We start from the raw sequence: 115,343 nt of genomic DNA, 5'->3' as shown, positions 1-115,343 counted from the left end.
TAGCACCAACGACAACAACAACTTTATCCTGCATAATTTTACATTTCTTTACACAAAGTTATTTTATCGGATTGAGAAAAGAAATCACAAATTCTTACCAAACGAATACTATTTGTCCGCTTCCGGGTGAGAGTTGATTAGGGAGTGGGGAGATGGGGAGATGGGGAGATGGGGACAAGGGGACAAGGGAAAATTATTTAACTTAAAACTTTAGAATTCAGAACTCAAAACTCAGAACTCAGAACTCAAAACTTCCCCAGTCCCCAGTCCCCAGTCCCCAGTCCCCAATCCCCAATCCCCTCTTATGTGTTACCCTAGCTGCGATGAGGAGTGTCGGAGGTGTTTTTGATGAATAAGTTGCGTGTTGGGTTGTTGTTTGGTGGTTGTTCTGGGGAACATGAGGTGTCGATCGTTTCTGCTAGTGCGATCGCCAAGGCTATACTGGCAGATGGAAACTCCCAAAAGTACGAACTGCTGCCTTTTTACATCCAAAAAGATGGGATTTGGCAAGGTGTGGAAGTTTCTCAACAGGTTTTAGATTCAAAACAGCCTCTACAAACATCTACTGATTCTGATAGTTTGAAAGCGAAACTTTGGCAGTTTCCTCCACAAGTTACTGAGGTTGATGTTTGGTTTCCGATTCTTCATGGGCCAAATGGGGAAGATGGAACAGTGCAGGGTTTGTTGAGTTTAATGCAAGTTCCTTTTGTGGGAACGGGGGTTTTAGGTTCCGCTGTGGGAATGGATAAAATTGTTATGAAAATGGCTTTTGCTCAAGCGGGATTGCCTCAAGTAAAATATATGGCAATTAATCGATCGCAAGTTTGGTCTAATCCTTGTGTATTTCCGAAATTGGGTGATGAAATTGAAGCTAATTTGGGTTATCCTTGCTTTGTGAAACCTGCGAATCTGGGGTCTTCGGTGGGGATTTCCAAAGTGCGATCGCGCTCTGAATTGGAAGTAGCATTAGATAATGCTGCCAGTTACGATCGACGCATCATTGTCGAAGCAGGAGTCAAAGCTAGAGAAGTAGAATGTGCAGTTTTAGGTAATGATAATCCTCAAGCTTCTGTAGTCGGAGAAATTACTTACAATAGCGATTTTTACGATTACGAAACCAAATATACAGAAGGCAAAGCTGATTTATTTATTCCCGCTAAATTAACCTTAGAAATTACTGCAAAAGTTCAAGAAATGGCAATTCAAGCTTTTCAAGCTGTGGACGCAGCGGGTTTGGCTAGGGTAGATTTCTTTTATGTGGAAGCAACGGGCGAAGTATTGATTAACGAAATTAATACATTGCCCGGTTTTACTTCTACTAGTATGTATCCGCAACTGTGGGCGGCTAGTGGTGTTTCCTTTGCAGAATTAGTTGATCGCTTGATTCTAGCTGCTTTAGAGAGGTTTAGGAAATAAGCGATTTAGAGAAATTAAGAGATAATTTTTTAACCTTGCATTGAAAATCTCTCAGTAATATTACTGAATTTCTCAAGGAAGCAAAAGTTGATTACACTATTGCCGAGATTTAGCTCGGAGCATACAATTCTGTTTGGATAAGGTGCAACCATCAAAAAGTGGCATGGCAAATAACCGACTGGCACAAAAGCGCTCACCTGAATTACCGAAATTCAAAAATTCAGCACTGAATCAGCAAGGTAGAAGACCTGTACCACCGATTCAGCTATCACCGCGCTTGAAAAATCCGAAGAAACAAACGCTAACTGAACGACGCAGAAGAATCAATCCAGCACTGCATCAGCCACTTCCCTGGAATAAATTGTTAGCACAATTAGTTGTGAAGCGTCCGCTATTAGTGCTGCTGACCTTTTGCGGTGGAATGTTGATAGTAGCTGTTATAGCTGCGATTGGTTTGACTCTCCCAGAATCAGTGGATAAGTTAAAGTCTAAATCTACACCTGTTGCTTCTTCTGTAACTCCTAGCACTAACAGTGCTATTGTTACTGCTGAAAGTTCGCCGATTCCCACACCTACAGCAGAATATTCACCTGCCACTATAACGGTAAGAACAACAACTGAACAAAATCCGCCATTAGGATTGTATGCGATGGTTGGTGCTGGTTGTGCGATCGGTGCTTGGTTATTGTATAGAAGAAGGTTAAAGTTGGCTGCTAAAATGGGGCATAAACCTTTGCCTAAATCACTTCCTAGCGAGATTCAGGAAAAAAGCGTAACTCAGCAAAAGAATGGTAAACCTGTGAGAAGAAATGCACCTGGTTCAAGAAAGCCTTTAGTTGCTAATCCAGGGAAAATTCCTGTAGCAGATTCAATTGTTAGATGGCCTAATGGTCAGAGTTTACCTCGCCATAGTCAAAAATTGTTGACAGATACGACAGCAAAGCGACGGAAGCATTCTATCATAGGCGATCGCTAGTCTGGATTGGGGACTGGGGACTGGGGACTGGGGACAAGGAGACAAGGGGACAAGGAGACAAGGGGACAAGGGGACAAGGAGAATTATTTACCTTCTGCCTTTTGCTAAATTTGAAATTTTATCCTGACCGTTATGGGTTACTGGGGAAGTAAGGAATGGTAGATGCACCCTGATAAGACTAATATCCCTCGACTGGTTGGGTCGGGGGTTTTTTGTTTCTTCTGCATTTCCCGGCTAAATGTATGGCAAGCGAAGAAAAGCTTAGAATTTAAATAGTGTTGCTGATTACCCCATTCTTAAACTAAATTCATCGATAATGTTCTTGTCTTAAAACTTGAAAACTTAAATGCGAAATGTTTGGGCGTTTGTGTGGGGTAGTTTGGTTGGCGTTTTGGGCGGACTGATTGGTTTAGGTGGTGCAGAGTTTCGCTTACCCATTTTAGTTGGTGTTTTCAATTACCGTACACTGCAAGCAATTATTATCAATCTGTTAGTTAGCTTGGTTACAGTTACTTTTTCTTTTATCTTTCGTAGTGGAGTGATAGGGCTAAGTAATATTTTTAGCAACTTGCCTATTATCGTAAATATTTTGGCAGGTTCTTTGATTGGTTCTTATTTAGGTGTTCAATATACAACTCGTATTAATGAACGAGCTTTGAATCGAATTGTGGTAATTTTCTTGATTGTCATCAGTTTTATTTTAATTGGGCATGAATTAATTTTCAGCGTACAAAGTTGGCAACTTTCCAGCTTAGTAAAAATTATTACGAGTTTTTTAGCAGGGATTGTAATTGGCGTATTCAGTAGTATGCTGGGTGTGGCTGGTGGTGAATTAATTATCCCGACGATTATCTTAATTTTTGGAGTTGACATTAAACTTGCCGGAAGTTTGAGTTTAGCAATTAGTATTCCGACAATTTTGATGGGTTTATTTAAGTATAAACATCAGCATCGTTTACAGGAAGTTAGCTTAGAGCGATCGTTTATTATTACTATGGCATCAGGTTCAATTTTAGGGGCATTTATTGGTAGCAATCTTTTGAAATTGGTATCTAGTACTTTACTACACATAGGTTTGGGGATAATTTTATTGGTTTCTGCGTTTAAGTTAGCTAATCATCAGAAATCATTATCTTAAGTGACTTAATTACGTTTCAGTTTTTTTCGGTAAAATCGCTAGTTGAAACCCTAGTTTATTCAGTAATTCTACAAAAAAGTAAATTTCTGAAGCATTACTTTCTGTTAATATTCGATCGAGTTTTTCATGCAATTGTTTTGTTGATTCCGAAAGATTGTTAGTATTAATCTGCGCCTCAATCACATCTTTCAGCATCGCCCGCAGTAATTCTGGATCTGGGCTTTCTTCTTCCAATTGCAAAACAGCTTCAATATAAGCAGCTGATCTTTCCGGGTTGTTGAGAGATTCAATTAAAAACTCGCGGTAACTTCTACTTGTGGGAATTTTCACGTCTTTCATAGTCTCTCCAGTATTTAATAGCTTGGCGAATATCTTGTTCTTGTGTACTTTTATCCCCACCGCAGAGGAGAAGTACAATTGTCATTCCTATTTGTCCAAAGTAAACTCGATAGCCCGGGCCATAATTAATTCTAAGTTCACAAACTCCTTCTCCAACCGATCGATAATCTCCCAAATTGCCTAGTTCAACTCGCCTAAGTCGCTTTTGGATTCTAGCCGTAGCTTTAATATCCTGAAGCGAATAATACCATTCTTCAAAAGGACTCTTTCCATCGGGTGTCAAATAGTTTTGAATTTCCCTTGGTTGGGCTTCCATGATTTTATTGTAGTTCCAGAATTATCTGATTTCACCATAAATCACATCATCTCAAAAACGGGAACTCATTCTGTTTCTTTCGGTGAAATAGCTAGTTGAAAACCTAGTGAATTCAGTAATTCTACAAAAGTGTAAATTTCAGTAGCATTACTTTCGGTTAGTATGCGATCGAGCTTTTCATGCAATTGTTTTGTTGATTCGGAAAGGCGATCGCACCTTTTCCAAGCCTCAATAACCTTTCTCAGTGCATTTCGGAGAAGTTCCGGTTCAGGATCTTCTTCTTCTAAAATAGCTTCAATATAACCAGCAGCGTGTTCAGGATCTTTGAGAAACTGAATCAAATCTTCATGGTAACTAACACTTTTAGTTTTAAGCATTGTCTTAACTCCTATATTCTGCCCAGTATTCCTTAGCTGTGTTAATGTCTTGATCTTGAGTGCTTTTATCCCCTCCACAGAGTAGAAGGATAATAATAGATCCTACTTGTCCAAAATAAATTCGGTAGCCGGGGCCATAGTTAATTCTAAGCTCAAAAACTCCTTCTCCCACTGAACGATAGTCTCCTAAATTACCTAGCGCAACTCGTTCAAGCCTCCCACGTATCTTGATTTGAGCCTTGATATCCCGAAGCGAATTCAACCACTCCGTAAAAGGAATTTTGCCATCTGGTGTAACGTAACGCTGAATTTCCCTTGGTTGGGCTTCCATGATTTTATTGTAGTTCCATAATTGTCTGATTTCACGATAAATCGCATCATATCAAACTCGGGAACTCATTTAGTTTCTTTCAGTGAAATAGTTACTTGAAAACCTAGTGAATTTAGTAATTCTACAAAAGTGTAAATTTCTGAAGCATTACTTTCGGTTAGTATTCGATCGAGCTTTTCATGCAATTCTTTTGTTGATGGAGAAAGGCGATCGCTTTTTTCCCAAGCTTCAATAACCTTTCTCAGCGCATTTCGGAGAAGTTCCGGTTCAGGATCTTCTTCTTCTAAAATAGCTTCAATATAACCAGCAGCGTGTTCTGGATCTTTGAGAAATTGAATCAAATCTTCACGGTAACTATCACTCGTTGGCATTTTCTTGTTTTTTTAATCACATAGCCAAATTTTAATGGTTTTGTCGTCACTACCAGTAACAAGAGTTTGACCATCTGAACTGATTGCCAACGCTCTTACTGTACTAGAATGTCCTGTAAGCGATCGAATTTCTTGCTTTGTTTTTAGATTCCAAACTTTAATAATCTGATGATGTCCCAAAATGCTGCCACTACCACTAACGAGGGTGTTTCCATCTGGACTAATTGCTAAAGCATAAATCCAATTATTATGTCCGTTGAGTGTGCCTAGCAGTTTTCCATTACTCAAATTCCAAATCTTAATGCTTGTGTCAACACTACCACTAAAAAGAGTTTGACTATCTGGACTGATTGCCAATGCTCTCACTCCACAGGAATGTCCTGTAAGCGATCGAATCTCTTGCTTTGTTTTCAGATTCCAAACTTTAATAATCTGATGATATCCCAAAATACTGCCACTACCACTAACGAGGGTGTTTCCGTCTGGACTAATTGCCAAAGCATAAATCCAATTATTATGTCCGTTGAGCGTACCTAGCAGTTTTCCATTTCTTAAATTCCAAATCTTAATAGTTTTGTCATCACTACCACTAACAAGAGTTTGACCATCTGGACTGATTGCCAATGCTCTGACTGCACTAGAATGTCCTGTAAGCGATCGAATTTCTTGCTTTGTTTGTAGATTCCAAACTTTAATAATCTGATGATGTCCCAAAATGCTGCCACTACCACTAACGAGGGTGTTTCCATCTGGACTAATTGCTAAAGCATAAATCCAATTATTATGTCCGTTGAGTGTGCCTAGCAGTTTTCCATTACTCAAATTCCAAATCTTAATTGTTTTATCATCACTACCAGTAACGAGAGTTTGACCATCTGGACTAATTACCACTGCTCTTACTGCTTCTGAATGTTCCATAAGAGTGTACCTACAGTACCAAGAGACATGGCTTTTAGATCTCCACTGTCTTGTATGAGCAAGAATTACCAATATCTCATCAACTGATTGATACCTTTCCCTAACATCAGTTATCAGCATTTTATCCAAAATTTGCCCCAACTGCTGACTAATATAAATCCCCTTTGTTGCCAACACATCTCGCCATAACCAGCAATTTTCTCTAACATTAAATAATTGATCAGGTGAAACATCAGTCAACAAATGAATGCAAGTCGCACCCAAAGCATAAATATCACTTGCGGGATAAGCTTCGCCATAAGTCATTTGTTCTGGCGGTGCATATCCTAAAGTTCCAACACTTGTTCCCATTGAAATTAAAGTGCCGCTAAATTGTTTAGAAATGCCAAAATCAATCAATACTAATTCTCCATTCGGACGACGCATAATATTTTCAGGTTTGATATCCCGATGAATCACGTCTTGCTGATGAATAAATTTCAGGACAGGTAATAAATCATTTAATAACTGATAAATTTGCGCTTCGTTGTAAGTTCCCTTTTGTGCTAATTCCTTGAGTAAATTGTGTCCTTCAATGAATTCCTGCACAAAATAAAGACATTGATCCTGCTCTAAATATGCCAACAAACGGGGAATTTGGGGAGATTCATCACCAAGAGTATCCAGCATCGCCGCCTCTCGGTTAAAAAGTTCAATTGCCTTTTGGAAAGCTGTTGGGTTGTTTACAATACTCGAATCAGGGGAAAATTGTTTAATTACACAGCGTTTTTTTAAAGGCGTGTCTTCATCGACTGCTAAGAAGTTTTTCCCCATTCCGCCAGCAGCAAGAAAATTAGTTGCACGGTAGCGGTCTTTTAATAAAATTTTCGCGCCGCAAGTCAGACAGAAAGTTGTCCCAGTTGGGTTTTGTGGTTTAGGACAGTTGGGGTTTAGACAATAACTCATATTAGGGAAACAGACAGATTGAACCTATCTTTAGTTTTCCCTGGATAAGAGGTGAAGTGAACAAAATTTAAAGAAAAATTCTGTAAATATCTTTTCGATAAATTTCAATGTCTGCTTCTCTATTCAATTTTCCACATAATTACCCTTTAGGGAGTTATAGTATTTTAATGCTTCTTCCTTAGAAAGTCGTTCTTCATTCTCAGATTGTTCAATTAACTTTGCCAAACCGTAATCTTCTAAAATCTCTTCAATCTTTTCAAATTCAGCAATGGGAATTTGGACGGCAATTGGTTGCTGATTTTCGTCTAAAACAATGTTTTTATGGATTTCTAGCATTGTTTGTATTTCGCAATTGTATTTTAATTATAGAGCGCCGGGATTTGGACAATCGGGATTGAGGCAGCAGATCATAATCCGTCATCTGTCTGTGGTTATACTCTATGATATATGGCAGTTTTCAGTTGCGTGAATCTTACTAAACCCGGTTCCTTTGTATCTTACGCGCCTGCAAGCGCCTGTATTTGGTATTCTCCTCTCTCCTATAAAATAATCTGAGCCACAATTAGTATAGTAATTAGCATGAGCGACACTCCTCCAGAACCAAACAGTCAAAATGATGATGAATGTGAGGAGTTAATCGAAAAAGACGAGGAAATTTGTAGGAACCTAAAATCACCTGCTGCACGCGCTAGATGCTGGCAAAGTGCCAACGACAGATACGCTGCTTGTAAAGCTGGAAAACCGCTACCTCCTTTAGTAACTGAGTAATTAGGTAAAATCAAATGAAGCTAGATAGTTTAGGCGAAATAATTGCTGAGAGAACCCTTAATATAATCGGGGATGAAAAGCATAAATTAATAGTCAAAATTGGGAAACCCCAAAATTTTCCAAACTCCTCAGATTACTATTGTCCATACCAAATTATTGGGCTGGGCAAAGAAAAAATTAGATATGCTGGTGGCATTGATGCAGTTCAGTCTCTTATACTAGCTCTCAAAATGATTGGAGCAGATTTATATACATCGCCAGAAAGTCAGTCAGGAAAATTAAGATGGGAAGGGGATGAAAGCGGTAATCTAGGCTTTCCCAATCCAGATTCTATGAGAGATTTAGTTCTCTCTTGATGAAAGCGACTTTAAAAAACTCTCTTCCCTGCGAGGGAAGGGTAAGTATTAAGAAAATTACTTTAAGAGAATCAAATGGTAACGTTGCAACTTAAACAATTGGTTGTACCGCCAGGACATCGGGTGTTATTTCATGATGTGAATTGGCAGGAATTTGAGGCAATTTTAGCAGAATTAGGTGAAAAACGTTGTTCTCGATCGGCTTATTTCAACGGAACTTTGGAGATTAGGGTGCCATTACCAGAACATGAAAAAACCAAGGTAATTATTGGTGATTTGGTGAAAGCTTTGTTGGATGAGTGCGATCGCAACTGGTCAAAATTTACTTATTAGAATCAGGCAAATATGTTGAATCTCCAAACAGTCCTACTTTTCCTAATTTTCCCATAGTTGAGGAGATTTCCCGTTTTTTGGAAATGAGTCAAACAGTAGGAACAAGTCGAATGTTGAGAGAGTTTCGTAAATGGGTGATAAAACAATGGAATTGTTAGCAGGAATGGTGCGTTACGCTGCGCTAACGCACCCTACATTTATATTGATTTTTCGATTTGGGTTCTGATTAGTTTTTGTACGCTTACTAAGGCTTTGTTTAATTCATAATTTTTCCTTTCGGGATGTTGCAAGTAAGCTTGTTGTTCTTCTTCAATCATCACCAAATCTTGACGCACTAAGTTATTAAGTAAACCTTTGGCTGCATTAAAGGAAATGTTTTTGACAAAGCGGCGAAACCACACAGGTAATATATGCAATTTGTCAAAGGCATTTAAGGAAGTGAAATGGATTAAATAAGCGCGAGTTTTTGTTTCACTTACTGGACAAAATAAACAACAAATTTTAAAATCATTTCCTAATGTTGCTACCCAATGAGGATAAATATAACTCACGTCTAAAGGTTCAGGATGCAACTGTCGTAAAGCGGAAATAAATAACTGTAAAACTGCCCATTCTCTGTTTATTTTGTAATAGCTTTGTGCTTCATAATGAGCATGAACTTTGTTATCATCTTCATCAATATGTTGTAATACAGGATTTGCCCAAGCTTGTAAATCTTGGTGCAAATGTCCGTGATACATATCCATTAGATTTTCAATTAAAAATGAATAGTGAGATGGACAATCAAAACCTGTATAACTGACAATATAATTAAGGTGATCCCATTCTGATAATGCTAAGGGTGAAGCTAAATTTGATAAGGTTTCATCGCCGGGAAATACCCAAATAAATCCATCTTTTTCAATGACAGGATAGTTGCGAATTTTACAATTGGGTAATTTTTGATTTGCTGCTAAATAGGGTACTTCGGAGCATTCGCCAGCAGCGTTAAACCGCCAACCGTGATAAGCACATTCTAGTTGATTGTTGATAATTTTTCCATGACTTAGTTTAACTTGGCGATGGGGACATCTGTCTTCTAAGGCGTGAATTTTACCTGTGCTGTCTCGAAAAATTACTATTGGTTGATTCCACAACGTAACGCCTAAAGGTTGGTTTTTTAATTCGCTAATTTGAGCGACGACATACCAATGATTGAAATTAATTCCTAACCTCCGAATGTCTTGGGAATTGCTGATTGAAGATAGGGAAGTCATAAGTTTATAAACCTGTTCAAAGGCTAAAATTTTAAACGCAGATGAATGCAGATAAACGCAGATGAACGCAGATAATATTTATATATTTACTGTGTTCATCTGACGGGTAATTTTAAATTTTTAGTAACCCTTCTGGGTTGACAGTAAATAAGGTGCGTCTTTGCAATCCTTGGCGGTGCAAAATTTCGTTTGCTGCTAGTAATCCGCTACTAATTGCTCTTTCCATTAAACCACAGGGGAAGGGCATTTTTACCCAATCTCCGGCGAATAAAAGGTTAGTTATTTCGGTGGTTGTTTGGGGACGATCGCCATAACTATTCGGTGGATAACCGGAAAAGTTCTTTTGATTCACTAATTCTCGATGCAGAATGTTTGCTTGCTGAAGTTCGGGGACTATTTCGTATAGTTCTTGTTCAAATGTTGTGAGTAATGCTTCTTGAGTGGGAAACTCTTTTTCTTTGTAGCAATATGCGTGTAATTCGACTACGCTTCCTCCGGTTTTTTTCGCCCATTCAATGAATTGGTCTTGAATGCGATGATAAAGGGTGATACTATCAGTTAAGCGATAGCCGGATAGAGAGGTAAACCAACTTTGTTCCCACTGAAAATCGCGATCGAACCAGAAACGACAAACCGCAAAGGGATCTGCTACTGGTAGTTTTTCAATTTGGGTTTTTACTTTCTCGTTAACATCGCCATTAATGCGGGTAAATAATTGACGCACTCCGGGAACATCGGTGGCAAAAACATAGTAATCTGTTTTAATTGTGTTGGTTGATGTGGTTAAGTTGGAGTTGTTTTTGGTGGCGATTAGTTGGAGTTGATTGGATTGGCGATCGACAACTCTATACTTTGCCAAATCTCTTTGAGCAGGGCCTTTAATCACTTTACCATTTTTATCAAAAGCTGCACCGTGACAAGGACAGTGGAATTCACCATTTTGTTGTCTTTGTACGGTACAACCTTGGTGAGTACAAGTTAAGGAAATCGCCTCATTGCTATTATTTTGTACGGCAAAAACTTCATCACCTGCACCAAAATATTCTACTTGGCGATCGGCAATGTATTGATTGCGACTTACCCAAAAAGGAACGTCGTTATTATTGTTACCTTGATAATAAGTTAAAGAATCAATTTTGCCAGAAGATGCGTTAATTTCCTTAACGGTTGCATCCGTGATAATTTTGCCATTTTTACTTTGAATTGCTTGCGCGATCGGTTGCACTAAACTAGTTCCCATATCCTGTTTAGTACCATTAAAAGCTAAACCTTCAGGATTGCCAAAAAAGTAAAAATGGAAAAATTGCATTAACTCGCCAACACTCATCTCGTCAGGAGCATTTAAACTAGACTTAGCAAAGGGAAGAAAGTATAAATCATACAAACCTTGGGGAAATTCTTTTTCTACCCATTCCGTCACTGAAATATTATCAAGACGTTGAAAAGTTTTCTCAGTTTGAAATCCAGTAATGGCGCGAAAAACTTGCCAATGTTCCCATTTTGTTAAGTTAATTCCCCAGCGCAAACGGTTAGGAGAAGCAACAGCTAAATCTACAATATTCCAAGGGAAAGCAGAATGACTGGGACGAAATACTTCTGGCTGGTACTTATCATCTCGATAAACAACTGAGTAGAACTTTAAATCGAGAAAATTGTCAGTTATTTGCAGTTCTTTGACTAAACTTTTTAGGTTATAATATTGGGGGAAAAAGCCGTGAAACCCATGCTCCATCATAAAAGTTTCTTCGCCAACTTGAATGGGCCAACTAGCAATTTTTCCTCCTAATTGCGGCGATTTTTCTAATAGCGTAACTTGAAAACCTCGTTGACTTAATTCATAAGCACAAGCTAATCCAGCTAAACCTCCACCTACTACGGTGACGCTAATTGGTTGATTTGTCCAACGGGGTAAATCGAGGGTATCCTGTTGAAAAATCGTTGGCTGTGGCTTAGAAAAACGGGAATACCCTACTACACCACCAACCGCACCGACACCGAACATTTTTAAGAAAGTACGTCGTGAAATTGTCGGCAATTGAGCGTATCGTGATAATTGATTCATGAACTACTTTGCTAACTCCTCACATGATGATGAAATATTGGCGAGAAACGCTGGCTGTAACTCAGCGAATTTTAATTGAATTATGCCGACGGCGACGTAGCCTGATTTTTTGGACTGTCTTTCCCATTGCGCTGCTTTTACTCAACGGATTTATTTTTGCAGAACGCGCTCAACAGTCAATGGCTTTGGCTTTTGAAAATGCTACACCGACTACTTTGGCTTTTGAAAATGCCGCACCGACTACTTTGGTAGGCGCGGCGCTGTTTTTTAGCTGCTTGGGAGGTACTGTCACTACGGTAGTAGCGGAACGAGAGCAGCAAACGCTCAAGCGCTTGTTTATCTCTCCTTTGAGTGGAACTTCTTATTTTCTGGGCATTTTCGGCGCTCACTGTTGCATAGGCGTTGGTCAAACTTTGTTGGTGTATGCGATCGCCTCTTTCTGGAATGCTAAATTTCACGGCTCTCTCCTTTTGGGAGGAATGATTATTCTACTCAGTATTATCTCTTATGTTGGTGTTGGATTTATTCTCGGTACACAATTGGCTCGTCGTGCTGATGATATTAATGCTTTAGTAGCAACTTTTGGTGTACCTTTATTAATTTTAGGAGGTGCATTTATTCCCAGTTTTGTTTTTCCGAAATTTCTGCTAAACTTGGCTAAATTTAATCCAATTTATCACATGACTCAAGCACTGCTTATTGTATCTGCTAATGGCAATGGATTTACAGAAATTGCCTCTAATTTTTGGTTTTTGTTGGTGTTTGCTGTTGCGATGATTGGCGCAGGTTGGCTGTCTTATCGGCGGATGTTGAGTGTAGAGAGAAGATTATAAGTTATTGTAGTTTTTTCTAAATGCGAATTAGTTGATTTTAGAACGCAGATGAAAGCAGATAAACGCAGATATTTTTATTGAGATTTTTTGATTTGCGTCAGGAATTTGTTAGTTTCGATCGAGGAGGATCATGCTGTTAATTGAAAATATCAATAAGTCTTACGGAAAGCGTCAAGTTTTGCAAAATTTAAATTTACAAATTAATTTTGGCGAAATTTACGGTTTGCTGGGGCCAAATGGTGCAGGTAAGACGACGACGATTAATATTATATGTAATTTGCTCAAGGCAGATAGTGGCAGAATTGAAATTAACGAGCAACCTGTTTCGGAGAAAACTAAATCAATCATTGGTGTAGCACCTCAAGAAAATTTACTTTATAAAACATTGACTTGTAAAGAGAACTTGAATTTTTTTGCTCAAATTTATGGTTTGGGGCGAAAAGTGCGCCAGTTACAAGTTGATAATTGTTTAGCAGCTGTTAATTTGATCGATCGCGCCAACAGCCCCGTAGAAACTCTCAGCGGTGGCATGAAACGGCGTTTAAATATTGCAGTAGCGTTAGTACATCAGCCAAAGTTACTAATTTTAGATGAACCGACAACTGGTTTAGATATTGAAGCACGTTACGAAATTTGGGAGTTAATTCGCCATTTGAGAAATCAGGGAATTACTATTTTGTTAACCACACATTTACTCGATGAAGCAGAACGTCTTTGTCAAAGAATTGGGATTTTGAAAAATGGGCAAATTTTGGCGGAAGGAACTTTGTCAGAGTTGCAAAAACTGATTTCGGCAAAGGAGGTTGTCACGATCCAAACTGAGGATGAAGAAAGAGCGATCGCCCGCGCCACAGAATTAGGTTTTACTCATCGACGCTATGGCAATGAATTAGCATTTTGGCTGCCACAAACTTTAGAATTAAAGGAAATAATTGCTGCTTTCGATGGAATTTCTCTCGCTTCAATTTCCCGTCAACCAATTAGCTTAGAACACATTTATTTAGAAGTCACTAAATAGAGAACTGGGGATTGGGAAGCAGAGGAACAGGGGAGAATTTAAAACTTAAAACTCTCCAAACTCGTTCCTAGCTCAAAACTTAAAACTTCCCCAGTCCCACTAATTAAAGTTAAAATCCTGAGCATGATTAGCCCGATTTTCATCTTCTAAATCAGATTCAGAAACAGGGAAATTTTCCGAATTTGTTAGGCTTTTTAGATCGATCGGTCTATTAGCCATAGTCTTAGCAATTTCCATTAAATTAGCACCTTGTTGGCGATGATTGACAATATCATCAGATTGACTCTGTAATTGTTCGCCGTATTTTGAATCAATATCTCGTAATGCTAGCTCATATTGTAACTTTAAAACTTTTTCAATCTTGGCTTTATTTGTCTCACAAGGAACTTTAAACCTAATCACAAAAGCACCATCTAACCTTTGTTCAATTGCTTGAATTGATATTTCATAACCTGACATTTCTGTATTAAATTTTTCCAAAGCAAGTGAAAACGCTTGCCATTCAATCCCATGCAAAAAAATTAAATCAACAGTAGCAAAAACTTTTTGAAATAACTTACTAAATTCTCCCGGTGCAAACTCTCCGGTAACTGGACGACGTTCTTGTTGATGATATTGTAAATAAATATGATCGCAAACAATATCATCTAATTGAGTAGCGCTGTTAATATTCCAATCTTGAATGCAAGCTCCCGTAAATTTGGCTTTATTAAAATTGGTATAAAGTGCTTGAGTTCTAATTAAAAAAGCAGCAGTGAAATCGGCTTCACTAAAAGAAGCAGCAGTTAAATCAGCTTCGCTCAAGTTAGCGGCTCGCATATAAGCACCCGTAAAGTCGGCTCTGCTAAGATAGGCACCTCGAAGATTTGCGCCTGTGAGGTATGCGCCACGCAAAAATGCCCCTGTCAAGTCAGCTTTCGCCAAGTTCGCCACCCTGAGCAAGGCAGTGGAAAGGTCTGCTCTGTTGAGATATGCCCCGGAGAGGTTTGCGCCTGTAAGGTTTGCTCTGGTGAGGTCTGCGGCACGTAATAATGCCCCGGATAACTTGACTTCACTCAAATTGGCTCGATTTAAACAGGCTCCATTTAAGTATGCTCCAGTTAAATCTGCTCCTTGTAAATCGGCGCTAAACAGCCCAGCAGGGCCAAGATTAGCACCGCTGAAGTTGACTCCTTTGAGATTGGCTCCATTTAGATTAATTCCATATAAATCAGGCTCTATATGTGGAAAATTTTTGCGCCAACTATTCCAAACATTTACCCCCATCCAGAGCCAGGTGCTATGTAACCAATTAGCCATAAATGTTGCCTTATTTGCCTAACTTCTGCTTAGATATACGGCTCTGTTTAACTGCTGTCAGGAATGGAGTTGCGATCCGATCGGACAAACACGACCCTAAAGGATAAAATTATACTTATTAGCTGTCTTTGGCAGATTTTGAAACAAAGAAAGGTACTATTATATGCAGAAAATTTTTGGCAGCAATTTTATATCTGCAACCAAGCTAACTTATATTGGCTTAGGATGTTTAAGTATTGGCTTAACTGCTACTTTGATTTGGTTTTTTGTGGTGAATAACTTGAAAACCCACAAATTAACTTTAGTAGCTGGTAGCAAAGATGGTGAAAGTTACATTCTGAGTAAAGCCATTGAAAAAGTTGTAGAAGCTAAAAATTCTCAGATCCAAATTGATGTTGTGGAAACGAAAGGAACAGAGGAAAATTTGGAAAAATTGGAGAAAGGAGAGGCACAATTAGCTACTGCTCAAGCGGATATTTCGGCTGGACGATCGGCTCGCGTTGTGGTTTTTTTGTATCCAGATATCTTCCAATTAGCAGTTAAGGCAAATTCTCCAATTCAACAATTTACTGACCTTAAAGGAAAGCGAATTGCTTTGTGGCGAAGGGGTGGGCAATATATTTCTTTTCTGCGAATTGCTGCTCATTATGGACTACAAGAAAAAGACTTTATTTTTGTGGGAAATAACAGTTTAGAATCCGATCTAGCTTTTCGACAAAATCAAGCCGATGCTTTCTTTCGAGTGCGGGCATTAGGCAACCGGAATATTGTTGATTTAGTGCAAAAATATAATGCCAGATTGTTGCCTTTAGATCAGGCTGCTGCTTTGCGAATTAAGTATCCAGCATTTGAAGCTATGGATATTCCCAAAGGTGCATATCAGGGGAGCAATCCTCCAATACCGGAAGCAGATTTGCCCTCAGTTGCTGTACGACGAACTTTGTTAGCTAGTGAAAAAGTTGACGATCGGATTGTGCAAGAAATTACTGAAATTTTGGATAGTAATCGTCAAGAAGTTGCTGATAGTATTCCTGATGAATTTGCTGATGTAAGACCTTTAGTTGCTAGTATTACTCGTCCGACTACTACAGGGGGAACGGGGATTCCAATTCATCCCGGCGCGATCGCCTATTTCGATCGCGATCGTCCTTCTTTTATTCAAGAAAACGCCGATTATTTAGCATTAATTTTAACTGTAATTTTGTTACTTGGTTCTTGGTTTTGGGAACTAAAATCATGGTTGGAACGACGACGCAAAGATGAAGCCGATCGCCATATTGCTAGTTTTATTCAGTTGATGAAATCAGTGCAAGGAAAACAATTAGCAGCAAAAGTTGCTCTAGAAGAACTGGATAAAGTATTTGCTCAAGCTGCTACAGATTTGATTGACGAAAAAATCTCCCAAGAATCTTTTCGGACTCTTAGTGAAGCTTACAAAGCAACCAGGGATGTAATTGAGTATCAAGCGAATTTGACTGGAAAACAAGCGATCGCACCCTGAAATCAATTGCTAAATTAAAATTGTAGAGACTTTTCCTAAATCGTCTCTACAACAACCTTTTGAGCATCAAATCACGATAGACTGTTTTAGCTACTCTACTAACATTTCAGTCTATGTCTAGTTTCCTATTAGAAGTCGGTACAGAAGAATTACCTGCCAGCTTTGTCTCTAGCGCCATCCAGCAATGGCAAACCATCATTCCCAACACTCTGGCGGAACAATTTTTAAACACTGAGAAAATTGACATTTACGGGACTCCACGCCGTCTCGCTGTTTTGATTCAAGGTTTACCTACTCAGCAAGCCGATCGAGTGGAAGAGGTAAAAGGGCCACCAGCAGCAACAGGTTTTAAGGATGGCAAACCAACGAAAGCAGCAGAAGGTTTTGCTAAGAAACAAGGTGTAGAATTAGATGCTTTGGAAGTTCGTCCGACGGACAAAGGCGATTTTATTTTTGTGCAAAAAACCATTCCCGGACGTTCGACAGCGGAGATTTTAACTCAGTTAATTCCGCAATGGATTTCTAAGTTGGAAGGTAAGCGGTTAATGCGTTGGGGAGATGGCGATCTGAAATTTTCTCGCCCGATTCGTTGGTTAGTTACGTTGTTAGATGATGCGGTTTTACCGATCGAAATTGTGAATGGTTCGGAGGTGGTAAAGAGCGATCGCACCTCCCAAGGACATCGCGTTTTACATCCCGAACCTATATCAATTCCTCAAGCTACAGATTACGTGAAATCTTTAGAATCTGCTTTTGTTCTAGTTAGTCCCGAACAACGACAAATTAAAATCAACGAACAAATTCAAGCAGCAGGAAATCAACAAAATGGTGTTGCTGAAATCTACCCTGATTTGTTAGCAGAAGTTGTTGATTTGGTAGAATTCCCCACAACGGTTGTCGGAAATTTTGATGCAGATTTTTTAAGTTTACCAACTGAAGTTATTACAACGGTAATGGTAACTCAACAGCGTTATTTTCCAATTTTTAAAACTGCCGAATATCGAGAATTATTGCCTCATTTCATCACTATTTCTAACGGCGATCCAGCGAAAGCAGACATCATTGCTAGGGGAAATGAAAGGGTAATTCGAGCGAGGTTAGCTGATGGGCAATATTTTTATAAAGTTGATTTGACAAAACCTTTAGAAAGCTATCTGCCGCAATTAGAAAAAGTTACATTTCAAGAAGATTTGGGTTCGGTGCGGGAAAAAGTTACTCGGATTCAAAAGATAGCTGGACAAATTTCGGAACAATTGCAATTAAACTCAGAAGATAGCCAAAATATTCAGCGATCGGCTTTGTTGTGTAAAGCAGATTTAGTAACACAAATGGTGGGAGAATTCCCAGAATTACAAGGAGTAATGGGACAAAAATATGCTGCTGCGAGTGGAGAAACAGAAGCAGTTGCAACGGGTATTTTTGAGCATTATTTACCTCGTGGTGCTGGGGATAAATTGCCGGAAACTGTGACAGGTCAAGTGGTGGGAATTAGCGATCGCCTAGACACCCTAATCGGAATTTTCGGCTTAGGAATGTTACCCACTGGTTCTTCCGATCCCTTTGCCTTACGACGGGCAGCAAATGCGATCGTTAACATTACTTGGGCGGCAGAATTACCGATTAATTTACAACAATTAATTGAGCAAAATGTAACGGATTTTGCAGCAAAATTCCCCAAAACTAACTCGGTTGAATTGTTATCTCAATTGCAAGAATTCTTCATTCAACGGATTCGCACTCTGTTACAAGAAGAAAGAGGAATTGATTACGATTTAGTGAATGCAGTTTTGGGAGAAAATGATCCAGAATACACAGAACGCGCCTTGCAAGATTTATTAGATGTGAGAAATCGGGCTGATTTCTTACAACGAATTCGCCAAAATGGTAAGTTAGATGAAATTTACGAAACTGTCAACCGTTCCACTCGTTTAGCAGCACAAGGAGAGTTAAATAAACAAGAATTAGAACCTACATCTGTGGTAAATTCTGAGTTATTCCAAAAGACATCAGAACAGGCGTTTTATGATGCGATCGTCCAACTAGTTCCCCAAACCAAAGCATCCCAAGCACAACGCAATTATCAACAATTGGTAGATGCTTTAAGTAACATTGCACCCACAGTTAGCACATTTTTTGATGGGCCGGAAAGTGTGTTAGTAATGGATGAAAATATGGAGATTCGTCGCAATCGGTTAAACCTCTTAGGATTATTACGAAATCATGCGCGAGTATTGGCAGATTTTGGCCCGATTGTAAAGAGTTGATCCTAAATCTGCCTTGACTCAGATCGGCAGAGGAAATATAACCTCCCCACACTCGACACTCGTTCCCTGGTTGAACCGTTTCTTCAGTTTCAACAGAGTTAATTGCAAAAAGCACATTAGGCTGTAATATGATAAACGGAAAAAATCAGGGAATCACCATTTAACTTATGTCTATTGGTCATATTATTGGTTTGGGGAGATCGGGAAATGCTGCTGCAAGACTGCTGAAAAGAGAAGGTTGGCAAGTTACAGTCAGCGATCGCAACAATAACCCCAATTTACAACAGCAAGCAGAACAGTTAATCAATGAAGGAATTGATGTTAAATTAGGTTATTCCCTAGAATTAGACGATTCCAAATTACCAAATTTAATAGTAGTTAGTCCGGGAGTTCCTTGGGATGCAGCTATTTTAGTTCGTGCCAGAGAATTGGGAATTGAAGCGATCGGGGAAATGGAATTAGCATGGCGACATCTGCGAAATATTCCTTGGGTAGCTATTACCGGAACTAATGGCAAAACTACTACTACCGCTTTAATTGCAGCCATATTTCAAGCTGCTGGATTTAATGCTCCTGCTTGCGGTAATATTGGTTTTGCTGCTTGTGAATTAGCCCTAGCAGAAACTCTTCCAGATTGGGTAATTGCCGAAATTAGCAGCTATCAAATCGAATCTTCCGCCTCAGTTGCACCTCGCATTGGTATCTGGACAACTTTCACTCCCGATCACTTAAGTCGCCACAAAACCTTAGAAAATTACTTTAACATTAAGGCACATTTACTGATGCAATCAGAAACCCAAATTTTTAACGGAAACGATCCTTATTTACAGCATAATGCACCTAAACTTTTTACCAATGCTTACTGGACAAATGTTAAAGGCAAAGCAGAATTAATTAATGGTAAAGGTGCTTATATAGAAGATGGTTGGGTAATTTTTGCTGAAAAAAAGGTTGTCCAAGTTAATGCTTTAAAAATGGTCGGAGATCATAATAAACAAAATTTGTTGATGGCGGTAGCGGCGGCTTGTTTGGCAGGAATTGAGAAAGATGCGATCGCTTTAGCGATCGACAATTTCCCCGGAGTTCCTCATCGTTTAGAATACATTTGTACTTGGCAAGGAATTGATTTTATTAATGATAGTAAAGCCACCAATTATGATGCAGCCGAAGTAGGATTAAATGCAGTTTCAGCCCCAGCAATACTCATCGCAGGTGGCGAAGCAAAAGCCGGAGATGACACGGGTTGGATGAGTATGATTAAAGCAAAAACAGCCGCAGTTTTACTCATTGGTGATGCTGCAAACGCCTTTGCCAAAAGATTTGATGAAATTGGCTATAATAATTATGAAATAGTCGAAACGATGGAACGTGCTATTCCTAAAGCCGCCGAACTAGCTAAACAAAATCAAGCTAAAGTTGTGCTACTTTCTCCTGCTTGTGCTAGCTTCGATCAATATAAAAGTTTTGAAGAAAGAGGCGATCGTTTTCGGCAAATTTGTCAATCAACATTTAAATAACTTTATCGATCGCTCTCCCTATAGGATGATCGTGTCAAAATAAAAAATCATCTTTGTGATTGATGCCAAATCTCTCTGTATTTAGGAAAACATAAAATGTATGGGCTGAAATACCACAATTTAGTATACAGAGATTTATGCAAAAAATTGCTTCTTCCGGCTTTCACTTATATGGATTCACTTTTTTCGTAGATTTACTTGTTGTGTCAATAATGTATCTATTGAATCAAGTAATTGATGTGACAACAAGTGCTTTTGTACTGTTTTTTGCTCCAGTAATCATTACCGCTTGGTATTTTGGGTTAAAAGCAGCAGTTTTTTCTACTGTATTAACTGGGTTAGCGATCGTCTATTTTTTTCTACCTCCGATAAACTCTTTAATCTTAGGTGAAGAAGGAGTTATCCAAGCTTCTCTTTTCTTATTTCAAAGCTTTTTATTCATCACGCCAGTAACTTTATTACAAAACAAATCTACCTTAACTAAACTAGTAGAGACTCCCCAAAATCAAGAACAATGTTTTGATTATGTTACTAAACTTGAGGAAACCAAAGCTGCATTGTGGCAAAGTCAATCGTGGTTACAAACAATAGTAGAAAACTCTCCTAATGCTATTTATATTAAAGATTTGGATGGTAGATATTTATTATTTAATCACCAGTGCGAAACTGTATTTAATGTTTCTAGATGTCAAGTTATAGGCAAAACAGATTATGATTTTTTGCCTGATGAAATAGCAGAAGCTTATCGCTGTAACGATCGCCAAGTAATTGAGTTAGGAAAAAGTTTGGAATTTGAGGAGTTTTGCATAATTAATTCTCAACCTGTGACAGTTCTTTCTTTAAAATATCCCCTTTATAATTGCGAGGGAATTCTTTATGGAATTTGCGGTATAACTACAGAAATTAGTGATTGCAAACACATGGAAGAAACTTTAATTAAACAAGCCGAAGAATTAGCCAAAATAAATCGGATTAAAGATGATTTTTTAACCACAGTTTCCCATGAATTACGCACTCCATTAAATGCTATCCTTGGTTGGTCGCAAGTCTTGCGTAGTGGTAAACTAAGCGATACCATTGTAGCTAAAGCTTTAGAAACAATTGAACGCAACGCTAGGTCACAAAAACAATTAATTGAAGATATCCTTGATGTTTCGCAAATTATTACTGGAAAGCTACATTTACAAATTAGCTTAATTGATATTGTTCCAATTATAGAAACAGTAATCAATATTTCTTTGCCCTCAGTTGTTGCCAAACAACTTCAATTAAGATTCGTCCACGATGAAGTTAAAGATAAAATTTTAGGAGATAGCGATCGCTTACAACAAGTAATCTGGAATTTACTATCTAACGCCATTAAATTTACTCCATCAGGAGGCAGTATTGAGATTAATTTGAAAATCGAAGAATGGCAAAAGACAACTGAACAACAAAACCTTGCTTGTGCATCTTCTCTCCTCAAATTCGTAGTGATTGAAGTGAAAGATACAGGTATAGGTATTAAACCAGAATTTTTGCCATTTGTGTTCGATCGCTTTCGACAAGCTGATGGTTCAACTACTAGATCTTACGGTGGTTTAGGGCTAGGATTAGCGATCGTTCGTCATATCGTAGAATTACATGGCGGAGTTATCTACGTCCAAAGTGAAGGCGAAGCAAAAGGCGCAACCTTCACAGTAAAACTGCCTTTAGTTAACAATCTGTAATTTTTGAGACAGTTTTAATGTACCTTTTGGTAGAAGCAAGATTTCTCAAACAAAAATACTATAATTTTGACCAAAAAAATTAGGAGTCAATTAATATGCTTCATATTTTTTCTACATTACAAAACGCCTTGCACAAAGTTTTGATTTCAACATTAATAGTGTTACTGAGTTTATCAATTTTGGTACTCCCAGCACAAAATAGTTTAGCAGCTGCTCCCACTTATAGACAGCCAATGCAAACAGAAGTTGGCAATTCTCAAGAATCAGAAACCGCACGGGAAAAAGCTTACGATAAGGAAATTAACGTCCTTAACGAACCCAATGGTTTAGAGGAAGAATACAAAGAAAACTTAGAAGTTTACGAAGAAACTCAACCAGATAAAGGGATAATTCAAGAAGCAAAATCGTTTGTAGAAAAAGTCACCGGACAGGATTAATTTTAGATTGCTTCCCTGGATAGTAATAGTTCGTTGAGAGGACTAAAGTCCTCTTTTTGCGTTGATTAATTAACCAGGTAAATCTTGCTGTAAAGCATTTCCCCATTCCACAGCTAAAGCAAGTTCTGTAAAGGGAATTCGTACAGAATTAAGAGAATTGAAGAATAGGAACTCCAAAGCAATAGCCCGACCTTTTTCTGGTGGTTCTGCTAAATTGTATATGCGATCGTCCACAATTAACCGCATCTCTTGTACATCTTTAAGCGAAAAAGTTCGCAGATTTGCAGGTTCCTGGCGCGTCGGTTTTCCCCAAGTTATATCGTTACCCTTTTGCCCAAGCACAGCATAAATATCATACTTGGCGCGATCGAACTTTTCGGCCCAAATACGGTAAGCTTCTAACTTTTGATATTCATTCCAACCCGCCCAAGCTAACCAAATAAATAATGCCAGCAAAGGCAACCAAAAAAGACCTCTTTCCATAATTTTAGGGATTGGGGACTGGGGACTGGGGACTGGGGACTGGGAGAAATTTATATTCTTCTTTTGCTCCCTTTTAATTTTAAATTTATAGCAATCTTATCGATTTGTGACAAAGATTTTTTTTGAACCACGAAGACACGAAGGACACGAAGGAAAGAAGAAAGAGAGGAGTTTACAGATTAAATAATTGCTATGTTTCCCAGTCCCCAGTCCCCAATCCCCAATCCCCAGTCCCCAATCCCCAATCCCCAATCCCCAGTCCCCAATCCCCAATCCCCCCCACCATGAGTTATCTTGGTGATTACATTAACGCTACTCCTGGCGGTTTCACATGAGAAAGCTTTTCTTAATTTGCTTATTTGCCGTCGGTTTGGTTTGGGCACTCTCTAATTTTAAAGGGTTAGCAAACCAAGGCACTTACGATTCTATTGTTTTGGACTTTCGGGAGGATATACCCGCAGCCCAAATTACCAGTAGTTTAGAAACAATTTCCCAACAATACAAAGTTTCCCCTCGCCTAAACAGCGAATTTTCCACTAAAGACAACGTATATATTGTTAAGGGCGACGAAAACTTACTCAAAGCCTTGAGAAAGTCGGAAATTGGTAAAAAAACTGAAACTATTGAGCCAAATTACGAATATAAAGCCTTTGAAGTACCTAACGACCCCGACTATACAAAGCAGTGGAACTTACGCAGCATTAACGTCGAGTCAGCTTGGGAAGAAACCAAAGGCGCAGGAATGACTGTCGCTGTTATCGACACAGGCGTTACTGTCGTTCCCGACTTGGAACAAACCAAATTTGTTAAAGGCTACGATTTTGTTAACGACAAAGAAGATGCAACCGACGACAACGGACATGGTACTCACGTTGCAGGTACAGTTGCTCAATCTACCAATAATAACTATGGTGTAGCTGGAGTCGCTTATGAAGCCAGCATTATGCCGCTAAAAGTATTAAGTGCTTATGGCGGTGGTACAGTTGCAGATATTGCTGAAGCTATCAGGTTTGCAGCCGATAACGGTGCAGATGCGATCAACTTAAGTTTAGGTGGTGCTGGTGAAAGCCAAGTATTAGAAGAAGCTGTAGACTATGCTTACCATAAAGGGGTGGTAGTTGTTGCCGCAGCTGGAAACGAAAACCGCAACTCCGCATCTTATCCCGCCCGTTATCCTCATGTGATTAGCGTAGCGGCTACAGGCCCTTCTGGAGAAAAAGCCCCTTACTCTAACTTTGGTGCAGGTGTGGATATTTCTGCCCCTGGTGGTAGTAAAGACGGTCAAATTTTACAAGAAACGATCGATCCTGAAACAGGCGCTTCCACCTTTGCTGGTTTACAAGGAACTAGTATGGCATCTCCCCACGTTGCTGCTGTCGCTGCAATGGTGAAAGCAAGCGGTGTGGAAACACCAGATGAAATTCGGGAAGTTTTAATCCAGTCCGTTCGCAAGGTTCAAGAAGACCCTTTAAACCATTTTGGCGCAGGACATTTGGATGCGGCTAGCGCTGTTAAACTGGCTTTGAAGGGACAAATAACTTTCCGCGACTTCTTCCGCTGGTTAAGAGAGAATGGTTATCTGAATTTACGTTTTTGGTTCGATGGTGGCGCAGTCGCACTTCTACCGAAAATTGCAATGGTACTTGGTTCTTATTTGTTAGCTTGGTTTTTGCGGAACTATTTACCGATTTGGAGTTGGTCGCTGGGTAGTGGTTTAATTTTTGGTAGTTCTGGACTGTTCTTCTTACGAGGTTTCTACGTCTTCGATTTACCCCAATGGCCTTTCCGTGTTATGGGTAGTTCGATTCCTGAAATGGGCAATGCAATTACCGGAGGAACGCTGTTAAATCCCATTTTGGCAAGCGTGTTAATTCCTGTGGTTTTAGTTGCTTTGTTGTTAGGACATCCTAGCTGGAAATGGTTTGCTATTGGTTCGAGTTTGGGTGTTGCTTCTTGTTTGGCGGTGAATGCGATCGTCGATCCTGGTTTATTATGGTTGGGAGATGGTACGATCGCCAGAACTTTCCTCATCATCAACGCCTTACTTTGCTTCGGACTCGCCCGCTTAGCAATGAAGGATGAAAAGCAGCGTAACGCAGTATAGGGACTGGGGACTGGGGACTGGCAGACAAGGGGACAAGGGGAATTTATTCACTCAAAACTCTCTCACTCCCCCCAACTCCCCCCAACTCAAAACTCAAAACTCTCTCACTCCCCCCAACTCCCCCCAACTCAAAACTCAAAACTCTCTCACTCCCCCCAACTCCCCCCAACTCTCCCCAACTCAAAACTCAAAACTCAAAACTCAAAACTACCATGAGTATTACTGTTAAAGGTGTTATCGAACGTAAACCCATAGGCACAGGCACTTGGGCATTAGTCACCGATAATGGCGAAACTTACGAAATTTACCAAGCTTCCCCGAAAGAAATGCTCAAAAATGGCTTGAAAGTTGAAGTTAAAGGCGAAGTCCGCGAAGATGTGATGAGTATTGCCATGATCGGCCCAATTTTAGAGGTAAAATCTTTTCAGGCGATCGATTCTTAAAACTTAAAATAGTAAAAATTAACTGCACGGTTGCCTGATTTTGATTTGGATATTTACAAAATGCAACCACCGCCTTCGACTTCATCAAAAACTCGTCGCAAATTTCTGCAATTTGCTGGATTTACTAGTTTGGGATTAATTGGAGTTATTGTATACAAGTTTTTATTTGCTAATCAATCAGGTGAAACTGAAAAATCTCGTTCTCTACCTAACTCACCTGAAACTGAATCACCAACTCCCACTCCTATCTCACCTGAAACTGAATCACCAACTCCCACTCCTATCTCACGTTCACCTACAAAACCTGCAACGCCTGCGAATAATTTAAGTAAATTTTCCTTTGAAGTTGTGACGGTAAATGCTAAGGGTGAAATCATTAATCGCCGCAACAGAGAAGCAATTTTTTTTAAAGAAAATATTAATAATGTAACTTTAGAAATGGTATCGATTCCTGGCGGTACTTTTCTCATGGGTGCGCCAAACACGGAGAAAGAAAGTAATAGCAACGAACAGCCACAGCGTAAAGTAACTGTGGCATCTTTTTTTATGGGGAAATATCCAGTAACTCAAGCTCAATGGCAAGCTGTTGCTTCATTACCAAAAATTAAAATACCTTTGCAAGCTAATCCAGCTTACTTTAAAGGTGCAAATCGACCTGTAGAACAAGTAAGTTGGAACGAAATACAGGAATTTTGCGCCCGACTTTCTCAAAAAACCGGAAAAACTTACCGTTTACCTAGCGAAGCTGAATGGGAATATGCTTGTCGCGCCAGAACAACTACACCTTTCTATTTCGGCAAAACAATTACTCCCAATTTGGTTAATTACAACGGAAATTATACTTATGATTCCGCACCAAGAGGAATTTTTCGGCGACAAACAACTAATGTAGGGAGTTTTCCACCAAATGCTTTTGGACTTTACGATATGCACGGCAATGTTTGGGAATGGTGCACCGATCCTTGGCATGAAAATTATCGTGGCGCACCTTCTGATGGCAGAGTTTGGCAAGGGGGAGATAATCAAGATAATCAAAACCGATTGATACGTGGAGGTTCTTGGTATAGCTTCCCCTGGGCTTGTCGCAGCGCCTTTCGCGATGGGGATGAGTTGGATGGTAAGTATAGGTATTATGGATTTCGTGTCGTTGCTGTTTCCCTCTGAAGTACGGGTGGAAAAGTCTAAAAACAGATATCACAATTGATTAATAAACTTTTGTGGGATTTCTCAGGAAGAGAAAAAATTTAAATGAATACTCGATTCCAAACTACCGAATCGTACAATTACTGAATGAACTGGGTTTCCAACTCACGATTACACCCAAAGAAACCCAATCCTAACTAGCTAATAGCTACTAAAAATTATCTTTTAATCAAAAGTGGGCGTATAAATAAATAGCCAGCTGAAAAAGCTGTGACTACAATTAAGACGATCGCCAATGTCAACCACCAACCATTAATTTCTGCATCGCGGTCTAATTGACTATTTCGCCGATAACGTCCTTGGACTTGTTCGGTCACTAACTTTTCTTGAAAGATGGGCATTATTGGCTCTCCATCGTCAAAGGCTTCTACTCCCATTGATGGATTTAATGCTGGATTGGGCTGAGTCTTATTCAATTGTCGCAGATAAGATATATCAATCGATTCCGATCGCATTTCTGGATGAATAAAATCAGCTTGACGAATTCCCGAACCTGAAGCATCAGCTAACTGCTTGAGATATAGAGCCGAATGAACCACCTTTTCAATTTCCCGGCGCAATTGTTGATTTTGTTCTTGCAACAGCTGATTTTGGTTATTCAATGATTCCAGCATTACCCTTGTCGCTTGCAACTCTGCTGCTAGTTCGCGATAAATTGAAATTGGCACTGAACGAGCATTGTTTCCAGCTGATGTAGGGACATTCTGACCGCTATTTCCCGCATTTTGGTGGGGTTGCTTGGGATTGAAATTTGGCATCATAAGTTTTGCTCTAACTTAAAGTTAGGTCAGCCAGCGGCAACCTGTTTTACAATTTTGCGACTAATGCGACTAAGCTTAATTGCTTAGATTTCAACTATGCCTAAAATCTAGTCCCAATCAGGATAGCATAACCGCGATCGATTCCATAAATTTGTTTTTATCACTCGATGGTTTTGGCTAACAGGGGAAAGAAGTGTCCCACTGGCCCTTGACCTTTACCAATACTCAGGGCGTACTTTAACGCAGTAGTAACATAATCTTTAGCTAATTGCACTGCGGTTAATAAATCTTTTCCTTTGGCTAAATTAGCGGCGATCGCAGCTGCTAAAGTACAACCAGTGCCATGAGTATTAGTTGTCTCCACCATCGATGTCGTCAAAGTCAACAGCTGCTGACCATCAAACCAAACATCCACACCCCGCAACTCTCCCAACATTCCACCACCCTTGACCAAAACTGCTTGCGCCCCTAATTGGTGAATCCGTCGCGCCGCTTCCTGCATATCGGCTAAACTTTCCACTGCCAAACCGCCGAGTATTTGTGCCTCGTAACGATTGGGAGTCACAATTGTTGCTTGGGGAATTAACTGCTCTCGCAAACTAACCACTGCTGCATCATCGATTAACTGAGCGCCAGTGCGAGATACCATTACCGGGTCAACTACCAAATTGGCAATTTTTAACTCTCTTACCTGTTGAGCTACAGCCTGAATAATCTCTCGATCGAGCAACATTCCAGTTTTTGTAGCTTGCACCCCGATATCTGCTATTACTGCCTGAATTTGCGCCACTACAGCTGCCGCAGGCAGGGCATCGACCCGGTTTACCCCTAAAGTATTTTGGGCGGTTACACAGGTAATGGCGCTGGTTCCGTGAACGCAGTGAAAGGCAAAAGTCCTTAAATCTGCTTGTATCCCGGCTCCGCCGCCACTATCTGAACCTGCGATCGTCAATGCTACTGGTACAATCAATGCAGTTTCTCTGGTCATACCGGAGGAAATTGAAAATGTTTGAGGTTGGTCGATCGACCCAACTCCTGTAATTTTTTTCTAACTTTCAGCCAGGGTTTTTCCCTTGTGAAATTGCTAGTGCGACATGGCAGTGTAACCGAGTTGAGAACTTCTGAAAAGTTAAACCTAAAAGCCATCTCTCCTTCAGCCTTCTCGCACCAGCGAAAACTCAAACAAGGTAGGTTCTCGATCGCAAACTTCAAGATCAACAATTTTAGTTGTCTTTCTTGGTTCGATTTCTGCGGAGAAACTCTGGAATATCTAATCCAGGTGGTTGTAATGGTGGTTGTGGTCTTTCTGGTTCAATTCTCACATTAACCGCAGGTGCGGGTTTAATTACTGGCTGATTTTGTTGGGTAGTAGTTCGTGCTTGCTGAGCCGTTAGTGACTGAGCTTCCCCACTAAACCCGGTAGCAATTACGGTGATCCTAACTTCACCTTGCATCTTGTCATCAATTACTGCGCCAAAGATGATGTTCGCGTTGGGGTCAACAACGTCGTAAATAATTCCAGCAGCAGTGTTAACTTCATGTAAGGTGAGGTCGCTTCCACCAGTAATGTTGAATACTACACCTTTAGCGCCTTTCACAGAGGATTCTAGTAAAGGCGAAGAAATTGCCATACTAGCAGCTTCACTAGCCCGTGATTTACCAGACCCTTCACCGATGCCCATCAAAGCTGAACCAGCATCTGCCATAACTGCCCGGACATCAGCAAAGTCTACGTTTACTAATCCAGGGATAGTGATGATATCAGAGATGCCTTGTACACCTTGACGGAGGATGTCATCAGCTGAGCGAAAAGCATCTTGCAGGGGGGTATTTTCGGGAACTACGGAGAGGATGCGATCGTTAGGAATAATAATCAACGTATCCACCCGACTTTGGAGTGCCGCAATTCCTTCTTCTGCTTTGCCGATGCGTTGCTTGCCCTCAAAGAAAAAGGGACGAGTCACCACACCTACTGTTAAGGCACCTGCTTCTTTGGCTATATCAGCTACAACAGCTGCTGCACCAGTACCTGTGCCCCCACCCATACCAGCGGTGATAAACACCAAATCTGCGTTACCAACAGCAGCTATTAGTTCATCGCGAGATTCTTCTGCTGCTTTTTGTCCGACTGCTGGATTACCTCCAGCACCTAGACCACGAGTTAATTTTTGTCCGATTTGCAAGAGTCTGGGGGCAGATGATAAAGTTAAGGCTTGAGCATCGGTATTAATTGCCCAAAATTCTACGCCTGAGAGGTTGCTGGCAATCATGCGGTTGACGGCATTGCTGCCACCGCCACCAACACCAATTACTTTAATTTTGGCTACCCGACTCGGTACGATTTCGCTGCTGTGTGCTTCTTCAGCCATATCTTTGGGTTCGCGAACTTGACCAAACTGAAATCCAGCCATCATATAAGGATTATTAGCATCCATTCCTGGTGCCACCTGTTGTCCCTCTGCTTGAGAAACTTTATTTGCGAGCCCCTGTCTATTATTAAGAATCATTGGAATCAAAAAATAGTCCCTAAACAACTTTTTAATTTTAGGTAGCTCAAGTCAACTATAGGCTAAGGTGGTTGAAAAACCAAATAAATAGTGACAAGCTGATTGATTATATAGCAAGTTTCGCTAAACAATAGCTTATCGCTGCCTGTCAAGCTTTAGTGTTCTTTTTGAGCGTATCTTGAGATTTTGAGCCGACTCAGAGAGAAGTTGATTCGTTGGATATTGTAATTGAATAGCGGGTGAATTGGGGTCGGTTAAGTCAAAGTAAGCAATTTGGTGTCCATCAACTGGGTTTGACAATAGGCGCATTTGGTCTAACACTGTGAGTTGATCGGCGAAGTGCGAACTATATATTCCCAAATGTACGGTGCCGATGTCAGTTTTCAAGATTACATTAGCGGGATTGAGCCAATTAATTTCGGAAATTTTCACGGGGGATCGCCGCAATAGTTGATACATTTCCGACCAATAGGGTAAATATTTTTGTCGATCGCCAATAATTCGCATTGTGGGTAAAGGAATTGGTTTTCCAGCCGAATTATAATCTTCTATTGGTATCCAGGTACCTTTAGCATCAATTAATCCTATTGGTACTGTTGGGGGAGGGGTGGTTTCTCCTGGTTTAGCGGTTGGAGTTGATTGATTGGCTGGTAATGTGGTTGAGGTTGGGGGGATGCCGGGATTTACTGCGACTGCCGTTACTACAGGTTCGCGTTCCTCAACTTTGACCGTTAAACTGGGTGGAAATAGGTTACGAGTGATTGACGCTTTGGCAATCAATTTTTGGTTGGTTTCTAGCTCTTGAGCTACTATTTTTGGTTCAATTCGCAGTAATGATTGGGGATAGGACAAGGATAGCAATGAGCGAATTCCTCGATCGGGAATAATTTCATTACCTTCGATGTTGATTTGTTCGGGTTGTTTGATCACCCATACTGGTTGGGTGGCTGTCCAGCCTAACCCGGCGGCTAAACTACTAATTGCTAAAATGCGCCAGATGCCACAAACTAGTTGCCGTCTTCTTTGACGACGTAATGTTTTTCGCCTGTGGGACAATTCTGATGAACTAACTGATAGGATGCTGGTCATGCTGATACCTCAAATGCTGAAATTAATGTAGTTAATTGATTTGCTGTTGTTGAGTTTTAGTTGGTAAATGCTTTTGTTTAACACTTCAAATCCTTCAGATGCTCCAGAGGTGGAAATTGATTACAGACAAACATTTCAGTATTTCATATAAAGAAGAAAACGATTACTTAATTATTTTGGCATCTACCTGTTGACTGTTTTTGGATCGGTTTGGCAATTATTGGGGAGTTTTCGATCGCCAGCAATCTTCGGTAAGATCGCTGGTGAGTTTACTGCATCTGTGGGAGATTAAGACCAAAATGCTCGATTTGCTGCTGATGACTGCTTTGGGTTTCTTGGGAAGTTTTGGTCATTGTATCGGAATGTGTGGCCCTTTGAGTGTGGCTTTTTCTCTTTCCCAGAAGCCAGAGTCTGGTGCGAGTTGGCGACAACTATTATATTTTCATACTTCGCTCAATTTGGGACGAATTTTCAGCTATGCCTTGGTGGGTGCGGCTATTGGAGCTTTTGGTTCGGTGTTGATTGCTAGCGGACAAATGGCGGGGATCGATAGTTGGTTGCGGCGATCGATCGCTGTGTTGACGGGGATCGTGTTGATTTGGTTTGGTTTGGCGCAGGTAAAGCCGGATTTTTTGCCACCGATCCCGATTTTTCATCCTTTGATGCAGGGGAAGTTGCACGATCGCTTAAGTAAAATTATGCTCGATCTTTCTTTCCAAAATCGCTGGTGGACTCCGGCTATTTTAGGGATGGTTTGGGGTTTGATTCCCTGTGGTTTTCTCTATGCGGCTCAAATTAAGGCAGCGGAAACTGGTAATCTTTGGGTTGGTGCGGCGACGATGTTGGCTTTTGGGTTAGGAACTTTGCCGATGATGTTGGGGGTGGGTGTTTCGATTTCTAGAGTCAGTGCAAATCGTCGCTCTCAGTTGTTCCGTATGGGTGGCTGGATTACGATCGCGATCGGTGTTTTAACTTTACTACGCACTGGTGATACGATGGTAGATTTCACCAGTCATGGCGCTTTACTATTTTTAATTTTGGCTTTAATTGCTCGTCCAATTAGTAAAATTTGGCCCGATCTTTTGCGGTATCGTAGAGCTTTGGGTGTGGGTGCTTTTGTGTTAGCTTTAGCTCATGTTGCTCATATTTTAGACCATAGTTTAAGTTGGAATGTAAATGCGGTTTCGTTCATGTTACCTTGGCATCAATTAGGTATGGTAACGGGTATTGTAGCGTTAATATTGATGATTCCGGCAGCGGTGACAAGTTTCGATCGCTTGCAAAGAAATTTAGGCGATCGTTGGCGACAAATTCATTTATTAGCTGTGCCAGCTTTTCTGTTGTGTGCGATTCACGCTGTAGTGATTGGTTCTCATTATTTAGGTGGGTTGCAATGGAGTTGGGAAAATAAGTTAAGAACAGTAATTTTAATAGTAGTTACTGTTTGTGTGTTCTTGGTGCGATCGCGCCAATTTTGGTCAATCCTATCTTTAGAAAAATTCTATGCTACACCGCTTAAGTCTGAATAAAACTTTTACCACAATGTTATTTTTGGGATTAACAATTACTCCCGTTTACGCACATTCTGTACGAGTTGCCGCAGATGTAGGCGGAACGTTACACATTGAACCAAATGATAATCCGAAAGCAGGTGAATCTTCCCAAACTTGGATAGCGCTAACTCGCCCAGGTGGAAAAATTATTTCTCTACAAAATTGTAACTGTCAAATGGCAGTTTTTCTTAAACCTCGCGTTCAAGGAACTGCCCCATTACTCAAACCTGCTTTAAAACCTTTTTCTAATTCTCAATATCAAGGTATTCCTAGTGCAAATATTGTATTTCCTAAACCGGGAAACTACGAAATAGAATTAAGTGGCACTCCTAAAACCAATGGAAATTTTAAACCTTTTAAATTAACCTTTCCGGTTACTGTTGCTGCTGGGAGAACTGCCGCAGCAGCGACACCTAGTTCTAACACTATGATTTCGCAAAATCAACTAAATCAAAATATCAAAAAAAATCCCCAGGTACTAGATAAAAATGCGGTTGTAAATCCCGAAAAACAACAGCGATTTAATGCAGCATTACCCTTAATTATTACTGGCGCAAGTCTAGCCGGAATTGGGGTAATTGGGGCAGTTTTACAAAATAGGAAATAGGCAGAAGAGACAAGGGATAATTAAATTGTCCCCTTGTCTCCTTGTGCCTTCGGTTAGCCCATTTTGGCAACGGCGTTAGTCATGAAGTCGATTTGGTTTCCAAAGTCCAATTGCTTGGCTTGATTTAATACATTTTCAGCTTCAGAGGAGAGTTGATAATTACTGGGCATAGGAATAATGGATTGGTTTTCCATGCCTTGTGCGAGGACGTACCAAACACCTAATTTGGTACGAGAACTTAAAGCGCGGTATTGTTGAACAATGTCGTTATTTGCGCCTGTAACAATGTCGCGTTGTGCTTGCAGTTGTTCTTCACGAGACATTTGCTGAATGCGATCGACAATTGCTTGAGAAATTTCTAATTCTGCTGTTTTAGGATCTGGGGTAATACCACCTTTCATTTCCTCGTAAACAAACCACAACACAGCTAATTGATCGTCTGCGTTTAAGCGGCGCAAAGCTTCAACAACTTGCTCTACATTCGATTGAGTATAAGTCATAAAATTCTCCAAAAATCAACAATTGTTCAATGTTTTAATTTGCTATTGATGTGAGCGAATTAAATTTGAGAACCGCCCGCAGGTTCTACGCCCATTGGTAAAACTGCACCCCGCAGGAAATCAATTTGTTCTTGGAAACTTAAGCCTTCAATTGTGGCTAATAACTCTTTTCCTGGTTGGGGAAGTTCATAATTTGGAGGCATGGGAATAATGGTAGCATTCTCCATTCCTTGTGCTAAGAAATACCAGAAAGCTAATTTTGTTTCGGGACTCAAAGAACCATATTCACGGCTAATTTGAGTGTTAGCTTTGGTGGCAATATCCCGCATTACTTGCAATTGTTCTTGATGGGGAATTGCTTTAACTTGGTTGAACAAACCTTGAGCAATTTCCGATCCAGAAGCCCCTGGTGCTGCTGGTGTAATTGATTTTCCTAGCTTGGTATAGACAACCCAAAGTAAACCCAATTGGTCGTCTACATTCAAATTTTTTAGTGCTTCTTTTCCTCGATCGTAAGCGCTGATATTGCTGACTGTCATTGCTATTTTGCTGAATTATTAACGAACATTTACATATTGAAATAAACAGCAAAACTAAAACCCCTACAAAAGGGCAGAGACTTTGTAAGGGATCAAGGAAAAGCAAGTATTTCTCAAGACAGATGAAGGTATTAAACGGCGATTTTTTCCAGTTCTGCGGTGATTTCTGTAGTTTCTAAATCTCGCCCAATAAGGACTAATTTGGTTTGTCTGGGTTCGGTTTTTTGCCAAGGTCGGTCGTAAAAGTATTCTAAGCGATCGCCAACTCCCTGCAATACTAAACGCATGGGTTTGTTGGGCACGGAAACAAATCCTTTAATGCGGTAAATCTCTAATTTTTGTACTAGGTTTTGTAATTTTTCTACTAGTGTTTGTGGTTGAAAGTTGCCTTCAAAAACAAATTGCACTGAGTTAATCTTGTCGTCGTGTTCGTGTTCTTCTTCTTCGTCATGATGACTGGGACGATCTTCTAAATTATCTTCAACTGCGGCGTTAAAACCTAACAATAATTCGGGGTTAATTTCACCTTGTTTGCAAGGAATTAACTTAACAGCGGAACGTAATTGTTGTTTTAACCATTGCTCAACTTGAGCTTGAGTTTCGTTGTCTATTTGGTCAACTTTACTGAGTAATACTAAGTCAGCACAAGCTAATTGGTCTTCAAATAATTCTTCGATCGGGGTTTCATGATCTAAATTGGGATCGCCTTCTCTTTGAGCATTTAAAGCTTCAAGATCGCCGACTAATTTTCCTGATGCAATGGCTTCACAATCTACTACTGTAATTACACCATCAACGGTAGCACCTGTACGAATTTCGGGCCAACGGAATGCTTGAATTAATGGTTTAGGTAAAGCTAATCCTGATGTTTCAATTAAGATACAGTCTAAGTTTTCCCGACGTTTTAATAATTCCTGCATTGTGGGCAAAAATTCTTCTTGAACGGTGCAGCAAAGACATCCATTAGTAAGTTCGACAATGTTATTATTTGCTTCTTCTTCATCACAAACTTGGCAAGAACGTATTAATTCTCCATCGATTCCTAGTTCGCCAAATTCATTGACGATCACGGCAATTTTTCGACCTTGATTATTTTGTAATAAATGGCGAATTAAAGTGGTTTTGCCACTGCCGAGAAATCCGGTAATAACTGTAACAGGGATTTTGTGCATTTTGGGTAATGGGTATTTGAATAATTTATTTATTGTGTATTACTCATTATTGGTATTTTACCATTAATTGTTCGAGTATTAAATACTTTTCTTGAAATACACCATCATTTGTTGTACAGTAATTTCTAAAGGTTGCCAATTAGGATTTGATGAAGAGAAAGTGCTGTCTCCCATAACTGCTTGATATTGACGAGGATATTTTTTCGCTGCATCAGGATTGGCTGCTACCTGCAAGATTAATTTACCATAATAATTCGCTAATTTAGTGTTTTCTAGTAAAATTGTGCCGCTATAATCCCAAGCGAGACCGTAAAGTTTAAACTCACCTAATTGTTTCCTTAATTCTGTCAGGGAAGTACCAACACCAATTCCTTGGGGTGTTTTCCAAGCTGAACCAAAATCGCGAATTGTTGCAGGTTTAGTGCGTTTTTCATCTACCCAAACTATTGTAAATGAACGTTCTGATCCCAGGTTAACGCTAGTAGCAGGAAATTTCCCCATTCCTTCGGGGCCAAAAATAGTTTTGTCTTGCAAACGGGATGCGCCAAAAAGTTTAGTTAGTTCTTGGCGACTGGTATTTTTTGTAATTGGGCCTACTCTTTCTCCGGGAATTACTAAGGTGTCTTTTAATTGGTTGGTTTGGGCAATTGTTAATTGATTGGTTGGGGTTTTAGCTGTTACTAAATAGTTGTTTGAGTAAGTGATTAGTAATGTTAAAGTGGCAATTAAAAGGTGTTTCATGGTAAGATTTAGATGATATTTTTATCGGTGATGTTGGTGGTGGATTAAAGACGATCGCAATTCTGCAACTGTTTTTGGTGGAGGTTGGCGATCGCGTAAATCGATCGGTAGTGCATTCCAAATTTCCCATAACATTGGTATTCCCAATTGTAACTGTTCGAGCAAAGCTACATTACTAAAAACTCGATCTGCTCGATCGGAAACGATCGATCGCCCTTCATGTAGTAAAATTGCCCAATCTGCCCAAGCATAAGCAAGATCGAGATCGTGAGTAGCAATGACAATCGTTGTACCATTAGCATGAATTCGATCTAATTCCTGCATTAAATTGTTAGTTTGTAAACGATCTAAATAAGCTGTGGGTTCATCAAGTAATAATAATTGCGGTTTTAGTGCCATTACTCCTGCTAAAGCTACCCGTCTTTTTTGTCCTAAACTAAGATAATGTAATGGTCGATTAGCCAATTCTTGTAAGTTAAAATCAATTAAAGTTTGATGCAATCTTTGAGCAATTTCTGCTTTGGATAATTGTAAATTACAAAGTCCATAAGAGATGTCTTCGGCAACGGTTGCTGCTACTAATTGTTGTTCGGGATCTTGAAAAGCTAATCCGATTCTTTGTCGCCATTCGTTGAGCGATCGCCCTTGATATTCCAGTCTTTTTCCTTGCCAAGAAATGATTCCCGCACTACATTTATATAACCCATCTGCTAATAACAACAACGTTGATTTTCCACAGCCATTATGTCCCAAAATAGCTGTCTTTTTTCCGGCTGGAATTCTCAGAGTTAAGTCATCAATGGCAGGTTTATTTGCACCTGGATAGGTGTAAAATACATTGGCAAATTCTAGTATAGATGGGGGATTATCCAAGAGAGTCACCGAAATTTCAACTCAAAAATGACTAGCCCAATACAACCGAATAAAGATTCTAAAGCATAACGTTTTGAATAGTTATAAGATTGGGTGGAATATACTTGAAATTCTCCATTAAAGCCACGCGCCGCCAGTCCGAGAGAAAATTGTTGATAGCGTTGGAGCGATCGCACTACCAACTGTCCTGCTAACAATGCTACACTCTGCATCCAGCTTTGGCGAGTTCGATAGCCTCCTCTGGCTGTCATTGCTAACTGAAGTTGAGTTGCTACGTCAAGAAATAAAAATATAAATCGATACATCAACATTAACAAATCAAGTAATAGGGGAGGAAAGCGACATTGGCGCAGGATAGATAACAATTCAGCAAAGGGAATCGTGAATAAAATAAACAGTAAACAAGAAACACTGGCGAGCGATCGCATAACAATTTCGCTGGCTTGAATTAATCCAGAATAACTCAAAAATAGATACCAATTACCAATTGTTAATCCACCTAAAGAACTCGCCTGGATAGTTGTGATGCGATCGAGCGGCACAACATTTAATAATAACGCCGGAAGACTGGTTAGGAGAAAAAAGCCGATCGCTAACAAAACTCGCCCATAAACTTTTACTGGAATTCGAGCATAGCCGATCGTCCAGATAATCAACCAGAGAAAAATTGCGGCTTGGGTGATGGGATGAGCGAGTAATGCGATCGACAAAGCAGTGAGAGCAAATATCAGCTTTTGTAAAGGTGGTAATTGCCTGAGATGATTAGTGTGAGTGTAAGCATCAAGATGATGGTGCATGAGCAAACTAGAAAAAAGAATGACCCAAAAACCCGGTTTATTTCACAGCAGAAACCGGGTTTTTGAGAGGTTTCCTACTCTTGATTTTCTTCCGGTTTACGCAGTTCTTTTCTACCACGATATAACCCGATCGCATAACCAATCACACCAGCACCCAACCCCGCTTGTAGCGCAAACAAAAGCGATTCAATTTCACCGCTGGCAGGTTCAAAAATGGGAGTTGCCCAAGGTTTATAATTAGGGTTCATTTCTTGAATTGCGGACTCTGCTTCACCGTCCGATCCCCCAAATTCGGCTCCGCGAACTAGGATTAAGGGAGCGATCGCTAAAGCCACCACACCCAACACCAAAAGCCAATTATGCCAACCTTTCCGGGAAACTTGCATTTTTTATGCTCCTTCTTTAATCACATTTAGTGCTTGTAACTCTTGGTGGTTGTAGGTGACAAGCCAGTTCCACACCAGCACTGTAAGCAACCCTTCACTAACAGCCAGCGGGATCTGAGTTATCGCAAAAATCCCCGCAAATTTCATAAAAGCTGCCCAAAAACCACCCACCGCTGCCGGAAACGCCAGCGCCAGTTGAGCCGAAGTCACTACATAAGTTACCAAATCTGCCAAAGATGCTGCCAGAAAAATTGCCAATGTTTGTTTACCGCTGGCTTTCATCACCAGTTGATAGACACCGTAAGCGACGAAGGGACCCACTACTGCCATTGAAACTGCATTTGCTCCCAAGGTGGTTAAGCCGCCATGAGCCAAGAGCAACGCTTGAAATAACAATACCAAAGCGCCGAGAACGGACATCACGGCTGGGCCAAATAAGACTGCGCCTAGTCCTGTGCCTGTGGGATGAGAACAACTCCCTGTGACAGAGGGAATTTTCAAAGCCGACAAAACGAAGGTAAAAGCCCCAGCTAATGCTAAGAGCAACTTACTTTCAGGATGTTGGCGGGTAATGCGGGTGAGCGATCGCAAACCCCAAATCAAGAAAGGAATAAACACCACCCACCAGAATACAGCCCACTGCACTGGTAAAAATCCTTCCATGATGTGCATTGCCTGAGCAGGATTTGCCGATCCAATTACTAAATAACAACTGAGCCCTGCCATCATTAAAAGGCGCGATCGTTGGTACATTTTCATGTCTTTTGGTACTAGGAACTTATTAATTAAAGCAAGAAATCACTCTTTTGGTGCAATTTCACTTACCACTTCATAAAATTCAGTTGTTGGCGTAGTAGCAAACAAAGGTGTCATTTGTTTCAAGATTTCCTTATAGGCTTCCGATTGATTCTCGCCCATGTCTTGTTCGGTTTCCCAAAAAATTATCGCAATCCCTTTATCAGTGTTGGGAATTTGTAACAAATATGCTCCCTGGAAACCATGATCGTAAGTGGAGATTGCTTTTTCGTAAAGTTGTTTAGCTTCTTCAAATTTACCGGGTTTGAATTCTCCTACAGCTACGTAGGCAAACTTATGTCGCAAAAAGTCTAGAAATTCTGACATATTCTACTCCTCTTTTATGGGCAACGCACAAGGTTTAAGTTTAGCTTACAAGTGTAATTTGGTGAAGTGCTGAGAGTTAAGAGATTTTTTAACCACAGATAAACACAGATGAACACAGATGTTTTTATTGTTGGTGGCGCAAGTTCTTTTTTACGCAGATAAACCGCAGATGAACGCAGATGAACGCAGATGTTTTTTATAGATTTTTTGATTTTTGCAAAGGTTTGGCTCTTAATTAAAAATAATGTCTTTTGCATTTCGCTTCTGCCTTCTATACGAAATTCCCAGGCTGTTTTAATTACCTGGGAATTTAACTAAATCCTAACTATTATGAGAGAGCAATAGCAGGTTTGTAAGTTTGAACTGCCCGCATATATTGGGCGCGTTCAAAGGCTGATTCGTCTGGACAGTTGATTTGACTCATGCTACCAATCATTTGTTTGACTGATTCGTATTCATGTTCAATCATCCAGTGTTTTATTTCGTTTTCAATATCCCGAATATGGGCGATTCCATGACGCATTAACACTGAACAAACTTGAGTGATTTTTGCTCCCGCCATGAGCATTTTAATCACTTCTTGTCCTTTGTGAATCCCACCAGTTGCCGCAAATTCTGGACGAATTCTGCCGTACAAAATGGCAATCCAACGCATTGGTAAACGCATGGCTTGGGGTGTACTTAAAAGAACGTTGGGGCGAACTTCTAATTCGTCAATGTCAATGTCTGGTTGATAGAAACGATTGAATAAAACTAGTCCATCTGCACCTGCTTCTTCTAGGCGTTTTGCCATGTATGCCATGTTGCTGAAAAAAGGACTTAATTTGACAGCAACGGGAATGGTTACGGCTGATTTTACGGCGCAAACAATGTCGATATAATTTTGTTCTACTTGTGCGCCACTCATGTTGAAATCTGTCGGCACATAATAGATGTTTAATTCGAGTGCGTCTGCGCCTGCTTGTTGAATTTGACTGGCAAATTCTGTCCATCCGCCAATACTGCTACCGTTGAGGCTGGCGATAATTGGAATGTTAACCATTTGTTTGGCGCGACGAATATGATTTAGATATTCTTCTGTGCCAACGTGGAAGATTTCTGGTTCGGGAAAATAGGTGAGTGCTTCGGCAAAAGATTCGGAATGATATGTTAGATGATGGTCTAATTCTTGGCGTTCTTGCCGAATTTGTTCTTCAAACAAAGAGTGCAAAACTACTGCACCTGCACCTGCATCTTCCATTCTTCTAATGTTGTCTACATTTTCGGTGAGGGGTGCTGCGGCTGAAGGTACAATAGGCGATCGCAACGTTAATCCCAAATAATTAGTAGTTAAATCCATTCTATTTCTCCTAATAAAATCAGGCTAACCTTTCTGTTGGGGACTGGGGACTCTCTCGTTCCCAGGTTCCACCTGGGAATGAACGCTGGGAGGTTCTACCTCCGCTTTCTACCCAGAGGCAGAGCCTCTGTTTTTCGTTCCCAGGCTGAGCCTCGGAACGAGATGTCAGGAGGTTCTACCTCCCCTTTTCCTCCCCGCTTTCTGCCTTCTAATTAACTTTTCAGCGCTTCGGATTTTCCGCCTGTTGTTTCTTCGCCTTTGTCGGAACTTTCACCTTTTTTACTATCACCATTATGACCGTTGCTGTTAGCAGCGTGCCATTGACGGGCGGCTAAATATTGGTACATTTCCCAACGAGAATTTACGTCTTGTTGTGCTTCTTGAAGTAGCCGTTTTGCTTGTTCTGGTTTGCTGGCTGTTAGCATCTTAAACCGAGTTTCAGCATACATATATTGCTCGAGCGGAAGTTTCGGCGATCGACTGTCTAATTGCAGCGGATTCTCACCTTTAATTGCTCGTTCTGGATTGTAACGATACAACAATTTAGCACCAGATTCTACTGCTGCTTTTTGTTGTTGCATTCCTGTGGTCATGTTAATACCATGAGCAATACAGTGAGAGTAGGCAATAATTAATGATGGGCCGTCGTAAGCTTCTGCTTCTAAGAAAGCTTTCAATGTATGTTCATCTTTTGCGCCCATTGCTACGTTAGCAACGTAAACATTGCCGTAAGTCATAGCAATTAAACCCAGGTCTTTCTTAGCAGCAGGTTTACCAGCAGCGGCGAATTTTGCAACGGCACCACGAGGGGTGGCTTTGGACATTTGTCCGCCAGTATTTGAGTAAACTTCGGTGTCCAAAACTAAGATATTTACGTTACGTCCGCTAGCAATTACATGGTCTAATCCGCCGTAACCAATATCATAAGCCCAACCGTCTCCACCGATGATCCAAACGCTCTTTTTGACGAGATAATCTGCTAGAGATTTCAGTTGTTTTGCTTTGGCTTTAACGCTGTTATCCGATGTTGAATTAACTACTTCGTCTAAGCGTTGTTTTAAGGCTGCAACTTTTTCTCGTTGTTCCCAAATGTCGGCTTCGTCGTTTCTCTCGCTGTTCTGTTGTCTCTCGCTGCGTTTTGGCCTCCGCGGCTTCGTTCTTTTGTTCGTTGTTGAGGATTTCGGTTGCTAAAGTTTCGCCAATTTCGTTGGCTAATTTCTTCAGTAATTCAGCGGCAAATTCGGTTTGTTTGTCGATCGATACGCGGAAACCTAAGCCAAATTCGGCGTTGTCTTCAAACAAGGAATTAGACCAAGCTGGGCCTCGTCCATCAGCATTTTGTGCCCAAGGTGTTGTCGGTAAGTTACCACCATAAATTGAGGAACAACCTGTGGCGTTGGCAACTACCATACGATCGCCAAATAACTGACTAACTAATTTCAAGTAAGGTGTTTCTCCACAACCACCGCAAGCGCCTGAGAATTCAAACAAAGGTTCTTGCATTTGTTGTTGATTAATCTTGTTCAATTTCAATTCGCGGCGATCGGGATTTGGCAAGCTTAAGAAATAATCCCAATTTACTCTTTCTGGTTCTCTTAATGGCAATTGTTCTGCCATATTAATCGCTTTCAGTTTCGGTTGAGATTTATTCTTCGCTGGGCAAACATCCACACAAACACCGCAACCTGTACAATCTTCTGGTGCTACTTGAATGGTGAATTTTAAGCCTTTCCAATCGTGGTCTTTTGCGTTAACACTCTTGAATGTTTCCGGTGCGTTTTCTAATTCGCTGGGTTCGTAAACTTTGCTGCGAATTACGCTGTGTGGACATACCATCACGCACTTACCACATTGCACGCAAACATCGGGGTCCCAAACCGGAATTTCTTGGCAAACATTACGTTTTTCCCATTTCGATGTGGCAGTGGGATAAGTACCATCAATTGGCATGGCGCTAACCGGAAGTTCGTCGCCTTTCTTAGCAATAATTTGTCCTAATACTTCGCGCACAAATGCGGGTGCTGTGTCGGGTACAGGGGGACGAATGCTAATTTCACTATCGATGCGATCGGGAACTTTTACTTCAAATAAATTATCCAGACTATTGTCGATCGCTTTCATGTTTTTGGCGACAATTTCTGGCCCTTTCTTACCGTATGTTTTTTGAACGGATTTCTTGATTTGGGCGATCGCTTCCTCTTTAGGTAACACTCCCGAAAGGGCAAAGAAACACACCTGCATCACGGTGTTAATTCTGTTTCCCATGCCACTTTCTCTCGCTACTTTATTGGCATCGGAAACGAAGAATTTTAGTTTTTTGTTGATGATGGTTTCTTGGACTGAACGAGGTAATTTACTCCAAACTTCTTCGGGGTCATAAGGACTATTTAACAGGAATGTTGCCCCAGGTTTGGCAATATGCAACATTTCAAACTGTTCTAAAAATCCCCACTGGTGACAAGCTACAAAATTAGCTTGACTGACTAAATAAATTGAACGAATTGGATTTGGCCCAAAGCGCAAGTGAGATACTGTTACCGATCCAGATTTCTTCGAGTCGTAAACAAAATAACCTTGGGCGTAGTTGTCAGTTTCTTCGCCAATAATTTTGATTGAATTTTTGTTCGCGCCAACTGTTCCATCAGCACCTAAACCATAAAATACTGCCCGAACTACGCTATCTGGTTCTATGCTGAATTCTGGGTCAAATTCTAAGCTGGTGTGGGTAACGTCGTCGTTAATTCCCACTGTAAAATGATTCTTCGGTTCGGCAGCAGCGAGATTATCAAATACGACTTTAATCATCGCTGGCGTAAATTCTTTAGATGATAAACCGTAGCGTCCACCTACTACTTTGATGCCTGTCCGATTCTCTTCGGTTAAGGCAGTAATTACATCTAAATAGAGAGGGTCGCCACCTGCGCCCGGTTCTTTGCAACGGTCTAAAACTGCGATCGATTTCACCGTTTCTGGTAATGCTGCGACTAAGCGTTTGGCATCAAACGGACGATACAATCTAACTTTTAATACCCCAACTTTTTCGCCTAAATTGTTGAGATAGTCGGCGGTTTCATGGGCAGCATCGCAACCGGAACCCATTAAAATAACTACTCTTTCTGCTGTAGGATCGCCGTGATATTCATACAGTTGATATTGCCGTCCAGTTAGTTTAGCAAAATCATTCATTACCTTTTCAGTAATGTCTACACAAGCTGTATAAAATGGGTTAACTGTTTCGCGTGCTTGGAAGTAAACGTCGGGGTTTTGAGCAGTTCCTCTTAATACCGGACGATCGGGTGTTAATGCTCTTTCCCGATGAGCAAATACTAACTCGTCGGAAATTAGCGATCGCAGATCGTCTTCTGTCAACAATTCTACTTTTTGAACTTCGTGAGAAGTGCGGAAACCATCGAAGAAATGTAAGAAAGGAATCCGCGATTCTAAACTAGCTGCGGTGGAAATTAAAGCGAAATCGTGCGCTTCTTGCACTGATGCAGAACATAACATCCCAAATCCAGTGCTTCGCGCTGACATCACATCACTATGATCGCCAAAGATAGAAAGTCCTTGGGCAGCTAAACTACGGGCGGCAATATGAAATACTGTAGGTGTTAATTCTCCAGCAATTTTATACATATTCGGGAGCATTAATAATAATCCCTGAGATGCCGTGAAAGTTGTTGTTAACGAGCCCGTTTGTAGCGCCCCGTGAACTGCACCAGCAACGCCACCTTCGCTTTGCATTTCTACTACTGATGGCACTGTTCCCCAAATGTTGGGTTTATTTTCTGATGTCCACGCATCCGACCATTCTGCCATCGGTGAAGAAGGTGTAATCGGATAAATGGCAATTACTTCATTTAAACGGTAAGCGACATACGCTACTGCTTCGTTACCGTCGATCGTTGCATAAGTTCTTGTAGTCATTATTTCAAACCTTTGTTACCCACTAGGTTTTGCTTGTTTTTTTACAGAATTTCGTTGGTATTTTTTTCTCTGCCCAAATTCTGTAAGCCTTGTTTATCTTTGACTTAAATCACCCATATTTTTCGTTGCCATACTGTTGAAGTAGGTGATTATTAAGCCTTTATAAAACAACATTGCAGTTGCTTTTGATATTGATAAACCTGGTACGAAATCAACCCAATCCTTTACTCATAAGCATTATTGGAGAATTTTTTTAGGGTAGTTCCCTTATTCCTCCTTCTTTTATCATCTAACCAAAGATGGATTATGGGGACAACTTTTTAGTATTTTTTAACGCTTATCAAGATTTGGTAACAATTTATAATATATACCTAAATAATTATCATTTTTATCTAGAAGGTAGCCTGCTTCTTCAATAAATCGCTTTTTGGTAATTTGTTACACTGTCTTCGCTCTTATCCTAATTGTAATAAAAGCGAAGACACCGCAAAAACATAACTATTAGCTAATTTGATTAGACATCATACATCCGAGCTTCTACAGCTTCTGGAAACTCCTTGCAATACTTTTGAAAAGCTGTTTCTTCCAATTTGCTAGCGCGTTGGTGAGCAGCTTCTGCTTCCAGTTCTTCTACTATATCCCAAGCCACAGCGCATTCTCTCGAATTTGCGCCTTTTTCTGCACAAATAGCACGGGCGCTTTCAATTGCCTTTTCGATTTCTTGTTCGAGGAAAGTTTGTTTGGGACTTTCTACAAAATCACCTTTACTGAGAATATCAGTAATGGAAATTATGCCTAACAATTGATTTTGGATTACTGGTGCGATGCGAATGCTGTTATTAGCAAATAACCGGGCTACATATTCTACACCCAAATCAGGATTGATCGCAATGCAAGGCTTAGTCATAATTTCATAGACCCGCACTTTTTTCGGGTCTAGACCAAAAGCTGTTACTTTATAAACAATATCGCTATCTGCCACTATGCCGTAAGCATCTTGGTCATGGCGACGTTCTACGATTAAAGTATGCAACCCTTTTTCCCGCATCAATTTTACTGCTTCCGCCGCTGTCGCTGAACCACGAATAGTAACGACTTCTTTGGTCATAATATCTGATGCTTTTAACATTTTTTTACCTCTAATTTGGATGAATTGCCATTAGTAATTATTTCTGAAAGATGAGCCTTTTGTCAAAAACTAATGGCTTAAAATGTTAATGTGTAAGTTCTCACTTAGATCATAAACCCCATGACAAAGCAAATTACCGACCTTTTCAATAATTAACAATTTTATGGTTGATAATGAAGTTACTGGCGAAGGATAATTTTAATTTTTTCTAAAGCTTCAGAAACGCCTTGTTGTGCAAGTGAAGAAAGGGTTTCTCCCATTTCAAAATTAACAGCTGGTACGTTGATACACCAAGCATGGGGATGGGAATTGTAAAGGGTTTGGGAAAGGGCGAGAAGCGATCGGGGATCGACATTATGTGTCATACTTTTTCCTGTTTCTTCTGCTTCTATGGTTAGTACTTGCACCTCCTGAACATTGGGTAATTTACCAGCATCAACGAAAATTACACCGTAAGCGTCTTTAATTGTCTCAGCAATTTCTGGCGTTAGTTGATGCAAAGCTAAAGTTTTAACATTTGGTATTCCCCAAGCTTCTACTTCGTTAGCAACGCGAGGCCCAATGCCATCGTCGCTGCGTAGATCGTTGCCGTAACCAATGACAATGAAATACTTGTTTAAATTCTCTAATGTTGCTGAAAGATTAGAATTCATTTTCAAGAGACATAATTAACTGTTGTTTTAACAATACTCTACCGTGACTTCTTTTTGTTTTGCTTGCAAGATTTTTACTAATTCCTCTACCAAACTGCGGCGAATCGAAATATTTTTGGGTAACAAGGGATTTTGATAAAAATCATTAATTTTTTGTCCGACTAAAAACAAGATAGAATCTGCATCTAAAATTTCTCTAGCTAACATTACTGCGCCATTACTATCTACTGGTATTCTTGATGGATCGCAGTTGCTGTCTCTTAGGAGTTCGATCGCTTTAGAAATTGTTAAGATTCCTTCGGTGACTAAATCTATTTCTTTTAATTTGCCGATCGGGGGCAAATCTTTTCGCATTGTCGCAATATCCATTTCAATAGTTTCACCCAGATATTTAGCCACAATATTACCCGTAGTCCCGCCACAAATTATCTTCCGTCCATCAAAATTTAAGAATCTATCTACATAAGTTTTATCTTTAGCTTTTTCCAAAGGTGGGCCAGTAAATACCATTAAAGGATTTCTTCGTCGCAAATATAACCCCACAAATGTAGCATCATCCCCCATTTTTCCTCGATAAAGAGAGTGGGTTTCACTAATTACATGATGAACAATATTTCGGGCTGTATTCACTTGTCTATTAAATAAATCTTCAATATAATTAGAAATACTTTCCCAACCCCAACCAAAGTTAAGAGTTTCTCCTAATCCAGCGTAAAGTACGCCATCACTAACCGCGCCCAAAAAATCGCCCCTTTCCAAATCACCCTCACAAAAGGTAATTTTCTTATCCAAAATTTGTTCTTTTTTTGATTCTAATTGAACTAACCTACCTTTTTTAAAATAGAGAATTGGAGGATTATCAAAATTAATTACTTTAAACCTATTGGTTTCGTGATCGATTTGAATTACGGTAAAGGTAGCATAAGCAATTTTTCTAACCTGACAGATTGGTAAAGTGCCAATTACGGTTTTAATCACCTCCTCTAGAGGCACATCAGCATTCAACATGGTAATGAGAATTTCTGTGGTAAGAGTAGCGAGAATATTTGCTTTTACGCCACTTCCTAAACCATCAGATAAGACAATTGTTGTCTTAGTTCCAGTGCGGCGAAATTTAACTTTATCGCCGCAAAGTTCTTCCCCCTTTTTATTCAAACTGAGGTCGCAAATATCCAAAAAATTATCCATCTTCAGAAATCTCCCTTTCTAGCATTTTGACTATTTTAAATAAGCTAACCTTAGTTTCTGCCGTAGTTTCTCCTAGTAATCCTGCAATTTGTTGGACTACTTTCATTTGATTGTCTACTACTTCATTTACTTTAGTTAATGTCTCATTTTTCAGCTTCATCATTTCTTTTTCGCGATGGATTTCATGGGTAATATCCACCATGATACAGGCGATGAGGTCTTCATCTGGAATGGGAAAAATTACCTCTTTTACATACATATCGAGTTCTGGGTATTCGGTTTCTGGTACTCGAATGACCTGCTTTTTTTCCCACGCTTTTTGAAAATCTTTTACATCATTGAGAACTACTGTTGCTGGTTGACCAATGATGTCCTCTCTGCCTACTTGAAACATTCTGCAAAACGCCGGATTTACTAAAGTAATTTGCATTGCTTGATCGATTACAATTAAACCATTTGGGTCATATTCCCAAAGTAGTTCCCACAGCGTCTTTTCAGTTTTTTTTAACACATTATCGCCTCCTTTTTAAACAATATTTGGCAATATTTCTTGGGTAAATTTTTGCTCAATGTTATCTGGGCTAATTTTGATAAATACCTTTTCTCGGAATTTCATGACGATTCCATCACTACAAGTTTCTAAGCAAAAGGAACCTTTTAACTCTACTTTGTCTTCCAAGTGATATTCGGTAATCATACTTTGGAGTTTGGGCAATACTTCATAAACTCCTAATTGATGACAAGCGGAACCCATACAAAGGTATAAATTTTCTTTTTCCATATTTTTTGGGTAAGGGTAGTGGATAGTGGGTAGTTGGTAGTTGGTATTACTGAGATTTGCACGCTTGAGGCAGAGCCTCTGTCTTTCGTTCCCAGGTTGAACCTGGGAACGAGATTTGGGAGGTTCTACCTCCTTTGTTGCCAGATCTGAGTATTAAATTATTCCCATTACCCACTACCCAATACCTACTACTTAATTACGATAAACTTCGTTAACAATTGTGCCATTTGCGGCGATTAATTCGATATGCAATGGCATTTGTCCGACTGCGTGAGTGGAACAACTTAAGCAAGGATCGAAAGCACGAATTCCTGCTTCTACTCGGTTTAACATTCCTTCGGGAATTTCGTTGCCGTGAATGTAATGTTTAGCAATTTGGGCGACGGTTTTATTCATCGCTAAATTGTTTTGTCCGGTAGCAATGATTAGGTTAACTTTTTGAATTAAACCGTTTTCATCTACTTGATAATGATGGAATAATGTGCCTCTTGGTGCTTCGCTAACACCAACTGCTTCTAAGTTATTAACACCTGCATCGGCGCGAACTCGACTGGAAACTACGTCGGGATCGTCTACTAATTGTTCTATTTTATCGATCGCAGCCAATATCTCCACCAATCTTGCATAGTGATAAAAGAAGGAAGAATTAGCTGCTTTTCCCCCGGCGCGATCGCGAAATTCTAGCAATTCTTTGTCTGCTGCTGGCGTACCAATGTAATCACAAACATTTAGTCTTGCTAATGGCCCAACACGATACATTCCATCAGGATAACCTAAAGGTTTGTAATAGGGAAATTTCAGGTAAGACCAAGTTTCTACTGCTTCACCAATGAAGTCTTTGTAATTATCTTCACTCAGTCCATCAGCGACAATATTACCTTCGCTATCGACAAAACGTAGGTGTCCGTCGTAATGTTCCCACTCGCCATTTTTGCCGACTAAACCCATATATAAAGATGGGAAATTACCGAATGCTTGAACTTCTGTGGTGAGATTATCTAGCATCCCTTTAAACAGATTTAAAGCTAATTCTATGGTTTGGCGAGATTCGGGTAAGCGATCGCGAATCCACGTCCTTCCTTCTTCGGAAAGAGGCGATCGCACGCCACCAGGAACCGCCCAAGCTGCGTGAATTTTCCTCGCGCCTAACCATTCGATAATTTGTTGTCCAAACTGACGCAAACGAATGCCTTTTCTGGCTAATTCTGCATCAGCGGCAATTAAACCAAACACATTTCTAGTTGCTGGATCGCTATCCCATCCTAACAAGAAATCGGGGCTACTGAGATGGAAAAAACTTAAAGCGTGAGACTGAGTAATTTGTGCCAAATTCATCATTCGACGCAATTTGTCTGCTGCTGGGGGAATCTTAACTGCTAAAATTTTGTCGCCTGTTTTTGCGGAAGCTAACAAATGACTTACGGGACAAATGCCGCAAATTCTAGCGGTAATTCCTGCCATTTCGCTCATCGGGCGACCTTCGCAGAACTTCTCAAAACCGCGAAATTCGACTACATGAAATCGGGCATCATCTACTTCGCCAGCATCATCTAAATAAATCGAAATTTTGGCGTGTCCTTCTATGCGCGTAACCGGATCGATAACTACTGTTTTGGACATAAAATCCTCTTGAATCGGTGCTCAATTTACTTAAATACGACAGGGGTGATTTTCTCTAATTTGTGTCCAAGGTCGTTGGGGGTTCCACACTCCTAAACCTGCTTTTCTTGCGGTTGCTTCTGCACTCAATAAACCATTGCGAGAACCAGAACAAATGCCGAGATGTTTGCAATAAGCGACAGCTTTACCTTCCCTTACCATTTGAATACTTACAGATCTTCTGCCCTTAAATACTTCAGCAACTATGCGATCGCCCGCAGTTGTTTCTGTATCTCTCAAAGTAATATTTGTTCCGCGAGGCAGTAATTCTCCAAGTCGGTTTTTAGCTTGTTGATAGAAAGGATTTTGTCCCCTTTCTGGCGTATCAATGCAGGCAATTCTGATTCTACATTGTTGAGGATTGCCATTTATTGGTAATCTGCATTTTGCCATTCTTACATTTAGGGTATCGCCATCTATAACGTTAAGAACTGTTGCCGACTGCGTACTCGCAGAAGCTAAGGAAGTGCTGCCCCAAAATTGGTTAGCGAGTCCACCGATGAGTAAAAGTAACAGCAGAGTAATTAGCCCTTGCCAAAAAAGTTGATTTTTGGAGATTTTCCTACTCATAAAAACCCTCTTTCTTACACCTTTACTATCAGTGGGCTTTACTTGATAGTCATTTGTCATCTATCATTTGTCAGACCTTGACTAATGACTAATAAAAATTAACCAAATTTCAGCATTTCTCGCCCTTCCATTACAGGTTTTTCTCCCCTTAAAAGTGGCTCTAATGCTGCTTGAATTCTGGGTGCAGAAGGCGGACATCCCGGCAAGAACATATCAACTTGAATTACTTCATGTACCGGGCGCACTTTATCAAGTAATTCGGGAACAATGCCGGGGAAATTTGGCAATTGTGGAGTTATATCGCCTAATTCCAAATAACAGCGTCTTAACACCGGATCGGTCCCTTTAATCATATTTCGCATTGCTGGAACATTAGCTGTAACAGCACAATCACCGAAGGAAACTAAGAATTTAGTTCTCTCTCTAACTTTGAGAATTAACTCTAAATTTTCCTCATTTGCGATCGCACCTTCGACAAAACAAACATCCACATTTTCGGGATATTCTTTAATATCTGAACCGACAGGACTGTAAACCACATCGACTTTTTCAGCTAAATCAATTAACCATTCATCTAAGTCGAGAAAAGACATGTGGCAACCAGAACAACCAGCCAACCAAACTGTAGCGAATCTTATCTTGTCCATTGTTTCAACTCCCGTGCGGTAACGATGAAATCTAACTTGCTGCGATCGCGATCCATTTCTCCCACAGTTGCGCCTTTACGGAAGATCGCCCCAGTCGGACAAGCTTCCACACATTTACCGCAACTAGTGCAAGCATCCACCGTGCCCCAAGGTTGATTTAACCCAGTAATCACCTTAGCTGCCGCACCACGAAAACCCACATCCCAAACGTGAGCACCTTCAATTTCATCGCAAACTCTCACACATCTAGTACATAACACGCAGCGGTTATGATCGATGCCAAACTCATCATGAGAAACATCAACATCGCGTTCCGGGAAACGATAAGGAAAACGAGAATGATCCATCCCCATTTCTATTGCCAAATCTTGCAATTCACAATTCCCATTCGCCACACAAACCGCGCAAACATGATTACCTTCAGCAAACAACATTTCGATAATCATTTTGCGATATTCCTTTAGTTTCGGAGTGTTTGTTTGTACATTCATTCCTTCCGAAACTTCCGTCACACAAGCAGGTAAAAGCCGATTAATTCCCGCAACTTCTACCAAACATAACCGACAAGCACCAATATCAGAAACACCATCCAAATGGCACAAAGTCGGAATTCTGATCCCCGCTTCCTTTGCCGCTTGTAATAATGTTGCGCCCTCTTCGATCGCTATTTCCTTACCATCAATCTTCAACGTCTTAACAGACATAAAACCTCCCTCTTCTTCCCTTTGCGTCCTTTGCGGTTAAATTAAAAAAATTCCTAACCATGAACAGCAACCTTTCCATTAAGAACCCCCTGCTTCAACAAAGCCAAATATTCCTCACGGAAATAGCGCAAAGTGCTCAAAACTGGATTAGGTGCCGACTGACCTAAACCGCACAAACTAGTAAACTTAACCATGTCGCAAAGTTCTTCCAACTTCACCAAATCAAGCTCAGTCGCTTCACCATTAATAATCTTCGTTAAAGCCTGATACATTTGCACCGTACCAGCACGACAAGGGATACATTTTCCACAAGTTTCACCCCGACAAAATTCCATATAAAATCGGGCAACTTCCACCATACTTGTGTCTTTATCCATCACCACCATACCGCCAGAACCCATCATCGATCCGACTTTAGCGAGTGATTCATAATCAACAGGAGTATCCAATAAAGAAGCAGGAATACAACCGCCTGAAGGCCCTCCAGTTTGCACAGCTTTTACTTCGCCGCCTGGAATTCCGCCGCCCATTTCTTCAACAATTTCGCGCAAAGTAATGCCCATTGGCACTTCAATTAAACCGTTATTTTTCACTTTTCCTGTGAGAGCAAAAATCTTGGTTCCTTTGCTTTTTTCGGTGCCAATACTAGCGTACCATTCTGCACCTTCGCGGATAATTGCGGCGATATTAGCGAAGCTTTCTACGTTATTAATTAAAGTTGGACAATCCCAAAGTCCTGATTGTGCTGGGTAAGGAGGACGAGGGCGAGGATTTCCTCTGCCGCCTTCAATGGATGCAATTAAAGCTGTTTCTTCGCCGCAAACAAATGCACCTGCACCGATGCGAATGCTCACTTTAAAGTCGAAATTTGATTCAAAGATTTGACTGCCTAAAATTCCATATTTTTTAGCTTGTTTGATGGCAGTTTCTAATCGTTCAATAGCTAAAGGATACTCAGCGCGAACGTAAATGTAACCTTCGCTTGCGCCAACGGCATAAGCTGCGATCGCCATTCCTTCCAAAACTCTGTGGGGGTCGCTTTCTAAGACTGATCGATCCATGAATGCACCGGGATCGCCTTCATCACCATTGCAAACTACATACTTTTGTCCGGGTGGCATTTTCGCCACAGTTGCCCATTTCAAACCTGTAGGATAACCTGCACCACCTCGACCCCGCAAACCGCTTTTAGTAATTTCTTCTACTACTTGTTGCGGTGTGAAATCATGAATTACTTTATATAGTGATTGATAACCACCAGCAGCGATATATTCTTCTATTTTTTCGGGGTCAATTTTACCGCTAGTTTCCCGCACAATTCGCACTTGACGAGCAAAAAATGGATGTTTTAAATCACCTTCTGGTGCGGTAGGTATCCCACCACCATTTAAAGCATTAATAATACTCTCAGAATCGTTGGGTGTAACTTGTTCGTAAAGTTTATCTTGGGGAACAATTTCTACTAATGGGCCATTGCCACAAAAACCCATGCAACCTACGCCGACAACTTGTACGCGATCGCTCATTCCATGCTGTTTAACTGCCGTTTCCAAATTCTTTTTTACACCCATTGAATTGGCAGCACGGCAACCTGTGGAAGTGCAACAATGAACGCGAATTTCTTTCTGATTAGCACGCTCTTTTTCCGCAATTTCTTGCAATTCTGTGATATCCATAGTCGTTAAATCACTAATTCGTCAATATTAATTGGTAACTGGTAATTTTGCCTTGATTTAATTAGCAATTACCCTGGATTAACACCCCAATTTTTGATTTTTTCTAGCGCTTCTTCTGGTTTAACTTTACCCGCTACTGTGCCATCAAAAACCACTGCTGGCGCAATGCCACAAGCACCTATACAACGTGCTGACAACAGCGACATTTGTCCATCTGGAGTAGTTTCACCTTGATGAATTCCAGTTTTTTGTTCTAGTGCTTCCAAGACTTGTCCGCTACCTTTTACATAACAAGCAGTACCTAAGCAAACTACACAACTATGAGCGCCACTCGGTTTCAAAGAAAATAGATGATAGAATGTGGCGACACCATAAACACGGCTTAAAGGTAACTTCAATCCTCTGGCAATATAGAGTAATACATCTTCTTCTAAATAACCAAATGATTCTTGCGCTTTATGTAGTACTTCAATTAAGGCATCTTGACGGTATTGATTGCGCTTCATCGTAATATCTAATGCCTTAAAACGCTTATCTCCACTGGGATGTTCTTTTGTTGATTTTTGTGGGTCTTTTGTTGTCGTAGATTGCATAGTTTATTTCCTTACGATTTCGAGCTAGTATCTTTTAACGCTCAAAGCTTTTTTGTAGCTCCTAACACATTCACCAACTCAAACTCATCTAGCTTAATCTTTTCTTTCTTTTTTGTTAGTCAATTGTTTAAGAAAAGATAGATTTTTAGCTATCTAACTGGTCTTTTTTTGTTGGTTAACTTGAGATTGTATGCTTGTGCTGCTCCTGTTCGTATAACTTAACTATCTCTTTTACATCTAACTTTAGTTTTGCATAATTATTTTCATTTGTGCCTATTTAAACAGCATTACTTAATGTTTGTAAATTTTATTTTGTAAATATCAATAATGTTTCTCAACAAATAACAATTTGATGTATTTAAATTGAAATTTAATAAACTAGGAGTCAGCTTAGTAATATTTCTAAATAAACAACATTTGTGTAGTAAAAAGCAAACAGCAAAACATTTATATAATTAAACCCTGCACTGATAGTACAGGGAAAGGAGATTAATAATTTTTAATGTCCAGACAAGAGCTATAGATTAGAGAATTTTTGGTTAAAAGTGCGGCATTAATCCGTAGATATACTAATGTTCTACTACTACTGTTGTGCCTACTTTGACCAATTCAAATAAAGCAACTACATCACGATTTCGCATTCTGACGCAACCGTGAGAAACGGCTTGTCCCATGACCCGTTCGTTGGGAGTACCATGAAAACCAATGGTATTTTTGCCATCAGTCCAAAAACCAATCCATCGCACGCCTAAAGGGTTATTTGGGCCTGGGGGAAAAATTTTACCATTCCAGGGATGTTGCCAAGCTGGGTCTTTAACCATTTGTATTACTTGGAATTTACCTGTGGGAGTTTCCCAACCAGGTTTGCCGATCGCAATAGGAAAACTAGTTTTTACCTGATTATCTCGATAAACATAAACACGGCGTTCTGTTAACTTAATTTTTAACCAAGTATCTTCAACTGGACTAACAGGGGAGGGTTGCACAGTACCGGGAGTTTGAGTTGGTAATGGAGTTGTGGGTGCTATGTGACCTTGAGGTATTAGCTGACTTTTAGTAAGTTCTAACTGCTTATTCCTGGAGGTAGAGGCTGTCGCCTGCGGTTGAGTCCAGAGTGAAAAAAATGTTGTGCTAAAACAGATTAACAGGAAGCCTTTAGTTAATGCTTCTCCTCTCACCATTCCTTTCATTTGTTATTCCTAGCAAACGATATAACGAGACTTCAGACTTATACCAGCTTGCTGGTTAGGTCTTATAGTATTTTAATTTCGTATTCATGCTTTTTTGGTCACAGATCCGCTATATTATGAAGTGCTATTTGCTTTACGTTCGCTTTCTGCGGTTCTCAATAGCGTTAAAAGGCTAGGTATTATTACCTAAACTTCTATCCCAAGCGAATATCTCTAAATCAAGATTCCCAAAAAGCAACTACCTCTGGCAAATGGTGAATTTTTAGTAGATCTGCTCTGGGTAGCTACGAAGAACTGAGCAAAAGCGTTCTGTTTGTAGCAAATTCGTCTCCAAGTGAGGTTGTAATGGATGTGAGGAAAGTGAACGCATTGGTGAGTAGGGGTCTATTGCTATTGCTGACCCTGCTAGCAGTGCATCCAGCGATCGCTGTTGAACCACCTAATACGAAACAACGAAATTTTTGTGAGTCCCAAAAAGGTCAAGATGAAAATCTCCTGAAGTTAAACACCGGAGAAAAACTGATTGGCAGAATAGTCAGTATTGTTGGCGATATAGCAACAATCAAAGCGAAAGACGGTCAATTTGTGGATGCTAGGCTGGATATGGTGGATGCCGCAGTCCTGCCATTGCGACCGGGAACGCTGGTAGAAGCTACGAAATTACAGTGCGGTTACGAAGTGAGATTGTACAGACCACCGATCGCGGTAACACCGCCGAGACCAGTACCACCACCACCGCCACCGCCACCACCACCACCACCACCACCGCCACCGCCACCGCCACCGCCGCCACCACCACCGCCACCACCACCGCCACCACCACCACGACCAATTCGTGGTCTTTGGTAATCAGGAGTGGATTTGGTGTATTAAATTCAACAAAGGCTTGAGAAGTGATATCGTCAATGACAATGGCGGTATCGCTTTTTAATTTTTGAGGGGTTGAGGAACAGGTAAACTCAGATCTTGTACCAAAAGGCAGAGCCTCCATTTTCGTTCCCAGGTTGAACCTGGGAACGAGGATCTGGGAGGTTCTACCTCCAGTAGTGCAACATCTGAGTAAAGGCAGTTCGCTACAACCAACTTCCCGATAGCAAATTTCAAAAGAAACGATATAATCCCAACTGAGTTTGTAGGTTTGTCGATCGCAGGGAAGGGTTAGTGAAAATTAATTTGGTGGATCAATGGCGACTGAGTGTGGCAGTTTCAGCTGCGAATACTATTACTTATATAATTCGATCGCTGAAACTAGGTGCAGCGAGTGTTTTACCGGGAGAAATTGCGAGTAAGATTCAACCGCAAATTTTATGTTTGCTGAGTCGTCAAGTGAAGTACGGCGCGATCGTGATTGCGGGTACGAATGGGAAAACTACAACTGCGCGGTTGCTGCGAAAGATGTTAGAAAATCAGGGTTGGCGAGTTGTACATAATGAAGCTGGCGCGAATTTAGAAAATGGTTTAGCGACGGCGTTAATTGAACGGACTAATTTGTTTGGTAAGTTAAAGGCAGATTATGCGATTTTAGAAGTTGATGAAAATGTAATTCCCAAGGTTTTACCGAAGATTCAACCGAAGTTTATTTTGTGTTTGAATTTGTTTCGGGATCAGTTGGATAGATATGGGGAAGTTGATACGATTAGTCAACGTTGGTCGAAGGCGATCGCAACTCTCCCCGCAGATACAGTAATAATTGCTAATGCTGACGATCCGACTTTATCTTATTTAGGGCAGAATTTGACGCAGAAAGTTTTATTTTTTGGTTTAAGCGAACCGCAATATTATTTAGATGAAATTCCCCATGCGGTAGACTCAATTTATTGTCCGAATTGCGGTGAATCTTTAAATTATCTAGGGGTTTACCTTTCCCATTTGGGAGATTTTGATTGTCCGAATTGCGGATTTAAAAAGAGCCAAGTTAATATTGATAGTAGCAAATGGCCGCAAATTCTCATCGGACTGTACAATAAATATAATACTTTGGCGGCTACTTTATTAGGGCAACAAATTGGCGTTGCAGAAAGTACGATTTTAGAGACTATCAAAAACTTTCAAGCTGCTTTTGGACGTGCGGAAGAGTTGGAAGTTTCGGGGAAGAAAGTGCGGATTTTGTTAGCTAAAAATCCGGTGGGGATGAATGAAACAATTCGCACGGTGAATGAGGTGAAAAAAGCTGGGGGTGCAGCTACTACTTTAATGGTTTTAAACGATCGCATTCCCGATGGTACTGATGTTTCTTGGATTTGGGATGTGGATACGGAAAAGTTAGTGGCATCGGGGGGAAATATTGTGGTTAGTGGCGATCGGGTTTATGATATGGCATTACGAATTAAGTATAGCCAAACTAATGGGAACAATGGCTGTAAATTGATCGTCAAGGAGGATTTGTCAGAGGCGATCGCTACTGCGTTAGAACACACGCCAGTTGGTGAAACTTTACATATTTTACCAACCTATTCGGCAATGTTAGAAGTGCGGGGATTGCTGACAGGTAAACAAATTCTGTGAAGAAGGCAGAAGGGTACAATATGAAAATTCCATTGTTAACTAATCTATTATTAGGTTTGGTCGTCGGTTGGCAAAATCCCAATCTGTTTTTAGTTTCCCAAACTGCACCAACATTATTACATAAACAGGTGACATCAAATCAAAAAGCTTGTCAAATTTACGCTTATGTAATCGACAAAGATCCCCAAGGTTTGAATGTGCGTGCTAATCCCAATACTAGCGGGGAAATTTTGGGAAAATTGCCGACAAATACAGATGGAGTATTGGTTGATGTAATTGCTTCTCAGGGAAATTGGGTAGCAATTAATAAAGCTGAAGATGCAAGTGGTAAAGTGATTTTTCAAGGCAAAGGTTGGGTTTATGCTGCTAAATTAGGAACTAGTACTCGCGGTTATGAAAAAAAGAAAGTTTCTGTTTATTCTAGGCCCGATGGTGGTAGAAAGGAAATAGGAACAATTCCTTCCAATACGGCAGTAACTTTGTTAGGATGTCAAGGAAAATGGGCGTTTGTTGGTTATCAAAGAGTGCAAGGTTGGTTAGCTGTTAACGATCAATGTGGTAATCCTTTGACTACTTGTTCTTAGTTTTTTGAACCGCTACAGACGCAGAGAGAAGAGAGAAAGAAGAAAAATGAGTAAATTAAATTTATCGTTAATTTCATCTGTGTTCATCTGTGTTCATCTGTGTTTCATCTGTGGTTTAATAGAAAATATTTCTGTCTCAGCAATTGATTTTAGTCTTAGAACAAGTATTGCATTTTCCAAGATATCGCAACTAAAAGCGATCGTTCGTTTACAAAACATGGAGTTACCACCGCCAAAAGTTTCCGGCGAAGCGACTTTACCAATGCGTTTAGTTGAAGGCGGACAAGTTTGGACAATTGATTTAAAATTAGGGGGAAAATCTGGGAGGTATTTGGTAGATACAGGTGCAGCAACTTCAATGATTGCAACTCAATTAACTAGGGAATTAAATTTAAAGGGAACTGCAATTCCCGGAGAAAGAGTGCAATTTGCTGTGGCGGGTAATGACTGTTTAAATATGGATGCTACTTTGCATCGTTTACCAACTATAAATGCTCAAACTGCCCAAATTAACGATCTAATGGTTTTAGAATTGTCAAAGGCGGTAATTCCTGATGAATTAACAGGCGTTTTGGGAATGGATTTTTTTAGTCAATTCGATTTAGTAATAAATCCGCAAAAACAGCAATTACAACTTTTGTCGCCTTCCCAGTTACCTATTGCAGATAAAAATCGGGCTATTACCCTGCAAGGTAAGCTGGGAGTTATGTTAGCAGAAGTAGAAATTAATGGGCAAGGGCCATTTACTTTTTTAATTGATACTGGCGCAGAAAGTATTTTTATTTCTCAGGAAGTTGCGGGTAAATTGGCGATCGCTTCTAGTAAAATGCAAGATATCAGCGTGCAGGGTTTTTGCGGTTTAGAACCTGCGAAATCTCTCACACTTGACCTAGTTAAAATGCAAAATTACCAAATAAACAATTTAGAAGCAGTAGTTTTAAATACTTCCGTTCTCAAAGTGCTTGCAGTTGACGGAATTTTAGGGCAGAATTTCTTAAACCAGTTTGTCCAACACTGGCGATTTGAACAATCAGTAAACGGCAAATTTCCCCAAAGAGGTAGTTTAGTTTTAACCCCATTAAAACCACAATGAACAATCAAGAAATGGAATTAAAAATTGGTTGGCTTTATCCAACATTAATGAGTACTTATGGCGATCGCGGAAACGTCATCTGCATTCAACAACGTGCTCAATGGCATGGATTTAATGTACAAGTAATCCCCCTAGATTTGCAAGCATCTGTAACAGAAATTCATCAAGTTGATTTGTTAGTTGGTGGCGGCGCACAAGACAGACAACAAGAAATAGTCATGCGCGATTTAAAAGGTGTCAAAGCAACAGTATTGCGCGAAAAGATAGAAGCAGGAACACCCGGAGTTTTTACCTGTGGCGCACCACAATTATTAGGTCATTATTACGAACCTGCATTAGGTCAAAGAATTGAAGGTTTAGGATTATTTGACTTTGTAAGTAAGCATCCGGGAATCGAAGCAAAACGCTGTATTGGTAACGTAGTTTTTGAAATTACTGCATCGAAATTAGCTGAAGAATTAACGGGAATGTTAGGTAAACCGCCTGTAATTATTGGTTTTGAAAATCATGGTGGAAGGACTTATTTAGGCAAGGTTGAACCATTAGGAAAAGTAATCAGCGGTTACGGGAATAATGGCGAAGATGGTATGGAAGGCGCATTTTATCATAATGCGATCGCTACTTATTCTCATGGCCCAGTTTTACCGAAAAATCCCTTTTTAGCTGATTGGTTAATTAAGACAGCGTTACAACAAAAATATCAGAAAAATGTTGAATTAAAGTTATTAGATGATGGATTAGCAATGCAGGCGCGAGAAGCAATGTTTAAAAAATTGGGAGTTACCGAATTAGCCGCTTATTAACCAGGTTCGTTGTAAGCACTTCAGTGCTATTCTGGAGGAAAGAAACGACTGAAGTCGCTACAACAAACCTAATTATATGAACCCACCGCAATTAAGTATCTCTAAATCTTCGGATTTATATGAAACAGATTTCTATGCTTGGACTGTTGAACAAGCTAAGTTTTTGCGAGATGGTGTGCTGGATAATTTAGACCTTCCGAATTTAGCTGAGGAAATAGAATCTTTGGGGAAACAAGACCGCCGGGAATTGAGGAACCGTTTAAGAGTTTTAATCGGACATTTGCTAAAGTGGGAGTATCAACCAAGTAAGCGTTCTAAAAGTTGCTCAAATACTATTTACGAACAACGTTATCAAATTAAACAACTTATAAAAGAGAGTCCTAGCTTAAAACCTTACTTGCACGATGCTGTACTCGAAAGTTATAGCGATGCGCTGGATTTAGCTAGTCGCGAAACTTCCTTAGATGAAGGTTTTTTTCCTCAAGAATGCTGTTACAATTTAGAGCAGATACTAGAAAAAGAATTTTTCCCTGGAGAACAAACAGAATCAGAATTAAAGTAACCTGTTTAATTTATATAAAAAATCCCAGTCCCCAATCCCTAGTCCCCAGTCCCCAGTCCCTAAATCAATTTAAACTCTTTCATTGCTGGCAAAAAGTTGTGATTTTCATGACTGGGACGGCTAAGTTTAATTAAAGCAAAACGCTGTACAGGTGATAAACTTTCCCATTGTTCGATCGCAATATCTACCCCTACTTCCTTAGCTTTTTCTAACACCTCAGAAGGAATGTTTTTATTATCCATCCAAGCAGGATTTTCTTCAATTGGTAATTCGGAAGCGGGTGCTCCAGTTTGTTTAGTTACTAATTGCTGGAGAAATTCTTGATAGGTTTTAATTTCACTCGCAGTTGTGCAAGGTAAATCTACCAATGCTTCTCTTTCTGCTAAATTAAAATGATTCCAATGAGATAATTTTAACTTGATTCCGCAAGTATCCAATTTATACCTCACTACCATTGGAATACAACGCAAAGTATTAACAAAATCTGCCTCGAATTGAAAGAATTTAGTGGTGGTCATGGTGAGAACTTTTATTTGTAAAGCGAACGATTAAATAACTAATTGATAAAGCTAAAATGGCGATCGCCAAACCAATCAATTCTAATCCATCAACTTTTTCTAAATCCAAAATAATAATTTTTCTAGCTACCGCTACTAAAGAAGTGATAATAACTAATTCAACCTGAACGGCGTGATTTTTCAGGTATGCTGTAATATTATCTAACAATTCTAAAGCGATTAAAATATTCAGAAAAAACCCAAATATCTTAATAACAGTGGTCGTAAAAAAACCTACTGGTTGTTGAAAAAATAAGTCTTGCCATAAATAAACAATTAAGTCTACAACTGAAACTAAAATCACTGCTATCATTGCCAAGGAGAGGACTTTGGAGACTAGGCTTTCTATAACTTTAATAAAACCTAGAAACTCCCGATCGTCACTTATTCGTTTCGCTTGTTTAGATAAATCTCTGAAAAATCCCATTGTTTACGTCTGCTTCACACAGAAGGTAACGGTGAAAGCATACTAGATTTCGGGGAGATCAGTAAAGTATCGCCAGAAATATTATCTGCTGTAACCTTCGCTAATTGTACGGCACAGGCTTTTAATTCTGGTTCAAAGGAAATCGGACAAGCTTCAGGATGGGTTAAAACGTTGGCTTCTGCGTCTTTTGCCCAAAGTGCGCCCCAGTGCATCGGGACGAAGACTGTTCCGGGGGAAATTGCTTGGGTGACTTTAGCAGGAAAACGGGCGACTCCGCGCCGACTGAGCACTTCGACTAATTCTTCATCTTGAATCCCCAATTTTGCAGCATCGCGAGGATGAATTTCGATGAAGGGATTAGGGTGCATTTGGGTAATTTTATCAATTCTTCCCGTGCGGGTTTGGGTGTGCCAATGTCCGTAAAGTCTTCCTACTGTTAAAACGAAGGGAAAATCTGGGTCTGGTGGTTCGGCTAATCCGCGAGAGTGGTATGCGGCAAAGCGGGCAAGTCCGTCGGGGGTGTGGAAACGGTTGTCGGTGTAAAGTCTTGCGGGTGCGCCTTCTAATAAATTACCATCAGCGGGACAGGGCCATTGTTGAGCGCCTTGGGTGGATAATTTGGCGTGACTTAACCCTGTCATGTCGCAAGGTCGCCCTTTGGTTAATTGGGCAAATTCAGCGAAAACTTCTGCTGAGTTAGCAAATTTAAATTGTTCGGTAAAACCTAAAAGTCTGCCAACTTCTGCGAAGATTTCCCAGTCGGCTTTTGTTTCTCCTGGACGATCGCGAAACGCCGAACAAAGTGTAACTCGCCGTTCCGAATTTGTCATCGTTCCTGTTTTTTCACTCCACTGGGCAGCGGGTAATAAAACATGGGCATAAGCTGTAGTTTCTGTTGGATAATAAGCATCTTGATAGACGGTGAAGGGCGATCGTAACAAAGCCTTTTTCACCCTTTCCAAATCTGGCATACTCACCGCTGGATTTGTTGCCGCAATCCATAAAAATCCCACTTCACCAGTCTCTAAACCCTCGATCATTCCCCAAGCAGTCCGACCGGGTTTAGCCGCAATTCTTCCGGGCGGAAGTCCCCAAAATTCTTCTACTTCGGCACGATGTTGAGGATTTTTTACCAGGCGATAACCGGGTAAAATGTGACATAAACCGCCAGCTTCTCTACCTCCCATCGCATTAGGTTGACCAGTCAAAGAAAAAGGCCCTGATCCTGGTTTTCCGATTTGTCCAGTCATCAAATGTAAGTTATTAATCGTTTGAACTTTAGCTGTCCCTTCCGAAGATTGATTAACACCCATTGACCACATCGACAACACACTTTTTGACTGTCCCCAGTAACGAGCAGCAGTTTCTAAATCTTCCTGTTTAATCCCGCATTTTTTCGCAACATATTCGGGAGGATAATGGCTAATTACTTCAGCATAAGCGGGAAAATTTGCCGTACATTCATCGATAAATTGGTGGTCGATATAACCCCAACGTAACAATAAATAGGCAATTCCATTCATTAAATCGATATCAGTTCCCGGTTTAATTGCTAAGTGCAAATCTGCGGCTTCTGCGGTAGTTGTGCGACGGGGATCGACGACAATCATTTTCACTTTTCCGCTATTTTTTTTGTGATATTTCCGCAATCTGTTAAATATAATTGGATGACATTCGGCGGTATTTGTGCCAATTAAAAACGCGCAATCAGTTAATTCTAAATCATCATAACAACAGGGCGGGCCATCTGCACCAAAACTTTGAATATATCCCGATACTGCTGAGGACATACAAAGGCGAGAATTGGCATCAAAATTGTTAGTACCGAGACAGCCTTTCATGAGTTTTTGGGCAACATAATAATCTTCAGTTTGGAATTGCCCAGAACCGTACATACAGATAGAATCTGCGCCTTGAGTGTAGCGAACTGTTTGAATTTTGTTAACTATGGCATTGAGTGCTTCATCCCAAGTTACACGGCGAAAAGGTCGATCTAAAGTTTCTCGCATCATCGGATAAAGTAGGCGGTCTTTGTTTAAAGATTCGGCAATTGTTGCACCTTTTACACATACCATGCCTTGACTTGAAGGGTGATTGCGATCGCCTTGTACTTTCCAAATTGGAGATCCTTGACTGTCTCTATTTACAGGTTTTCCTGGTTGCGCTGGTGGAGAAACTTCTAAACCACAACCTACACCGCAATATGGACAAAGTGTTTTTGTTGAGTCAGTCATAAATCTATTTAAACCTTGTTGCTAACATTTCTTAGGGATTAGGGATTGGGGAAATAATTATTTTAAATTTCCCCTTTGTTTACTTCGATCGCCAATCCCAAATCACTTTTATTCCCTTGGTTCTTGTTCGTAAGCTAATCTGGAAGAAAGACTAGGTTTTTGCGTTTCTGTTTCTGCTGTTTCGCCTTCATGATGTGCAGAGAAGGAACCTTTGGGTTCTTTGAGGAAAAACCAACAAAGGAAGGTAACAATTAAAGCGCAAATTCCCAATGTTTGGAAGAAAATTGTGTTTCCTATTTGTCCTTCAGGTAGCAAGCTGAAGAGAGTTAAATAAGCGACTGCGCCGACGTTTCCATAAGCACCAACGTTTCCGGCAATTTGTCCTGTAACTCGGCGTTTTACTAAGGGAACAATAGCAAATGTCGAACCTTCTCCAGCTTGCACAAAGAATGAACAAAGCATTACTAACAAAATGGCAAATGGCAACCACCAACTACTAGTAACTCCGCCAAATAATAGATAACCAATTCCCATGCAGCCTGTGATTACAGTCATGGTTATTCTGCGGCTACCAAGGGTATCGGAAATTAAGCCACCACCGGGACGTGCTACTAAGTTCATGAAAGCATAAGAAGAGGCGATCGCACCAGCCAATATTTTATCTAAAGTAAAGGTATTTTCAAAGAATGTTGGTAGCATTGAAACTACTGCTAATTCAGAACCGAAGTTAACAAAATAAGTCAGTTCTAACAATGCTACTTGAGAAAATTCGTAACGATCTTCTGCGGGATAGCGTTTTTTACCTGTCACTAATTCTTTGTTCACTTCCCAGCATTTATAGGCTTGGAAAGCGCACAAACAAAATAGTAAAAACCAAGCAATATAAAGTTGGGTTTGGTTGAAGAAACCGACTATATTTAAGCGCCAAGCTAGAACAGCGAGAATCCCAGAAAGAGGAATATTCATTACCATCAAAAACCAGAAATCTTTTTTGGTGGTAACTTCAATGCCGCCGTGTTTTTTGGGACGTTGATAAACTTTTCCAGTGGGAGTATCTTGAACGTTGAAGTAGTAAAATGCGCCGTAAACAGCAGCGATGATTCCGGTTAGTGCGATCGCAAATCGCCAATTAATTTGACCTGCTGCCATTACGGAAGCAACTGTGGCAATTGTCGGCAAAGTAAACGCCGCTGCTGCTGAACCAAAGTTTCCCCAACCGCCATAAATTCCTTCAGCTAAACCAATTTCTTTCGGCGGAAACCATTCAGCTACCATGCGAATTCCAATTACAAAACCCGCACCGACAATACTTAGTAATAAACGGCTAATTACTAAACTATTAAAGTCTTGAGCGAAGGCAAACATTAAACAAGGAATCGCTGCATAAATTAACAGCAAAGAGTAAGTAATTCTCGGCCCATATTTATCTAATACCATACCGATAATAATTCGGGCTGGCACTGTGAGAGCTACGTTACAAATAGCTAAAGTTTTGATTTGTCCTACATTTAAACCCAAAGATTCTTTAACTGCTGTGGAAAATGGAGCGAAGTTAAACCACACCACAAAGGAAAGAAAGAAGGCAAACCAAGTCAAGTGCAAAATTCGGTATCTTCCGCGAAATGACCACAATTCATTTAACATTTAAACCTTCCTAAAACAAGAACGCAATGTTTAGTGATTTTCGATTTCATTGAAAGTGAATAAATCGAAAATCTAAATATGAAAAGCTAGAATTGCTTAAGCATCGATCGCTACCCTCCCAACGGGGTGAGAAATGCAGGTTAAGATAAAACCTTGCTCTTTTTCGCTATCACTTAAAGCATTAGGTTCGCTTTGGTATTCGACTTCACCTAGCCGCAGTTTTTGTTTGCAAGTGCCACAATTTCCCGATCGACAATTGCTAGGAATTTCAATACCTTCCGCTTCAGCTACTTCTAAGATAGATTGTTCGCTACTAGCATTAACTTCCTTACCTGATTTAGCGAAAGAAATCACCGTTGGTTGAACAGGTTCAGATCTTTTTACCTTTGGTACTTTAACACCTTGAGCATCAGTTTCTTCATCAAAGGTGATGGTAACTTTCTGTTCTTTGACTTCAATTTCGGCAGAACGATCGGTTGTTGTTGGTATGCCTTCTTTGGGTATAGCCGCAAATTTTTCGATCAGAATTTCTCGCAACAGTGGTTTCAAATCTGCACAAGGAATGCCTTTTCTTACACAAGTTCCTAAATGGGCATCTTTACCAACTTTTCCGCCCATATAAAGGTCAACACCTTCGACAGTTTTCCCATCTTTTCTAACTTTCGTTCCCATCAAACCAATGTCAGCAACTTGGGGTTGTCCGCAAGAATTTGGGCAACCAGTCCAATGAATTCTCACTGGTTTAGTTATTGTTAATTCAGCATCCAATTCCTTAATCATTGCTAAGGCGCGATTTTTAGTTTCAATCAAGGCAAAACCGCAGAATTGTGCTCCGGTACAAGAAACTAATGCCCGATTTAAAGGTGTAGGATCGATGCTAAATTTTTGCAGAATTGGTTCGGCTAAAAATCCCTGCAATTTGTCATCTGGAATATTGGGAATAAGCAGATTTTCTTCAACTGTGAGGCGAATTTCTCCATTGCCATAAACATCTGCGATTCTGGCAATTTCAAACATATCAGGGGCAAACAAACGCCCGATGGGAATATGTAAACCAACGAAGTTTAATCCTGGTTGTTTTTGTTTGTAAACGCCAATGTGATCGCGTTTTTCCCACTCAATTTCGTCTTTAGGTGCTGCTTCTGCGAGGGGTTTTCCCAGTCGGTTTACTACTTCAGTGCGAAATTGCCCTAAACCGATTTCATCAATTAACCACATTAATCGGGCTTTTTGCCGATTGGCGCGTAAACCTTTGTCGCGAAAAACTTCTAAAATTGCTCTGCATAATGCGACAACATCAGAAGGAGGAACCCAAGCATTTAAGGGAATCGCAGCATCGCAACGTTTGGCAGAAAAGAAACCACCAACTAATATATTGAAGCCAAAAGTTCCGTTTAAAAATGCGGGAATGAAGGCAATGTCGTTGATTTCGGCGTGAATGGAATTGTCTCTACATCCGGCGATCGCAATATTAAACTTCCGAGGCAAATTCGTAAACTCAGAATTACCTTCACCATGATTAGTAATCATGTCTTGCACTTGGAAGCAAAGTTCTCTGGTGTCGAACAATTCATCACCATCAATCCCTGCAACAGGCGATCCAGTAATGTTACGAACGTTATCCATTCCTGACTGCACGCTAGTTAAACCAACGGCTTTCATTTTGCGGAAAATATCTGGTACATCTTCAATCCGAATTCCCCGTAATTGCAGATTTTGTCTGGTAGTAATATCAGCATTTCCATCGCTACCATAACGTTGGACAATTTCGCCTAAAACCCGCATTTGATCGCTGTTAATAATCCCGTTTGGTAAGCGCAAACGCATCATGAATTTGCCGGGAGTAACAGGACGGAAGAAGATTCCCAGCCATTTTAAGCGATGTTCGCGATCGGTTTCATCGATCGCTTCCCAACCAATTCGGGCAAATTCTTCTAATTGTTCCTTGACTGCTAAACCGTCTTTTTCTGCTTTGAATTTTTCAAACTTATTCTGAGTATTTGTTGTTGGTGGCGTGACAGTACTTGTCATCAGTTATTCCTCCATTTAATTCCTTTATTTATCTGCAAATCTGTTAATTAAAACCGTGATTATTAACACACTATTTTCGTTTTATGCTATTCGGTTAATCAGGCTTATTTTGTAGATTTTGTTACAATTTTCTAGCTTCTGTTTAGTAAATCTATCTTTAGACAGAACGTTTCTTTTGGTGACAAGATATTTCATAAATAAAGGATAAAAAAACTGTTGAGTTAGAGAAAGATTTATTTAATTTTGTAAAACTTCTCCTTCTGTTTAAAACCCGCTATATTTCATCGATTTCTGTGATTTCCTAGCCTTATGTTCTTAAGTTTAGGGAATGAACAGAGGTAAACGGTATCTTTAGTAACAAAAAAGCTATCTTAATGAATATGTTGCATGAATAAAATGCTGTTTCTACATGATTTGGGGATAGGGGATTGGGGACTGGGGACTGGGTGAGTTTTCAGTTAACTGAGATCTTGCACTCAAAGGAGGTGGAACCTCCCAAATCCTCGTTCCCAGGTTGAACCTGGGAACGAGTAAACGAGTAATGGAGGCTCTGCCTCTTGGTGCAAGATCTCAGTTAAGGAGAAAGTTAGACCAGGATTGACCAGATTTACAGATTGACCAGATTTGTTGATTAATCTTGAACATCATGTAAATCCATAAATCCCGATCGTGTTTTGGGTTAATGAACTTCCCCTAGTCCCCAATCCCCAATCCCCAATCCCCAATCCCCAATCCCCAGTCCCTACTCAACGTGGGCAAAACGCCGGAAGAGGAAGTCGAGGGCGTAGTTCCGCAATTCGTAATATTGGGGGTCTTCCATGATTTGGGCGCGATCGCGTGGGCGAGGAAAAGGAATATCCATCACTTCGCCAATGTTGGCAGCAGGGCCATTTGTCATCATGACTAGGCGATCGGCAAGGAACAACGCCTCATCAATATCATGGGTAATCATCAATACGGTAGTGCGATGATCTCGCCAAATACTCAATAATTCTTCTTGCAATTCTTCCTTAGTAATTGCATCCAAAGCGCCGAAAGGTTCGTCTAAAATTAGGATTTCAGGGCGGATAGCTAAAGCGCGGGCGATCGCAACTCTTTGCTTCATTCCACCTGATAGTTGATTCGGGCGTTTGTGGGCAGCTTCGGTTAATCCCACCATCGCCAAATGTTCCTCAACAATTTCATGTTTCTCCGCTTTAGATTTGTTCGGAAAAGCGGTTTTTACTGCCAAATAAACATTTTCGTAAGCTGTTTTCCAAGGCAAAAGGGCGTAATTTTGGAAAACCATCATGCGATCGGGCCCTGGTTTTGTAATTAAATTTCCCCGCAGTCTAACTTCGCCTTCAGTTGGTTTGTTAAAACCAGAAACCATGTTTAATAAAGTTGATTTGCCGCAACCGGAGTGACCGATAACGCAGACAAATTCTCCTTCATAAACGGTGAAGTTAACATTTTCTAAAACCGGATACAACCCATTAGGAGTAGGGTAACTTTTGGAAACTCCATCAATCACCAAAAAAGGTTCGCGAGTGATTGTTTCTTGAATTTGAATGCTACTGTTGTTGACTGTTTGCATGGTTGTTATTTGTCATTTGTTATTTGTCATTTGTCATTTGCTATTTGTCATAATTATTAACTAATAACCAATGACGATTTAAGCTGCTTCGGATCGAGAATCATCAAGAATAATTTCTTGAACTCGGATTTCTCGGTGAATTGTCAGGCGTTGTAAATAACCGATCGGATCGTCAGGATTAAACACCATGCGATCGAACAATTCAAAACTTTGGCGATCGGGTTCAATATCCGGTAATCCTAATTGACGCGCCGCTTCACCAAATAAGTCAACTCGACGCACTCTTTCTAAAATTTCAATCCAATTTTTCGGGAAAGGAGTGATACCCCAACGGGCTAATTGAGTGAGAATCCATAGCCCTTCAACTCTTCCCGGACAGTTGGTATTATCGAAGTGAAATTGATTAAACCTGGGTAAAAGTTGCGCTGGTTCATCTGTGCCTTTATTGTAAGCGGTTAAGAAACCGGGGCGGGTATATTCTAATGCAGAACCAACATATTGAGGGCGACAAATTAAGCCTAAAATTTCTTCGCGGTTGCGGCGATCGTCACAATATTCACAAGCTTCTAACAAAGCTTTAACTAAAGCAATGTGAGTCTGAGGATTTTGATTTACCCAGTCTTCACGCATTCCTAAAACTTTCTCTGGATGTCCTGCCCAAATATCTAAATCAGTGGCAATTACATAACCCACTTTTTCGTGAACTGCGCGAGAATTCCAAGGTTCGCCCACACAATAACCGTCAATATTTCCCGCTTTCAAATTAGCAACCATTTGTGGTGGAGTAATGACAGTTAAAGTCATGTCTAAGTCAGGATCGATGCCACCGGAAGCTAACCAATAACGCAGAATTAAGTTGTGCATAGAAGCATTATGCACCATACCCATAACATGACTTTTTTGGGGAGTTTCTGCGATCGCTTCTTTTAAATGTGCTAAAGTTCTTACTCCTTGGTCATAAAAACTTTTCTTCAATGTAATAGCATTACCATTGCGACTGAGAACTAAAGCAGTAACAATTGGTACTCCTGTTTCGCCGCTTCCTAAAGTCATTGCTAAAGGCATTCCGGCAACCATTTGGGCTGCATCTAAACGGCGAGTAGCAACGCCTTGGGCGATCGCTTTCCAACTAGGTTCTCTGACTAATTTTACTTCTTCAAATCCATGTTTTTTGAAGAAACCTTTTTCTTGGGCAACTACTAACGGCGCACAATCTGTTAAGGGAATAAAGCCAATTTCTAAGGTGGTTTTTTCTAAACCATTACTAGAAATAAATGCTTTACCGGAAGCAGGTAATGCTGCTTTTTCTGGCTGTTTGGCTTTACGTCTTTTATCCCGTTTCTGTTGATTTAAGAAGTAAATCATTTCGTTTCGCATCGAGTAGTAATTGGGATGATTTACGACTTCTAACCGATGGCGAGGACGGGGAATTGGTACTTCTAAAATTTGCCCAATGTGGGATTCTGGCCCATTAGTTAACATCACAATGCGATCGGACAACAACAAAGCTTCATCCACATCATGAGTTACCATTACACAGGTAACGTGGCTTTCTTCACAAATCTGCATTAACTGTTCTTGCAAGCCACCCCTAGTTAAAGCATCTAAAGCGCCAAAGGGTTCATCTAATAATAGTAATTTCGGGCGAATTGCGAGGGCACGGGCGATCGCAACTCGTTGTTTCATCCCTCCAGATAATTCACCGGGACGTTTATCTGCGGCATTTCTTAAACTTACTAAATCAATGTGATGTTGAACAATTTCTTTCCGTTCAACCGCACTTTTATCTTTTAAAACTTTGTTCACTGCCAGGGCGATATTTTGCCGCACAGTTAGCCAAGGTAGCAAGGAATAATTTTGAAATACTACCATGCGATCGGGCCCTGGTTTTGTAACTTCTCGCCCTTCTAAAATGATGCCGCCTTTCGTAGGACGATCTAACCCGGCAATCATATTTAATAGGGTAGATTTACCACAACCAGAATGTCCAATTAAAGAAATAAATTCGCCCTGTTTAATTTTTAATTCGATGTTTTTTAAGGCGATATAGCTACCACCATTGGATAGGGGAAAAATCCGATCGACGTGATCTACTTCAACAAATACTGACATAGTGATTGGGGATTGGGTATTGGGGACTAGGGACTGGGGACTGGGGGACAAGGGGACAAGAAGACAAGGGGAATTTTACTTTCTCCCTTCTGCCTTCTGCCTTCTTATTTCTGTTCTGCTGGAACTACAATTGACGCGATGTAGGCAACGAATCTATCTAGTAACAAGCCGACGATGCCTACATAAATTAAGGCTAAAATCAGTTGGCTAATTTGCGAATTGTTGTAAGCATCCCAGATGAAAAAGCCAATTCCTACGCCACCGACTAACATTTCTGCGGCAACGATCGCTAACCAAGATAAACCAATGCCAATTCTTAAACCTGTGAAAATGTAAGGAACTGTTGCCGGAAACAGTACGTTTAAAAAGTAGTCGAAACCCGATAGTTGTAAAACTCTGGCGACGTTTCTGTAATCTTGGGGTAATTGTTGAACGCCAACCATTGTGTTAAGAATAATCGGCCAAATTGAAGTAATAAAAATCACGAAAATCGCGGAAGGTTCGTTTTGGTTAATTGCAGCTAACGCGATCGGCAACCAAGCTAGAGGCGGAATGGTACGCAAAACTTGAAAAATCGGGTCTACAGCTTCGTAGAGGAATTTATTTGCGCCAACGACAATCCCGACAAAAACGCCAACAATAGCAGATAAAGAAAAGCCGATCGCTACCCGTTGTAAGCTGGCAATTATTTGTAATCCTAACCCTTTGTCGGTACCGCCATTATCAAAAAAAGGATTAATAATGTAAGGATTAAATGTCTCATTGAAAACTTGAATTGGCCCTGGTAATCCTTTGGAACCGAGAGGACAAAGGAGTTGCCAAATTACTAGAAAAACGATAATTGCAACCAGTGGACGAATAATTTTATTTGAATTCTTGCGCCAAAATTTAGTAAAGCTATTTTGGGAGGGGCGGCGATAAATTGTACCGTTAGTTCTGGATGTCATGCTGTTTCCTGTGATTGGGTAGTTGGTAGTTGGTAGTTGGTAGTTGGTAGTTGGTAATGGGTGTGCTTTGATTACCCATTACCGAAATCAACGATTAAGCAGTTTTCTTAATTTTGAGATTCGTCAAGTATTCTTGAGGATTTTCTGGATCGAATTTCACACCATCAAAGAATGTTTCAATTCCGCGAGAGGTACTAGTAGGAATTTGGGCTTCGGGAACTGCGATCGCTTTTGCTGCTTCTTTCCACAAATCTTCGCGGTTCACTTTATCAATTAATTGCTTAGTATTAGTATCAGCCGGAATATAACCCCAGCGAATATTCTCAGTTAAGAACCACAAATCATGACTCTTGTAAGGATAAGAAGCATTATCAGCCCAGAATTTCATTAACAACGGACTGTTTTGCACCACTGGACGACCATCGCCGTAATCAATATTTCCCTTGGAACGTTCAATAATATCTTTTGCAGGTACGCCAGTCCACTTCTTCTGAGAAATAATTTGGCACATTTCCTCTTTGTTTTCTGCCTTATCGCACCATTGTTGGGCTTCCAAAACTGCCATTAATAATGCTTTTGCTGCTTTGGGGTTTTTATCTACCCAATCTTGACGCATCGCAAAAGCTTTTTCTGGGTGATCTTTCCACAATTCACCTGTTACTAATGCACTGTAACCTAAACCTTGGTTAATTAATTGTGCGTTCCAAGGTTCACCTACGCAAAAAGTTTCCATATTTCCAGTTTTCATGTTAGCTACCATTTGTGGTGGTGGCACAGGAATTACGGAAATATCGCGATCGGGATTAATACCACCAGCAGCTAACCAATAACGCATCCAAAGATCGTGAGTTCCACCGGGAAAAGTCATCGCCGCTTTCAGGTCATTTTTCCCAGTAGATTTGGCTTTGCTGAAGGCATCTTTTAACCCTTTGCTATCTAAACCAACTTTAAACTCTTTGTAATTGTTAGCAATAGAAATCGCTTGTCCGTTAGTATTTAACCGCGCCAAAATATACATTGGGGTTGGCTGTTTAGTTTTGGTTTGCCCCAAAGTCATAAAGTAAGGCATTGGGGTTAAAATATGCGCTCCGTCAATCCCTCCATTGGCAGATCCTGTCTCTAAATTATCGCGAGTTACAGGCCAAGATGCTTGTTTGAGAACTTCCACATCTTTCATGCCATACTTGTCGAAAAATCCCTTTTCTTTGGCAATAATTAAAGGTGCGGAATCAGTTAAAGCAATAAATCCTAATTTAGCAGTTGTAACTTCTGGTGTATCAGCAGAATTTACGTTTACTGCTGGTACTGCACTGGGGGAAGAATTAGTAGTTGTGTTAGTGTTTGCTGTGGTATTGGTATTGGCAGCGTTATTTGTGCCAGAAGTACAACCATGTACTAATAAAGTTCCGGCAGCGGTAATTCCTGCGGTGAATAAGAATTTTCTTCTGGAATACTTGGACATTTGCTTTAACTCCGGTAATGATCTGAGTGAGAGTGAGGAAATTTTTTCATGGCAAACTCCGGGCTAGCAAAATTTAGATAATTTTAATAATTGTTGCTAGGAAGTTTGGTAATTTAAGATGCAGAATGAGAATTTATTTGGCAAATTCTGGCTTAATTTCGGCATCAAAGTGTTTAATTAATAACTCGCGCAATACGGGTTTTAAGTCTTCACAAGGAACACTTTTTCTGATGCAAGTTCCTAAGCGGGCATCTTTACCGACTTTGCCACCCATGTAAATATCTACACCTTCTAAGGTTTGACCGTTCTTTCTAACTTTTGTCCCCATTAAACCGATGTCGGCGACTTGAGGTTGTCCGCAGGAATTTGGGCAACCTGTCCAATGAATTCGCACTGGTTTAGAGAGAGTTAATTCTGTTTCTAATTCTTGGATTAACTCAACTGCACGGTTTTTGGTTTCAATGAGTGCGAAGTTACAAAACTGCGCCCCAGTACAGGAAACTAATGCCCTAGTTAATGGTGTAGGATCGATCGCAAATTTTTCGTTGATGGGTTCGGTTAAAAATGCTGCTAAACAAGCATCGTTAATGTGAGGAATAATGATGTTTTGTTCAACTGTGAGGCGGATTTCTCCTTTGCCATAAACTTCTGCAATTCGGGCAATTTCTAACATATCTTGGGCAAAAAGTCGCCCGACGGGAATGTGTAGCCCAACGTAATTTAATCCTGGTTGTTTTTGGCGATAAACTCCGATTCGATCGCGTTTTTCCCAGATAATTTCGTCTTTTGGTGCAGCTGATTTCAGGGTTTTTCCCAGTTGTTTTTCCACTTCGCTACGAAATTTGTTAATTCCCCATTCGTCAATTAACCACATTAATCGGGCTTTTTGACGGTTGGCGCGAAGTCCATTGTCGCGGAAAACTTCCAAAATTGCCCGACACAAGGAAACAACTTCTGCGGGTGTCACCCAAGCATTTAGAGGAATTGCTGCGTCGCAACGTTTGGCTGAGAAGAAACCGCCGACTAAGACGTTAAAACCAAATGTTTCTCCCGAAAATGCCGGAATAAAGGCGATATCGTTGATTTCGGCATGAACCGAGTTGTCCCGACATCCGGCGATCGCAATATTGAACTTCCGAGGTAAGTTGGTAAATTCGGGGTTCCCCTCGCCTTTGTTGGTAATCATGTCCTGCACTTGCTGGACTAATTCCCTAGTATCGAACAGTTCCTCTGCATCGATTCCGGCTACGGGCGAACCAGTGATATTGCGAACATTATCCATCCCTGATTGTACGCTTGTCAAGCCGACACTTTTCAGTTTTTGGAAAATTTCCGGGATGTCTTCTAAGCGAATTCCCCGCAGTTGCAGGTTTTGCCTAGTAGTAATGTCGGCGTTACCGTCACTACCATAGCGCTGTACGATCTCCGCAAGAACACGCATTTGCACTGCACTAATGATGCCGTGAGGCAAGCGCAATCTTAACATAAATTTACCAGGCGTAACCGGACGGAAAAATATTCCTAACCATTTCAGCCGATAGTCTCGATCGCCTTCCTCCATTGCTTCCCAGCCAATTTTGGCAAAGTCTTCTAGTTGAGCTTTAACGGCTAAACCATCTTTTTCGGACTTAATTTTTTCAAATTTGTTCAGACTTGCCGTTTCTGTGGCTGTAACTACCATTTTCTCTTCCTTTAGTTAATTATCTCGGTTTTAGTCCTCATATTTATTAGAGATCTGCGGCAACAAATTTGTTAAGCAATGTTGTCTTTGATTGACTGTTCGATGTTAATAAGCTATCCGGGCTAAATATGAATTTTCGTATCAATATTTACAAAATTTCTTACAAAATGAAACTTTTACATTGATAAGATGCTTTTTTTACATTGCAAATTGGCGATCGCTCTCTCCATGCAAATATCAAATAAGTATGATTCGTTAATTACATCGATCGTAAACTAGCGTAACAACCTATACAAAACTTCCCAGATAGGTGACTTACCGTGAGGGTAGAGGGACTAGGGAAAAGATTTCATGTTACGTTCTGGTACTTTTGAGAATTCTGGTTTCTATTCAAGTCAGCAATTTTTCGGTAAATTGTTGCAGCCTGTTTCACATTGGTTAGAATCTTTACAGGTCAAAGAAGCAAAAATTGCCCGCTTTTTATGCCGATTAATTCCAGCGCATTGTCTATTTGAGCGAGATGTAAAATTATTAGGACAAACTTTATTTCATATTCCCGCACTTTGTAAGCTGAATCCGTTTTACACTCAATTAATGGAATTGCGTTTTCGGGCTTTATGCTTTTTGGCAGATGAATGTGGCGAAGATGTTTCTCAATATTGCCAATAACTCAATTTGAAGCATAATTGTTAGCAATTAAAAGGGAGTTTGGGAAGTTGGATTTTTTAGCCAAAGCAACGATCGCAGCAGAACAAGAAAATTGGTCATTGTTAAACCAATGCTTACAACATTTGCTACACTCAAAGAGTTTAGTAGCAAATCATCAGCAGCAGATTCTTGATTGGGCTTTAGAGATTTTAAATTGGGGAGATTTTCAGGATCGCTGGGATGTGGCGAAGTTTTTTCCGAGTTTGGGTAAACAGGCGATCGCACCTTTAATCAAAATTTTAGAAGATGAAGAAGCGGATGAGGAGTTGCGTTGGTTCGCTGCCAGAATTTTGGGAGAATTTAATGACGCAGATGCAATTTCTGCTTTGGTTGATTTATTGAAAAGTGCGGAAAGTGAAGAATTAAGCGTAATGGCAACGACAGCTTTAGCTAATCAAGGAAAAAATGCAATTACTGCTTTATCAGATTTATTAGATCGAGAAGAATGGCGAATTTTAGCAGTGCGAGGACTTGCCCATATTCGCAGTAAGGAAACAATTACTCCTTTATTATCTGTGGTTAATGATGCAAAAGTTTTAGTTAGGGCAACGGCAATTGAAGCTTTGGGTAGTTTTCACGATCCGCTAGTTTTGCCTGTGCTTTTAGCTGCTTTAAAAGATGTAGCGGCGACTGTACGAAAAGAAGCGGTAATTGCTTTGGGTGTTCGCAGCGATCTAAAAGATCGGTTAAATTTGGTCAAGGTTTTAAAGCCTTTTTTGTGGGATTTTAATATTGAGGTTTGCCAACAAAGTGCGATCGCTTTAGGACGTTTGGGTACTGATGAAGCTGCTGATGCTTTGTTTTCTGTGTGCCAATCATCTGTAACACCTTTACCTCTACAATTACAAGCAATTCGGTCTTTGGGTTGGGTGGAAACTCCCCAAGCGATCGCCTATTTAAAGCAAGTTTTTGAACAAGATTTTGCTGCTTCCGCTCAACAGATGGATTCTCAATTGTTGATTTGGCAAGAAGTAATCACTGTTTTAGGTCAAGTGCAAACAGCTAATTTAATTCCAATAGCAACGCAGGTTTTAATTGAGTTGTTAAAATCCTCACATCCAGCCATGAATTTTGCAGAAATTCGCCAAAAATTAGCTAATAGTTTAGGTTTATTAGCAGATCCCCAAGCGGTAGATTCTTTGCAATCTTTGTTGTCCGATCAAGATACAGTAGTGAGGTTACACGCGATCGCAGCTTTGAAAAAATTGCTTTGTGCGATCGGATAGGGTTACAAATTTTTGGAGGATTTGGGGTAGATGACCAAACTACAGCAGTAATATATCTATCTTCTGAAATGGCTCAGGTCGGACTTGAACCAACGACCCCAGGCTTATGAGTCCCGTGCTCTAACCAACTGAGCTACTGAGCCTAACTGATGACTTTCGTTAATATAACACAGTCTTTTCAGAAATTGCAAAGATTTTTTAAATTAGGTAGTTGGTAATTGAGAAAGAACTGAATTACCAAACTACCTCATACTTGGATTTAGCCGTCTCGACGACTGGGTAAGAAAGCCATTGGGTTAACAGCTCTCTGTCCATCTGGATGAATTTCAAAGTGGCTGTGAGGGCCAGTGCTACGTCCGGTGCTACCCATAGCAGCAATATTTTGACCTTGCTCAACAATTTGTCCTTCTTGGACAAAAATACGGCTGTTGTGAGCATAACGAGTCAGACTACCGTCGGGGTGTCTAATCTGCACTAAATTGCCGTAACCACCAGAATTCCAACGAGCGTAAACCACGACCCCAGGAGCCGAAGCAAAAATCGGCGTTCCAGTGGGAGCCGCAATATCAATCCCTCTGTGCATTCTGCCCCAGCGCCAACCATAACCGGAGGTAAGAACTCCTCTGGCAGGCCAGATGTACCCAGTCATCTGCTGGGGATAGTTATAGTATGGGTTCTCGATCGGTGGTAGATCGGGAGTTACTGTCTGACCTGGTAAGTTTTGGTTGTAAGGCTGATATTGTTCTGCCCCAAATGGTGCTGTAGCAAACGTTTGTTGTCTGGTGGGTTGAGTTTGTGGAATGCCGTAAGAAGTGCGCGGGAAGTTAGCTGGCGCTTCTTGGGCACGTCTTTGAATTTCCGCTTGTAGAGCTTGGTTATATTGATTAGGCCGGAAATCAGGATTTACTGGGTACCTGTTTGTGCCACGTAATTGAGCAGCTGAATTATTGCTGTCAGCGGCTGGTGGTGTTGCAGTCCTGCCATACCAACGATTATTGGCTGGCTGCCGTCCATGCTGTCGAAGTTGGAGAATTTCCGCCCGGAGTCGCTCTACGTAGGGATTAGAATACTGTTTTGTTTTATTCTCAGGCTCTTGATTGGGAACATCTTCTGCTAAAACCAACTGATTATTTGGCGCTTGAGCCGATAAATTGTCTTGATTAGTCGCCTTAGTTGGCTTGCTAGCAGAAAGGAATTTGTTTCCGGTTCCGGGAGCCGAAATGGTTTCTACTTCTGGCTCATCTACAGAAAGATTCCAACCTGGGATATCATCTGTTCCGGTTTGAGTGAGTGGAAATGCAGCTGCTGTCACGTCTGCTGGTGCATTTTCACGGGTTGGTTGAGGTAATAAAGCGGAAACTACTGGTAAGTTTGGTGCTGAATTATTTAATCCAGTTTCGGGAGCCAAATTAGGTGAAACTGGCTGAAATTCTGAGTTTGTACTCAACTGTTGGGTGCTAATTGGTAAAGCACTAACAGTGTTTTGTGGAACTTTTAGTTGTTGGGAAACTCGGATGCGATTGGGGTTCGCTAGCTGGTTGACTTTGGCTAAAGTAGCTACGGAAATAGAATATCTCCGCGCGATCGCATCAATAGTATCTCCTGGTTTAACTTGATAAACTACTGAAACAGTAGGCTCTTCTACCTGTAGCTGTTGCCCTAACTCCGCCTTGGCTGCTGGCTGTACTGCCTCTGCTGGCTTGAGAGTCGCTAACTGAGCTTGCCATTGGGGAGAAACTGGTTCTACAGATGAAGATGACTCAACAATAGGCTGTAATTGCCTAGAAATTACTATTGGTGCAGCAGGTTCACTGACGGGCACCGATGACTTTATAGAAGACTCCTCAGACTTCCACTCCGCCAGACTGTTTCGCAAGCGGTTCGATGACTCTTTCAGACGATTGAGTGCTACCGCTTGTTTGACTTTCAAAAGTTGATCCACGCTACTAGCTGTAGCTGTGTCACTGTCAGGTGTTTCTGAAACCACTGCTGGTTGTGTAGTTACACTTTGGCTTTCGCTTCCCTCAATATTGCGATTTTGGGATGAGCCAACATCAGTGAAATCTTGGGCTTGATGTGCCAGCAATTTTGGCTCTAGTGCTTCTCCTGTGACCGATTTAACCTCTTGAGAGCCCATTGTCTCGGTCATAGTTGTGGTAACTGTTGATACTGAAGCATTAGCTATTGGTTCAGCAGCTACCGCACTGTCTCCCTGACTTGTTAGTAGGACGCTACTAGACGCTCCCATTGAAATAGCTAAGCCAATCATCGCCGCAGAGGTGCGGGTTCTTCGGTTTACCTCTGGTGGAATTGGTTTTAAAGATCCCACCATTGAGCAATCATCGGCTGCACAGGCAGGGATGGGATTAGTCTTATGCGTCAATGCTCGTTTCAAAAAACGACCTCCTACTTTCACTAGCGTTTAACTGCCCTGATGGATGCTTTGTCAAACTTTACTAACCTGTGATTAGTATCACATTTGCTTTTTGATCCAGATCACTGACAGTAAAGATGCTTAAGCAAGGGTACCTTGGTTTTTGAATTTAGACAAGCTTACAAGACTTAATAAATTTTCGCTAGATGTTTGCAAACCCCGATCGGTTGTAAATCATTAAGCCTACTTAGGTGGTAGATGCTGTTTATTTAGCTCATAGATTTATAGCACGGTGAGAGCCAAACTGAGAATATATATTGCATTTGGCGAGTTTGAGAGCCTATGCCGAGTTGAGCAACCGGGCGCTAAAATCTCTGTCTCAAAGTAAAACAGTCAAGCTAGAAATTTACTACAACTTTCTCCTCTGTGAACAGCACTTTGGCAAAAATGAATAATCTCTATAAGTCGATCTCGGATAAACAATGACTAAATTAATATAAATTTCTTATGTTATTTCCTTGATATTATTCTGTTATATAAAAAATAATTTGTTATATTGAAAGATAAGCAGGGTATGGTTTTAACCTATATCAAAAGTTCAGTTTGCTCGGTAGTAACAGAAATAATTTTTGATATCTGGATGAATATATGTCTATTTAAAGTTAATAGAGCAAACCTTCAGGCGGATTTAGTTAGTCTAAATAACCAAGTTGTCGCCTAGCTTCAAATAAGCCAGCGGCTACGCTTACGGAGAGGTTTAAGCTACGGACACCGCGTTCGGACATGGGAATGTAAACTGTTTCTGTGCAGATTGCCAAGATATTTGGTGGTAGTCCTGTAGTTTCGCTACCGAACAATAACCAGTCATCGGATTGAAAGTGTAATTTTAAATAACTGCATCGCCCGGAAGTAGTAAATCCAATTAATCGTCCACCAAATTGTTGATGAAGGGCAAGAAATGCTTCCCATGACTGGTGATTGTGTAATTTTACATAAGGCCAGTAATCTAAACCTGCTCTTTTCAGGTAGCGATCGCTAATTTCAAACCCCAAAGGCGCGACCAAATGCAGTTCTGTAGCTGTAGCAGCACAAGTTCGGGCAATATTGCCTGTATTGGGGGGAATTTGGGGGTTTACCAACACCACTTTCACCATGAGGGGTTAATGCTTGCGCGATCGCACTAATCTATAAAATATTACTTTTTCAAATTTTACTAACAAATTAGTCTCATTTAATAGTTTTTATTAATCAAAGAGAAGGTCAAGCGATTGATTAAATATTCTGATAGTTTTTGGGGGACTGGGGACTGGGGACTGGGGACTGGGGACTGGGGACTGGGGCAGGAGATCTTGAAGCAGAGAGTTTTTCCTTAACCCCTAACCCCAGTCTCCCCCACTAGGCGACTAAAATCTGACAGAGTTTTTCTTCTAATTCTTGTTCTTGAGATATGGTGGTTTGGATAGCTTGGGCGATTACTTGGCGAGGATTGAAACCTCGATCGATTTGGGCTAACCACTTTTGGGCTGTGTTACCTTCCCGGAGAATTTTTTTCAAGGGGGAGAGGAAACAGCTAAAACCCCGCTGTTTAGCGAAAGGCCAAACTTCTTGGTAAAGTTGTTCGATCCAATCTCTTGCCAAAATTGGTTGACCGTCTGACCAATGTCGGAGTTGGGCTTCTAAACTGGATTTAGCGGCAGCGGCTTCGTTAGCATCGGTGAGAAAGACCAAATCTTCGGGGGAAAGTTGGCTTTTTTCTAAAGGGTCGAGTGTAGGATCTTGGATTAGTTGCCAAATTCTGGCTTCTAACAGGGCAGTGATGGCTAAAAGGGCAATGGGATCTACTACTAAATCACAAATTCGCAACTCTAAACGATTCAAGTCGTGGGGACGATTGTTACCATTGGGACGGATGGATGACCAAAGGTGACGGACGTTTTGCATTGTTCCCTTGGCTAACTGTTCCTCTGTCCAACGAATGAAGTGGGCGTGACTTTCAAAAATGGGAACGAGGGCGGGTGTTTTGGGGAAAAGTCCCCAACGGGTAGAATGATATCCGGTAACTTGACCGTCGAGGAAGGGAGAAGAGGCGGTAAGGGCGAGAATGAGTGGCGCTTCCATGCGGATGAGGCGGATTGCCCGCATGAGTAATTCTGGTTGGGATATGCCAATGTTGATGTGAATGCTGGCAGTGACGACTTTGGTGCCGTAGGTGTTTTCTATGTAAGTATGGTAGGGGTTTTGCGGATCGGACCGCCAAAAACGATCGCTTCCGCCCAAAGATAAGGTACTGCCAGGAATTAACGTATAATTCCCTAGACGTTGTAAGTAGGCACGGAGTCGCTGTCTGGGACGGACGAGGGCACAGAGTAAGCGATCGTAACACCATAAAGGTGCGGTAGTATATTCAACATTGCGGCTGTCAGGTTCTTTTACAAAACCGTCTAAATCTGCCACAATGCGATCGGAAAGACCCACAATATCTCCCTGTGGAGTCCCGGTGTACATTTCAACTTCAAAACCTTTTGATAGCAGCACGGTTTATCCTTTACAGGTTACTAATCACCTGCTCTAACGTAAGTTTAGCGACAAGGAAGCTCAATTGCTCCTCTGTCATTAGTCTGGCATTAAAGATGATACTGATGGTAGGTCTCGCTGGCAGCGCGATGAAGTAAAGAATGACGATAAACTAAACCTTTAAGATCGTCAGCATAACCGCCACCGATGACACAAGCGACGGGATAACCTTTGGCGATACAAGTACTTAAAACTTGCATTTCCCGACGATAAATTCCGGTATCTGTGAGGGCTAATTTACCTAAGCGATCGGCTAAATGAGTATCGACACCTGCATCATATAGTACTAAATCAGGCTTCACTTCGCCCAGTAAATCAGACAAGTAACTCGCCAAAGTTTGCAAATATGCCTCATCTTCCATTCCCTCTGGTAAAGGAACATCAAGGTCACTTTTTTGCTTAGTACCAGGAAAATTAACTTCACAGTGCATAGAAAAGGTGAAAACACTCTTGTCTTCCTGAAAAATCAAGGCGGTACCATCTCCTTGATGTACATCTAAGTCTACAATTAAAACTTTTTGAATTAATCCCATGTTCTGTAAAACACGGGCAGCTATGGCTAAATCGTTAAAAATACAAAAACCAGATCCATAATTGGGAAAGGCATGATGTGTTCCTCCCGCAGTGTTGCAGGCTAAACCATGAGTTAATGCTAATTGGGCTGTCAAAATGGTGCCACCTACAGCAATGCAGGTACGATTAACTAAAGCTGGACTCCAAGGTAATCCAATTCTCCTTTGCGCTTTGCTGTCCAGCGTGCCTTTACAATAAGCTTGCACGTATTCTGGCGTGTGAACTAATTCAATCCATTTTAAGGGAGGGTGTTTGGGTGTATGAAATTGTTGTGGTTTGGCAATCCCATCTGTTAACAGTAATTCGTAGAGTTGGCGAAATTTCGGCATGGGAAAACGATGTCCCTCTGGAAGTGGCGCAACGTAGTCAGAATGATATATCAGTGGTAAGTCCATTACGAAGTTTTAAGTTTTTTCGCCATTATATTTCTATTTAATGTTTAAAATTTTCCCCAGGATTACTATTAGTAGTATCTTCTGGTTATCTAGAATAGTTAATCGGACTTTGCAATTGTTATATTGCTAGTGCAGCACCGCAAAAATAACTAATCAGTTAAAAAAGTTGAAAAACCAACTGCACAACCCTTCTGCCTTCTTAAACTCGGTTAAAAAATATGATTCATCCAGATACAGAACTTGTCTATATAAATAAATATGTAGGTTACGGAGTTTTTGCTACTAAGTTTATTCCCCAAGGTACGATTACTTGGGTGTTAGATGAGTTAGATCAAAAGTTTGATGAAAGCTATGTAAATTCTTTAGAGACTGTGCTGCAACAGAAGTTACTTAAGTATTGTTATCGCGATCGCGAAGGAAAGTATATATTATGTTGGGATATTGCTAAGTTTGTCAATCATAGCTTCAATTCTAGTTGTATGAGTACACCTTACAAATTTGAAGTTGCAGTGAGAGATATTTACCCAGGAGAAGAGTTAACTGATGATTATGGTTATCTAAATTTAGATGAACCTTTTTACTGTTTGCCGGAACAAGGTTGTTCCCGCACTAAAGTAATGCCTGATGATATTTTGCAATTTTATCCCGAATGGGATCGAAAAATTGCCGCAACGATGGAATATTTTAACTTGGTAGAACAGCCTTTAAAAGGGTTAATCGACTCTCAGTATATTGATAAAGTAAATGCGATCGTTCAAGGAAAAGCTAAGATAGACTCAATTCTCAACTGTTACTATAATCGGACAAACAAACTTGAGTATAGCCAGTTAGGAGTGAGAGCGATCGTCAACAATTTACCAACCCTTTGCTAATATCAAATTCACTCATTCATTGGTGATATTATGCGAACAAACTTATTAAATTTTTCACTCCCCCGTCCTCAGAAAGTTTCCTTATTAAAATCTGTTGGTTGGAAACTGTTTCTATCTGTTTTGGGTGGAACATTAGTCGGTTTACTTTGCGGTTCCTATTTATTTTACCAGGAACTTGTCAAACAATCAAAAGCTGAATTACTCTCTAGTTTAGAAGTGCAAGCCGAAAGCTTAGAAGGTAATTTTAAAACCTTTGAAAATACTGCTAAACTTGTTGCTGATGCAGCAGTAACACTGCACCAAGCCGGGGAAAAAAGAGAATTTGTCTATGTTGAGTTAATTCGACGTTCTTTGCAAACTTCGCCATTAGGCACTGGACTAGGTTTTGGGCAACCACCAGAAAAACGGTTGATTATTCCTGAAAGAAAATATGCCTATCCATTCGCAATTAGAGATAAAAGTGGTAAAGTAATTGCCAAAGGTGGCGAAAGTGAACCAGGGGATTTTCAAGAAAGTTATTTTAGAGATCCCATCAAAGCAGGTAAACCAATTTGGATCGAACCAGTTCGCTATAAAGAAACAACTGTCGATCCTCCAGAAATATTCGTCAGTACCAGTTATACTCTACCATTTTATAATAACAAAAAACAACTTTTAGGAGTAATGGCATTAGACTTAGAATTGGGATTTGTTAGCAAAAAATTATCCCAACCTGTAATGAGAGATTCTGGTTATTTTGTGCTAGTGAGTCCGAAAGGAAATTTAATTGCTTATCCACCAAATCCTAAATTAGCACTTGATTTAAAGCCATTTCCTAAAATTAGTAACTATGCCAAACTTTGGGAAAAAATTAATTTAAAACTTAAATCTGGTGCTGACAATACGGGAATTATATCTTGGCAAAACAAAGAAGGTAAGCAGGAATTTTGGGCTTATCGAAAAATTGCTAATAATAATTGGATTTTATTAGCTTCGGTACCTAAATGGGTAGTAATTGGCCCTTTATTGCGCTTTTCAATCGTGGGAACTTTATTAGCAGCAATGGGCGCTTCAGCTGTTTTAGCCGCAGTAGTATTTCTCTTTGTCAGGGGGTTAAATCGACGGTTACAACCTATTATGGATGAGTGTAATTTATTGGCAGAAGCTAGTCCTCAAAGTGAAGAATTAATGAATCGGGAAGATGAAATTGGTAGATTAACCATATCTTTTTATAACTTATTAGGACAAGTAACTGTAAATGAAAGACGCTTGCGAAAAGAAATGGAAAAATCAGCGAAAGCATACCAAGCTTTACAGGAAACACAAGCGAAGTTAATTCAAACAGAGAAAATGTCTAGTTTAGGACAATTAGTAGCAGGTGTAGCCCACGAAATTAATAATCCGATCAACTTTATTTACGGTAATTTACCCCATGCTGCTGATTATACACAAGAACTTTTAAGGTTAATTGAATTGTATCAACAAAAGTATCCTAATCCTGAACCAGAAATCCAAGAATTGGAAGAAGAGATTGATTTAGAATTTTTGATAACTGATTTGCGAAAAATTCAATCATCAATGAGTATCGGTGCAAATAGAATCAGAGAAATTGTGCTATCTTTACGCAATTTTTCTCGCTTTGATGAAGCAGAAATGAAAGATGTGGATATTCATGAGGGAATAGATAGTACTTTATTAATTTTACAAAATCGTTTAAAAGAGACACCTGCTAACTTGGCAATTAATTTAGTTAAAGAATATGGAAATTTACCATTAGTAGAATGTTATGCAGGACAATTAAATCAGGTGTTTATGAATATTTTGAGTAATGCGATCGATGCTTTAGAAAAATTTCGCAGTAAAGAACAAAAAGAGAACCATAACTTTGTTCCAACTATTCTAATTCAAACCAAATTATCTGAAGATAAATCTCGTGCCGTAATTCAAATTAAAGACAATGGTTGTGGAATCTCAAATGAAAATAAAAGTAAGTTATTCGATCCTTTCTTTACGACAAAACCAGTGGGTAAAGGTACGGGTTTAGGTTTATCAATTTGTTATCAAATTGTGGTAGATAAACATAAAGGTGATTTACGTTGTGTTTCTGAACTTGGCAAAGTAACGGAATTTATTATTGAAATTCCCATTTATCAAACAAAACCAATTAGTAAGATGTAATAACGGAGTAGAAAAATTAAACCTGATTAGTTAATGAAGTAGGGGCAATTCATGAATTGCCCCGATTCATGAATTGCCCCTACCCCAGTCCCTAAAACCAGAATTTCCCGCCAAGAGGACGAGAAGACCGCCCTAAACAGCTAAAGTCGTCACTACAAACCTAGCTGTGCATTGATAAAAGTCAATGGTTATCCCATAAAAAATTGATTTGTCTCTAGCCTAACAACATAGGATAATATCAACAGGTAAATAAATTACCTAAGTTTCAATAATTTCATAAAAATTACTTTAGTAAGACCAGCAAGACTTATTACTTGGTGAATCTTATTCGTGGGATTCTGGCTTATGCACATAAGCTAACTAGTAAATCTCGTTGTTTCGCCTTACTGTTAATAAACAAAAATTCATCGTTTCTTAATATTAAAACGATGAATTTTTGCTTTTTATGAAAATGGTAAACCAGCTTAAATAAGCAATCTAAATAAACTGAATAAAGTAATTTTGTATCAGTAAAATCATGGGGTTTCAATCAATAAAATTAATTTTAGATTTATTTAATGCCGTGTTATACTGACTTCAACGCAATATTGAACAACTACAACAAAGGAGTTCGCCGTAAAAACAAACAACGGATAAGTTAGAAAAAACGTCTAAGAATTTAGATGTAATTAAATAAAAACTTTTTCGTGAATTTGGGATTTAATAGCAACGGGTTCTCCTTAAAAGAATCAAACCGATTCTTTAACAACAGAAAGCATAAGATTTTCTGCTGGATTTTCACGACTCTAGATAAGATTTTTGCCGACCAATAAATTAAAACCTTGCTGTTGGAGGATGTTATGGAACAGTTTTCTAGTGCGGTTTCTAGACGTAAATTCCTATTAACTGCTGGTGCGACCGCTGCCACTTCTATATTATTAAAAGGTTGTTTGGGAAATCCCCCAGAACCGGGCAATCAAGCGAGTAATGCTGCGCCAACGAACACTGCAAATACAGCTGTTCCGGTTGCCAATGTGAGTACTGGTGCTCCGCCAGAAACAAACACTGCAAAGATTGGATATATTCCGATCGTAGAAGCAGCAGCACTAATTATTGCCAAAGAAAAAGGCTTTTTTGCACGACATGGAATGAATAATGTGGAAATCTCCAAACAAGCCAACTGGGGTGCAGCCAGAGATAATGTAGAAATTGGTTCTGCGGGTGGTGGAATTGATGGCGGACAGTGGCAAATGCCGATGCCCTATTTAATTTCTGAAGGTAAGATTACCAAAGGAAATCAAAAAATTCCTATGTATGTTTTGTGTCAGTTAAACACACAAGGAAATGGGATTGCGATCGCCAATCAGCACAAAGGAAAAGGAATCGACCTCAAACTTTCTCAGGGTAAATCTTTAGTAGGGCAATTAAAATCCCAAAACAAATCTTTTACAGCCGCCCATACATTTCCCGGAGTTAACCAAGACTTTTGGATTCGTTATTGGTTATCAGCCGGAGGTATCGATCCTGACGCAGACATTAAACTGCTAACAGTTCCCGCAGCCCAAACAGTTGCCAACATGAAAACAGGGACAATGGATGCTTTTAGTACAGGCGATCCTTGGCCTTACAGAATTGTGGCAGATAAGATTGGATATTTGGCAGCATTAACAGCAGATATCTGGAAAAATCACCCAGAAGAATACTTAGCAATGCGGGCAGATTGGGTAGACAAACATCCTAAAGCTACCAAAGCAATTTTGAAAGCAGTAATGGAAGCACAAATGTGGTGCGATGACTTTAATAATCGGGCAGAATTAGCGCGGATTGTGTCAGCCCGTGAATATTTTAACGTTCCAGAAAAAGTGCTTTTAGACCCATTCATGGGTAAATATGACATGGGTGATGGTCGGATGGTTGATGACAAATCGATGGCATCTTTGTACTGGAAAGATGAAAAAGGTAGCGTGTCTTATCCCTACAAGAGTCACGACCTTTGGTTCTTAACAGAAAGCGTGCGTTGGGGTTATTTACCTCCTGAGACTTTAACTAATGCCAAAGCGATGATTGATAAAGTCAATCGAGAAGATATTTGGCGCGAAGCAGCTAAAGAGTTGAATATTGCTGCTGCTGATATTCCCACCAGCACATCTCGCGGTGTAGAAAAATTTTTCGATGGCACTCAGTTTGACCCAGAAAATCCCAAAGCTTATCTGCAAAGCTTGAAGATTAAGAAGGTGAATATTTAGGTTTTGTTAATGGGTTGTTGGTAATTGGTCATCGAAAAATTATTTGGATTACCTACCCATTAAAAGTTGTCCACAAGTAGAACTGGAAAAATTTTCCACACAGTATAAGGAACCCTAACAAATGACTACACTTCAAAGAAGAACCGTTAAAACGGCACAAAATCCCTGGATTGCTAAAATCCAAAAGACATTGCCGGATTTGATTCCTCCAGCGATCGCGATCGTCATCTTATTAATACTTTGGCAAATCTTTTCTTTCTTTCCAGGGGTGACACTTCCCGGCCCAATACAAGTTGTTCAAGATACTTGGATTTTAATTTGGTGGCCTTTCTACAGAAAAAGTGACATAGACGTTGGGTTATTTTGGCAGATTTTTGCTAGTTTACAACGGGTAGCGATCGGTTACTTTTTCGCCGCAGTAGTTGGAATTGCTTTAGGCATTTTGGTTGGGACTAATAAAATGATGTCGAAAGCTTTAGATCCAGTTTTTCAACTATTGCGAACTGTTCCGCCTTTGGCTTGGGTGCCGATCGCTTTAGCAGCTTTACAAAAGAATGAACCCGCTGCATTGTTCGTAATTTTCATCACGGCGATTTGGCCGATTTTGATTAATACCGCAGTGGGAGTTCAGCAAATTCCCCAGGACTATAACAACGTTGCTAAGGTCTTGCAACTTAACAAGAAGAAGTACTTTTTCAAGATTTTGATTCCTTCAGCTTTGCCTTACATTTTTACTGGGTTGAGAATTGCGATCGGTCTAGCTTGGTTAGCGATTATTGCTGCGGAAATCGTGATGTCTGGTGTAGCTGGAATTGGCTTCTTCATCTGGGACGCATACCAAACTAACAACATCAGTGAAGTGATTTTGGCACTAATTTACATCGGGATTGTTGGCTTGTTACTCGACAAATTCATGGCTTGGTTACAAACCAAGATTCTTCCCGAATAAAACTTAGTTACATGGTGCGTTACGCTATCGCTAACGCACCCTACTTCTTTCACTAAACACTAGCAAAAATTAACCAATTAACCACTATGTCTGTTTTTGTTGCAGTTGACAATATCGACAAGGTTTTTGACCTATCTAATGGCGGTCAATATGTCGCCCTCAAAGGTATAGACCTACAAATTAAAAAAGGCGAATTCGTTTCTTTAATTGGTCACTCTGGTTGCGGTAAATCTACCTTATTAAATATGATTGCAGGTTTAGATTTACCAACTGAAGGAGTAGTAACTCTGGAAAGTAAAAGAATCACCAAACCAGGGCCCGATCGGATGGTGGTGTTTCAAAACTACTCGTTACTGCCTTGGTTAAATGTGCGGGAAAACATCGAATTGGCAGTGGATGAAGTGATGGCAGATCTGCCAAAAGGTGAGAGAAAATCAATTGTAGAAAAGCACATTGATATGGTAGGTTTGCGACCCCACGCAGACAAACAACCAGCGATGCTTTCTGGGGGACAAAAACAGCGGGTGGCGATCGCGCGTGCTTTAGCAATTCGTCCGAAACTGTTACTATTAGATGAGCCTTTTGGTGCGTTAGACGCATTAACCAGAGGGAACTTGCAAGAAAGATTGATGGAGATTTGTGAAGAGTACAAAGTGACATCAGTCATGGTAACTCACGATGTTGATGAAGCTGTACTTTTGTCCGATCGCATTGTCATGTTAACTAATGGGCCAGGTTCCAAAATTGGGCAGATTTTAGATGTAGATATTCCCCGTCCCCGGAAACGGATGGAAGTAGTAAATCACCCGAATTATTACAGCTTACGGAGTGAAATGATCTACTTCCTCAACCGTCAAAAACAAATTAAAAAACGTCAAGCCAGCAAAGCCCAAATTCCGATTTCTCGCAACAATTTAGAAAAGGTAAATTTGGAAGTTGGCTTTGTACCTTTAACAGCTTGTGCGCCATTAGCAGTAGCAAAAGAAAGAGGATTCTTTGCTAAATACGGTTTAGAAGATGTTAAGTTAGTTCGGGAACCTAGCTGGCGTGGCATTGTTGATGATATGGTAGCCGGACAATTGGATGCTGCCCAAATGCCAGCGGGGATGCCATTGTGGTTAACTTTAGGTGGTAATGGTGGACAAGCAGTGCCGATCGTTACTTCCCTAACAATGGCGCGAAATGGAAATGCAATTACCTTAGCCAAACGTTTTTATGAACAAGGCGTTTACACCTTATCAGATCTGAAGAAATACCTGCAAAAATCCAAAGATCAACAGCACATTTTTGGCATGGTACATCCTTCTTCGATGCACAATTTGTTGCTGCGTTATTGGTTAGCAGCAGGAGGAATCGATCCTGATAAAGATGTGAGTTTAGCTGTCATTCCTCCCGCCCAAATGGTATCGAATTTGCAATCAGGAAATATTGACGGATATTGTGTAGGTGAACCTTGGAATATTCGGGCTGCGGTAGAAGGAATTGGATTTTCGATCGCCACCGATTTAGAAATTTGGTTAGGACATCCTGGAAAAGTTTTAGGTGTACGGGAAGATTGGGCGGCTGCATATCCGAGAACCCATTTAGCATTAGTAACCGCACTTTTAGAAGCAGCACAATTCTGTTCTCAAGAACGTCACTATGAAGAAGTGCGGCAAATATTAGCTAGACCGGAATATGTAGGAACCGACATTGAATACATTCAAATTGGCGATCCTAACGTCGCAGTTTGCAGTTTAGAACATCACCGAGAATACGCCCATCACCTATTTTTTGGAGAAGGCGTTAACCGTCCTAGCCGTACCGAACACTTATGGATTTTGACCCAAATGGCACGCTGGGATAAAGTTCCATTTCCCCGGAATTGGTTAGAAATTATGGAACGTTTGTGTCGGGTTGATGTCTTTAGTATGGCAGCCAGAGAACTAGGTTTATTCGACTTTAGTTACACGGGCGGAAAAGTTCAATTATTTGATGGCATCACCTTCAATTCTGAAGACCCATTGGCTTATCTTGCCCAACAAAAAATCAAACGAGAATTCCGCATTGAAGAAGTTGTTTTGCCTGTTCCTGGAAGATTGAAAGTTGCTTAATTTAGGGACTAGGGACTAGGGATTGGGGACTGGGAAAAAATCTCTCCATCTCTTCTCTCTGTGTCCTCTGCGTCTGTAGCGGTTCAAAAAACTTCTTCTCTTTCTTTGCGGTTCAAAAAAAACTCTCTTACACAAACCAAACAACTTAGAAAAATGCCAATCAAAACAACTCAAACAACCAGAACTCCTGTAGCTGTAAAATCAGCAACCAGAGAGCCATTTTTAATCTTTGAAGGTGTTTCTAAAGCTTTCCCTACACCTAAAGGCGATTATGTAGTTTTGGAAGATGTTAACCTCAAAGTTCAAGAGGGAGAATTTATCTGCGTCATCGGTCACTCAGGTTGCGGAAAATCGACATTATTAAACATGGTTTCTGGTTTTTCTCGACCAACAAATGGGGAGGTAAGATTACGATCGCACCCCATCACCAAACCAGGGCCAGACCGCATGGTAGTATTTCAAAACTATGCTTTGTTACCTTGGTTAACCGCTTTTGAAAACATTTATTTGGCAGTAGATTCAGTTCACCCAGACAAATCTCAAGCGGAAAAAACAGAGATTGTCAAACACAATTTAGGGATGGTAGGACTGTTAGAAGCTGCTAATAAAAAACCGCAGCAACTTTCCGGGGGGATGAAGCAGCGGATTTCGATCGCCCGTGCCCTATCCATTCGTCCCGAAGTGTTAATCTTAGATGAACCTTTTGGGGCGTTAGATGCAATTACCAAAGAAGAATTGCAAGAAGAATTGCTGAAAATTTGGAATGATTTTCGGATGACAGTGTTGATGATTACTCACGACATTGATGAAGCGTTATTTTTAGCCGATCGCTTGGTGATGATGACTAATGGGCCAAGGGCAAATATCGGGGAAATCCTCAACATTCCCTTTTCTCGCCCGCGCGATCGTACCAGAATCATGGAAGATCCAGAATACTACAACCTCCGCAACTATGCCCTAGATTACCTCTTCCGCCGTTTTGCCCACGATGATGAGTAATATCAGTTTTCCTTATACCTGTGTGGTTTAAAACCTCCAGTGTATAACCGAGGTGGGCCTTCTCACCTCTTTCTTGTAAAAAGTAGCGTTCAATGCTATACACATTTGTCTTTTTTTTCTGATATATCAATTAAAATCTATGATAACGATTCATACTATCAATCAAATAAAATTAAAAAACTCTTAAATTCATAAGAAAATTTGATACATTGTTATTTAACAACTAGCTTGTTGGTGAACTTGCTAGAAATTGTTGGCACATTAATGGCTTCGTAAACACGCAAATATTAATCTGCCTGAAGGTCAAAAAATGGATTGAGACTACTCAAATCCACGCCTTCGTTTATCCATAATTTTGCTGAAAATTGCGGGGTAATCCTGATGTCTCAGTTCTTGCTGCAAACTATTTGGATGGTGCCTTTATATCCCTTAATCGGGATGATTTTAACCATACCCTGGTCGCCCGGAATCATTCGCCGTACAGGGCCAAGACCATCCGGTTATGTTAACGTTGTCACAACATTTTTGGCTTTTCTGCACGGATTATTTGTTCTCCCAGCTATTTGGAACCAACCACCATATCAATTATTTATTCCCTGGTTGCAAGTAGCTAACTTAGACTTGACTTTGCCCTTGGAAATCTCCACTGTAACCGTAGGAGCTACAGTTGTCATCACAGGTTTAAACCTACTAGCGCAAATTTTCGCTATTGGTTATTTGGAGATGGACTGGGGTTGGGCAAGATTCTTTGCTTTAGTAGCATTTTTCGAGGCGGGAATGTGCGGTTTAGTATTGTGCAACTCCCTATTTTTTAGTTATGCCATCCTCGAACTTTTAACCCTTGGCACTTATTTACTCGTCGGATTTTGGTTTAATCAATCATTAGTAATCACTGGTGCGAGAGATGCGTTTTTAACCAAACGGGTAGGAGACTTATTCCTACTCATGGGAGTTTTAGCAATCTATCCCCTTTCCCAAACTTGGAACTTCACCGATTTAGCAGAATGGGCATCAACCGCCCAAATTGACCCAAAACTCGCTGCATTATTGGGTTTAGCTTTAATCGCTGGGCCATTGGGCAAATGCGCTCAATTTCCCTTGCACTTGTGGTTAGATGAAGCAATGGAAGGGCCTCTGCCAGCTACCATTTTGCGGAATTCTGTAGTTGTTGCCACTGGCGCTTGGGTATTAGTCAAACTTCAACCAGTTTTAGCCCTCTCTCCAGTCACTGAGTCTGCAATGTTTATTGTAGGTGGTGCGACTGCGATCGGTGCTTCTTTAATCTCCATTGCCCAAATTGACATTAAACGCGCTTTGTCTTACCTAGTCAGCGCTTATATGGGCATAGTTTTTATTGCTGTAGCTGCCGGACAACCCCAAATTGCATTATTATTGACCTTCACTTATGCACTCAGCATGGCGCTTTTGGTGATGGGTATTGGTGGCGTAGTTTGGAACAATATCACTCAAGATTTGACGAAATATGGTGGTTTGTGGTCGCGCCGACCAGTATCAGGATTTGCCTTTATTATTGGTGCAATTGGGTTAATTTCCCTGCCACCATTGGGTGGTTTTTGGTCGATGCAACAATTGGTGGAAAAGCTGTGGGTTTCATATCCTTTTATGGCTGGATTAGTGTTAACTGTTAACGCTATTGTGGCTTTTAGTTTGACTCGCACTTTCGGTTTAGTGTTTGCTGGTCAAGTTAAACCAATGACTTACCGTTCGCCGGAAATTCATTGGCCTATGGCTTTGCCAATGGTAATTTTAAGTGGGTTAAATCTTCACGTTCCGCTGATACTGTTGCAATGGCATAAGTTGCCCAGTTTAGAAACGATAAATCTCACTGTGGCGTTAAGTTTGATTGTTTCGAGTTTAGCTGGTTTTGCTGTGAGTGGTTTAATTTATCTCAACAACAATTGGCAAAAACCTGTGCAGTTAAGTTGGAAACCTCTGCAAGATTTCTTTGCTTACGATCTTTACACTGCTAAACTTTATAAGTTGACGATCGTGTTTGTAGTTGATTTGGTTTCCCGCGTGATGTATGCGATCGATCGCTACCTAGTAGATGGATTAGTAAATCTTACCGGAATCGCTACAGTTTTTAGCGGACAAACTCTCAAATACAACGTCTCCGGTAAAGGTCAATTTTACATCTTAAGCATCCTCTTGGGCGTTTCTTTACTAATAATTTTGGTTAGCTGGCCCTTTTTATCCCAAATGTTAATTGTCAGCAAATAGCGATCGGGATTTATGGATTTACATGATAATCAAGATTAATTAAGAAATCTGGTAAATCCTGGTTAAGCTTTCTTTTTCACTCCAAACTCCAAACTCAAAACTTGACTAATCACCATGCTGAGTACTTTAATTTGGTTGCCTGTCATCGGTGCTACAATCATTGGACTTTTACCGCAAGAAAAGGCAGAACGCAACGCTCGAAATTTAGCTTTAATAGTATCTAGCATCATCTTTTTTTGGACTATTTTCATTATGTCCAAATTCAGTATTAGCAATCCTGGTTTTCAATTTACCGAATTTCTGCCTTGGATTGAAACTTTGGGATTGACCTATAATTTGGGTATTGATGGAATATCTTTACCTTTAATTGTGTTAAACAGCTTGCTGATTTGGATCGTCATTTTTAGCAGCGGTGAAAATATTGCTCGCCCCAAACTTTACTACTCTTTAATCCTGTTAGTTAGTGCTGGGTTAGCAGGTTCTTTCTTAGCCCAAAATTTACTGCTGTTCGTGCTGTTCTACGAAATTGAACTCATCCCTCTCTATTTGTTAATTGCGATTTGGGGTGGTTTGAAACGGGAATATGCTGCAATTAAATTTTTACTTTACACAGCAGTTTCGGGAATTCTAATTTTAGCTGCTTTTTTAGCTTTGGGTTGGTTAGCAGGAAGTGCGACTATAGGCGGTACTCTGAATTTTGATTACGCCACAATTAAATCAACTATTTTGCCTTTTAGTTGGCAACTTCCCCTGTTAATTACTTTGTTAATTGGTTTCGGCATCAAAACTCCTTTAGTTCCTTTCCACACTTGGTTGCCTGATGCTTATGTGGAAGCTTCTCCGCCAATAGCGATTCTTTTGGGTGGCATTTTAGCGAAGTTGGGAACTTATGGTTTAGTGCGTTTTTGTTTGGGTTTATTTCCTGATGCTTGGGGAACTGTGGCTCCTAGTTTAGCAGTTTGGGCGACGGCAAGTGTGGTTTATGGGGCACTAACTGCGATCGCCCAAAAAGACATCAAAAGAATGGTAGCTTATAGCTCGATCGGACACATGGGTTACGTGCTCTTAGGACTCGCCCCAGCAACACCAATAGGAACAGTCGGCGCAGTTGCCCAAATGTTCAGTCACGGCGTTATTTTAGCTGCACTTTTCTATTTAGTTGGTGTAGTTGAAGCAAAAGTTGGAACACGCGAACTCGACGTACTTAATGGTTTAATGAATCCCATTCGCGGTTTACCATTTATTAGCGCTTTTTTAGTAGCAGCAGGAATGGCAAGTGCGGGAATTCCAGGTTTAGTTGGTTTCATTTCGGAATTCTTAGTTTTCCAAGGCGCTTATGCAACTTTTCCTATCCCAACTTTAATCTGTGTTGTAGGAACAATGTTGACTGGAGTTTACTTTGTAATTCTGTTGAACCGCACCTGTTTTGGCAAGTTGGATAATGCTACAGCTTATTATCCAAAAGTACTATTTTCTGAACGCATTCCGGCTTTAATTTTAGTCGGTTTGACTCTGTTTTTAGGTGTACAACCTACTTGGTTAATGCGTTGGACTGAAAAAAGTAGTACTGAATTAGTCGCAGCTGTGCAAGTTCATCCCCAACAACAAATAGCTAAGGTGATAGAAATTTCTCAGAAGTAAGTATTTGCTGCCAGAACTTGTTTTTAAAACGCAGATGAATGCAGATAAACGCAGATGAACGCAGATGAAGAACAAAATTTTGGTTAAGTGTTCAATATCTGGTTTGTAGATGGCAGATTAAGAGCATTTTTGGTTGTCAATTTTTAGGGAAGTAAGATGGTACAAACTCCGGTTAAATCTACAAGCAAATTGCCTCCTTCTAGACATAAATATGCTGATGTTGTGCATCGTTTGGAAGCTGGCGGCGCAATGTTACCTGATTCGCCAGAAAATTTGATGCAAATTATCGGTATTTATAAAGCTTATGCTGTACCGATGGATTTTTATTGGCGAGATTTGCTTTATATTGGTGAGAAAGTTTTTGTCGATCCTTTACCTTTCTTTAAGTACTTTTTGCCTCAAGAATATTTAGATTTGCATAACCATTATCAAGGTGATGATGCAGATTATCGGGTTTGGAGAAAGGGAGAAGCTACAGCACATCCTGAACTTTTAGAGTTTATGGATAAGGGAGAGTTGAAGAAGAATTTTCCCCGCATTTTTCATCACTTGTGGCACGATCGCATTAACATGGAATTCGCTGAAGAATGTATGCGTTCTATGCTTTGGCATCGTCTCGGTGGTGGGATGGATCTTTATTTGGATACCCCGGAATATAAGCAGGCAGCTGATGAGGCGATTAAGTCTTATTTTAAGGGTAATCCAGCGATGTTAACCCTGTATAAACTGTTCCCGGATTTGTTTTTGGAACAGTGTCGCCAAGCTTCTTATTATGCTAATCTGGGGTTATTCTGGGAAGTAATGGCTCCGGTGTTTTTTGAAATTAGCGATCGCTACGATTCAGGAGAAATTACCACCGTTCCTCAAGCAATGGATTTCTTGGTAAATTGTATCTTTATCGCTGCTGGAAGACCAATTTATCACCATGTAAAAATCCGCGATGAAGTGCATAAAATCATTCCCAAAGATTTAGGATTAATGTGGTTATATGATGCTGCTTTACCTTATGTGGAAGCAGTTTTCTATCGCACTTCTCCTTTCCGAGGCACAAAATCTTACAACGCCCAAGCAAAACAAATTCCTGAAAATCAAGAAGATTTTCACTATGGAATTCTCTACGCTGATGTGTTTCCGGTAGGTACTGCGGGTATTCCTCCAACACAATTAATGCAGGATATGTTCCATTTCTTACCTCCATATCTGAAGGATTACTATCACAAACATTGTCGCAATGAAGATGATATGTTAATCCAATTGGGGATTAGTTTCCAACGTTCCATGTATGTGGTGACATCAGCAGTATTTAATGGTTTAAGGACTGCTTTGTTGTATCCTTTAGACGATCCGAATCCGAGACATTTGATGGCAAATCGGAATTTCTTTGAATCGCAACTCGATCGCTTCTTGCGCCCTGAAGCAAGAATCGGTAGCATTCAAAATCAAGAGTACAGATAACTTTCTCCAGGTTCGTTGTAAGAGCTTTAGCACTTATGACGAACCTTCTGTAAAATAGCTGTGAAAGTTATTTTTTCTCACAGCAAACAAACTGATGAATAAAATCATATATCCAACTCTTGATTTATTTCTTTATTACCAAAGAGAAGGTTTAACAGAAACCGAAGTAGATATTAAAACGAGTCATGCTAATTTTTGGTCTAATTTGCCCAAGAATTTAAAAGTTGAACTGGAGGAAGAAGCGAAAGCAGAAAATACAGATTATGTGAGATTGCTGGAATTTTCTGAAGTTGCCAAGAGACAAAAACAATTTTTCTTTACTGCATCTTTAGGTGGATATCCGATCGAAGCTTCTTATTATCCCATTCGGTTGAATGATACTTATGCGTTATTATTTGATTGTTATATTAACGATAAAATTCAACCTCAACCTATTAGTTCTCTACGATATTTAAAAACTTTAGCTGACTACAAAACTGCAAATTTAGGCGTAACTTGGGTAATTTCTGGTTATTTATCCCCATCTACTAATACTTATGTTATTGCTCAAGAATTATACAAAGAATTTACTGGGAAAGAATGGCAAAATCCCCAAGAAGGTAAGTTTTTAGGTGCCACTGTTTTTGAAATTTGGCAACCTCCGCAAAAGTGGGAAGATATAGAAAAGGAAAATCACCATGTTTTAATTTTTCTGTATCCAAACTTGCAAAAAATGGAAAGAACAGCTAGTTTTTATAAACTCTGGTTACAGCTTTTCTGTTATCGGAATAAAGTTCTTTTGGCTTATGCAGAAAGCCGAAAATGTAATCAAGAGTTGCATAAGTTGGCTACAGAAATTGCCAATACAACTCATAAAATAGAGACGATTACTGCATCAAGCGATTTACACAAAATCCTCAAAAGTCAGCCAAAAACATCTTTTAATTATCTGACTAAACTCAATCAATTAGAAATCTTACAACAAATCTTAAATAATAGTTTAACTAGTTACCAATTTTTCCTAGAACAAATCAAAAAAGAATCTCAGAATATCACTGAAAAAGATGTCATGATTGGTAAAACCGATTTAAGTTTTTTAGAAGTTTTTAGTAGAGTTGTAGAACAGAAATATCAATTTCAAATGGCTAAGAATTATACTAATCATAGTTTAACGACTAAAATTTTAGAAAGTCAGATTAGTATAATTCAAGGGATAATAGATTTGGATAAAAGAAAGAACGATCGCACTCTCACCAACACAATTATCATTGCCAGTACCGGATTAGCTGCAAGTAGCATTACCGCCTCAATTATTTCGCAAAAATTGCCATCTCCAACAGCAAAAAGTAAATCGATTTCTGTTGAACAAGCCTTTGGTTTAAGTGTTGGAATTGGGTTAATTGCAGTGGCGATCGCTTATGTAATTCTCCGTCTATTCCGCAAGTAATAAGCTAAAGTAAGAAAAAGTCCAAATTAAAATTAGCAGATATGGTAACATCAAACAAAGCTTTAATTGAACCTGCTGTTAGAGAAAATAGAATCGTCATGCGAGGCGTTAGTTGGCAAACTTACAGACAATTAATGAAAGAAGTAGGGGACGATCGCGCTTGGAGAATCACTTATGCTCAAGGAGTGTTAGAAACTAGAATGCCTTTGTTAGAACACGAACTTCCTAAAGGATTGTTAGAAAGTTTTATCGAAGTAGTTGCAGACGAATTAGAAATTGAAGTACTCAAAGCTGGAGCGTTGACATTAGAAAGGGAAGATTTAAGAAATGCGATCGAACCAGACTCTTGTTTTTATATTCAAAACGAAGCACAAGTGAGAGGAAGAGAGGAAATTATTCTTCCTGGCGATCCACCACCGGATTTAGCGATCGAATCAGACTATACTAGTTCTTCTATCAACAAACAAGCTATTTATTCAGCTTTAGGTGTTCCCGAATTGTGGCGATATACTAAGAAAACATTGTTGATTTATCGACGAATTGAAGGGGGATACGAACAATGCGAACAAAGTTTAGCATTTCCATTTTTACCTACAGGAGAAATTCCAAATTTTATTGAACAAAGTCGCACAATTGGTCAAAGAAGTGTAGTCAAGTTATTTAGACAACGAATTCGGGAAATTCTTGATAGCCAATCAACAGGTGAGAATTCAGATTTAATGAGTTGAAAGTGATAGATTCGATCGCACAAAAAAAAGAGAGAGGAGCGTTCTTTCCTATCTCTAGAACTTACTTATATACTGTTGATTTATGATTCTTTGGTTTGGCGTAATTCCCAGAGGAAGGGAACGAAAATCCAAGCTGCTACTATTAATAATGCTAAAACTGCAAATTGGGCTGCCCAAGCTACCAGTTGTTCTAGGGGTACAACTTTTCCGGCGAAAAATGACAGAGTTACCATGACTGCGCCCCAAACTGTTGCCCCAGCGATGTTATAAGCCATAAATTTCAGGTAGGGCATTTCGACGATTCCAGCTAAGGGACTGGCAAAAATCCGCAATAAAGCAATGAATCTACCAATAAAGACGGTTTTCCCGGCATTTTCGCTAAACTGTTGCTTGAGTTCTACCAGCTTTTCTTCGCGGATGCGGAGAATTTTGCCGATGGTTAACAGTAAAGCCCAACCGCCATATCTGCCGATTAAATAACCAAAGTTACCACCTAAAATTGCACCTGCGATCGCACAACCCAAAACTAACCAGTAATTCAGTTCACCACTACCAGCTAAAAACCCGCCCGCTAGGGTAATAGTTTCACCAGGCAACGGAATTCCTAAATTTTCTAATAAAATTCCGATAAATACCGCCCAGTAGCCGTACTGACTTGCAAGTTCCTGAATATTCTCCAGGGAAACTACTTCTAATGACATCTGCTACAGCCTTAACAAAGGTTAACATTCATCTTAATCTTGACTTAGTTTCTCCAACAGTGTCAATCGATCGCGAATCCCAGTCCCCAATTCCTAGTCCCTAAAACCAGCAATAGTTATATCAATAATTGGTTGATTGGTTAAGCAGTACCAATGACAGGTGAATAAATCGGGGGTTTGAGTGTTGATACTAGCGATCGCAGGTGCAGCGGGAAAGGGCAAAACTCGATCGAACCAAATTTCTTTGTCGATAAATCCAAATTGAATCAAATAAGTAGCTGATGAAGCGTTAAGAAACTTGAGGATATTGTACCCCATCTGATAAATTTGCTGACGCATTTTATCAGAAAAATGCACTGGTTGATAGTAATTTAATTCTTGTTGTAGGCCGATCGCTTCCGCATAAACAGGCCCTTTCTGAGTTAAAACTACAGGCAACCAAAAATTACCAAGTCTTGTAATATAGCCAAACTTTTGTGATATTAAATAACGGAAAAACTCTACATTTTGACAAGCTTTAAAAATTGCCTGTTGCGGAAAATCAAAATTACTGGGAAGACCTAAACTTAAAGGACAAAATACCACATCCTTTGGTAACTTTAGCGAATTTAGATCGTTTTTTCCTAATATTTTTATACTTGCGGGGGATTGTGCAATTGCTTTTTGTAGAGCCGCTACCATTTTTGCAGTTGCGGGAGATGCTGCCACTAATTCGCCAGCAGCATTCACCTCCCCATCAACTACGATCCAAACTTCACGCATTACCAAAACTAGGAAGACTAACTCTACTACCTCCCAACTTAGGAAAGCTAGGCAAATCAAGTCTGGCACCAGGAGTCCGACTTTTAATTGCCAAACGATAAGTTAGACTTTGTAATTCTGCATGAAGCTGACGATTTTCCCGTTGTAGCATTGCCACTTTTTCTTTAATTGGTGCAAGGCGTTCCGTAAATTTCTGGCGATAAATTTGCGGTAATTCCTGTACCACTTGTTCGAGCATCCGACTCCGATCGGTCAATTCTTGAACAGACTGACGCAGGTGATAGATTTCCGCATCGCGATCGGAAATCTGCTCCTGGTAGAACTTAACTTGTTGTTCTACCCCTTGCAGTTGCTCTTGCATAGCCTGCATTTGAGCTTGATGCTGTTGAGACAATTCCGGTGCGGGTAGGAAAGTCGTATTTCCCTTGACTAACCGGAACAGTTCTTGAGACAACTGTTGTACCAGTTGATCTCTTAGCTGCAATTCCTCACGCAGATGAGTAACTTCTGATTGCAGGGATTGAAAGGGGGTGTCGATTTGGCTCACAATGGCTCACAACTCCTCGAAGATTTTGCCAACTTGCCGTTATAAGACGTGCAAGCGACATTTTATCATGGTTCTTAGAGGAAGAGCCGAGTGTAGTTAAAATTCTTGAAAACTAGTAACTCAAGTTGCTAGTTACATAGATTGTCGGTTAGATCCCCCCTAACCCCCCTTACCAAGGGGGGAACTGGATTCAAAGTCCCCCTTTGTAAGGGGGATTTAGGGGGATCAAAAACGTCTGGGCTGAAACTAGCAACTTGCGATTAGTAGAGACGTTTCATAAAACCTCTCTACTAATCGCAATCTAAGCAGTAGCTTCTGCGGGTTCTTCTTCCGCATCAGCTTCAGCTTTAGTGGAAACATCTTCCAGCCTAATTGTTAGATAACGAATTACATCTTCACTCAAGCGCATCGCTCTTTCTAGGGGAGCAACGACATTACCTTTAGCTTGGTAATTCATTTGCACATAGATACCATCGCGTTGTCTGTTGATTTCGTAGGCTAAACGGTGTTTCCCACGCAGTTGCACATTGATATCTTGAGCGCCTTGATCGCGCAGCATATTCTGATACTTTTCCACAGCCTGATTCACTTGTTCATCTAATAAATCAGGACGCAAAATATACATTGTTTCGTAGCTATTCATATTTCTCCCCTTTTGGACAACAAGGCCGCTTTTGGCAACAGCCTCCAGCAGCAAGGATCTTTCATCTTATCATTGATAGCCCGAACTTGAGCAAGTAGATTTATCTAGAGAATCAATCTAAAATTTAAAATCTATAAACTAAATTTGGATGAGTGTGGTTGCGATGACACCGAATAACATTCAGAAATTAAGACCTTCTCTTCCTATCCCAACCGAGATTAAGGGTGCAGAAATTGGTTCTTTTGCTCATTTTACAGTTTGTGTAAGGCTACCAGAAATTGCTCAAAGAGTAATTGCTGAAAATGATTTTCCGCTATCAATTGAGCAAAATTTGCAAGTTTTAATTGCAGAAATACCTAATGGAAAGATTCGGGATTTACAAGATGTAGATGCTCCAGATTTGGCAGATTGGACGGGTTATATTGAGCCATACAAAGGCAATAATTGGTTGGAGGTTCCTTGGTATTTTGCTGAGGCATATTTTTACCGACGGATTTTAGAAGCAACAACTTATTTCCAAGTAGGTTCTTGGCAAAATGTCGATCCTTATGAGAAGCAAAAACGTTTAGGTTTAGAAACCACAATTGATGCAATTGGGACTTTAAGTGAATTTGGGAAAAGTGCGATCGCTTCCGCCACAGATATAGAAACGAAAAAAAATGCTTTTGGGCAACTTTTATCGGCTGACTTGTGGGGAAATCGAGTAGATTTAAGTCTATGGCCTATTCTGGAAGGGGGAAGCAGTCGGGTAGAATCAACTCGCGAACAATCTTTTATATTAGTAGATGATACAGCAATTATTGCTGAAAAAGTTGTTAATTTCCAGAATTTAAGAATTGATTTTATAGTTGATAATGCAGGTTTTGAGTTAATTGGCGATCTCTGTTTGGCAGATTACTTGTTAGCGAGTAATCTGGCTGCGGTAGTTCATTTACATTTAAAAGCTCATCCAATTTTTGTTTCCGATGCGATGAGTAAAGATGTTTTATATACAATAGAATTTCTCGCTCAAGCAACTGATGTAAATGTTAAAGAATTAGGTTTGCGATTAAAAGATTATATAGAGCAGGGGAGGTTAATTTGCCAAGAAAATTTATTTTGGACATCGCCTTTAGCTTTTTGGGAAATGCCAGAATTGCTGTATCAAGAATTAACCAAATCTAGTTTAATTATAGTTAAAGGTGATGCTAATTATCGGCGGACAATTGGCGATCGTCACTGGGAATACACCACTCCTTATCAAAGTATTACATCTTACTTCCCCGCACCTTTTGTAGCACTCCGCACATTAAAATCAGAAGTAGCCGCAGGTTTATCAACCGAACAACTAGAGCAACTTCCGCAACAGGATGCTCAATGGTTAACTAACGGACAATGGGGAGTAATTCAGTTTGTCGATCGGCATCATTAATATATAATTAGCCATGTTTAATAATTAACTAACCATGAACAAAGATTACTCAATTTTCTCACCTGTACAAAAGTTTATGATAACTTGGCTGCTAGTATTAGCAGCTAGTTGGGCAACTTTAGTAACAATTGGTTATGTCGGCGAATTAGTTAGCGTTTTTCTCACAGCTGCACTACTGGCATTTTTATTCAACTACCCGGTAAAAGTTTTACAACGATTTTTACCCAGAATTGTAGCTATAGCATTAGTGTATTTAGCAGCAATTTTTACCATTACATTTATTGGTCTGACAGTTGTACCACCAGTGTTTAATCAAGGATTACAATTAGTCACTAATTTGCCTTCCTTGGTACAATCTGGACGGCAACAATTAGATAATTTCCAGGTTTGGAGTGCCGAGCATAATTTACCATTTGATGTGCGAATTTTAGCTTCTCAATTATTATCTAGAGTGCAAGCTCAAGCAGAGGTAATTGCCAGTAAAGGTTTAGGTTTAGTAGTTGGCACATTTAACTGGTTCCTCGACTTAATTTTTATTTTAGTTATCTCCTTTTATATGCTAGTTGATGGAGAAAAAGTTTGGGGAGGAATTACCAGCTTTTTATCACCTGTAGTTAGCCAAGTATTGACTGAATCACTGCAAAAAAATTTGCAAAAATTTATCTCCGGTCAATTACTTTTAGGTTTATTTATGGCAATAGTATTAACAGTTGCTTTTTGGGTATTAAAAGTACCGTTCTTTCTGTTATTTGCCGTTTTTATTGGCTTAATGGAAGTAATTCCTTTTGTAGGAGCAACTTTAGGAATTGGTACAGTAGTAATCATAGTAGCTTTTATTAATTGGTGGTTAGCATTGCAAGTTTTAGGAACTTCAGTGATCCTTCAACAAATTAAAGACAATTTAGTTTCTCCCAGGTTGATGGGAGGTTTAACGGGGTTTTCGCCAGTAATTCTTTTTATGGCTTTATTATTAGGAGCTAAATTTGGTGGGTTGTTAGGCGTAATTCTGGCAATTCCCTTGACTGGTGTAATTAAAAGTATCGTAGAAATTGTTTTCGATCCTGATTTACCACCGCAAACGGGGTCATTTTTTAATAATCCCTTTGATGATAATCAAGAGCATTTGGTATTAGAGAATTCTGCTGTTAAAGAAGATCGGTAAACTGAGATCTTGCACTCCTGAGCGGAGCCTCTGTTTCTCGTTCCCAGGTTCAACCTGAGAACGCGGAGCCTCTGTTTCTCGTTCCCAGGTTCAACCTGAGAACGAGGTGAAAGGAGGTTATACCTCCATTGCTGCCAGATCTGAGAAAGGTTTTGGTGGTTAAAACAACTATACGACACTTAGTTTGTGTACAGTAAATGCCTATTTGAGAATCTTTATAGGCGATCGAGCTAAACTTTAATATCAGCAAACAAAAATTCATATTTAATATACAAAAATTGATTCAGAAACTCAGGAATAAATTTTTAATTTTTGACATAGCGGTGTAAGGTAGAATCGGGAAATGCTTTTGCCTAAGAAGCATTAAAAATTTTAACCTCTCTAAATTTGTTCTCGCACGGTACCACATCTGAAAAAATAAGGCATAATAATCTCACTGACTTTTTCTGGGTGCCGATCTTTTAAGCAAGTTAAATGTAATTTATTTTTACAAATTCACAGATTAATATTGCCATGTCAGCTACAATTTCTTTAGTCATAATCACCTACAACCGCGATCGTTATTTACGTGCTGCGATCGAAAGCGTGCTAGCACAAACTAAGCATGACTTCGAGTTATTAATTTGGGATGATGGTTCTACAGATAATTCGGTAGAAATTGCTCAAAATTACGCTAAAAACGATCGACGAGTAAGGGTAATAACCGCAAAACATCAAGGAGAAACTTTATCCCGAAAAGCAGCAATTTCCCAAACTACAGGTGAGTATTTGGGGTGGGTAGATAGCGATGATTTACTCGCGCCGACAGCATTAGCAGAAACCGCATCAATACTTGATATTTATCCAGAAGTAGGTTTAGTTTATACCGATTATTTAGATATTTCTGCAAGTGGCGAAATAATTGGTTACGGAGAACGGTGTAAGATTCCTTATTCTCCAGAAGGTTTATTGCTCGATTTTATGACTTTTCACTTCCGTTTGTTCCGGCGTGCAGTGTTTGAACAAGTAGGAGGTATTGACGAATCAGTTAAATATGCACCTGATTATGATTTATGTTTGAAATTTTCGGAAGTTACGCAAATAAGACATATAAATAAACCGCTTTACTATTATCGTAATCATAGCGAAAGTATCACCCAGCAACAACAGTTGGAAGTGATTCAATATTCCCAAAAAGTTATTAACCAGGCGTTAGAAAGACGGGGATTAAGCGATCGCTTTTCCCTCACCGTACAACTACAAGAAATCAACGGACAAATCCAAAGTAAATTTTATTTAATTAACAAACAAAACCTAGAAAAACCCTCACTCAAAACCCAGAAGAAACATAAAATTTTCGCCTGTACATTTTTCATATCTTCCCTCGCCTTATTTAATATTAATCCAGCTTTCGCTCAACCAATTGTTCCCGCCAAAGATGGGACAAACACTATAGTTAACCCGCAAGGAAATCGCTTCGACATTACAGGCGGACAAAGGTCGAGAGATGGTGCAAATTTATTCCACAGTTTTACAAGATTTGGACTTGATAACCAACAGATTGCTAACTTTTTATCCCAACCAAATATTCGGAACATTCTTGCCAGAATTAACGGCGGCGAAATCTCCTACATTAACGGTTTAATTCAAATAACTGGAGGCAATTCCAACCTATTTTTAATGAACCCTTCAGGCATTGTATTTGGAGGAAATGCTCGATTAAACGTTCCTGCTGCTTTTACCGCAACTACCGCTAACGGCATTGGTTTTGGTAATAATTGGTTTAACGCTACAGGTAACAATAATTATACTGCATTAGTTGGTAATCCTAACGCCTTTGCCTTTACCATGCAACAACCGGGAACAATTATTAATTCCGGGGATTTAGCAGTAGGATTAGGTCAAGATTTAAACTTATTAGCGGGAACAGTTATTAACACTGGAACTTTAACCGCGCCTCAAGGAAACATTACCGTTGCAGCTGTTCCTGGTACTAGTTTAGTCAGACTTTCACAACCAGGATTTTTATTAAGTTTAGAAGTTCAACCAATAGGAAACAGTGCAACTCAACCGAATGATTTTAATTTACCGATCGCTAGTCTACCGCAAATGTTAACTGGCGGAACAGGCGGTAATGCCACAGGAGTTACTGTTAACAAAGATGGTAGCGTAGAACTTACAGGATCGGGAATTCGCATTCCTACCGAAGGAAATACAGCAATAGTTTCCGGCAAAATTGAAGCCTCTGGAGAAACAGGTGGTAACATCAATATATTAGGAGATAAAATTGGTGTAATTAATGCCAATGTTAACGCTTCTGGAACTAAAGACGGCGGGAATATACACATTGGTGGGGATTATAAAGGACAGGGAAAATTACCCAATGCTTCCCGTGTTTTGATTAGTAATGACACTATTATTAAAGCCGATAGTTTCACTGCTGGTAATGGTGGAAAAGTAATTATTTGGAGTGATGAAGCAACCACTTTTAATGGCAAAATTAGCGCCAAAGGTGGGAGTAATTCCGGTGATGGAGGATTTGTAGAAGTTTCCAGTGCTGATATTTTAAACTTTAATGGCGATGTAGATACTTCTGCACCCAATGGTAAAACTGGCACATTACTTTTAGATCCTTCTTTTTTAATTATTTCAGATACCCTTGGAGGAACTACTCTTGGGGGTGGGGTAGGAGATCAAGACAGTAATTTGATTAGTGATAATCAAATATTAGCTGGAGATCCAGATCAACCAAAAAATACTGTTACTTGGAAAGCAATTAATAGTTTAGGAAGTAGTGCAAATGTAATTTTAGAGGCTAGTGGAGATATTACCATTGATGATATACCATCAATCAATGACAATTTGGTAGGATTAAATTTAGACAAAGGTAGTTTACGAATTACTTCTACAAATGGTTCGGTTAAATTTATTGATGTTTTCGATGAAATTCGCACGCAAGGTGGTGCAATTACTGTTCAAGCATTAGGTGGAAAACTAATAACGGGTAGCTTCAATACAACCGGAACATTCGGGGATAAATCTGGAAATGTCAATCTAGAAGCGAAAGCTGAATTGGAAATTAATGGAGTGACTACTGGTGGAGGAGATATTAGTATAACCAGTGGTGGTCCGATGACCTTTAATGGAATAATTGACTCTTCTTCTAGCACCAAAAATGGCGGAAATATTACAATAAAAAGTGGCGATGAAATCAATGCACGGATTTTAGATTCATCTTCCGCTAATGGCAAAGGTGGAAATATTAATGTCACAGCTAGTAAAAATATATTGTTAAGTACTTTAGCAAATTCTAGCGGTACTAATGGTGGGGGTGATATTAGTATTATTAGCACTGGTGGTGCGATCGGAGGAGTTGGTGGTGGATATGGAAATGTGCTAGGAAATATCATTGCTACAGGTGGAAGTGGAGTTGGCGGAAAAGTCAGTCTTAAAGCTTTGACTAGGATTGATATAACTGCGATCGATACTACTGGTAATGCAGGTAAAGGAGATATTATCCTCATAGGAAATGAGATTGATTTTAATTCCAGTATTGCAGGTGGTGTCGTTACTTTAGAACCTTCTTCAACAACTGAAGCAATTAGAATTGCTGGCGATACCCTTGATAATACGGATGTTTTAGATATATCGCCGAACGATCGCAATCAATTAACTAATATTACTCAATTAATTATTGGTAGCACTCAAGGTACTGGCAATATAACTGTTGATTCTACAGGTGCTACATTTAATTCTCCACTAACAATTCAATCTAGCACAGGTAACATTACCGCCAATGGTAATTTAGACGTTCCCATTGATGACACAATTACACTAACTACAGGTGGCAATATTACCACTAAAAATGTCACTGCTACTGGAGGAATTAATATTACTAGTACGGGTGGCAACATTGATACTAGCAATGGACAATTAAATACTTCAAGCATAAGTAAAGTCGGCTCAATTCTTCTTAAAGCTACAGGGAATATTACTACAAGCGATATAATTGCTATCAATTCTAGCAGTGGCGATGGTGGAAATGTAAGTTTAATTAGTAGTGGTGGCACAATTAATACTACTGCTGGAAAAATTGACACTAATAGTAATGCAAATACTGGAGGATCAGTACTTCTTAATTCCCCGATTAATATTATTCCAGGCAACATTTCAACCAAGGGAAGTATCGCTGGAGGAAATGTAGATTTTAATGGTAAAGTCACCTTAAATAAAGACGCTAGTGTTAGTACAGGTGCAAGCGTTTCTGGAGATATTAACTTCACTGGTAAAGTTGATGGTACGCAAAAATTAACTTTAGAAGCTGGTACAGGTACGATTAGATTTAATGCTGTTATTGGCGAAACAATACCATTAGGAAAACTGGATATTACTAGTGCAGGAAATATCGAGTTAGCTGGTAACATTACCACTAACAATAGCGACATTAATTTTAATGCTCCAGTAACAGTATTAGGAAACTCAATTTTAAACGCTGGTACGGCTACAATTAATGTTAATCAGCAATTAGTTGCAGGTAATAATCAGTTAACTTTTACAGCAAACGCAATTAATTTTAAAGGTGGAACAGCTTCCGTTAGTGGTACTAATAAATTAATTTTACAACCTGCAACTCCCAGCTTAGATATTAATATTGGTGGTACAAGCGAACAGGAAATCATATCTAATTTAACCCTCACAACCTTTGATATTAACGCTTTAAAAGATGGTTTTAGTTCTCTAGTTATAGGTAGAGAGAATAGTAGTGGTACGATTAGTGTAATTGGTAATGTTACCTTTAACGACCCGCTAATTTTGCAATCTCCAGTAGGCACAGGAAATATAAAAACTACAGGCTTTAATATTACCGGAAAAGATGATGCTACTGTAACCTTACTAGCAAATTTAGATATTAATACAGGTAATATCACTGCACCTAAAGGAATTACTATAACTAGCAATAATGGAGTAATTAATACAACATCAGGAACCTTAAATTCTTCAGCTATTTCTGATAGGGATGCAGGTGACATAACTCTGAAAGCTGCTGGCGATATTACTACTAGTAATTTGACGGCGCAAGGTAATGCTAAAGGTGGTAATGGTGGAAAAGTTAGTATTACTAGTACAGGCGGTTCTGTTGATACTAGTGCTGATATTGATACTAGAGCCGGAATTTCTAGTAGTGGTATCACTGGGAATGGTGGTCCCATAACAATTAATGCTAAAGGTGACATTATTAGTAGTTCAATACTCTCTCATATCGGTGAAGGAAGTATTGGTAATGCTGGTAGTATTTCCCTGACTAGTGCAACTGGAAAAATTGATACTAGTAAAGGACGTATTGATGCTGGAACTACTTTTGGAAATGCTGGAGAAATAACATTTAATGCTTTAGGTGATATCACAACTAGAGAAGTACTTGCTTATGTAGTAAACTCCGGTAAAGGAGATGGTGCAAAGATTACTTTTAGTAGTACTACAGGCGGAATTAATACTAGTGCTGGTGATGTAGATTCCTCTTCTGATAATGGTAATGGAGGAGCAGTTAATTTTACTGCTAAAGGTGATATTGTTACGGCAAATATTGATTCTGCTTCTCGGAGTAATGGATCAGGTGGAATAATTAGTTTAGTCAGTCAAAATGGCATAATTAATACTGCAACAGGAGTTGTTAACTCTTCATCTGCTGCTGACAATGGAGGCGCAGTTACATTCAACGCCAAAGGTAACATTACTACTAAAGATATTATTTCTAAAACAGGTGGTGTGGGGAAAGGTGGCGATATTTCGGTTATTAGTAGTGCTGGATTAATTGACACTTCGACGGGAGTTTTAGATACTAGTTCTGTAAATGGAATTGCTGGCAATGTTAGCTTAAGCGCACCTAATGGGATTACAGTCGGAACAATTAATGCTAATGGTTTACCACAAACAGGAAATATTAGTTTAACTAGCGATAAAATTAGTTTTGCGGGAAAAACAAATTCTATTCAAGGAAAAGGGAATTTACTACTTCAACCTTTCACGCCTAGTAAAAATTTAGATATTTCTGCTGTTAATTTTGATGTTTTTGCAGAAGGTTTTGCGGCAATTACTATTGGTGCTGAAAATGGTAGTGGTGTAGTTAGTATACCAAGTGCGATCGCATTTAGCGACCCAGTAATTATTCAATCTCCTAATGGTCAAATTATCGTCAATGGTGCGATTACCGGAACAGATAATGCCTCTATTACTTTAAGTGGAAAAACTAATTTAAATGGAAATATCACCACTGCTGAACAAGATATTAACCTTAAAGGTAGTGTTTCATTAGGCAAAAATGTCACTCTCAGCACAGGCGTAACTGCTGGTGGGAATATTTCGGTTGATGGCACAATTGATGGTAATCAAAAACTCACTTTAGAAACAGGTACAGGCGACATTAATTTAAGTGGCGCAGTGGGAAGTTTAACACCTTTAAATGATTTCGTTATTAATAGCGCTAAAAACATTACCGCCAAATCAATTAGTGCAGCAAGCATCACGCAAAAAGCGGGAACAGGGGTAACAAAATTAGGAGATTTAAACACAAATAGCGCCAGTGGAATTAACCTAATAGGAAATAGTTTCGGATTCAATGGAAAAGTCACAACGACAAACAATGGCGGATTTACGATTAGTAACGTAAGTCCTTTAACATTAGATGCAGCAATATTTAGTTTAGACGGCGCATTCAAACAAGTAGGGGAAGGCGCAGTTTCTTTAGCAGGAAAACTGACGACTACCAGCGATGAAATTAGTTTTAAAAGTGCGGTGACTTTGCTGGGAGATACTGTTTTAGATACGGGTGCAGGGATTGGAGATATTAGTTTTAATAACAGCTTAGATGGCAAGGCGAATTTAACATTAAATGCCGGAACAGGTAATGTTAATTTTGCTGGTGCGGTTGGCAGTAATACGCGATTGAGTGATTTAATTATTAGCAGTGCAACTGATGTTAATGCTAAATCAATTAGTGCAGCAAGCATCACGCAAAAAGCGGGAACAGGGGTAACAACTTTAGGAGATTTAAACACAAATAGCGCTACAGGAATTAATCTTATAGGTAATAGTTTTGGATTTAATGGAAAAGTTATAACGACAAACAATGGTGGATTTACGATTAGCAATGCTAGTCCTTTGACGTTGGATGCAGCAATATTTAGTTTAGATGGCGCATTCAAACAAATAGGGGAAGGCGCAGTTTCTTTAGCAGGAAAACTGACGACTACCAGCGATGAAATTAGTTTCAAAAGTGCGGTGACTTTGCTGGGAGATACGGTTTTAGATACGGGTGCAGGCATTGGAGATATTAGTTTTAATAACAGCTTAGATGGCAAGGCGAATTTAACATTAAATGCCGGAATAGGTAATGTTAATTTTGCTGGTGCGGTTGGCAGTAATACGCGATTGAGTGATTTAATTATTAGCAGTGCAACTGATGTTAATGCTAAATCAATTAGTGCAGCAAGCATCACGCAAAAAGCGGGAACAGGGGTAACAACTTTAGGAGATTTAAACACAAATAGCGCTACAGGAATTAATCTTATAGGTAATAGTTTTGGATTTAATGGAAAAGTTATAACGACAAACAATGGTGGATTTACGATTAGCAATGCTAGTCCTTTGACGTTGGATGCAGCAATATTTAGTTTAGATGGCGCATTCAAACAAATAGGGGAAGGCGCAGTTTCTTTAGCAGGAAAACTGACGACTACCAGCGATGAAATTAGTTTCAAAAGTGCGGTGACTTTGCTGGGAGATACGGTTTTAGATACGGGTGCAGGCATTGGAGATATTAGTTTTAATAACAGCTTAGATGGCAAGGCGAATTTAACATTAAATGCTGGAACAGGTAATGTTAATTTTGCTGGTGCGGTTGGCAGTAATACGCGACTTGGTGATTTAATTATTAGCAGTGCAACTGATGTCAATGCTAATACAATTAAGGCTGCTAGTATTACTCAAAAATCGGGAATTGGTACAACTAATTTAGGTATTTTAGATACTAATAATCCACAAGGTATTAATTTAACTGGTAAAGCTTTTAATTTGAATGGTATAGTTACTGCCACCAATAATGGTGGTTTTACTATTAACAATAGTGGTGCTTTAAATCTTAAATCGGATGTTAATTTGGATGGTGCATTTAATCAAATAGGAACTGGTGAAGTTTTTACTTCGGGAAATATTACTACTACAAATAATGACATCAGATTTAATAGTTTTATTAACTTAACAGGTGAGACTAAATTTAATCCTGGTACAGGTACGATCGCATTTAATTCCGGCTTATTTGCTGGTACTAATTCCCTAAATTTAAGAGCAGGAGAAATTGTTTTTAGTGGTAAAGTTACGGGTAGTGGTAATTTAATTTTAGAACCAGCAGAGGCTAATCAAACAGTTGCGATCGCAGATTCTATTCCAGGTGCGTTTAACCTCTCTGCTAACACTTTAGCTAACCTAGAAAATGGCTTTAGTTCAATCGTTATCGGACGTACAGATGGGACAGGATTAGTATCAGTTAAAGAAGTGACATTTAACGATCCGATTACAATTCGATCGGGAAGTGGCACAATTAATGTTAATGGCGCAATTATTGCCAAAGATAACGCTTCAATTACTTTAGATAGTGCGCTAATCAATCTAAATGCAAATCTGACAACTGAAAATCAAAATATTACTTTGGGTCGAGCAATTCAGTTAGGAAATGATATTACAGTTAGTACAGGTTTAGGAGGAAGCGATCTTACTTTTAATGGTTCATTAGATGGTGCTAAACAGTTAAATTTAGTTGCAGGTAGTGGAAACATTCGCTTTAATGCAGGTGTTGGTAAAAATTCACCTTTAAGCAAATTAGATATTAGTAGTGCTGGCAATCTTTTTGTTTCCCAAGGTATCAATACTGCTAGTGACTTGTCTATTAATGTACCAGTAATTCTTACAGACAATGCTGTTTTTAATTCGGGAAATGGAAGCATAACTTTTGGTAATACAGTAGATAGTGAAGCTGGTAAAGCTAACAATTTAACTTTATCTGCTGCAACTGGTAATGTTACCTTTAATGGTGCTGTTGGTAGCAGTAAAGAAATTGGCAATATTTTAATTACTAACGCCAGAGATTTAACAGCGAATTCTACAATTAAGGCGCAACAAATCCAATACAATGCGGGAACTGGTAATGTGAATTTTAAAGGAAATATTACTACTAGTGGAGCTGGAGTTGAACTAAATACCACTGGTGATATTCGCACCAGCAATATAACTGCAAAAGGCGGAAATATTACGGCTAATAGTCAAAATGGTATTGTTGAAACTGGCAATTTAGATGTTTCTAATACTGGAACTGGGGGAACTATCACCCTGACTGCGCCAAAAGCTATAACTACTGGAAATTTAACTGCAACCGGAGTTGAAAAAGGCGGTACAGTAATTGTTAAATCTGGCGATCGCATTACCACAGCTAACATCGACGTTAGTGCTACTATTGGTGATGGTGGAACAGTAACTTTAGATCCTCCAAATGATGTGCAAGTTGGGTTTATTAACGCACAAGGAGGGAGTCAAGGAACTGGGGGAAAAGTTGACATTACAACAGAAAGTTTCTTCCGTTCAACTGCCACTTTTATTGATAACAAAGGTGTAAATAGTAGCATTTCTACTGCTGGCGGAACGGGAAATGGTTCGATTATTATCCGTCATGGTGGAGGTTCTTTAAAAACACCTTTTATAGTCGGAAATGCTAATAAAAATGGCACTGCGGGAGCTTTAACAACTGGAACAGATACTATTACGCCGACTCAATCATTTCCAGGTTCTTATACTTTAGGAAACATACAAATTATTACTC

General features: G+C 39.9%; 95 protein-coding genes, 1 tRNA gene and 2 pseudogenes (2 of these 98 only partly in view). 40 read left to right on the top strand and 58 right to left on the bottom strand.

Translation table 11 applies throughout. The features are described 5' to 3' along the window. A protein-coding gene (locus tag ACE1CA_RS00805; protein ID WP_413281175.1) for an SDR family oxidoreductase crosses the window boundary here: on the bottom strand, window positions 1-34 show its start. 683 nt of this gene lie to the left of the window's left edge; 34 of the gene's 717 nt are visible here — the first part of the coding sequence; it begins with the start codon at window positions 32-34; its stop codon lies off the left edge, out of view. A gap of 314 nt (window positions 35-348) precedes the next feature. Between ACE1CA_RS00805 and ACE1CA_RS00800 the strand changes: the two genes are divergently transcribed. From ACE1CA_RS00800 to ACE1CA_RS00790, 3 genes are all read left to right on the top strand, one after another. After that, entirely contained in the window at window positions 349-1,416 is a 1,068-nt protein-coding gene (locus ACE1CA_RS00800) for a D-alanine--D-alanine ligase family protein (RefSeq protein ID WP_413281174.1), read from the top strand. A 142-nt stretch (window positions 1,417-1,558) separates the two neighbouring features. Continuing rightward, entirely contained in the window at window positions 1,559-2,392 is an 834-nt protein-coding gene (locus tag ACE1CA_RS00795; protein ID WP_413281173.1) for a hypothetical protein, read from the top strand. A gap of 346 nt (window positions 2,393-2,738) precedes the next feature. Further along, entirely contained in the window at window positions 2,739-3,530 is a 792-nt protein-coding gene (locus ACE1CA_RS00790; protein ID WP_413281172.1) for a sulfite exporter TauE/SafE family protein, read from the top strand. 9 nt (window positions 3,531-3,539) lie between these two features. Here the strand turns inward: ACE1CA_RS00790 and ACE1CA_RS00785 are convergent, their stop codons facing one another. The 7 genes from ACE1CA_RS00785 to ACE1CA_RS00755 all read right to left on the bottom strand — a co-directional run bounded on the left by ACE1CA_RS00785 (window position 3,540) and on the right by ACE1CA_RS00755 (window position 7,463). Then, the gene (locus ACE1CA_RS00785) at window positions 3,540-3,869 is read right to left on the bottom strand and encodes a helix-turn-helix domain-containing transcriptional regulator (RefSeq protein ID WP_413281171.1); all 330 of its coding nucleotides are present in this window, start codon (window positions 3,867-3,869) and stop codon (window positions 3,540-3,542) included. After that, complete coding sequence (locus ACE1CA_RS00780; protein ID WP_413281170.1) at window positions 3,841-4,185, bottom strand: type II toxin-antitoxin system RelE/ParE family toxin; 345 nt, start codon at window positions 4,183-4,185, stop codon at window positions 3,841-3,843. Before ACE1CA_RS00780 ends, ACE1CA_RS00785 begins: the two co-directional genes overlap by 29 nt. A gap of 65 nt (window positions 4,186-4,250) precedes the next feature. After that, entirely contained in the window at window positions 4,251-4,562 is a 312-nt protein-coding gene (locus ACE1CA_RS00775) for a helix-turn-helix domain-containing transcriptional regulator (protein ID WP_413281169.1), read from the bottom strand. A gap of 4 nt (window positions 4,563-4,566) precedes the next feature. Next, entirely contained in the window at window positions 4,567-4,893 is a 327-nt protein-coding gene (locus tag ACE1CA_RS00770; protein WP_413266701.1) for a type II toxin-antitoxin system RelE/ParE family toxin, read from the bottom strand. A gap of 65 nt (window positions 4,894-4,958) precedes the next feature. Continuing rightward, window positions 4,959-5,264, bottom strand: coding sequence for a helix-turn-helix domain-containing transcriptional regulator (locus tag ACE1CA_RS00765; RefSeq protein WP_413281168.1), 306 nt, complete (start codon window positions 5,262-5,264; stop codon window positions 4,959-4,961). 12 nt (window positions 5,265-5,276) lie between these two features. Further along, the gene (locus ACE1CA_RS00760) at window positions 5,277-7,127 is read right to left on the bottom strand and encodes a protein kinase domain-containing protein (protein WP_486517604.1); all 1,851 of its coding nucleotides are present in this window, start codon (window positions 7,125-7,127) and stop codon (window positions 5,277-5,279) included. 123 nt (window positions 7,128-7,250) lie between these two features. Beyond that, the gene (locus tag ACE1CA_RS00755) at window positions 7,251-7,463 is read right to left on the bottom strand and encodes a hypothetical protein (protein ID WP_413277027.1); all 213 of its coding nucleotides are present in this window, start codon (window positions 7,461-7,463) and stop codon (window positions 7,251-7,253) included. Between the two features lie 243 nt (window positions 7,464-7,706). Between ACE1CA_RS00755 and ACE1CA_RS00750 the strand changes: the two genes are divergently transcribed. The 3 genes and pseudogenes from ACE1CA_RS00750 to ACE1CA_RS00740 all read left to right on the top strand — a co-directional run bounded on the left by ACE1CA_RS00750 (window position 7,707) and on the right by ACE1CA_RS00740 (window position 8,742). Continuing rightward, on the top strand, window positions 7,707-7,895 hold the full coding sequence (locus tag ACE1CA_RS00750; RefSeq protein WP_413277026.1) for a hypothetical protein: 189 nt from the start codon (window positions 7,707-7,709) through the stop codon (window positions 7,893-7,895). 14 nt (window positions 7,896-7,909) lie between these two features. Beyond that, window positions 7,910-8,251: a DUF6968 family protein gene (locus ACE1CA_RS00745; RefSeq protein WP_413277025.1), complete on the top strand. Its 342-nt coding sequence runs from the start codon at window positions 7,910-7,912 to the stop codon at window positions 8,249-8,251. 75 nt (window positions 8,252-8,326) lie between these two features. Further along, window positions 8,327-8,742 (top strand): annotated as a pseudogene (locus ACE1CA_RS00740) (hypothetical protein). A 39-nt stretch (window positions 8,743-8,781) separates the two neighbouring features. Here ACE1CA_RS00740 and ACE1CA_RS00735 read toward each other — a convergent pair. Further along, window positions 8,782-9,840, bottom strand: a complete 1,059-nt coding sequence (locus tag ACE1CA_RS00735; protein WP_413277023.1) for an aromatic ring-hydroxylating dioxygenase subunit alpha — start codon at window positions 9,838-9,840, stop codon at window positions 8,782-8,784. A gap of 112 nt (window positions 9,841-9,952) precedes the next feature. Then, window positions 9,953-11,902: an FAD-dependent oxidoreductase gene (locus ACE1CA_RS00730; RefSeq protein ID WP_413277022.1), complete on the bottom strand. Its 1,950-nt coding sequence runs from the start codon at window positions 11,900-11,902 to the stop codon at window positions 9,953-9,955. 29 nt (window positions 11,903-11,931) lie between these two features. On the opposite strand from ACE1CA_RS00730, the gene ACE1CA_RS00725 reads away from it, so the two are divergent. After that, window positions 11,932-12,735 (top strand): ABC transporter permease, encoded by an 804-nt coding sequence (locus ACE1CA_RS00725; protein WP_459563585.1) that lies wholly within the window; start codon window positions 11,932-11,934, stop codon window positions 12,733-12,735. A 130-nt stretch (window positions 12,736-12,865) separates the two neighbouring features. After that, window positions 12,866-13,753, top strand: a complete 888-nt coding sequence (locus ACE1CA_RS00720; protein ID WP_413277020.1) for an ABC transporter ATP-binding protein — start codon at window positions 12,866-12,868, stop codon at window positions 13,751-13,753. A 99-nt stretch (window positions 13,754-13,852) separates the two neighbouring features. Here the strand turns inward: ACE1CA_RS00720 and ACE1CA_RS00715 are convergent, their stop codons facing one another. Next, a complete protein-coding gene (locus ACE1CA_RS00715; protein ID WP_413277019.1) occupies window positions 13,853-15,052 on the bottom strand; it encodes a pentapeptide repeat-containing protein in 1,200 nt (399 codons plus the stop codon). A gap of 163 nt (window positions 15,053-15,215) precedes the next feature. On the opposite strand from ACE1CA_RS00715, the gene ACE1CA_RS00710 reads away from it, so the two are divergent. From ACE1CA_RS00710 to ACE1CA_RS00690, 5 genes are all read left to right on the top strand, one after another. Beyond that, entirely contained in the window at window positions 15,216-16,553 is a 1,338-nt protein-coding gene (locus ACE1CA_RS00710) for a TAXI family TRAP transporter solute-binding subunit (RefSeq protein ID WP_413277018.1), read from the top strand. A 113-nt stretch (window positions 16,554-16,666) separates the two neighbouring features. Further along, a complete protein-coding gene (gene glyS / locus ACE1CA_RS00705; RefSeq protein ID WP_413277017.1) occupies window positions 16,667-18,817 on the top strand; it encodes a glycine--tRNA ligase subunit beta in 2,151 nt (716 codons plus the stop codon). Between the two features lie 167 nt (window positions 18,818-18,984). Further along, entirely contained in the window at window positions 18,985-20,334 is a 1,350-nt protein-coding gene (gene murD / locus ACE1CA_RS00700) for a UDP-N-acetylmuramoyl-L-alanine--D-glutamate ligase (protein ID WP_413277016.1), read from the top strand. 212 nt (window positions 20,335-20,546) lie between these two features. Further along, window positions 20,547-22,043 carry a PAS domain-containing sensor histidine kinase gene (locus ACE1CA_RS00695; protein WP_486517603.1) on the top strand — a complete coding sequence of 499 codons (1,497 nt, stop codon included), beginning with the start codon at window positions 20,547-20,549 and terminating at the stop codon, window positions 22,041-22,043. 95 nt (window positions 22,044-22,138) lie between these two features. Further along, window positions 22,139-22,480 (top strand): hypothetical protein, encoded by a 342-nt coding sequence (locus ACE1CA_RS00690; protein WP_413277014.1) that lies wholly within the window; start codon window positions 22,139-22,141, stop codon window positions 22,478-22,480. Window positions 22,481-22,549: 69 nt separating this feature from the next. Here the strand turns inward: ACE1CA_RS00690 and ACE1CA_RS00685 are convergent, their stop codons facing one another. Next, the gene (locus tag ACE1CA_RS00685) at window positions 22,550-22,963 is read right to left on the bottom strand and encodes a hypothetical protein (RefSeq protein ID WP_413277013.1); all 414 of its coding nucleotides are present in this window, start codon (window positions 22,961-22,963) and stop codon (window positions 22,550-22,552) included. Window positions 22,964-23,294: 331 nt separating this feature from the next. Here ACE1CA_RS00685 and ACE1CA_RS00680 point away from each other — a divergent pair, with 331 nt between their 5' ends. From ACE1CA_RS00680 to ACE1CA_RS00670, 3 genes are all read left to right on the top strand, one after another. Continuing rightward, window positions 23,295-25,067 (top strand): S8 family peptidase, encoded by a 1,773-nt coding sequence (locus ACE1CA_RS00680; protein WP_413277012.1) that lies wholly within the window; start codon window positions 23,295-23,297, stop codon window positions 25,065-25,067. A gap of 212 nt (window positions 25,068-25,279) precedes the next feature. Continuing rightward, window positions 25,280-25,510 carry a hypothetical protein gene (locus ACE1CA_RS00675; protein WP_413277011.1) on the top strand — a complete coding sequence of 77 codons (231 nt, stop codon included), beginning with the start codon at window positions 25,280-25,282 and terminating at the stop codon, window positions 25,508-25,510. Window positions 25,511-25,570: 60 nt separating this feature from the next. After that, window positions 25,571-26,674, top strand: coding sequence for a formylglycine-generating enzyme family protein (locus tag ACE1CA_RS00670; RefSeq protein ID WP_413277010.1), 1,104 nt, complete (start codon window positions 25,571-25,573; stop codon window positions 26,672-26,674). A gap of 197 nt (window positions 26,675-26,871) precedes the next feature. Here the strand turns inward: ACE1CA_RS00670 and ACE1CA_RS00665 are convergent, their stop codons facing one another. From ACE1CA_RS00665 to ACE1CA_RS00650, 4 genes are all read right to left on the bottom strand, one after another. After that, window positions 26,872-27,474 carry a hypothetical protein gene (locus ACE1CA_RS00665; protein ID WP_413277009.1) on the bottom strand — a complete coding sequence of 201 codons (603 nt, stop codon included), beginning with the start codon at window positions 27,472-27,474 and terminating at the stop codon, window positions 26,872-26,874. A 160-nt stretch (window positions 27,475-27,634) separates the two neighbouring features. Beyond that, window positions 27,635-28,462, bottom strand: a complete 828-nt coding sequence (gene thiD, locus ACE1CA_RS00660; protein WP_413277008.1) for a bifunctional hydroxymethylpyrimidine kinase/phosphomethylpyrimidine kinase — start codon at window positions 28,460-28,462, stop codon at window positions 27,635-27,637. Window positions 28,463-28,697: 235 nt separating this feature from the next. Continuing rightward, window positions 28,698-29,981 (bottom strand): cell division protein FtsZ, encoded by a 1,284-nt coding sequence (gene ftsZ, locus ACE1CA_RS00655; protein ID WP_413277007.1) that lies wholly within the window; start codon window positions 29,979-29,981, stop codon window positions 28,698-28,700. Between the two features lie 135 nt (window positions 29,982-30,116). Then, window positions 30,117-31,070 carry a cell division protein FtsQ/DivIB gene (locus ACE1CA_RS00650; protein ID WP_413277006.1) on the bottom strand — a complete coding sequence of 318 codons (954 nt, stop codon included), beginning with the start codon at window positions 31,068-31,070 and terminating at the stop codon, window positions 30,117-30,119. Window positions 31,071-31,369: 299 nt separating this feature from the next. Between ACE1CA_RS00650 and ACE1CA_RS00645 the strand changes: the two genes are divergently transcribed. After that, a complete protein-coding gene (locus ACE1CA_RS00645) occupies window positions 31,370-32,599 on the top strand; it encodes an urease accessory protein UreH domain-containing protein (RefSeq protein ID WP_459563584.1) in 1,230 nt (409 codons plus the stop codon). Beyond that, window positions 32,574-33,230, top strand: a complete 657-nt coding sequence (locus ACE1CA_RS00640; protein ID WP_413277004.1) for a hypothetical protein — start codon at window positions 32,574-32,576, stop codon at window positions 33,228-33,230. Before ACE1CA_RS00645 ends, ACE1CA_RS00640 begins: the two co-directional genes overlap by 26 nt. Window positions 33,231-33,283: 53 nt before the next feature. On the opposite strand, the gene ACE1CA_RS00635 is transcribed toward ACE1CA_RS00640, so the two are convergent. From ACE1CA_RS00635 to ACE1CA_RS00525, 23 genes and pseudogenes are all read right to left on the bottom strand, one after another. After that, window positions 33,284-33,730: an orange carotenoid protein N-terminal domain-containing protein gene (locus ACE1CA_RS00635; protein WP_413277003.1), complete on the bottom strand. Its 447-nt coding sequence runs from the start codon at window positions 33,728-33,730 to the stop codon at window positions 33,284-33,286. 59 nt (window positions 33,731-33,789) lie between these two features. Then, window positions 33,790-34,269, bottom strand: coding sequence for an orange carotenoid protein N-terminal domain-containing protein (locus ACE1CA_RS00630; protein ID WP_413277002.1), 480 nt, complete (start codon window positions 34,267-34,269; stop codon window positions 33,790-33,792). 131 nt (window positions 34,270-34,400) lie between these two features. Then, window positions 34,401-35,441: a cobalamin biosynthesis protein CobW gene (gene cobW, locus ACE1CA_RS00625; protein WP_413277001.1), complete on the bottom strand. Its 1,041-nt coding sequence runs from the start codon at window positions 35,439-35,441 to the stop codon at window positions 34,401-34,403. Window positions 35,442-35,519: 78 nt separating this feature from the next. After that, window positions 35,520-36,182 (bottom strand): hypothetical protein, encoded by a 663-nt coding sequence (locus ACE1CA_RS00620; RefSeq protein WP_413277000.1) that lies wholly within the window; start codon window positions 36,180-36,182, stop codon window positions 35,520-35,522. Between the two features lie 21 nt (window positions 36,183-36,203). Next, complete coding sequence (locus ACE1CA_RS00615; RefSeq protein ID WP_413276999.1) at window positions 36,204-37,064, bottom strand: energy-coupling factor ABC transporter ATP-binding protein; 861 nt, start codon at window positions 37,062-37,064, stop codon at window positions 36,204-36,206. Then, the gene (gene cbiQ / locus ACE1CA_RS00610; protein ID WP_413276998.1) at window positions 37,061-37,852 is read right to left on the bottom strand and encodes a cobalt ECF transporter T component CbiQ; all 792 of its coding nucleotides are present in this window, start codon (window positions 37,850-37,852) and stop codon (window positions 37,061-37,063) included. The genes ACE1CA_RS00615 and cbiQ overlap by 4 nt, the downstream gene beginning before the upstream one ends. Window positions 37,853-37,926: 74 nt before the next feature. Continuing rightward, entirely contained in the window at window positions 37,927-38,238 is a 312-nt protein-coding gene (locus ACE1CA_RS00605) for an energy-coupling factor ABC transporter substrate-binding protein (RefSeq protein WP_413276997.1), read from the bottom strand. A 3-nt stretch (window positions 38,239-38,241) separates the two neighbouring features. Next, window positions 38,242-38,964: an energy-coupling factor ABC transporter permease gene (locus ACE1CA_RS00600; protein WP_459563583.1), complete on the bottom strand. Its 723-nt coding sequence runs from the start codon at window positions 38,962-38,964 to the stop codon at window positions 38,242-38,244. Window positions 38,965-39,036: 72 nt separating this feature from the next. Beyond that, complete coding sequence (locus ACE1CA_RS00595; RefSeq protein ID WP_413276996.1) at window positions 39,037-39,360, bottom strand: antibiotic biosynthesis monooxygenase family protein; 324 nt, start codon at window positions 39,358-39,360, stop codon at window positions 39,037-39,039. Between the two features lie 328 nt (window positions 39,361-39,688). Then, window positions 39,689-40,699, bottom strand: coding sequence for a dihydroorotate dehydrogenase-like protein (locus ACE1CA_RS00590; protein WP_413276995.1), 1,011 nt, complete (start codon window positions 40,697-40,699; stop codon window positions 39,689-39,691). 212 nt (window positions 40,700-40,911) lie between these two features. Further along, window positions 40,912-44,626 (bottom strand): annotated as a pseudogene (nifJ, locus tag ACE1CA_RS00585) (pyruvate:ferredoxin (flavodoxin) oxidoreductase). A 514-nt stretch (window positions 44,627-45,140) separates the two neighbouring features. Next, complete coding sequence (locus tag ACE1CA_RS00580; protein ID WP_413276993.1) at window positions 45,141-45,755, bottom strand: CP12 domain-containing protein; 615 nt, start codon at window positions 45,753-45,755, stop codon at window positions 45,141-45,143. 179 nt (window positions 45,756-45,934) lie between these two features. Further along, the gene (locus ACE1CA_RS00575) at window positions 45,935-46,408 is read right to left on the bottom strand and encodes a hydrogenase maturation protease (RefSeq protein WP_413276992.1); all 474 of its coding nucleotides are present in this window, start codon (window positions 46,406-46,408) and stop codon (window positions 45,935-45,937) included. Between the two features lie 27 nt (window positions 46,409-46,435). Further along, the gene (locus tag ACE1CA_RS00570; protein ID WP_459563582.1) at window positions 46,436-47,602 is read right to left on the bottom strand and encodes a SpoIIE family protein phosphatase; all 1,167 of its coding nucleotides are present in this window, start codon (window positions 47,600-47,602) and stop codon (window positions 46,436-46,438) included. Further along, complete coding sequence (locus ACE1CA_RS00565) at window positions 47,589-48,107, bottom strand: PAS domain-containing protein (protein WP_413276990.1); 519 nt, start codon at window positions 48,105-48,107, stop codon at window positions 47,589-47,591. The genes ACE1CA_RS00570 and ACE1CA_RS00565 overlap by 14 nt, the downstream gene beginning before the upstream one ends. Window positions 48,108-48,122: 15 nt before the next feature. Then, a complete protein-coding gene (locus ACE1CA_RS00560) occupies window positions 48,123-48,377 on the bottom strand; it encodes a (2Fe-2S) ferredoxin domain-containing protein (RefSeq protein WP_413276989.1) in 255 nt (84 codons plus the stop codon). A gap of 192 nt (window positions 48,378-48,569) precedes the next feature. After that, a complete protein-coding gene (locus tag ACE1CA_RS00555; RefSeq protein ID WP_413276988.1) occupies window positions 48,570-49,997 on the bottom strand; it encodes a Ni/Fe hydrogenase subunit alpha in 1,428 nt (475 codons plus the stop codon). Window positions 49,998-50,027: 30 nt separating this feature from the next. Beyond that, window positions 50,028-50,606: a thermonuclease family protein gene (locus ACE1CA_RS00550; protein ID WP_413276987.1), complete on the bottom strand. Its 579-nt coding sequence runs from the start codon at window positions 50,604-50,606 to the stop codon at window positions 50,028-50,030. 98 nt (window positions 50,607-50,704) lie between these two features. Further along, window positions 50,705-51,253, bottom strand: a complete 549-nt coding sequence (locus tag ACE1CA_RS00545) for an NADH-quinone oxidoreductase subunit B family protein (RefSeq protein WP_413276986.1) — start codon at window positions 51,251-51,253, stop codon at window positions 50,705-50,707. Next, a complete protein-coding gene (gene hoxU / locus ACE1CA_RS00540) occupies window positions 51,241-51,957 on the bottom strand; it encodes a bidirectional hydrogenase complex protein HoxU (protein ID WP_413276985.1) in 717 nt (238 codons plus the stop codon). The genes ACE1CA_RS00545 and hoxU overlap by 13 nt, the downstream gene beginning before the upstream one ends. A gap of 53 nt (window positions 51,958-52,010) precedes the next feature. Continuing rightward, a complete protein-coding gene (nuoF, locus tag ACE1CA_RS00535; protein ID WP_413276984.1) occupies window positions 52,011-53,633 on the bottom strand; it encodes an NADH-quinone oxidoreductase subunit NuoF in 1,623 nt (540 codons plus the stop codon). 68 nt (window positions 53,634-53,701) lie between these two features. Further along, complete coding sequence (gene hoxE, locus ACE1CA_RS00530) at window positions 53,702-54,226, bottom strand: bidirectional hydrogenase complex protein HoxE (protein ID WP_413276983.1); 525 nt, start codon at window positions 54,224-54,226, stop codon at window positions 53,702-53,704. Between the two features lie 569 nt (window positions 54,227-54,795). Next, a complete protein-coding gene (locus tag ACE1CA_RS00525) occupies window positions 54,796-55,407 on the bottom strand; it encodes a L,D-transpeptidase (protein WP_413277030.1) in 612 nt (203 codons plus the stop codon). Between the two features lie 402 nt (window positions 55,408-55,809). On the opposite strand from ACE1CA_RS00525, the gene ACE1CA_RS00520 reads away from it, so the two are divergent. The 6 genes from ACE1CA_RS00520 to ACE1CA_RS00495 all read left to right on the top strand — a co-directional run bounded on the left by ACE1CA_RS00520 (window position 55,810) and on the right by ACE1CA_RS00495 (window position 60,963). Beyond that, window positions 55,810-56,265 (top strand): hypothetical protein, encoded by a 456-nt coding sequence (locus ACE1CA_RS00520; protein ID WP_413276982.1) that lies wholly within the window; start codon window positions 55,810-55,812, stop codon window positions 56,263-56,265. A 312-nt stretch (window positions 56,266-56,577) separates the two neighbouring features. Further along, the gene (locus tag ACE1CA_RS00515; protein ID WP_413276981.1) at window positions 56,578-57,921 is read left to right on the top strand and encodes a MurT ligase domain-containing protein; all 1,344 of its coding nucleotides are present in this window, start codon (window positions 56,578-56,580) and stop codon (window positions 57,919-57,921) included. Between the two features lie 20 nt (window positions 57,922-57,941). After that, on the top strand, window positions 57,942-58,505 hold the full coding sequence (locus tag ACE1CA_RS00510; protein ID WP_413276980.1) for an SH3 domain-containing protein: 564 nt from the start codon (window positions 57,942-57,944) through the stop codon (window positions 58,503-58,505). Window positions 58,506-58,551: 46 nt separating this feature from the next. Next, a complete protein-coding gene (locus tag ACE1CA_RS00505) occupies window positions 58,552-59,598 on the top strand; it encodes a retroviral-like aspartic protease family protein (RefSeq protein WP_413276979.1) in 1,047 nt (348 codons plus the stop codon). Continuing rightward, entirely contained in the window at window positions 59,595-60,401 is an 807-nt protein-coding gene (locus ACE1CA_RS00500; protein WP_413276978.1) for a type 1 glutamine amidotransferase, read from the top strand. Before ACE1CA_RS00505 ends, ACE1CA_RS00500 begins: the two co-directional genes overlap by 4 nt. Before the next feature lie 76 nt (window positions 60,402-60,477). After that, window positions 60,478-60,963: a DUF29 domain-containing protein gene (locus ACE1CA_RS00495; protein ID WP_413276977.1), complete on the top strand. Its 486-nt coding sequence runs from the start codon at window positions 60,478-60,480 to the stop codon at window positions 60,961-60,963. Window positions 60,964-61,022: 59 nt separating this feature from the next. On the opposite strand, the gene ACE1CA_RS00490 is transcribed toward ACE1CA_RS00495, so the two are convergent. The 10 genes from ACE1CA_RS00490 to ACE1CA_RS00445 all read right to left on the bottom strand — a co-directional run bounded on the left by ACE1CA_RS00490 (window position 61,023) and on the right by ACE1CA_RS00445 (window position 75,634). Further along, window positions 61,023-61,481, bottom strand: a complete 459-nt coding sequence (locus ACE1CA_RS00490) for a nitrate reductase associated protein (protein ID WP_413276976.1) — start codon at window positions 61,479-61,481, stop codon at window positions 61,023-61,025. Then, complete coding sequence (locus tag ACE1CA_RS00485; RefSeq protein WP_413276975.1) at window positions 61,468-61,947, bottom strand: phosphate-starvation-inducible PsiE family protein; 480 nt, start codon at window positions 61,945-61,947, stop codon at window positions 61,468-61,470. The genes ACE1CA_RS00490 and ACE1CA_RS00485 overlap by 14 nt, the downstream gene beginning before the upstream one ends. Before the next feature lie 14 nt (window positions 61,948-61,961). After that, window positions 61,962-64,181 (bottom strand): molybdopterin oxidoreductase family protein, encoded by a 2,220-nt coding sequence (locus ACE1CA_RS00480; protein WP_413276974.1) that lies wholly within the window; start codon window positions 64,179-64,181, stop codon window positions 61,962-61,964. Window positions 64,182-64,289: 108 nt separating this feature from the next. Then, a complete protein-coding gene (locus tag ACE1CA_RS00475; protein ID WP_413276973.1) occupies window positions 64,290-65,825 on the bottom strand; it encodes an MFS transporter in 1,536 nt (511 codons plus the stop codon). A 96-nt stretch (window positions 65,826-65,921) separates the two neighbouring features. Next, on the bottom strand, window positions 65,922-67,856 hold the full coding sequence (locus ACE1CA_RS00470) for a ferredoxin--nitrite reductase (RefSeq protein ID WP_486517602.1): 1,935 nt from the start codon (window positions 67,854-67,856) through the stop codon (window positions 65,922-65,924). A gap of 742 nt (window positions 67,857-68,598) precedes the next feature. Then, window positions 68,599-69,432, bottom strand: a complete 834-nt coding sequence (locus ACE1CA_RS00465; RefSeq protein WP_413276972.1) for an ABC transporter ATP-binding protein — start codon at window positions 69,430-69,432, stop codon at window positions 68,599-68,601. Window positions 69,433-69,510: 78 nt separating this feature from the next. Beyond that, complete coding sequence (locus ACE1CA_RS00460) at window positions 69,511-71,544, bottom strand: nitrate ABC transporter ATP-binding protein (RefSeq protein WP_413276971.1); 2,034 nt, start codon at window positions 71,542-71,544, stop codon at window positions 69,511-69,513. 104 nt (window positions 71,545-71,648) lie between these two features. Further along, window positions 71,649-72,491, bottom strand: coding sequence for a nitrate ABC transporter permease (gene ntrB / locus ACE1CA_RS00455; protein ID WP_413276970.1), 843 nt, complete (start codon window positions 72,489-72,491; stop codon window positions 71,649-71,651). A gap of 94 nt (window positions 72,492-72,585) precedes the next feature. Next, window positions 72,586-73,953, bottom strand: coding sequence for a CmpA/NrtA family ABC transporter substrate-binding protein (locus ACE1CA_RS00450; RefSeq protein WP_413276969.1), 1,368 nt, complete (start codon window positions 73,951-73,953; stop codon window positions 72,586-72,588). A 133-nt stretch (window positions 73,954-74,086) separates the two neighbouring features. Then, window positions 74,087-75,634: a ferredoxin--nitrite reductase gene (locus ACE1CA_RS00445; protein ID WP_413276968.1), complete on the bottom strand. Its 1,548-nt coding sequence runs from the start codon at window positions 75,632-75,634 to the stop codon at window positions 74,087-74,089. A 351-nt stretch (window positions 75,635-75,985) separates the two neighbouring features. Between ACE1CA_RS00445 and ACE1CA_RS00440 the strand changes: the two genes are divergently transcribed. After that, on the top strand, window positions 75,986-76,303 hold the full coding sequence (locus ACE1CA_RS00440; protein WP_413276967.1) for a Mo-dependent nitrogenase C-terminal domain-containing protein: 318 nt from the start codon (window positions 75,986-75,988) through the stop codon (window positions 76,301-76,303). Between the two features lie 47 nt (window positions 76,304-76,350). Then, complete coding sequence (locus tag ACE1CA_RS00435; protein ID WP_413276966.1) at window positions 76,351-77,568, top strand: HEAT repeat domain-containing protein; 1,218 nt, start codon at window positions 76,351-76,353, stop codon at window positions 77,566-77,568. 69 nt (window positions 77,569-77,637) lie between these two features. Here ACE1CA_RS00435 and ACE1CA_RS00430 read toward each other — a convergent pair. The 5 genes from ACE1CA_RS00430 to ACE1CA_RS00410 all read right to left on the bottom strand — a co-directional run bounded on the left by ACE1CA_RS00430 (window position 77,638) and on the right by ACE1CA_RS00410 (window position 83,484). Continuing rightward, window positions 77,638-77,711: transfer RNA gene (locus ACE1CA_RS00430), tRNA-Met, on the bottom strand. A 116-nt stretch (window positions 77,712-77,827) separates the two neighbouring features. Further along, window positions 77,828-79,963, bottom strand: coding sequence for a peptidoglycan DD-metalloendopeptidase family protein (locus tag ACE1CA_RS00425; protein ID WP_413276965.1), 2,136 nt, complete (start codon window positions 79,961-79,963; stop codon window positions 77,828-77,830). Window positions 79,964-80,634: 671 nt separating this feature from the next. Next, a complete protein-coding gene (locus ACE1CA_RS00420) occupies window positions 80,635-81,096 on the bottom strand; it encodes a tRNA (cytidine(34)-2'-O)-methyltransferase (protein WP_413276964.1) in 462 nt (153 codons plus the stop codon). Window positions 81,097-81,337: 241 nt separating this feature from the next. Next, entirely contained in the window at window positions 81,338-82,477 is a 1,140-nt protein-coding gene (gshA, locus tag ACE1CA_RS00415) for a glutamate--cysteine ligase (RefSeq protein ID WP_413276963.1), read from the bottom strand. An 89-nt stretch (window positions 82,478-82,566) separates the two neighbouring features. Then, on the bottom strand, window positions 82,567-83,484 hold the full coding sequence (locus tag ACE1CA_RS00410) for a histone deacetylase family protein (protein ID WP_413276962.1): 918 nt from the start codon (window positions 83,482-83,484) through the stop codon (window positions 82,567-82,569). A gap of 218 nt (window positions 83,485-83,702) precedes the next feature. On the opposite strand from ACE1CA_RS00410, the gene ACE1CA_RS00405 reads away from it, so the two are divergent. From ACE1CA_RS00405 to ACE1CA_RS00355, 11 genes are all read left to right on the top strand, one after another. Continuing rightward, the gene (locus ACE1CA_RS00405) at window positions 83,703-84,356 is read left to right on the top strand and encodes an SET domain-containing protein (protein WP_413276961.1); all 654 of its coding nucleotides are present in this window, start codon (window positions 83,703-83,705) and stop codon (window positions 84,354-84,356) included. 30 nt (window positions 84,357-84,386) lie between these two features. Further along, on the top strand, window positions 84,387-86,513 hold the full coding sequence (locus ACE1CA_RS00400; protein ID WP_413276960.1) for a sensor histidine kinase: 2,127 nt from the start codon (window positions 84,387-84,389) through the stop codon (window positions 86,511-86,513). Between the two features lie 839 nt (window positions 86,514-87,352). Further along, a complete protein-coding gene (locus tag ACE1CA_RS00395) occupies window positions 87,353-88,738 on the top strand; it encodes a CmpA/NrtA family ABC transporter substrate-binding protein (RefSeq protein ID WP_413276959.1) in 1,386 nt (461 codons plus the stop codon). A 121-nt stretch (window positions 88,739-88,859) separates the two neighbouring features. After that, complete coding sequence (gene ntrB / locus ACE1CA_RS00390; RefSeq protein WP_413276958.1) at window positions 88,860-89,687, top strand: nitrate ABC transporter permease; 828 nt, start codon at window positions 88,860-88,862, stop codon at window positions 89,685-89,687. Between the two features lie 86 nt (window positions 89,688-89,773). Beyond that, the gene (locus ACE1CA_RS00385) at window positions 89,774-91,780 is read left to right on the top strand and encodes an ABC transporter ATP-binding/substrate-binding protein (RefSeq protein WP_413276957.1); all 2,007 of its coding nucleotides are present in this window, start codon (window positions 89,774-89,776) and stop codon (window positions 91,778-91,780) included. Between the two features lie 153 nt (window positions 91,781-91,933). Then, the gene (locus ACE1CA_RS00380; RefSeq protein ID WP_413276956.1) at window positions 91,934-92,779 is read left to right on the top strand and encodes a nitrate ABC transporter ATP-binding protein; all 846 of its coding nucleotides are present in this window, start codon (window positions 91,934-91,936) and stop codon (window positions 92,777-92,779) included. 381 nt (window positions 92,780-93,160) lie between these two features. Beyond that, window positions 93,161-95,020, top strand: coding sequence for an NAD(P)H-quinone oxidoreductase subunit F (locus ACE1CA_RS00375; protein ID WP_413276955.1), 1,860 nt, complete (start codon window positions 93,161-93,163; stop codon window positions 95,018-95,020). Window positions 95,021-95,134: 114 nt separating this feature from the next. Further along, window positions 95,135-96,661, top strand: coding sequence for an NADH-quinone oxidoreductase subunit M (locus ACE1CA_RS00370; protein WP_413276954.1), 1,527 nt, complete (start codon window positions 95,135-95,137; stop codon window positions 96,659-96,661). Between the two features lie 156 nt (window positions 96,662-96,817). Next, a complete protein-coding gene (locus ACE1CA_RS00365) occupies window positions 96,818-98,116 on the top strand; it encodes a CO2 hydration protein (protein WP_413276953.1) in 1,299 nt (432 codons plus the stop codon). Between the two features lie 94 nt (window positions 98,117-98,210). Further along, on the top strand, window positions 98,211-99,542 hold the full coding sequence (locus tag ACE1CA_RS00360; RefSeq protein WP_413276952.1) for a hypothetical protein: 1,332 nt from the start codon (window positions 98,211-98,213) through the stop codon (window positions 99,540-99,542). 41 nt (window positions 99,543-99,583) lie between these two features. Then, window positions 99,584-100,270 (top strand): Uma2 family endonuclease, encoded by a 687-nt coding sequence (locus tag ACE1CA_RS00355; RefSeq protein ID WP_413276951.1) that lies wholly within the window; start codon window positions 99,584-99,586, stop codon window positions 100,268-100,270. Between the two features lie 80 nt (window positions 100,271-100,350). On the opposite strand, the gene ACE1CA_RS00350 is transcribed toward ACE1CA_RS00355, so the two are convergent. The 4 genes from ACE1CA_RS00350 to rpsF all read right to left on the bottom strand — a co-directional run bounded on the left by ACE1CA_RS00350 (window position 100,351) and on the right by rpsF (window position 102,923). After that, on the bottom strand, window positions 100,351-100,971 hold the full coding sequence (locus ACE1CA_RS00350) for a DedA family protein (RefSeq protein WP_413276950.1): 621 nt from the start codon (window positions 100,969-100,971) through the stop codon (window positions 100,351-100,353). Window positions 100,972-101,064: 93 nt separating this feature from the next. After that, window positions 101,065-101,733, bottom strand: a complete 669-nt coding sequence (locus ACE1CA_RS00345; protein WP_413276949.1) for a hypothetical protein — start codon at window positions 101,731-101,733, stop codon at window positions 101,065-101,067. Next, window positions 101,726-102,280 (bottom strand): Npun_F5560 family protein, encoded by a 555-nt coding sequence (locus tag ACE1CA_RS00340; RefSeq protein WP_413276948.1) that lies wholly within the window; start codon window positions 102,278-102,280, stop codon window positions 101,726-101,728. The genes ACE1CA_RS00345 and ACE1CA_RS00340 overlap by 8 nt, the downstream gene beginning before the upstream one ends. Before the next feature lie 301 nt (window positions 102,281-102,581). Next, window positions 102,582-102,923, bottom strand: coding sequence for a 30S ribosomal protein S6 (gene rpsF, locus ACE1CA_RS00335; protein WP_413276947.1), 342 nt, complete (start codon window positions 102,921-102,923; stop codon window positions 102,582-102,584). A 163-nt stretch (window positions 102,924-103,086) separates the two neighbouring features. Here rpsF and ACE1CA_RS00330 point away from each other — a divergent pair, with 163 nt between their 5' ends. The 3 genes from ACE1CA_RS00330 to ACE1CA_RS00320 form a co-directional block, all read left to right on the top strand. Then, complete coding sequence (locus ACE1CA_RS00330) at window positions 103,087-104,334, top strand: damage-control phosphatase ARMT1 family protein (RefSeq protein WP_486517601.1); 1,248 nt, start codon at window positions 103,087-103,089, stop codon at window positions 104,332-104,334. Window positions 104,335-104,368: 34 nt separating this feature from the next. Beyond that, the gene (locus ACE1CA_RS00325; protein ID WP_486517600.1) at window positions 104,369-105,496 is read left to right on the top strand and encodes an AI-2E family transporter; all 1,128 of its coding nucleotides are present in this window, start codon (window positions 104,369-104,371) and stop codon (window positions 105,494-105,496) included. A gap of 513 nt (window positions 105,497-106,009) precedes the next feature. Next, a protein-coding gene (locus ACE1CA_RS00320) for a CHAT domain-containing protein (protein ID WP_486517599.1) crosses the window boundary here: on the top strand, window positions 106,010-115,343 show its 5' portion. The gene runs 1,496 nt beyond the window's last position; 9,334 of the gene's 10,830 nt are visible here — the first part of the coding sequence; it begins with the start codon at window positions 106,010-106,012; its stop codon lies off the right edge, out of view.

The organism is Floridaenema evergladense BLCC-F167, assembly GCF_041929205.2.
Taxonomy (GTDB): Bacteria; Cyanobacteriota; Cyanobacteriia; order Cyanobacteriales; family Aerosakkonemataceae; genus Floridanema; species Floridanema evergladense.
The sequence above is the reverse complement of the archived record's forward strand: the minus strand, read 5'-3'. Positions and strand labels throughout refer to the sequence as shown.

What these genes read in the sequence shown, in the direction of transcription:
- ACE1CA_RS00665 (WP_413277009.1), bottom strand. Translation starts at nt 27,474, where the DNA reads ATGATGCCAAATTTCAATCCCAAGCAACCCCACCAAAATGCGGGAAAT.
- ACE1CA_RS00375 (WP_413276955.1), top strand. Translation starts at nt 93,161, where the DNA reads ATGTCTCAGTTCTTGCTGCAAACTATTTGGATGGTGCCTTTATATCCC.
- ACE1CA_RS00560 (WP_413276989.1), bottom strand. Translation starts at nt 48,377, where the DNA reads ATGGAAAAAGAAAATTTATACCTTTGTATGGGTTCCGCTTGTCATCAA.
- ACE1CA_RS00445 (WP_413276968.1), bottom strand. Translation starts at nt 75,634, where the DNA reads ATGGTAGTTACAGCCACAGAAACGGCAAGTCTGAACAAATTTGAAAAA.
- ACE1CA_RS00620 (WP_413277000.1), bottom strand. Translation starts at nt 36,182, where the DNA reads ATGAAACACCTTTTAATTGCCACTTTAACATTACTAATCACTTACTCA.
- ACE1CA_RS00500 (WP_413276978.1), top strand. Translation starts at nt 59,595, where the DNA reads ATGAACAATCAAGAAATGGAATTAAAAATTGGTTGGCTTTATCCAACA.
- ACE1CA_RS00365 (WP_413276953.1), top strand. Translation starts at nt 96,818, where the DNA reads ATGGTACAAACTCCGGTTAAATCTACAAGCAAATTGCCTCCTTCTAGA.
- ACE1CA_RS00680 (WP_413277012.1), top strand. Translation starts at nt 23,295, where the DNA reads ATGAGAAAGCTTTTCTTAATTTGCTTATTTGCCGTCGGTTTGGTTTGG.
- rpsF (WP_413276947.1), bottom strand. Translation starts at nt 102,923, where the DNA reads ATGAATAGCTACGAAACAATGTATATTTTGCGTCCTGATTTATTAGAT.
- hoxU (WP_413276985.1), bottom strand. Translation starts at nt 51,957, where the DNA reads ATGTCTGTTAAGACGTTGAAGATTGATGGTAAGGAAATAGCGATCGAA.
- ACE1CA_RS00355 (WP_413276951.1), top strand. Translation starts at nt 99,584, where the DNA reads ATGGTAACATCAAACAAAGCTTTAATTGAACCTGCTGTTAGAGAAAAT.
- ACE1CA_RS00370 (WP_413276954.1), top strand. Translation starts at nt 95,135, where the DNA reads ATGCTGAGTACTTTAATTTGGTTGCCTGTCATCGGTGCTACAATCATT.
- ACE1CA_RS00580 (WP_413276993.1), bottom strand. Translation starts at nt 45,755, where the DNA reads ATGTTAAAAGCATCAGATATTATGACCAAAGAAGTCGTTACTATTCGT.
- ACE1CA_RS00470 (WP_486517602.1), bottom strand. Translation starts at nt 67,856, where the DNA reads ATGACAAGTACTGTCACGCCACCAACAACAAATACTCAGAATAAGTTT.
- hoxE (WP_413276983.1), bottom strand. Translation starts at nt 54,226, where the DNA reads ATGCAATCTACGACAACAAAAGACCCACAAAAATCAACAAAAGAACAT.
- ACE1CA_RS00510 (WP_413276980.1), top strand. Translation starts at nt 57,942, where the DNA reads ATGAAAATTCCATTGTTAACTAATCTATTATTAGGTTTGGTCGTCGGT.
- nuoF (WP_413276984.1), bottom strand. Translation starts at nt 53,633, where the DNA reads ATGGATATCACAGAATTGCAAGAAATTGCGGAAAAAGAGCGTGCTAAT.
- ACE1CA_RS00440 (WP_413276967.1), top strand. Translation starts at nt 75,986, where the DNA reads ATGTTACGTTCTGGTACTTTTGAGAATTCTGGTTTCTATTCAAGTCAG.
- ACE1CA_RS00395 (WP_413276959.1), top strand. Translation starts at nt 87,353, where the DNA reads ATGGAACAGTTTTCTAGTGCGGTTTCTAGACGTAAATTCCTATTAACT.
- ACE1CA_RS00760 (WP_486517604.1), bottom strand. Translation starts at nt 7,127, where the DNA reads ATGAGTTATTGTCTAAACCCCAACTGTCCTAAACCACAAAACCCAACT.
- thiD (WP_413277008.1), bottom strand. Translation starts at nt 28,462, where the DNA reads ATGACCAGAGAAACTGCATTGATTGTACCAGTAGCATTGACGATCGCA.
- ACE1CA_RS00595 (WP_413276996.1), bottom strand. Translation starts at nt 39,360, where the DNA reads ATGTCAGAATTTCTAGACTTTTTGCGACATAAGTTTGCCTACGTAGCT.
- ACE1CA_RS00400 (WP_413276960.1), top strand. Translation starts at nt 84,387, where the DNA reads ATGCGAACAAACTTATTAAATTTTTCACTCCCCCGTCCTCAGAAAGTT.
- ACE1CA_RS00380 (WP_413276956.1), top strand. Translation starts at nt 91,934, where the DNA reads ATGCCAATCAAAACAACTCAAACAACCAGAACTCCTGTAGCTGTAAAA.
- ACE1CA_RS00645 (WP_459563584.1), top strand. Translation starts at nt 31,370, where the DNA reads ATGCTCGATTTGCTGCTGATGACTGCTTTGGGTTTCTTGGGAAGTTTT.
- ftsZ (WP_413277007.1), bottom strand. Translation starts at nt 29,981, where the DNA reads ATGATTCTTAATAATAGACAGGGGCTCGCAAATAAAGTTTCTCAAGCA.
- ACE1CA_RS00675 (WP_413277011.1), top strand. Translation starts at nt 25,280, where the DNA reads ATGAGTATTACTGTTAAAGGTGTTATCGAACGTAAACCCATAGGCACA.
- ACE1CA_RS00735 (WP_413277023.1), bottom strand. Translation starts at nt 9,840, where the DNA reads ATGACTTCCCTATCTTCAATCAGCAATTCCCAAGACATTCGGAGGTTA.
- ACE1CA_RS00405 (WP_413276961.1), top strand. Translation starts at nt 83,703, where the DNA reads ATGATTCATCCAGATACAGAACTTGTCTATATAAATAAATATGTAGGT.
- ACE1CA_RS00525 (WP_413277030.1), bottom strand. Translation starts at nt 55,407, where the DNA reads ATGGTGAGAGGAGAAGCATTAACTAAAGGCTTCCTGTTAATCTGTTTT.
- ACE1CA_RS00410 (WP_413276962.1), bottom strand. Translation starts at nt 83,484, where the DNA reads ATGGACTTACCACTGATATATCATTCTGACTACGTTGCGCCACTTCCA.
- ACE1CA_RS00555 (WP_413276988.1), bottom strand. Translation starts at nt 49,997, where the DNA reads ATGTCCAAAACAGTAGTTATCGATCCGGTTACGCGCATAGAAGGACAC.
- ACE1CA_RS00630 (WP_413277002.1), bottom strand. Translation starts at nt 34,269, where the DNA reads ATGACAGTCAGCAATATCAGCGCTTACGATCGAGGAAAAGAAGCACTA.
- ACE1CA_RS00550 (WP_413276987.1), bottom strand. Translation starts at nt 50,606, where the DNA reads ATGAGTAGGAAAATCTCCAAAAATCAACTTTTTTGGCAAGGGCTAATT.
- ntrB (WP_413276970.1), bottom strand. Translation starts at nt 72,491, where the DNA reads ATGACATCCAGAACTAACGGTACAATTTATCGCCGCCCCTCCCAAAAT.
- ACE1CA_RS00545 (WP_413276986.1), bottom strand. Translation starts at nt 51,253, where the DNA reads ATGGACAAGATAAGATTCGCTACAGTTTGGTTGGCTGGTTGTTCTGGT.
- ACE1CA_RS00780 (WP_413281170.1), bottom strand. Translation starts at nt 4,185, where the DNA reads ATGGAAGCCCAACCAAGGGAAATTCAAAACTATTTGACACCCGATGGA.
- ACE1CA_RS00600 (WP_459563583.1), bottom strand. Translation starts at nt 38,964, where the DNA reads ATGGCAGGGCTCAGTTGTTATTTAGTAATTGGATCGGCAAATCCTGCT.
- ACE1CA_RS00670 (WP_413277010.1), top strand. Translation starts at nt 25,571, where the DNA reads ATGCAACCACCGCCTTCGACTTCATCAAAAACTCGTCGCAAATTTCTG.
- ACE1CA_RS00505 (WP_413276979.1), top strand. Translation starts at nt 58,552, where the DNA reads ATGAGTAAATTAAATTTATCGTTAATTTCATCTGTGTTCATCTGTGTT.
- ACE1CA_RS00695 (WP_486517603.1), top strand. Translation starts at nt 20,547, where the DNA reads ATGTATCTATTGAATCAAGTAATTGATGTGACAACAAGTGCTTTTGTA.
- ACE1CA_RS00330 (WP_486517601.1), top strand. Translation starts at nt 103,087, where the DNA reads ATGACACCGAATAACATTCAGAAATTAAGACCTTCTCTTCCTATCCCA.
- ACE1CA_RS00775 (WP_413281169.1), bottom strand. Translation starts at nt 4,562, where the DNA reads ATGCTTAAAACTAAAAGTGTTAGTTACCATGAAGATTTGATTCAGTTT.
- ACE1CA_RS00345 (WP_413276949.1), bottom strand. Translation starts at nt 101,733, where the DNA reads ATGCGTGAAGTTTGGATCGTAGTTGATGGGGAGGTGAATGCTGCTGGC.
- ACE1CA_RS00605 (WP_413276997.1), bottom strand. Translation starts at nt 38,238, where the DNA reads ATGCAAGTTTCCCGGAAAGGTTGGCATAATTGGCTTTTGGTGTTGGGT.
- ACE1CA_RS00495 (WP_413276977.1), top strand. Translation starts at nt 60,478, where the DNA reads ATGAACCCACCGCAATTAAGTATCTCTAAATCTTCGGATTTATATGAA.
- ACE1CA_RS00720 (WP_413277020.1), top strand. Translation starts at nt 12,866, where the DNA reads ATGCTGTTAATTGAAAATATCAATAAGTCTTACGGAAAGCGTCAAGTT.
- ACE1CA_RS00770 (WP_413266701.1), bottom strand. Translation starts at nt 4,893, where the DNA reads ATGGAAGCCCAACCAAGGGAAATTCAGCGTTACGTTACACCAGATGGC.
- cbiQ (WP_413276998.1), bottom strand. Translation starts at nt 37,852, where the DNA reads ATGCACCATCATCTTGATGCTTACACTCACACTAATCATCTCAGGCAA.
- ACE1CA_RS00450 (WP_413276969.1), bottom strand. Translation starts at nt 73,953, where the DNA reads ATGTCCAAGTATTCCAGAAGAAAATTCTTATTCACCGCAGGAATTACC.
- ACE1CA_RS00490 (WP_413276976.1), bottom strand. Translation starts at nt 61,481, where the DNA reads ATGACCACCACTAAATTCTTTCAATTCGAGGCAGATTTTGTTAATACT.
- ACE1CA_RS00685 (WP_413277013.1), bottom strand. Translation starts at nt 22,963, where the DNA reads ATGGAAAGAGGTCTTTTTTGGTTGCCTTTGCTGGCATTATTTATTTGG.
- ACE1CA_RS00745 (WP_413277025.1), top strand. Translation starts at nt 7,910, where the DNA reads ATGAAGCTAGATAGTTTAGGCGAAATAATTGCTGAGAGAACCCTTAAT.
- ACE1CA_RS00590 (WP_413276995.1), bottom strand. Translation starts at nt 40,699, where the DNA reads ATGGATTTAACTACTAATTATTTGGGATTAACGTTGCGATCGCCTATT.
- ACE1CA_RS00715 (WP_413277019.1), bottom strand. Translation starts at nt 15,052, where the DNA reads ATGGCTAATTGGTTACATAGCACCTGGCTCTGGATGGGGGTAAATGTT.
- ACE1CA_RS00640 (WP_413277004.1), top strand. Translation starts at nt 32,574, where the DNA reads ATGCTACACCGCTTAAGTCTGAATAAAACTTTTACCACAATGTTATTT.
- ACE1CA_RS00755 (WP_413277027.1), bottom strand. Translation starts at nt 7,463, where the DNA reads ATGCTAGAAATCCATAAAAACATTGTTTTAGACGAAAATCAGCAACCA.
- ACE1CA_RS00790 (WP_413281172.1), top strand. Translation starts at nt 2,739, where the DNA reads ATGCGAAATGTTTGGGCGTTTGTGTGGGGTAGTTTGGTTGGCGTTTTG.
- ACE1CA_RS00475 (WP_413276973.1), bottom strand. Translation starts at nt 65,825, where the DNA reads ATGTTAAATGAATTGTGGTCATTTCGCGGAAGATACCGAATTTTGCAC.
- ACE1CA_RS00730 (WP_413277022.1), bottom strand. Translation starts at nt 11,902, where the DNA reads ATGAATCAATTATCACGATACGCTCAATTGCCGACAATTTCACGACGT.
- ACE1CA_RS00765 (WP_413281168.1), bottom strand. Translation starts at nt 5,264, where the DNA reads ATGCCAACGAGTGATAGTTACCGTGAAGATTTGATTCAATTTCTCAAA.
- ACE1CA_RS00360 (WP_413276952.1), top strand. Translation starts at nt 98,211, where the DNA reads ATGAATAAAATCATATATCCAACTCTTGATTTATTTCTTTATTACCAA.
- glyS (WP_413277017.1), top strand. Translation starts at nt 16,667, where the DNA reads ATGTCTAGTTTCCTATTAGAAGTCGGTACAGAAGAATTACCTGCCAGC.
- ntrB (WP_413276958.1), top strand. Translation starts at nt 88,860, where the DNA reads ATGACTACACTTCAAAGAAGAACCGTTAAAACGGCACAAAATCCCTGG.
- ACE1CA_RS00800 (WP_413281174.1), top strand. Translation starts at nt 349, where the DNA reads ATGAATAAGTTGCGTGTTGGGTTGTTGTTTGGTGGTTGTTCTGGGGAA.
- ACE1CA_RS00465 (WP_413276972.1), bottom strand. Translation starts at nt 69,432, where the DNA reads ATGCAAACAGTCAACAACAGTAGCATTCAAATTCAAGAAACAATCACT.
- ACE1CA_RS00485 (WP_413276975.1), bottom strand. Translation starts at nt 61,947, where the DNA reads ATGGGATTTTTCAGAGATTTATCTAAACAAGCGAAACGAATAAGTGAC.
- ACE1CA_RS00385 (WP_413276957.1), top strand. Translation starts at nt 89,774, where the DNA reads ATGTCTGTTTTTGTTGCAGTTGACAATATCGACAAGGTTTTTGACCTA.
- ACE1CA_RS00785 (WP_413281171.1), bottom strand. Translation starts at nt 3,869, where the DNA reads ATGAAAGACGTGAAAATTCCCACAAGTAGAAGTTACCGCGAGTTTTTA.
- ACE1CA_RS00725 (WP_459563585.1), top strand. Translation starts at nt 11,932, where the DNA reads ATGAAATATTGGCGAGAAACGCTGGCTGTAACTCAGCGAATTTTAATT.
- ACE1CA_RS00325 (WP_486517600.1), top strand. Translation starts at nt 104,369, where the DNA reads ATGAACAAAGATTACTCAATTTTCTCACCTGTACAAAAGTTTATGATA.
- cobW (WP_413277001.1), bottom strand. Translation starts at nt 35,441, where the DNA reads ATGCACAAAATCCCTGTTACAGTTATTACCGGATTTCTCGGCAGTGGC.
- ACE1CA_RS00750 (WP_413277026.1), top strand. Translation starts at nt 7,707, where the DNA reads ATGAGCGACACTCCTCCAGAACCAAACAGTCAAAATGATGATGAATGT.
- ACE1CA_RS00480 (WP_413276974.1), bottom strand. Translation starts at nt 64,181, where the DNA reads ATGACTGACTCAACAAAAACACTTTGTCCATATTGCGGTGTAGGTTGT.
- ACE1CA_RS00690 (WP_413277014.1), top strand. Translation starts at nt 22,139, where the DNA reads ATGCTTCATATTTTTTCTACATTACAAAACGCCTTGCACAAAGTTTTG.
- ACE1CA_RS00350 (WP_413276950.1), bottom strand. Translation starts at nt 100,971, where the DNA reads ATGTCATTAGAAGTAGTTTCCCTGGAGAATATTCAGGAACTTGCAAGT.
- ACE1CA_RS00710 (WP_413277018.1), top strand. Translation starts at nt 15,216, where the DNA reads ATGCAGAAAATTTTTGGCAGCAATTTTATATCTGCAACCAAGCTAACT.
- ACE1CA_RS00420 (WP_413276964.1), bottom strand. Translation starts at nt 81,096, where the DNA reads ATGGTGAAAGTGGTGTTGGTAAACCCCCAAATTCCCCCCAATACAGGC.
- ACE1CA_RS00650 (WP_413277006.1), bottom strand. Translation starts at nt 31,070, where the DNA reads ATGACCAGCATCCTATCAGTTAGTTCATCAGAATTGTCCCACAGGCGA.
- murD (WP_413277016.1), top strand. Translation starts at nt 18,985, where the DNA reads ATGTCTATTGGTCATATTATTGGTTTGGGGAGATCGGGAAATGCTGCT.
- ACE1CA_RS00460 (WP_413276971.1), bottom strand. Translation starts at nt 71,544, where the DNA reads ATGTCAGTATTTGTTGAAGTAGATCACGTCGATCGGATTTTTCCCCTA.
- ACE1CA_RS00635 (WP_413277003.1), bottom strand. Translation starts at nt 33,730, where the DNA reads ATGACTTATACTCAATCGAATGTAGAGCAAGTTGTTGAAGCTTTGCGC.
- ACE1CA_RS00575 (WP_413276992.1), bottom strand. Translation starts at nt 46,408, where the DNA reads ATGAATTCTAATCTTTCAGCAACATTAGAGAATTTAAACAAGTATTTC.